Annotated in this window: 107 protein-coding genes, 5 tRNA genes and 2 pseudogenes; 22 read left to right on the plus strand and 92 right to left on the minus strand. The window is 63.4% G+C overall.

Annotation, left to right across the window (positions count from 1 at the left end; translation table 11 throughout):
* Nucleotides 1-170 precede the first annotated feature (170 nt).
* The 7 genes from GDJ97_RS01620 to GDJ97_RS01650 form a co-directional block, all read right to left on the minus strand.
* Nucleotides 171-935 carry a hypothetical protein gene (locus tag GDJ97_RS01620; protein ID WP_193221258.1) on the minus strand — a complete coding sequence of 255 codons (765 nt, stop codon included), beginning with the start codon at nt 933-935 and terminating at the stop codon, nt 171-173.
* A 251-nt stretch (nt 936-1,186) separates the two neighbouring features.
* Nucleotides 1,187-2,902, minus strand: a complete 1,716-nt coding sequence (gene purH / locus GDJ97_RS01625; RefSeq protein ID WP_152069486.1) for a bifunctional phosphoribosylaminoimidazolecarboxamide formyltransferase/IMP cyclohydrolase — start codon at nt 2,900-2,902, stop codon at nt 1,187-1,189.
* A 619-nt stretch (nt 2,903-3,521) separates the two neighbouring features.
* Nucleotides 3,522-5,453, minus strand: a complete 1,932-nt coding sequence (locus GDJ97_RS01630) for a DUF2207 domain-containing protein (protein WP_152069487.1) — start codon at nt 5,451-5,453, stop codon at nt 3,522-3,524.
* Between the two features lie 105 nt (nt 5,454-5,558).
* Nucleotides 5,559-7,442 carry a DUF2207 domain-containing protein gene (locus tag GDJ97_RS01635; RefSeq protein ID WP_152069488.1) on the minus strand — a complete coding sequence of 628 codons (1,884 nt, stop codon included), beginning with the start codon at nt 7,440-7,442 and terminating at the stop codon, nt 5,559-5,561.
* Nucleotides 7,443-7,478: 36 nt separating this feature from the next.
* Nucleotides 7,479-8,432 (minus strand): tRNA glutamyl-Q(34) synthetase GluQRS, encoded by a 954-nt coding sequence (gene gluQRS / locus GDJ97_RS01640; RefSeq protein ID WP_152069489.1) that lies wholly within the window; start codon nt 8,430-8,432, stop codon nt 7,479-7,481.
* Between the two features lie 108 nt (nt 8,433-8,540).
* The gene (locus tag GDJ97_RS01645) at nt 8,541-9,059 is read right to left on the minus strand and encodes a ferritin (RefSeq protein WP_152069490.1); all 519 of its coding nucleotides are present in this window, start codon (nt 9,057-9,059) and stop codon (nt 8,541-8,543) included.
* A 190-nt stretch (nt 9,060-9,249) separates the two neighbouring features.
* Nucleotides 9,250-9,326 (minus strand) — tRNA-Arg (locus GDJ97_RS01650).
* 170 nt (nt 9,327-9,496) lie between these two features.
* Here GDJ97_RS01650 and GDJ97_RS01655 point away from each other — a divergent pair.
* Nucleotides 9,497-11,941, plus strand: coding sequence for a hypothetical protein (locus GDJ97_RS01655; RefSeq protein ID WP_152069491.1), 2,445 nt, complete (start codon nt 9,497-9,499; stop codon nt 11,939-11,941).
* A gap of 76 nt (nt 11,942-12,017) precedes the next feature.
* Nucleotides 12,018-12,108: transfer RNA gene (locus GDJ97_RS01660), tRNA-Ser, on the plus strand.
* A gap of 272 nt (nt 12,109-12,380) precedes the next feature.
* On the opposite strand, the gene GDJ97_RS01665 is transcribed toward GDJ97_RS01660, so the two are convergent.
* The 7 genes from GDJ97_RS01665 to pbp4b all read right to left on the minus strand — a co-directional run bounded on the left by GDJ97_RS01665 (nt 12,381) and on the right by pbp4b (nt 20,495).
* Complete coding sequence (locus GDJ97_RS01665; protein ID WP_152069492.1) at nt 12,381-12,752, minus strand: hypothetical protein; 372 nt, start codon at nt 12,750-12,752, stop codon at nt 12,381-12,383.
* Nucleotides 12,753-12,821: 69 nt separating this feature from the next.
* Nucleotides 12,822-13,964 (minus strand): FAD-dependent monooxygenase, encoded by a 1,143-nt coding sequence (locus tag GDJ97_RS01670; RefSeq protein WP_152069493.1) that lies wholly within the window; start codon nt 13,962-13,964, stop codon nt 12,822-12,824.
* Between the two features lie 67 nt (nt 13,965-14,031).
* Entirely contained in the window at nt 14,032-14,382 is a 351-nt protein-coding gene (locus GDJ97_RS01675; protein ID WP_152069494.1) for a hypothetical protein, read from the minus strand.
* A gap of 144 nt (nt 14,383-14,526) precedes the next feature.
* Nucleotides 14,527-15,582, minus strand: a complete 1,056-nt coding sequence (locus tag GDJ97_RS01680) for a MupG family TIM beta-alpha barrel fold protein (RefSeq protein WP_152069495.1) — start codon at nt 15,580-15,582, stop codon at nt 14,527-14,529.
* Between the two features lie 96 nt (nt 15,583-15,678).
* Nucleotides 15,679-17,109: a PTS transporter subunit EIIC gene (locus GDJ97_RS01685; RefSeq protein WP_152069496.1), complete on the minus strand. Its 1,431-nt coding sequence runs from the start codon at nt 17,107-17,109 to the stop codon at nt 15,679-15,681.
* A 93-nt stretch (nt 17,110-17,202) separates the two neighbouring features.
* A complete protein-coding gene (gene murQ / locus GDJ97_RS01690) occupies nt 17,203-18,099 on the minus strand; it encodes an N-acetylmuramic acid 6-phosphate etherase (protein ID WP_152069497.1) in 897 nt (298 codons plus the stop codon).
* Between the two features lie 59 nt (nt 18,100-18,158).
* Complete coding sequence (gene pbp4b / locus GDJ97_RS01695; RefSeq protein ID WP_226808719.1) at nt 18,159-20,495, minus strand: penicillin binding protein PBP4B; 2,337 nt, start codon at nt 20,493-20,495, stop codon at nt 18,159-18,161.
* Between the two features lie 559 nt (nt 20,496-21,054).
* Here pbp4b and GDJ97_RS01700 point away from each other — a divergent pair.
* Nucleotides 21,055-21,963, plus strand: coding sequence for a MurR/RpiR family transcriptional regulator (locus GDJ97_RS01700; RefSeq protein ID WP_152069498.1), 909 nt, complete (start codon nt 21,055-21,057; stop codon nt 21,961-21,963).
* Nucleotides 21,964-21,993: 30 nt separating this feature from the next.
* Here the strand turns inward: GDJ97_RS01700 and GDJ97_RS01705 are convergent, their stop codons facing one another.
* Entirely contained in the window at nt 21,994-22,941 is a 948-nt protein-coding gene (locus tag GDJ97_RS01705) for an HAD hydrolase family protein (protein ID WP_152069499.1), read from the minus strand.
* Between the two features lie 598 nt (nt 22,942-23,539).
* Here GDJ97_RS01705 and GDJ97_RS01710 point away from each other — a divergent pair.
* The 3 genes from GDJ97_RS01710 to GDJ97_RS01720 all read left to right on the plus strand — a co-directional run bounded on the left by GDJ97_RS01710 (nt 23,540) and on the right by GDJ97_RS01720 (nt 26,032).
* The gene (locus GDJ97_RS01710) at nt 23,540-23,908 is read left to right on the plus strand and encodes a transposase (protein ID WP_193221259.1); all 369 of its coding nucleotides are present in this window, start codon (nt 23,540-23,542) and stop codon (nt 23,906-23,908) included.
* Nucleotides 23,909-24,273: 365 nt separating this feature from the next.
* Nucleotides 24,274-25,206, plus strand: a complete 933-nt coding sequence (locus GDJ97_RS01715; RefSeq protein WP_152069501.1) for a DUF5692 family protein — start codon at nt 24,274-24,276, stop codon at nt 25,204-25,206.
* 166 nt (nt 25,207-25,372) lie between these two features.
* On the plus strand, nt 25,373-26,032 hold the full coding sequence (locus GDJ97_RS01720; protein WP_152069502.1) for a TetR/AcrR family transcriptional regulator: 660 nt from the start codon (nt 25,373-25,375) through the stop codon (nt 26,030-26,032).
* Nucleotides 26,033-26,107: 75 nt separating this feature from the next.
* Here GDJ97_RS01720 and serS read toward each other — a convergent pair whose 3' ends face one another.
* Complete coding sequence (gene serS, locus GDJ97_RS01725) at nt 26,108-27,391, minus strand: serine--tRNA ligase (RefSeq protein WP_152069503.1); 1,284 nt, start codon at nt 27,389-27,391, stop codon at nt 26,108-26,110.
* A 106-nt stretch (nt 27,392-27,497) separates the two neighbouring features.
* Here serS and GDJ97_RS09310 point away from each other — a divergent pair, with 106 nt between their 5' ends.
* Nucleotides 27,498-27,671, plus strand: a complete 174-nt coding sequence (locus GDJ97_RS09310) for a DUF6724 family protein (RefSeq protein ID WP_193221260.1) — start codon at nt 27,498-27,500, stop codon at nt 27,669-27,671.
* A 21-nt stretch (nt 27,672-27,692) separates the two neighbouring features.
* Here the strand turns inward: GDJ97_RS09310 and GDJ97_RS01730 are convergent, their stop codons facing one another.
* The 6 genes from GDJ97_RS01730 to GDJ97_RS01755 all read right to left on the minus strand — a co-directional run bounded on the left by GDJ97_RS01730 (nt 27,693) and on the right by GDJ97_RS01755 (nt 32,394).
* The gene (locus tag GDJ97_RS01730) at nt 27,693-28,781 is read right to left on the minus strand and encodes a hypothetical protein (RefSeq protein ID WP_152069504.1); all 1,089 of its coding nucleotides are present in this window, start codon (nt 28,779-28,781) and stop codon (nt 27,693-27,695) included.
* A 98-nt stretch (nt 28,782-28,879) separates the two neighbouring features.
* Nucleotides 28,880-29,815, minus strand: a complete 936-nt coding sequence (locus tag GDJ97_RS01735) for an SPFH domain-containing protein (protein WP_373422655.1) — start codon at nt 29,813-29,815, stop codon at nt 28,880-28,882.
* Between the two features lie 139 nt (nt 29,816-29,954).
* Entirely contained in the window at nt 29,955-31,205 is a 1,251-nt protein-coding gene (gene glyA / locus GDJ97_RS01740) for a serine hydroxymethyltransferase (RefSeq protein WP_152069505.1), read from the minus strand.
* A gap of 147 nt (nt 31,206-31,352) precedes the next feature.
* Nucleotides 31,353-31,439: transfer RNA gene (locus tag GDJ97_RS01745), tRNA-Leu, on the minus strand.
* A 101-nt stretch (nt 31,440-31,540) separates the two neighbouring features.
* Entirely contained in the window at nt 31,541-32,017 is a 477-nt protein-coding gene (locus GDJ97_RS01750) for a PTS sugar transporter subunit IIA (protein WP_152069506.1), read from the minus strand.
* Nucleotides 32,018-32,109: 92 nt separating this feature from the next.
* A complete protein-coding gene (locus tag GDJ97_RS01755; protein WP_152069507.1) occupies nt 32,110-32,394 on the minus strand; it encodes a PTS sugar transporter subunit IIB in 285 nt (94 codons plus the stop codon).
* Nucleotides 32,395-32,540: 146 nt separating this feature from the next.
* Between GDJ97_RS01755 and GDJ97_RS01760 the strand changes: the two genes are divergently transcribed.
* Nucleotides 32,541-32,625 (plus strand) — tRNA-Leu (locus GDJ97_RS01760).
* A 75-nt stretch (nt 32,626-32,700) separates the two neighbouring features.
* On the opposite strand, the gene GDJ97_RS01765 is transcribed toward GDJ97_RS01760, so the two are convergent.
* The 11 genes from GDJ97_RS01765 to GDJ97_RS01815 form a co-directional block, all read right to left on the minus strand.
* Nucleotides 32,701-33,249, minus strand: a complete 549-nt coding sequence (locus GDJ97_RS01765) for a hypothetical protein (RefSeq protein WP_152069508.1) — start codon at nt 33,247-33,249, stop codon at nt 32,701-32,703.
* A gap of 480 nt (nt 33,250-33,729) precedes the next feature.
* Nucleotides 33,730-34,704 (minus strand): hypothetical protein, encoded by a 975-nt coding sequence (locus tag GDJ97_RS01770; protein ID WP_152069509.1) that lies wholly within the window; start codon nt 34,702-34,704, stop codon nt 33,730-33,732.
* A gap of 132 nt (nt 34,705-34,836) precedes the next feature.
* A complete protein-coding gene (locus GDJ97_RS01775) occupies nt 34,837-35,136 on the minus strand; it encodes a hypothetical protein (protein WP_152069510.1) in 300 nt (99 codons plus the stop codon).
* 487 nt (nt 35,137-35,623) lie between these two features.
* A complete protein-coding gene (locus tag GDJ97_RS01780; RefSeq protein WP_152069511.1) occupies nt 35,624-37,732 on the minus strand; it encodes a hypothetical protein in 2,109 nt (702 codons plus the stop codon).
* A gap of 219 nt (nt 37,733-37,951) precedes the next feature.
* Entirely contained in the window at nt 37,952-39,241 is a 1,290-nt protein-coding gene (gene eno, locus GDJ97_RS01785; RefSeq protein ID WP_152069512.1) for a phosphopyruvate hydratase, read from the minus strand.
* A 135-nt stretch (nt 39,242-39,376) separates the two neighbouring features.
* Complete coding sequence (gene larC, locus GDJ97_RS01790; RefSeq protein ID WP_152069513.1) at nt 39,377-40,627, minus strand: nickel pincer cofactor biosynthesis protein LarC; 1,251 nt, start codon at nt 40,625-40,627, stop codon at nt 39,377-39,379.
* A 47-nt stretch (nt 40,628-40,674) separates the two neighbouring features.
* A complete protein-coding gene (gene larB, locus GDJ97_RS01795) occupies nt 40,675-41,454 on the minus strand; it encodes a nickel pincer cofactor biosynthesis protein LarB (RefSeq protein ID WP_152069514.1) in 780 nt (259 codons plus the stop codon).
* 36 nt (nt 41,455-41,490) lie between these two features.
* Nucleotides 41,491-42,363: a nucleoside triphosphate pyrophosphohydrolase gene (mazG, locus tag GDJ97_RS01800; protein ID WP_152069515.1), complete on the minus strand. Its 873-nt coding sequence runs from the start codon at nt 42,361-42,363 to the stop codon at nt 41,491-41,493.
* Between the two features lie 47 nt (nt 42,364-42,410).
* Entirely contained in the window at nt 42,411-43,163 is a 753-nt protein-coding gene (locus tag GDJ97_RS01805) for a hypothetical protein (RefSeq protein WP_152069516.1), read from the minus strand.
* Nucleotides 43,164-43,176: 13 nt separating this feature from the next.
* A complete protein-coding gene (gene yfcE, locus GDJ97_RS01810) occupies nt 43,177-43,746 on the minus strand; it encodes a phosphodiesterase (RefSeq protein WP_152069517.1) in 570 nt (189 codons plus the stop codon).
* A 54-nt stretch (nt 43,747-43,800) separates the two neighbouring features.
* On the minus strand, nt 43,801-44,175 hold the full coding sequence (locus tag GDJ97_RS01815) for a hypothetical protein (protein ID WP_152069518.1): 375 nt from the start codon (nt 44,173-44,175) through the stop codon (nt 43,801-43,803).
* A gap of 180 nt (nt 44,176-44,355) precedes the next feature.
* Between GDJ97_RS01815 and GDJ97_RS01820 the strand changes: the two genes are divergently transcribed.
* Nucleotides 44,356-44,709 carry a nitrous oxide-stimulated promoter family protein gene (locus GDJ97_RS01820; protein WP_152069519.1) on the plus strand — a complete coding sequence of 118 codons (354 nt, stop codon included), beginning with the start codon at nt 44,356-44,358 and terminating at the stop codon, nt 44,707-44,709.
* 33 nt (nt 44,710-44,742) lie between these two features.
* Here GDJ97_RS01820 and GDJ97_RS09635 read toward each other — a convergent pair whose 3' ends face one another.
* Together GDJ97_RS09635 and GDJ97_RS01825 are read right to left on the minus strand one after the other, a co-directional pair.
* On the minus strand, nt 44,743-44,877 hold the full coding sequence (locus GDJ97_RS09635; protein ID WP_255445727.1) for a hypothetical protein: 135 nt from the start codon (nt 44,875-44,877) through the stop codon (nt 44,743-44,745).
* Entirely contained in the window at nt 44,867-45,124 is a 258-nt protein-coding gene (locus GDJ97_RS01825; RefSeq protein WP_152069520.1) for an HPr family phosphocarrier protein, read from the minus strand. Before GDJ97_RS01825 ends, GDJ97_RS09635 begins: the two co-directional genes overlap by 11 nt.
* Nucleotides 45,125-45,193: 69 nt before the next feature.
* Here GDJ97_RS01825 and GDJ97_RS01830 point away from each other — a divergent pair, with 69 nt between their 5' ends.
* Nucleotides 45,194-46,099: a PHP domain-containing protein gene (locus GDJ97_RS01830; protein WP_152069521.1), complete on the plus strand. Its 906-nt coding sequence runs from the start codon at nt 45,194-45,196 to the stop codon at nt 46,097-46,099.
* Nucleotides 46,100-46,126: 27 nt separating this feature from the next.
* Here GDJ97_RS01830 and hisE read toward each other — a convergent pair whose 3' ends face one another.
* From hisE to hisG, 12 genes and pseudogenes are all read right to left on the minus strand, one after another.
* Nucleotides 46,127-46,444 (minus strand): phosphoribosyl-ATP diphosphatase, encoded by a 318-nt coding sequence (hisE, locus tag GDJ97_RS01835; RefSeq protein WP_152069522.1) that lies wholly within the window; start codon nt 46,442-46,444, stop codon nt 46,127-46,129.
* Nucleotides 46,445-46,492: 48 nt separating this feature from the next.
* A complete protein-coding gene (hisI, locus tag GDJ97_RS01840) occupies nt 46,493-46,831 on the minus strand; it encodes a phosphoribosyl-AMP cyclohydrolase (protein WP_193221262.1) in 339 nt (112 codons plus the stop codon).
* Between the two features lie 168 nt (nt 46,832-46,999).
* Entirely contained in the window at nt 47,000-47,782 is a 783-nt protein-coding gene (gene hisF, locus GDJ97_RS01845) for an imidazole glycerol phosphate synthase subunit HisF (protein ID WP_152069523.1), read from the minus strand.
* Complete coding sequence (locus GDJ97_RS01850) at nt 47,745-48,536, minus strand: HisA/HisF-related TIM barrel protein (protein ID WP_152069524.1); 792 nt, start codon at nt 48,534-48,536, stop codon at nt 47,745-47,747. The genes hisF and GDJ97_RS01850 overlap by 38 nt, the downstream gene beginning before the upstream one ends.
* Nucleotides 48,533-49,264, minus strand: a complete 732-nt coding sequence (locus GDJ97_RS01855; RefSeq protein ID WP_152069525.1) for an imidazole glycerol phosphate synthase subunit HisH — start codon at nt 49,262-49,264, stop codon at nt 48,533-48,535. Before GDJ97_RS01855 ends, GDJ97_RS01850 begins: the two co-directional genes overlap by 4 nt.
* Nucleotides 49,265-49,440: 176 nt before the next feature.
* A complete protein-coding gene (locus tag GDJ97_RS01860) occupies nt 49,441-50,004 on the minus strand; it encodes a flavodoxin family protein (RefSeq protein ID WP_152069526.1) in 564 nt (187 codons plus the stop codon).
* A gap of 119 nt (nt 50,005-50,123) precedes the next feature.
* A pseudogene (locus GDJ97_RS01865) lies at nt 50,124-50,789 on the minus strand (ABC transporter ATP-binding protein); the annotation flags it as partial.
* A 196-nt stretch (nt 50,790-50,985) separates the two neighbouring features.
* Nucleotides 50,986-52,824: an ABC transporter permease subunit gene (locus tag GDJ97_RS01870; protein ID WP_152069528.1), complete on the minus strand. Its 1,839-nt coding sequence runs from the start codon at nt 52,822-52,824 to the stop codon at nt 50,986-50,988.
* 404 nt (nt 52,825-53,228) lie between these two features.
* On the minus strand, nt 53,229-53,819 hold the full coding sequence (hisB, locus tag GDJ97_RS01875; RefSeq protein WP_152069529.1) for an imidazoleglycerol-phosphate dehydratase HisB: 591 nt from the start codon (nt 53,817-53,819) through the stop codon (nt 53,229-53,231).
* 66 nt (nt 53,820-53,885) lie between these two features.
* Entirely contained in the window at nt 53,886-54,977 is a 1,092-nt protein-coding gene (gene hisC, locus GDJ97_RS01880) for a histidinol-phosphate transaminase (protein ID WP_152069530.1), read from the minus strand.
* Between the two features lie 4 nt (nt 54,978-54,981).
* Complete coding sequence (hisD, locus tag GDJ97_RS01885) at nt 54,982-56,541, minus strand: histidinol dehydrogenase (protein WP_152069531.1); 1,560 nt, start codon at nt 56,539-56,541, stop codon at nt 54,982-54,984.
* 63 nt (nt 56,542-56,604) lie between these two features.
* A complete protein-coding gene (gene hisG, locus GDJ97_RS01890; protein ID WP_152069532.1) occupies nt 56,605-58,323 on the minus strand; it encodes an ATP phosphoribosyltransferase in 1,719 nt (572 codons plus the stop codon).
* A gap of 151 nt (nt 58,324-58,474) precedes the next feature.
* On the opposite strand from hisG, the gene GDJ97_RS01895 reads away from it, so the two are divergent.
* Together GDJ97_RS01895 and GDJ97_RS01900 are read left to right on the plus strand one after the other, a co-directional pair.
* Complete coding sequence (locus tag GDJ97_RS01895) at nt 58,475-59,023, plus strand: Gx transporter family protein (protein ID WP_152069533.1); 549 nt, start codon at nt 58,475-58,477, stop codon at nt 59,021-59,023.
* On the plus strand, nt 59,016-60,098 hold the full coding sequence (locus GDJ97_RS01900; protein ID WP_152069534.1) for an FAD:protein FMN transferase: 1,083 nt from the start codon (nt 59,016-59,018) through the stop codon (nt 60,096-60,098). The genes GDJ97_RS01895 and GDJ97_RS01900 overlap by 8 nt, the downstream gene beginning before the upstream one ends.
* A 105-nt stretch (nt 60,099-60,203) precedes the next feature.
* Here the strand turns inward: GDJ97_RS01900 and GDJ97_RS01905 are convergent, their stop codons facing one another.
* The 5 genes from GDJ97_RS01905 to GDJ97_RS09315 all read right to left on the minus strand — a co-directional run bounded on the left by GDJ97_RS01905 (nt 60,204) and on the right by GDJ97_RS09315 (nt 66,429).
* Entirely contained in the window at nt 60,204-62,390 is a 2,187-nt protein-coding gene (locus GDJ97_RS01905) for a heavy metal translocating P-type ATPase (RefSeq protein ID WP_152069535.1), read from the minus strand.
* Between the two features lie 80 nt (nt 62,391-62,470).
* A complete protein-coding gene (locus GDJ97_RS01910) occupies nt 62,471-62,752 on the minus strand; it encodes a DUF6110 family protein (RefSeq protein WP_152069536.1) in 282 nt (93 codons plus the stop codon).
* A gap of 360 nt (nt 62,753-63,112) precedes the next feature.
* Nucleotides 63,113-64,036, minus strand: coding sequence for a homoserine O-succinyltransferase (gene metA, locus GDJ97_RS01915; RefSeq protein ID WP_152069537.1), 924 nt, complete (start codon nt 64,034-64,036; stop codon nt 63,113-63,115).
* A gap of 101 nt (nt 64,037-64,137) precedes the next feature.
* On the minus strand, nt 64,138-66,189 hold the full coding sequence (locus GDJ97_RS01920) for a RecQ family ATP-dependent DNA helicase (protein WP_152069538.1): 2,052 nt from the start codon (nt 66,187-66,189) through the stop codon (nt 64,138-64,140).
* Nucleotides 66,190-66,285: 96 nt separating this feature from the next.
* On the minus strand, nt 66,286-66,429 hold the full coding sequence (locus GDJ97_RS09315) for a hypothetical protein (RefSeq protein WP_193221263.1): 144 nt from the start codon (nt 66,427-66,429) through the stop codon (nt 66,286-66,288).
* Between the two features lie 12 nt (nt 66,430-66,441).
* On the opposite strand from GDJ97_RS09315, the pseudogene GDJ97_RS09795 reads away from it, so the two are divergent.
* The 3 genes and pseudogenes from GDJ97_RS09795 to GDJ97_RS01930 form a co-directional block, all read left to right on the plus strand.
* Nucleotides 66,442-66,564 (plus strand): annotated as a pseudogene (locus tag GDJ97_RS09795) (TOBE domain-containing protein); the annotation flags it as partial.
* Nucleotides 66,538-66,810 carry a molybdopterin-binding protein gene (locus GDJ97_RS09640; protein WP_373422656.1) on the plus strand — a complete coding sequence of 91 codons (273 nt, stop codon included), beginning with the start codon at nt 66,538-66,540 and terminating at the stop codon, nt 66,808-66,810. The pseudogene GDJ97_RS09795 and the gene GDJ97_RS09640, both read left to right, overlap by 27 nt.
* Before the next feature lie 673 nt (nt 66,811-67,483).
* A complete protein-coding gene (locus GDJ97_RS01930) occupies nt 67,484-68,692 on the plus strand; it encodes a MalY/PatB family protein (protein ID WP_152069539.1) in 1,209 nt (402 codons plus the stop codon).
* A 367-nt stretch (nt 68,693-69,059) separates the two neighbouring features.
* Here the strand turns inward: GDJ97_RS01930 and GDJ97_RS01935 are convergent, their stop codons facing one another.
* The 8 genes from GDJ97_RS01935 to GDJ97_RS01965 form a co-directional block, all read right to left on the minus strand.
* Nucleotides 69,060-70,424 (minus strand): MFS transporter, encoded by a 1,365-nt coding sequence (locus GDJ97_RS01935; protein WP_226808721.1) that lies wholly within the window; start codon nt 70,422-70,424, stop codon nt 69,060-69,062.
* A gap of 3 nt (nt 70,425-70,427) precedes the next feature.
* Nucleotides 70,428-71,954 carry a M20/M25/M40 family metallo-hydrolase gene (locus tag GDJ97_RS01940; protein WP_152069540.1) on the minus strand — a complete coding sequence of 509 codons (1,527 nt, stop codon included), beginning with the start codon at nt 71,952-71,954 and terminating at the stop codon, nt 70,428-70,430.
* Between the two features lie 133 nt (nt 71,955-72,087).
* Entirely contained in the window at nt 72,088-72,252 is a 165-nt protein-coding gene (locus GDJ97_RS09320) for a hypothetical protein (protein ID WP_193221264.1), read from the minus strand.
* A 73-nt stretch (nt 72,253-72,325) separates the two neighbouring features.
* Nucleotides 72,326-72,871, minus strand: coding sequence for a PTS glucose transporter subunit IIA (locus tag GDJ97_RS01945; RefSeq protein WP_152069541.1), 546 nt, complete (start codon nt 72,869-72,871; stop codon nt 72,326-72,328).
* A 78-nt stretch (nt 72,872-72,949) separates the two neighbouring features.
* Nucleotides 72,950-73,645, minus strand: coding sequence for an N-acetylmannosamine-6-phosphate 2-epimerase (locus tag GDJ97_RS01950; protein WP_152069542.1), 696 nt, complete (start codon nt 73,643-73,645; stop codon nt 72,950-72,952).
* Between the two features lie 77 nt (nt 73,646-73,722).
* Nucleotides 73,723-74,148, minus strand: coding sequence for an RDD family protein (locus GDJ97_RS01955; RefSeq protein ID WP_152069543.1), 426 nt, complete (start codon nt 74,146-74,148; stop codon nt 73,723-73,725).
* 209 nt (nt 74,149-74,357) lie between these two features.
* A complete protein-coding gene (locus GDJ97_RS01960) occupies nt 74,358-75,884 on the minus strand; it encodes a PTS transporter subunit EIIC (RefSeq protein WP_152069544.1) in 1,527 nt (508 codons plus the stop codon).
* A gap of 368 nt (nt 75,885-76,252) precedes the next feature.
* Complete coding sequence (locus GDJ97_RS01965; protein WP_226808723.1) at nt 76,253-76,411, minus strand: DUF2179 domain-containing protein; 159 nt, start codon at nt 76,409-76,411, stop codon at nt 76,253-76,255.
* A gap of 512 nt (nt 76,412-76,923) precedes the next feature.
* Between GDJ97_RS01965 and GDJ97_RS01970 the strand changes: the two genes are divergently transcribed.
* From GDJ97_RS01970 to GDJ97_RS01980, 3 genes are all read left to right on the plus strand, one after another.
* Nucleotides 76,924-78,165, plus strand: coding sequence for a Fic family protein (locus GDJ97_RS01970; protein WP_152069546.1), 1,242 nt, complete (start codon nt 76,924-76,926; stop codon nt 78,163-78,165).
* Between the two features lie 260 nt (nt 78,166-78,425).
* Nucleotides 78,426-78,896, plus strand: a complete 471-nt coding sequence (locus tag GDJ97_RS01975) for a hypothetical protein (RefSeq protein WP_226808724.1) — start codon at nt 78,426-78,428, stop codon at nt 78,894-78,896.
* A 207-nt stretch (nt 78,897-79,103) separates the two neighbouring features.
* Entirely contained in the window at nt 79,104-79,598 is a 495-nt protein-coding gene (locus tag GDJ97_RS01980; RefSeq protein WP_152069548.1) for an AEC family transporter, read from the plus strand.
* A gap of 41 nt (nt 79,599-79,639) precedes the next feature.
* Here GDJ97_RS01980 and GDJ97_RS01985 read toward each other — a convergent pair whose 3' ends face one another.
* The 10 genes from GDJ97_RS01985 to GDJ97_RS02030 form a co-directional block, all read right to left on the minus strand.
* On the minus strand, nt 79,640-80,842 hold the full coding sequence (locus GDJ97_RS01985) for a MalY/PatB family protein (RefSeq protein ID WP_152069549.1): 1,203 nt from the start codon (nt 80,840-80,842) through the stop codon (nt 79,640-79,642).
* Nucleotides 80,843-81,134: 292 nt separating this feature from the next.
* Entirely contained in the window at nt 81,135-82,535 is a 1,401-nt protein-coding gene (locus GDJ97_RS01990; protein WP_152069550.1) for a PTS transporter subunit EIIC, read from the minus strand.
* On the minus strand, nt 82,525-84,006 hold the full coding sequence (locus GDJ97_RS01995) for a glycoside hydrolase family 1 protein (protein WP_152069551.1): 1,482 nt from the start codon (nt 84,004-84,006) through the stop codon (nt 82,525-82,527). Before GDJ97_RS01995 ends, GDJ97_RS01990 begins: the two co-directional genes overlap by 11 nt.
* A gap of 230 nt (nt 84,007-84,236) precedes the next feature.
* Nucleotides 84,237-85,124: a MurR/RpiR family transcriptional regulator gene (locus GDJ97_RS02000; RefSeq protein WP_193221266.1), complete on the minus strand. Its 888-nt coding sequence runs from the start codon at nt 85,122-85,124 to the stop codon at nt 84,237-84,239.
* 698 nt (nt 85,125-85,822) lie between these two features.
* Nucleotides 85,823-89,398, minus strand: coding sequence for a transcription-repair coupling factor (gene mfd, locus GDJ97_RS02005; RefSeq protein ID WP_152069553.1), 3,576 nt, complete (start codon nt 89,396-89,398; stop codon nt 85,823-85,825).
* A gap of 277 nt (nt 89,399-89,675) precedes the next feature.
* Nucleotides 89,676-90,143, minus strand: a complete 468-nt coding sequence (locus GDJ97_RS02010; protein ID WP_226808773.1) for a YitT family protein — start codon at nt 90,141-90,143, stop codon at nt 89,676-89,678.
* Nucleotides 90,144-90,521: 378 nt separating this feature from the next.
* Entirely contained in the window at nt 90,522-91,388 is an 867-nt protein-coding gene (locus tag GDJ97_RS02015; RefSeq protein ID WP_226808725.1) for a PTS system mannose/fructose/sorbose family transporter subunit IID, read from the minus strand.
* Between the two features lies 1 nt (nt 91,389).
* Nucleotides 91,390-92,196 (minus strand): PTS sugar transporter subunit IIC, encoded by an 807-nt coding sequence (locus GDJ97_RS02020; RefSeq protein WP_152069555.1) that lies wholly within the window; start codon nt 92,194-92,196, stop codon nt 91,390-91,392.
* 27 nt (nt 92,197-92,223) lie between these two features.
* Nucleotides 92,224-92,718, minus strand: a complete 495-nt coding sequence (locus tag GDJ97_RS02025; RefSeq protein ID WP_152069556.1) for a PTS sugar transporter subunit IIB — start codon at nt 92,716-92,718, stop codon at nt 92,224-92,226.
* A 9-nt stretch (nt 92,719-92,727) separates the two neighbouring features.
* Nucleotides 92,728-93,828, minus strand: coding sequence for an SIS domain-containing protein (locus tag GDJ97_RS02030; protein ID WP_152069557.1), 1,101 nt, complete (start codon nt 93,826-93,828; stop codon nt 92,728-92,730).
* Between the two features lie 227 nt (nt 93,829-94,055).
* On the opposite strand from GDJ97_RS02030, the gene GDJ97_RS02035 reads away from it, so the two are divergent.
* Together GDJ97_RS02035 and GDJ97_RS09800 are read left to right on the plus strand one after the other, a co-directional pair.
* Complete coding sequence (locus GDJ97_RS02035; RefSeq protein ID WP_226808726.1) at nt 94,056-94,772, plus strand: GntR family transcriptional regulator; 717 nt, start codon at nt 94,056-94,058, stop codon at nt 94,770-94,772.
* Nucleotides 94,773-94,840: 68 nt separating this feature from the next.
* Nucleotides 94,841-95,116 (plus strand): transposase family protein, encoded by a 276-nt coding sequence (locus tag GDJ97_RS09800; protein ID WP_373422653.1) that lies wholly within the window; start codon nt 94,841-94,843, stop codon nt 95,114-95,116.
* Here the strand turns inward: GDJ97_RS09800 and GDJ97_RS09325 are convergent.
* Nucleotides 95,047-95,214, minus strand: a complete 168-nt coding sequence (locus GDJ97_RS09325; protein WP_193221298.1) for a hypothetical protein — start codon at nt 95,212-95,214, stop codon at nt 95,047-95,049. The two genes, GDJ97_RS09800 and GDJ97_RS09325, sit on opposite strands and share 70 nt — an antisense overlap.
* Here GDJ97_RS09325 and GDJ97_RS09805 point away from each other — a divergent pair.
* Nucleotides 95,168-95,476 carry a transposase gene (locus tag GDJ97_RS09805; protein WP_152069815.1) on the plus strand — a complete coding sequence of 103 codons (309 nt, stop codon included), beginning with the start codon at nt 95,168-95,170 and terminating at the stop codon, nt 95,474-95,476. The genes GDJ97_RS09325 and GDJ97_RS09805 overlap by 47 nt on opposite strands.
* A gap of 29 nt (nt 95,477-95,505) precedes the next feature.
* Complete coding sequence (locus GDJ97_RS09490; RefSeq protein WP_255445748.1) at nt 95,506-96,180, plus strand: transposase; 675 nt, start codon at nt 95,506-95,508, stop codon at nt 96,178-96,180.
* 46 nt (nt 96,181-96,226) lie between these two features.
* On the opposite strand, the gene GDJ97_RS09495 is transcribed toward GDJ97_RS09490, so the two are convergent.
* From GDJ97_RS09495 to GDJ97_RS02150, 21 genes are all read right to left on the minus strand, one after another.
* Complete coding sequence (locus GDJ97_RS09495) at nt 96,227-96,586, minus strand: hypothetical protein (RefSeq protein ID WP_226808727.1); 360 nt, start codon at nt 96,584-96,586, stop codon at nt 96,227-96,229.
* Nucleotides 96,587-96,742: 156 nt separating this feature from the next.
* A complete protein-coding gene (locus GDJ97_RS02050) occupies nt 96,743-96,958 on the minus strand; it encodes a hypothetical protein (RefSeq protein ID WP_152069559.1) in 216 nt (71 codons plus the stop codon).
* Nucleotides 96,959-97,053: 95 nt separating this feature from the next.
* The gene (locus GDJ97_RS02055) at nt 97,054-97,365 is read right to left on the minus strand and encodes a type II toxin-antitoxin system RelE/ParE family toxin (protein ID WP_152069560.1); all 312 of its coding nucleotides are present in this window, start codon (nt 97,363-97,365) and stop codon (nt 97,054-97,056) included.
* Nucleotides 97,358-97,624 (minus strand): type II toxin-antitoxin system Phd/YefM family antitoxin, encoded by a 267-nt coding sequence (locus GDJ97_RS02060; protein ID WP_152069561.1) that lies wholly within the window; start codon nt 97,622-97,624, stop codon nt 97,358-97,360. The genes GDJ97_RS02055 and GDJ97_RS02060 overlap by 8 nt, the downstream gene beginning before the upstream one ends.
* Nucleotides 97,625-97,818: 194 nt before the next feature.
* Nucleotides 97,819-98,475 (minus strand): endonuclease III, encoded by a 657-nt coding sequence (gene nth, locus GDJ97_RS02065; RefSeq protein ID WP_152069562.1) that lies wholly within the window; start codon nt 98,473-98,475, stop codon nt 97,819-97,821.
* A gap of 2 nt (nt 98,476-98,477) precedes the next feature.
* Nucleotides 98,478-99,809 (minus strand): DNA recombination protein RmuC, encoded by a 1,332-nt coding sequence (locus tag GDJ97_RS02070; RefSeq protein WP_226808728.1) that lies wholly within the window; start codon nt 99,807-99,809, stop codon nt 98,478-98,480.
* Nucleotides 99,810-99,866: 57 nt separating this feature from the next.
* Nucleotides 99,867-100,457, minus strand: a complete 591-nt coding sequence (locus GDJ97_RS02075) for a hypothetical protein (RefSeq protein WP_152069564.1) — start codon at nt 100,455-100,457, stop codon at nt 99,867-99,869.
* 337 nt (nt 100,458-100,794) lie between these two features.
* Nucleotides 100,795-101,217 carry a hypothetical protein gene (locus GDJ97_RS02085; RefSeq protein ID WP_152069566.1) on the minus strand — a complete coding sequence of 141 codons (423 nt, stop codon included), beginning with the start codon at nt 101,215-101,217 and terminating at the stop codon, nt 100,795-100,797.
* A gap of 93 nt (nt 101,218-101,310) precedes the next feature.
* Complete coding sequence (locus GDJ97_RS02090) at nt 101,311-101,799, minus strand: hydrogenase maturation protease (protein WP_152069567.1); 489 nt, start codon at nt 101,797-101,799, stop codon at nt 101,311-101,313.
* 404 nt (nt 101,800-102,203) lie between these two features.
* A complete protein-coding gene (locus tag GDJ97_RS02095) occupies nt 102,204-102,929 on the minus strand; it encodes a cytochrome b/b6 domain-containing protein (RefSeq protein WP_152069568.1) in 726 nt (241 codons plus the stop codon).
* Nucleotides 102,930-104,594 carry a nickel-dependent hydrogenase large subunit gene (locus GDJ97_RS02100; RefSeq protein WP_152069569.1) on the minus strand — a complete coding sequence of 555 codons (1,665 nt, stop codon included), beginning with the start codon at nt 104,592-104,594 and terminating at the stop codon, nt 102,930-102,932.
* Nucleotides 104,594-105,976 carry a hydrogenase small subunit gene (locus GDJ97_RS02105; protein WP_152069570.1) on the minus strand — a complete coding sequence of 461 codons (1,383 nt, stop codon included), beginning with the start codon at nt 105,974-105,976 and terminating at the stop codon, nt 104,594-104,596. The genes GDJ97_RS02100 and GDJ97_RS02105 overlap by 1 nt, the downstream gene beginning before the upstream one ends.
* Before the next feature lie 271 nt (nt 105,977-106,247).
* Entirely contained in the window at nt 106,248-106,799 is a 552-nt protein-coding gene (gene rbr, locus GDJ97_RS02110; RefSeq protein ID WP_152069571.1) for a rubrerythrin, read from the minus strand.
* A 194-nt stretch (nt 106,800-106,993) separates the two neighbouring features.
* Entirely contained in the window at nt 106,994-107,890 is an 897-nt protein-coding gene (locus GDJ97_RS02115) for an adenine glycosylase (RefSeq protein ID WP_152069572.1), read from the minus strand.
* Between the two features lie 39 nt (nt 107,891-107,929).
* On the minus strand, nt 107,930-108,418 hold the full coding sequence (locus tag GDJ97_RS02120) for an Rrf2 family transcriptional regulator (RefSeq protein ID WP_152069573.1): 489 nt from the start codon (nt 108,416-108,418) through the stop codon (nt 107,930-107,932).
* 269 nt (nt 108,419-108,687) lie between these two features.
* Nucleotides 108,688-108,764, minus strand: a tRNA-Asp gene (locus GDJ97_RS02125).
* A 190-nt stretch (nt 108,765-108,954) separates the two neighbouring features.
* Complete coding sequence (locus tag GDJ97_RS02130) at nt 108,955-109,428, minus strand: YfcE family phosphodiesterase (RefSeq protein ID WP_152069574.1); 474 nt, start codon at nt 109,426-109,428, stop codon at nt 108,955-108,957.
* Nucleotides 109,425-110,144, minus strand: a complete 720-nt coding sequence (locus GDJ97_RS02135) for a LytTR family DNA-binding domain-containing protein (protein ID WP_152069575.1) — start codon at nt 110,142-110,144, stop codon at nt 109,425-109,427. The genes GDJ97_RS02130 and GDJ97_RS02135 overlap by 4 nt, the downstream gene beginning before the upstream one ends.
* 88 nt (nt 110,145-110,232) lie before the next feature.
* Entirely contained in the window at nt 110,233-111,588 is a 1,356-nt protein-coding gene (locus GDJ97_RS02140) for a histidine kinase (RefSeq protein WP_226808729.1), read from the minus strand.
* Complete coding sequence (locus GDJ97_RS02145) at nt 111,585-112,772, minus strand: glycosyltransferase (RefSeq protein ID WP_152069576.1); 1,188 nt, start codon at nt 112,770-112,772, stop codon at nt 111,585-111,587. The genes GDJ97_RS02140 and GDJ97_RS02145 overlap by 4 nt, the downstream gene beginning before the upstream one ends.
* 74 nt (nt 112,773-112,846) lie before the next feature.
* A complete protein-coding gene (locus GDJ97_RS02150) occupies nt 112,847-113,407 on the minus strand; it encodes a QueT transporter family protein (RefSeq protein ID WP_152069577.1) in 561 nt (186 codons plus the stop codon).
* Nucleotides 113,408-113,544 lie beyond the last annotated feature (137 nt).

Here is a 113,544-nt window from a genome sequence, read left to right on the forward strand (position 1 = left end):
CCTCGATGCGCTCGACCAGCCGCTGACGGCCCCAAGGCGTGAGGCGTGAGGCGTGCGTTAGGATGTTGTGACATGGGAGGGCCCCTCTCTTCGCTGCAGACCTAGACAATCCACAGCTTCGCGGAGCCCTCCCTACTTGTCACTAGTCAGACGTAAACAACCTGTTGGCACTAAACAGCTAACCGTTTGGTCTCAACAGGCCAATCGGCACTGCCGTTCCGGCCCCGGCGAGCCTGCCGCGTACGCGCGCGGAGCTTTTCCAGGCCGTCGATAAGGAAGTTGACGAACTCGTTGGGCTCGCTATCGCTGGCGGGCACGATGCCGTGTTCATCGGATACCAGAAAGGGCGACTGTCCAGCGCACACGCGGTCGAGGTCAGCAGGCACAAGGGTAAGTCCGCGTGTCTGCGCCAGCTGCTCTACGAGCGTCACCGTGCCGCACGGAGCCTCACCCTCGTCAACGACAATCAACAGTTGGTTGCCATCCACGGCGCAGAGCGTCTCGGGGGCCACGCCGGCCTCCCCCGCCTCGCGACGTGCCGCCTCGGACCGCGCAGCGAGTGCCTCAAGCGACGTATCCGCCAGCGGCTCGTACGCACCCACGCTCATGGCCGCTTGACCGTCCACGTCCACAACCACCATGAGCACGCCGTCGCGCTCGGTGAAATCGCCCTCGGCGAGCGACCACTCGATATGCTGTTTGGCCCATGAGACCAGGTTCCGGTTGATGGGGGCACCGTTCACCCGACGCGCCGCAAGCGCCCGGATATGCCGGTTGAGCATGGGAACCTTCTTACCCGCCATGCGCCAGCGGCACACGAGCGCCGGCTCCCCGAGCTCAAAGCCTGCGTTTCCCCGCTCCTGCGCCGCAACGAATGCCTCATACGCCTCCCGCTCTGCAGGATCCTCGAACGCAGCATCCATCACATCAGCCACAGCAATCCACCTTTCACCGCCAAACCAGACCCGGCCTCACCCAGCCCCAGCCACAACCGCCAAGCCAGACCCGTGCACCAGCCCAAGCCCCTCTCAACAAAGCGCGGCCTCCCCCAGCGAGCCGGGAGGGCACGCTCACCGTGCCCGAACGGCAGGGCGGGGCGGTACCGTCCCAGGCGAGTTCTGGCGCAGCCAGCTGCCTGAAGTCCGAGATGGTACCGCCCCGCCCCCATGCCCCTCAGGGCAACGGATTAGTGCCTAAAGTGGCGAGCCCCCGTGAAGACCATCGCGATGCCGTTCTCGTCGCACGCCTGGATGGACTCGTCGTCACGCTTGGAGCCACCGGGCTGAATGATCGCCGTCACGCCGTGCTCGGCCAGCACGTCCACGTTGTCACGGAACGGGAAGAACGCGTCGCTCGCGCACACGAAGCCGTCGCGCGGCACGCCCATGCGGTCGCAGGCTTCCTCGGCGCGCTCGCAGGCCAGCAGCGCGGAATCCACGCGGTTGGGCTGACCCGGGCCCATGCCGATGCCCGCCTTGTCGCGCGCGATCAGAATGGCGTTGGACTTGACGCCCTTGCACACCTTCCAGGCAAAGAGCAGCTCTTCCATCTCTTCGTCGGTCGGCTTGCGCGTGGTGGGGAAGGCGAAGGACGCGGGATCCTCGTCCGCGCGGTCCACCGTCTGCACCAGCATACCGCCGTCCACGCTGCGATACTCGAGCGCCGCGGGGGCGTCGATACCGCCCGTGGCGAGCACGCGCAGGTTGGTACGACGGGCCAGGCGCTCCAGGGCCTCCGGCGTGTAGGAAGGCGCGATGAGCACCTCCACGAACTGCTTGTTCACATCGGCGAAGTGCTCAACCAGGCTCAGCGGGACCTCGCGGTTGCAGGCGATGATGCCGCCGAACGCGCTCTTGGGATCGCACGCAAACGCGCGGTCGTAGGCGGCGGTGATGTCCTCGGCCTCGGCGGAGCCGCAGGGGTTCTGATGCTTGAGGATCACGCAGGCAGGCGCGTCGAACTCACGCACGAGGTTCCAGGCGGCATCCGTGTCCAGCAGGTTGTTGTAGGAGAGCTCCTTGCCCTGCAGCTGCTCGGCATTCACGAGCGAGTGCTCGGCGGCACCGGGCATGCGGTAGAGCGCAGCGGCCTGCTGCGGATTCTCGCCGTAACGCAGATCCTGCTGCTTCACCAGCGGCACGATCATGGAGTCCTCGGGCTCCTTGCTCCAGGCCTCGGCGTCCACGGCAAAGCCGTCCAGCACCTCAGAGAGGGCCTCGGGGTCGTCAGCATCCACCGTCTCCATCTCGGCCAGAGCGGTGCCGGCGATACCGCGGTCCTGCGGCAGGTTGCCGGAGGCGGCCAGCTGATCGGCCATCCAGGTGGAGATGGCCTCGTCGTAGTGCGCCGTGGTGGCGTACACCTTGTACTGCAGGCAGCGACGCGTCTCCAGCGTGGTGGCGCCGTCGTGCTCGCGCATCTCGGAGAGCACCAGAGCGTAGTCGGCGAGGTCGGAGACCACGGTCACGCTCGCGGCGTTCTTGGCGGCGGAGCGCAGCATGGACGGACCGCCGATGTCGATGTGCTCGATGGCGTCGGCAAAGGTGACGTCGGGCTGGGCCACGGTCTTCTCGAACTCGTAAAGGTTCACGCACACGAGGTCGATCATCTTGATGCCGTGCTCGGCGGCCTCGGCCATGTGCTTGGGATCATCGCGACGCGCGAGCAGGCCGCCGTGCACCTTGGGATGCAGGGTCTTCACGCGGCCGTCCATCATCTCGGGAAAGCCCGTGTACTCCTCGATGGGGGTCACCGGCACGCCGGCCTCAACCAGCACGCGCGCCGTACCACCTGTGGAGATGATCTCGACGCCGAAGTCCTCGACCAACGCTTGGGCAAAGTCCACCACGCCCGTCTTGTCCGTCACGGAAATCAGTGCGCGCTCAATCTTGCCTGAACCCATGCCATCTCCTCCTTGATTATCGGGATCGCTGCCGGGGCGCCCGCGGCTTTTCCGGCACGCATAACGGTATCAATGTAGCGCAACGATCCGCTGAAACCGCCGCTGGAACCCCCTCATTTGAAGAAATCGCGACGAACACCGCAAGTGCCTTCCATTTTTGTGTCCGCGCACCGGAGTAAGATAGCTGAATAAGCACGTTGTCCCGCATGGCCGGACGATCCTTGCCACACCCGGCTCTCCCCGCGCATGGCGTGACGAGAAAATGCCGCGGGAGTCCACCCCCCCCGATGCGCGCTTCCCGATAGTCCGAACTCCAACAGCCCTTTTGAAGAAAAAGCGTTTGAAGCATGCAGATTTGTGCGAGAAAACGTTAACGAATCGTGTACTGTGCAACGCCGCAAAAATGCACGCAATATGCGTGGTACAAAGCAAACGTGTTCCGTTCGTCCACGCTCGAACAGGTACACGGAGAGCGCATTTGCGCAGGGAAAAGGGTTCCGGGCAGGGAGCCTTTTTCTTTATGCCTCGCCCTTTCAACTAAGCCGCACATGCACGAAGAACGGGCCGGAAGCGCATGCATCCGCGCTCCCGGCCCAACTATTCAAACACAACCAAGCGGTTAGAACGTTCCTCCGCCCCCGCCACCGACGCCGCCTCCGCCACCGCCGGAGAAGCCTCCGCCAAAGCCGCCGCCAGAACTCTCGCTCGAGGCGGCGATGGTCGAGATCGCGACATCGTTCGCCGCGGTGAGCGCCGAGGTCGGCGTCTCCATACCCTCATGCCGGCGGTACCACCACCAGCTGGGATAGTAGCCATCGGAGAAAGAGTCATCGTAGCTCGTGGGCGTAGCAGCCGCCAGATCCTCGAGCACCTGATCGGATACGCCAAGGGCCACCGCAAAGACGAGCAGCTTGTTCCAGAGCACCACATCACCCGGCACTGCCTCGTGCAGGCGCGTGAAGTCCTCGAACCAATGCTTCAGCGCCCGGCAGCGGGCGTAGAGCTCCGCCCCCTCCGGCGTGAAGCGCTTGAAGGTCCAGCTCAGCACGATACCCGCGGTGGAAAGCACCGCGACCACGGGTATCATGACGAGCCATCCGGCCTCGGCGCAGAAGATGATTCCCAGGAGCAGAGAGATGCCGCCCACGATGCTCCCGCCGATACCCGCGGCAAGGCCGGTCGAACGCACCAAATCGCGGCTCTCCAAACGGTCCCTCACCACCGAGGTGTAGGACCGCCACCGCTCCGAATAACCCTCGGGATCATCCTCGGCAACCTTCTTCATCTCCTGGAACGCGATCTCGTAGCGGCCCTCACCGCAATAGAGCTTGATCGCGGCGCGATCGATTTCGTCCTTCACGCGCTGCTCGTAGTCCTCCGGTACCCCGAGCAGGTAATCGTCCTCCTGACGCTCGCCGCCAAAGAAGGTACGCGTCGTAGACGTGGTCTTGGAGACCGAGACGATATGGTCGTCCGTGAGCTTCATGATGGTGGACACCAGGGCGGCGTTACCCACAGATTTGTTCTTCATAAACGCCGCGATGACCGCTGGATGGTCGTCGGAAGGCACATCGCGGAAATATGTCTCCTGGAACAGGGGCTTGGGCTTGCGCCCAAAGGCGATCTTGACGATCACCACCGCCAGGAAGAAGCAGACCGAAGCGGCGATGCCCACCCCACCGAGCACCATTGCCTCCTGACGCGCCGCTTCGCGCGCCCGATTCGCTTGATCGGCCCATGTCTGCTCCTCGGAAAGTATGACGGGCAGGCGGTTGCCAGAGCTGTCGACCTCCCCGTTTGGAGCATTGCCCGGCGCGAGCTGGGGCACCCAGGCCGTGGGGAAGACGATGCGCGCTTCGGCGAACTCGCCGGAATTGACCGTGGGAACCGCGTAGGTAACGGCGGGCGTGCCCGCATCCAGGGCAACATCGCCGTCCAGCGGGCCATGGCCCCAGGCGCGCAGGTTCGCGGAATCGGAGCCCGTGCTGGCTGCCACGCCCGAGGAGCTGGCGCCTGCAAAGCTCACACTCAGCTGGACGTCGTCGGAATCCTCTGCCCAACCGCTGCCGACGAACTTCCAGTACAGCTCTGCGGTATCGTTCCACGACATGACCGCGCCGGTCAGGCTATAGGTGATCGAGATCGTGGCCTCGTCGCCATCGGCATGGGGCGCGTACACCTTGAGTTGGATGTCCGAGTCCGTGGTTTCCGCGGTGTAGACGCCGGACTCTCCGTTCTCGGCGCTGCTCACCTGCTGGTAGTCCGTGGTACCGTCAGACACCCGCTGCACCTGGATATCGGCGGTCGCACCCTGCTTGTTCGCCCCGAGCGGGATATCCCAGAAGACGCCGTTCACGCTCTCGTCGAACGAAAACATGCGCTGCTCCGTCACGGTGAGCGAGCCGTCCTGCTGAACCTCGGCCTCTATGTGCACATGGGGCATGGAGAAACTGCTCGCCCGAGCCGTGGACGGCGCAAACAGCCCTGCGAGCACGAACACGAGCACGAACACGGACAAGACGAACGGGACCGCAAGGCGACGCATGCGCATGGGTTCTCCCAACGTTGAGATGACACTCTGAACTGCCGGACAGCATTCTACTCTCCCCGCATGGTCGCGGCGCCGCGCGCAGTCAACGCATGCGGCACGCCCTCGCTAGAAGGTGCCTCCGCCTCCCCCTCCGACGCCGCCACCGCCGCCGCCCGAGAATCCACCGCCAAATCCGCTTCCAGAGCTTGAGGCGCTCCCCGCCGCCACGGCAACCGAGACATCGCTCACCCGATGCATGGCACGAATCGGGGCATCCATGTTGCCGTGCCGGCGCAGCCACCACCAGCTGGGGTAATAGGGACTCCCGTCTGCGTACGCTTCATCGAACGCGCGCGGCGTGGCCGCCGCCAGCTCCTTCAGCACCCGGTCTGATACGCCCAGGGCCACCGCCATGACGAGCAACTTGTTCCAAAGCACCACGTCACCGGGCGCGGCCGCGCCCAGCCGCGTGAAATCCTCCAGCCAGTGCTTGAGGGCGCGGCAGCGCGCTTGCAGGTCAACGCCCTTCTGCGTCAGGCGGCGCAGCGTGGACGCGACGAGGATCCCGGCCACTACGAGCGGCAGGCCGATGAGCGGCAGCGGGGAGCCCAAATAGAGAGCGGAAGCCACCTCGCCAACCGCCAGCGCCCCGCCCGCAACGCACGCGATCACAAATGGCAGCACGCCGTCCGACTCAACAAGATCCCAACGCTCCTGCCGGGCGGCAACCTCATCCTGGAAGTCCTTCCAGCGGGCACGGAAGAGCTCGGGTTCCTTCTTGGCTATGTCTTCCATTTCGCCGAACGCCACCGCAATCCCGCCGTCTCCCAGGTAGAGGACCAATGCCGCACGGTCGATCCTGTCGGTCAGCGCCCGCCGATCTTCCGCGTCGACACTCAGCTCGTAATCCTCTTCCTCGCGCTTCTTGCCGAGTACGTTGCGTGCCTCGCGCGTCGTCTTGGCGATGCGGACCACATGCTCGTCGCACAGGTTCATCAACGTGGCGAGCAGGGCCCTGCCATCCGCCTTACGGCCGCTCATGAAAGCGGAGATGATAGCCGGATGCCCTCGCGAGGGCAGGTCGCGGAAATACTCGTCCGTAAACGTGGGCTTGGGATTGGGATGCCGCCATTTGAAGACGAGCACCACCAGGCAGAACAGCGCCGGCAACCCGATGCTCATCCCCGTGAGAACGTACAGTATGAGGCGCGCGTGCTCGCGCCGGGCATTCGCCTGGTCAGCCCACGCCTGTTCCTCGGAGAGAACGTCGGGCAGCCGCATCTGATTGACCGCCTGAAGATCAGGTACCCAGGCCGCAGGAAAGACGATACGTGCCTCCGCAACGTCTCCGGCAGGCACGGTGGGAACGTCATAAGACACGGAAGGCCCGTCGGCATCGAGCGAAACGACACCGTCCAGGGGTCCATGCCCCCAGGCGCGCAGGTTGGCGCCGTCCGACCCCGTCTTCGCCTGCACGCCCGAGGCCGCGGCGTTCAGGAACGTCACGCTTAGATGCACGTCATCGGAATCGTTTTGCCAATCCGCGCCCACGTACTTCCAGTACAGCTCAGCGGTGTCTGACCATGCCATCACCGCGCCGGCAACGGTGTAGTTCACGGTGATGCGGGCCTCGTCGCCAGCCTCGTGCGGCGTGTAGACCTTGAGCGAAAGGTCGCCAGACACGTCCTCCTCAACGGTGTACACACCGCCCTGGCCGTTCTCCGCGCTCTCGACCCGCGCGAGCGACACGCCGTCCTCGCTCACGCTCCCCACAACGGTGGTCGACATCGCACCCTGCTGGTTCTGACCGTTTGCAAAAGTCCAGTAGACGCCGTTGGCGGCATCGTTGAAGCTGAAGGTCCGCGTCTCGGAAACGTTGAGCGAGCCATCCGTCCCCACAATTGCCTTGATATCCACGCGGGGCATGTCGGCATCGGCCCGTGCCAGAACCGGCGCGCAGAACAGCAGGCAAACCATGGCGAGTACGACGGCGACGATTCGGCGACGCATGGCAACTCCTCAGACGGCTACGAAAGCCCACCCATTCTAACGCGCGGGCATGCACGCATCCGAACGGTGCGCGCGGACCATATCCCAGCTAAAGCATGCAGCCAGTTGATCCGCGGACCGAGGCGTCTGGTCCGGAGCGAGACCGGTGGCGCCCGCGAGCCAGCCGATCAAGCGCTCGGGCGAGCCGAAGCGCTCGCGCAGCGCCCCCATATCAAGATCGCCGTCGCGCTTGGAAAGCCGCCGACCATCCGGCGCCACGAGCAGCGGAACATGTGCATACGCCGGATGCGGCAAGCCCAGAAGTTCTTGCAGATACCGCTGGCGGGCAACGGACCCCAGCAGATCGCGGCCGCGCACCACCTCGGTCACGCCCATCTCGGCATCGTCCACCACCACCGCAAGCTGGTAGGCGAACACGCCGTCCGAGCGGCGCACGACAAAGTCCCCGCACTCCTGCGCCAGAGTCTCGTGCTGGGGACCGTATGTCCTGTCTACGAACCGGACTTCCCCCTGCGGATCGCCCGTATCGGGGACGCGCACGCGCCACGCCGGCGAACGGACGGCAGTGCGCGCGGCCACCTCCTCTGCTGAGAGCGCGCGACACGTCCCCGCGTACACAGGCGTACCGTCGCTCGCATGGGGAGCGCTCGCCGCGTGCAGCTCGGCGCGCGAGCAGAAGCAGGGATACACAAGCCCCAGATCGCGCAGGTGTTCATAAGCAGCCTGATAGAGATCGAGACGATCGTGCTGGTAGACAACGTCGCCATCCCAATCGAACCCCAGCCAACGCAGGTCATCCAGAAGAAGATCGGTCCACGGACCGGTCTTGGTGCGGGGGTCCAGATCCTCCACCCGCATCAGCACGCGCCCGCCGCGGCTCCGAGCCGAAAGCCAGGCAAGAAGCATGGCGTACACGTTACCCAGATGCATGCGACCCGAAGGCGAGGGGGCAAAACGCCCAACCGGTATGTTCGTTGGAGAAGCGGTCATGCGGGCAAGTATAGCCCTGTGGCGAGCGCCTTGAGCATCTCGTCCGAACAACAAAGAACCCCGAAGCCGAGGCTCCGGGGTTCTTCGGGAAAGGAGGTGAGTTGAGACCTACATGGGCAGCGTGGTCTGAGCCACGTAGGTGCGGGTCTGGTACTCGCGGTCGAGGTCGAAGAGGCCCTTGGGGTCGGAGCCGAACAGCTTCATGTTGGTGATCATGTCGCGGGCGTTCGTCTCCTCCTCGCCCTGCTCGCCAACGAACCAGTCGAGCATCTTCATGGCGCGGATATCATGCTCGTCGCGCGCCACCTCGTAGCAGTGGTGGATGAGGCTCGTCACGTACTCCTCGTGGGCAAGGCCGGCCTCGAGCGGCTCAAGGTCGTTGCTAAAGGTCTTGTCGGGCTTGGCGATGGCCTCCATGGTGGGCTTGTAGTCGTTGTCCAGCAGATAGCGACGAAGCGCCTTGGCGTGGTCGACCTCCTCCTGAACTTGGATCATATACCAGTTCGCAAAGCCCTTCAGGCCGCGATCCTCATAGTAGTCGGCAAAGGTTAGGTACAGATACGCGGAGTAGAGCTCGGCGTTGATCTGCTTCTCAAGAACTTCTGCAACCTTCTCGTTCATGGCCATGCAGCCTCTCCCCTTTTTTCGATGAAGCAACGAGCGTTTCCTGTGCACGTTGGGCCTTATACCCACCTGGAATGATTGAAGCGCCTTAAACCGACTCCGCACATTCCTTCCATGGACGATGCGCTGGTCTGCTATCATAGAAGGCCGAGCTAACAAAAAAGCGAGCCAATGGCTCGCTTTCAAGTTCAACTGGTGCGGCGTACAGGATTCGAACCTGTGACGTTCTGATTCGTAGTCAGACCCTCTATCCAGCTGAGGTAACGCCGCAACGCAAGGAATATAATGTCATCTGGAACCCCTTCCGTCAAGCGGTTTTTTCAAAATTGGGTAGATTCTTTTTGCTGGGCCGGTTTTCCGCATCATTGTCGCAGGCCAAGACATTGTGGGCACAATAGGGACCAGAATGCATCGTGCACCTGAACCTTGGAGTAGCGACCATGCCTTCGAGCGATCGACTTATTAAACTTCCCCTGTTCGCGCGCCGCAAAAAGCTCCCGCGCCTGCCCGGGCAGCCTTCCGACACATCGTACATCTGCTTTTCCGGTGCCTGCCCGCAGCCCGACGACGCGCTGTGCTATATCGGCGAGCTTATGCGCGGCTCTCGCGTGCGCATCCTCGCCTATATCAGCGAGAACGGGTTCGTGTACCCCGCCGATGAGCCGCTCCGAGGTCACCCGGATCTGAAGCCCGCTCTTACCATCGCCCCTATCAACGATACCGGCAAGGCAGATGAGGGCGGCATCTTCCTCATCACCGAGGATGGCTTCAAGCGGGTGGGTGACTACCTCGGCACGCCGGCGCGAACGTTGCGCGTGCGGGAGGACCCCACCGATGAGGCGCGCGGCCAGAAGCACCGTAGGCGAACGCGTGCCCTGCCGTATCAGGAGTTCATGGCGACGCTCTTTCTGCGGTATTGCCTGCCTTTGACAAAGGGCGCGCCCGAGCAGCAAACCACAAGCGCAGAAGATCTCGCCGATATCGCGTTGAAGCCGCTGGCAGAGCCGGTGGAGATCTTCGCAGGCTTTCGAGACATGGCCCTACCGGATGCCATCGGAACATTTCTGTACCGCGTTGATGCCCGCGAGCAGGAAGGCGAGGAGCTCTCGGGTGTTGAGCGCTACGCGCGCACCGTTTTCCGCGAATTCGATCTAGACCGGCTACGCCGCATCGCTTCCTCTTCCGAGGTCACGCTGTCGCGCATCGGCCGCACCGATGCCTTCTACCTCAACTTCAACCACACGGAGCTTTCCCCAGCGGACGTTGCCTTTCTATATGGAGTAGAAGCCAGGCTCAACCGCATCTCGCTCGTGCTCGACTCGCTGGGCGCAGGCCTGGCGCCCCTGACCGCCTCGCCCGCGCAGGAAACCTGCTCGCTGATCGAGATGCACACGCTCCTGAACGTCACCTCCCACGTTCCCGCCCTCCTTGCCCGCACGGGAGAGCAGTCGCCCTGGAGCGCGCCGGGGACCGTGGCATGCGAGCCTGGCGGAGGCTGGAACGCACTCATTCGCATGGCGTCGTTCTGTGAGGGGCTGAATCTGGTGGTTCGCCTTGATTACTCGATGCGGTACGACACCTCGGCGCGCACCATGTTCGCGCGGTTCTATCCTTCCACGTCGGACTCGATGCCTACCACCCGCTTTGACGGCACGGCAGGGGGCTGGGTTGAGCTTGACCAGGCAAACCGTGCTGGCATGGCGCGTGAATATACCGCCCGCATGGCGCTCGTGCTCGCTGCGGCGGCATTTGCCTCCGGATTGACAATCGATCGCTGCGTGGTGGAGCAGGCTGCGTTTGTCGGCATTCCCGAGCAGGCATATTCCTTTGACCGCGCCGCGTATCTGGCGCGATGGGCGCCGCTCGCGGCGCGTGTTGTCGGCACGCCGCTGGCCCCCCAGGAGACGGAACGCGAGCTCGAGCGGCAGAGAATCCCAAACTACCACGATGCGGGTTCTCGTGCGCTGCTGAACCCACCACGCCGAGACGACCGCGCGCTTCCCGAGGCGCTGCGCGATATGCTGCTCGCCGACAACGCGTCTGAACTTGAGGTCATGGAAAACGAAGATGACCCCGACATGCAGCGCGTCCACGAGCTTCAGCAGCGCACGCTCACCGATCCGGCCGGTGCCATGGAGGGACTCACCAACCTGATCGAGGAGCTCCAGGCGCGCTGCGTTGCCGCGGAGCTGATGGCGAGTCAACCGGTCACGAGCCAGTATTGCGACAACTACGTCGCTCGCCTGCTCATGGGACTGCAACAGGACAACCATGCGATGCGCGTGCTTCGCGTGCCGGACGCCCTGTACAACGCGCAATTCGAGTTCGTTCGCACGCTCTGCCGCGCAGGCCGGTTCGAAGACGCGCTTCCCGAGGCACGCAAACTGGTAGACATGGCATCGACCTCGCCCACCGCCCACTTCGCGCTCCTGAACGTGCTCGCGCAACTGGGGCGCTTTGACGATGTGGTCGACGTCGCCAAACACGGCATGGCCTATGCGTACGATCGGGAGGTCATCGCCTATTACCTCTATCGCCTTGCATTCGCCTATTGGAACCTCGGCGACCGGAAGCTCGCCCTCGCCTGCTATCGCATGATGCCGCGCGGAGGCGGCATGGAGAGCGAATCGGAACAGGAGGTGCGTGCGCTGATGGCCGAGATGCCGCAGGACACGCTACCCACCGTGCCCGAAGCGGCGGCGCAGCTCAAGAAAGCGGAGATTCCCCTTCCGCCCACCGACCGGCTCGTGGAGTTCCTCTTCAACGCGGCCGTGCTTCTCACGGACCATGGGTTCCTCTTTCTTGCGTCCCGCTGCGTCTACGAGCTTTGGCGCATCATGGGCCGCGACGAGCTTTCCGCAGTCTATAAGTCGCTCACATGGTAGGATGCGAAGTTCCGGTGAGTCCAAATCGGCACTTGTGCCCCATGCGGCGAGTGCGTTATGATTCACTAGCTGTTACGGAGAGCTGACCGAGAGGCCGAAGGTGCTCGCCTGCTAAGCGAGTATTCCCCAAAAGGGAATCTGGGGTTCGAATCCCCAGCTCTCCGCCAGTCTGAACAGAGAAGCGAGCCCTTTGGCTCGCTTTTTTGTTGCCCGCGCACGGATTCGAACCCGCGAGGGTGCGAGCGTGGAGCGAACGCGCAGCGTTCGCAGCGAGCGGGCGAGGATGCCGGAGGCATCCGAAGCCGGAGCGCGCCGTAGGCGCGCGGAATCCCCAGCTCTCCGCCAGTCCGAACAGAGAAGCGAGCCCTTTGGCTCGCTTTTTTGTTGCCCGCGCACGGATTCGAACCCGCGAGGGCGCGAGCGTGAAGCGAACGCGGCCCTACTTCCTTCCGAAGAGGCTACCGAGCATGCCGCCGAGACCACCGAAGATGTTGCCGCCCAAGAGACCGCCAAGATCGAGCTTGGAAATATCAACGCCAAGGTTCTTCGCCGCGTCCATAAGCGACGAGACGTTGAGCTTCGACACGTCGATCGCCGAGAGATCAAGCTGCGACAAATCGAGCGAGGAGAGGTCAAGCCCCATTTCGGATACCTTGCCGATCGCTGCCTGAAGCACTTCCGTCGCATTGAAGTCGGTGGCCCCGGTGATGCCCTCGATGGTTCCCCGGGGGTCTCGTACCAGCTCCTGGGCCTTCTCGGGAGCGGCCTGAATGGCCTCGGCCACTTGCGTTGCAATGGTCTGCACGTCCATGTCTGCATCCCTTCCGTTACGTTTGCCTTGAACCCAAGATACCCAGCGGCCATGCCATCAATGCCGACGCTACAGCCGTTCGGTCATCTTGCTCACCAGCGGCGTGGGCACCAAACAGGCGAGGTTCTTGCAGGCATAGTTGTTCATGAAGGGGAACATGCCCATGCGGAACGCCAGATTGCGCTTCATGGGAACGAGCGCGCGCTCATAGCGCTCGAGCGCATCCGTACCAACGCGCGCGCCCACCTCCACGGACTCCGCCACCGCGCACCCGGCCTTGATGCCGGAGTTCAGCGCGAACGAGATGCCCTCGCCCGACGTGCACGAGAGAAAGCCGCCGCCCTCGCCGGCGAGCAGGATACGACCCTTGCCAGCCACCAGATCGGCCGGGCGCGTCAGGTGCGCCGCAATCCATGTCTCGCGCTTCACGGCCTCGCCCAGGGGATAGATCCCGCGCAGAATCTCGAGGACGTCCTCGTGCTTGCGGTCGCAGTCTTTGGTTCCCGGATAGAAGATGGAGCCGATGATGGCGACCTCGCCCTTGGGCATGATGTAGCCGATGCCGTAGTCGCGAGAGAAACGCCGCGAGTAGATGCAGTCGAAGTACGGCTCGAGCGCACCCGGCTCGATCTTCATGTATTCCTGTACCGTGATATAGCGATCGAAGGGGCGGAGCCCCAGGCGCTCGCGCACCGTGGCGCGCGGTCCGTCCGCAGCGATCAGATGTCCACACCGCACCTGGCGCTTCTCCTGCCCGCTGCGCAGCGAGACGGTCACCTCAACGGGTGACTGGCTCACGTCGCAGAGGCGCGTTTTTGGAGACACTTCCACGTTTGCAGGCAAGAGCGAGAGCAGCCATTCGTCGAACAGTTCGCGATCGACGTTCAGGAACCGCACCTCCGTGGGCTTCTTGACCTCGCGATCCATGTGGTAGTAGCGGAAATCAATCCATCTCGGATCGAGAATCATCTCCTCGGGGATGCCTCCGTACGGCTCAAGGGCGCGGCGCGAATACTTGTTGAGCATGCCCCCGCAGCTCTTCTGCCGCGGAAGCGCCGCAGCCTCCACGAGCAGCACGCGCGCGCATGCGCGCGCCGCCTCGACCGCTGCCATGATACCGGCAGGCCCCGCGCCCACGATCACGACGTCGTTGCGCTCCGCCACGGCGCTCAGCGGCACCAGTGAACAACTCGTCTTCCATTGCAGGGACATGGCGAACCTCTCCGCTCTGCTCGGGCTTTTGCTCGTGACAGTATAGCGCCGCAGACTCCGCGCTCCCCTACCGCACCGGAGCGTTCTCGTAGACCCGATAGGGCACCTGAAGCCCACGGAGCATCCGCCTTATGCGCTGCCCGCTCTCGTGTCCCGTAAAGCGCATCCTGAGCATGGCGGGCAGCATTCCCGCATTGTCTGCGCGGAAGTGGACGAGGAGGGCGCCCATGTCTTCCGGCGCCACCTCCGTTTCAATGCGATGGGGACTCTCCTCAAAGCACCAGAGCGTCAGCGGCCCATCGCTCTCTTGGAGGACCGCCAGTCCGCCCTCACGAGTTGCCGCACATTCTATACACAGCGACTCTCCCTCATCCTCGCTCTGAAACAACACCGCCCGCGCATCAAACAGCTCCCGCATGGCGACCTCCCTCTCTCCTCCTAGCGTTGCCTCCACTCTATCATCTTTTTCTCATAAATACAAACGTTTGTTCGTATTTTCTCTGTTCGTTTTTTCTTCACAAGGATGTGCTCATGGCATCGCGAGCCCCCGACGGCAACCCCGCTACGCGAACCGCAAACCAAACCCGCCGCGCACGAGTGGCAGCAGCCGCAGGTCCTCCGCGACCACGTGCCCCGCGATGTTCATCCGCTCATCGCCCGGCAGATCAACACGCGAGATCTCCAGCTCGCCTTCGTACCGCAGGTACCTCGCGTTGGAAACGGCAATCGTGCCCGCAGGCCGCGCCGCGCCCGCGCTCGCATCGACCGGCACGCCGCCCGCAGGGCGCAGGCTCGTACGCGACTCGGGCGTCCGCAGCACGAGCGCACTCGAATCCGGGCGGTCGTGGTGTACCTGCCCGCGCAGGTACTCGTAGTCCGGCTCGAGCTCGCACCGCACGTCCACATATCCCGCACTCACGGCAGCCAGCTGCTCCCAACCCGCCTCCGAAAGGTCCACGTCGCCCACAAGCACGACGTCGCACGCACCGAGAGCCCCCAGTTCAAGCAGGTTACGCGCCACGTCTGAGCGGCGGTTGCGCTGCTCCTCGACCGTCGGCAGCCCCTCGAAAAGCGGCCCGCGCTGCTCGCCGTCACCCGGGATGAAGCCCAAAACCTGGAAGCCCTGCGAGCGCAGGAAGTCGTTCATACGCCGCATGTCGTTCAGCGCAAGACCCGTGAACCGCTTGGGATAGTAGTTGTGGCACGCCGCGAAGCGCGTAAGGTCCGCACCGGCCGCACGCCACGCCGCGATCTCGTCCCGCGTCACCGTGGACGCGTTGAACACGATGTGGAACGTCCGCGACAGCGCGACCGTCTCCTCCACCGTGAAGCCGTAGTCCAGCCGCACATGCGATATACCCAGGCCAGCCAGGCCTTCGATGGAATCGCAGCCCAGCTTGGCGGGCGTATCGGGCCCCACGTCCACGATGAGCGAGATCTCCGCGTCGCGCAGGAGCCCCAGCAGATGCCGAGCCTCGCGGCCGTAGTCCACGCCCGTCTCCTCTGGGATCTGCAGGGACGTGAAGGCGTAGGAAACGCCGGCTGCCGCAGCCCGCTCAATCACGCGCTCGCACGTCGCGCGCCCGCTGCCAAAGTACACCGAGATACCCGTCTTCATGAACGGCCTCCTCAACCACGATGTCGTACAAAAAGCGGCCCGGCCGGAAGTACCTGTCCGGCCGGGCCGCCCGTCAAAAACAATCCTTAAGGAGCCCTACTCGCCGTAGAACTTCTCGATGCGCTGCTCGTCCACGCCGAAGAACCAGGTGAGGACGAAGCCGCCCGCATAGGCCGCCAGCATGGCGATCACGTAGAAGAGCTGCTGGCCAGGCACCACGATGAGCAGGCCGAAGAGGCCGGAGACGCCCTGCGAGACCGTACCGACGTGGAACAGGGCCGCAAGCACGCCGCCGAAGCCCGCGCCGAGGCAGGCCGTGACGAACGGACGGACAAGCGGCAGCGTCACAGCGTACATGAGGGGCTCGCCCACGCCGAGGATGCCGACGGGGATGGACTCGGCCACGAACTTGCGCAGGCGCTTGTTCTTAGACTTGAAATAGAGGGCAAGGCCGGCGCCCACCTGGCCGCCGCCGGCCATCATGAGGATGGGCAGCAGGTAGTTGACGCCCTTGGTGGGACCGGTGGGGTCGTTCAGCAGCGCGTGGATGGGCGTGAGGGCCTGGTGCAGGCCCACCGAGACGAGCGGCAGGAAGCCCGCGGACAGGATGTAGCCGCCCACAACGCCCATCTTCTCGTAGACGAAGTTCAGCACGAAGAAGATGCCCTGCGTGAGCCAGGCACCCACGGGCTGGATCACGAGCATCAGCGCAAACGCACCGATGATGAGCACGAGCAGCGGCGTGATGAACGTGTCGAGGATGTTGGGCATCACCTTGCGGATCTGCTTCTCGAGGAACGCGAAGAACGCTCCGGCGATAAGCGCCGCGATCATGCCGCCGGCCGCGGGGTTGTACGCGGCGTTCGTGAGCGGCAACAGGATGGCCTTCTCGGGGTCGGCCGCACCGGCGGCCAGGAGCGGCATGGCCGCGTTGGCGATGCACATCGCGCCGGCGATGCCGCCGAGCGATGCAGACCCGCCGAACTCGCGGGCTGAGTTGTAGCCCACAAGGATGGGCAGGTAGGCGAAGAGCGCCCAGCCCATCGAGCGGATGCCCTGGTACCACCAGGCGTCGGCCAGGGCGTTGCCCGACGCGACGTTGATGACGTTGCAGATGCCGTTGATGAGGCCGGCGGCGATGATGCCCGGCAGCAGCGCCACGAAGATGTTGGCGATCTTCTTCAAGAACGCTTGCACCGGCTTGGCCTCGTACTTCGCCTTCTGCGCCGCCTTGTTCTCGGCGGCGGCGTCGGTCACGCTCTCCTCGGCGACACCGGCCGCGAGTCCGGTGAGCTTGGAGAACTCGGTCAGCACCTTGTTGACCTTGCCCGGCCCGAGGACGATCTGCATCGTGTCGTCCACGACGAGGCCCATCACGCCGTCGAGTTTCTTGATCGCCTCGACGTCGACCTTGCCGGCATCCACCACGCCCACGCGCAGGCGGGTCATGCAGGCGGCGTTCGCCGTGACGTTGTCCTTGCCGCCGAGCAGCTCGAGTAGCCGCGCGGCGAGTTCCTTATCCGTCATGTCCATTCCTTTCCCTTCGCTTGCGATTCCGTACCTTCCCGCTCCGCAACCGGCAGCGACCGGTGGGCACCTCCCTCGGGAGGCCCATCCCGGCTACTCCGCGATCGCGGCGCGCACGTGACCGGCGGAGGCGTCGAGCCTTGCTCGCGCACTCTCCGCGTCACAACCCAGCAACACGGACACGATGGCCGGTTTTACCTGGCCGTCCGTGGCGGCTAGCGCTTTCACGGCCTGTTCGCGGTCGCACCCGCAGGCATCCATCACGATGTTCTGCGCGCGCACCACGAGCTTCTCGTTGGTGGCCTGCACGTCTACCATGAGGTTCTGGTAAGCCTTGCCGCAGCGCACCATCGTGCCGGTGGAGATCATGTTGAGCACGAGCTTCTGCACCGTGCCCGCCTTGAGGCGCGTCGAGCCAGTGAGGACCTCGGGACCGGGAACGGGCTCGATGGCGAGCTCGGCCTCCCGGCCCACGGCCGAATCGCGGTTGCACGCGATACCCACCGTCTTGCACCCCAGCGCGCGGGCGTAGGCCAGGCCGCCCAGGACATAGGGGGTGCGCCCGCTCGCAGCCAGGCCGACCACGACGTCCCCAGCCGTCAGCGCCAGCCCGCGCAGGTCGTCCTCCCCCAGCTGGCGGTTATCCTCGGCGCCCTCGACCGCCTTGATAAAGGCGCCGGCGCCGCCCGCAATGAGCCCCACCACCACGTCGGGCGACACGCCGAAGGTCGGCGGGCACTCCGCCGCGTCCAGCACGCCCAGCCGCCCACTCGTGCCGGCGCCCATGTAGATGAGGCGATGCCCGGCCGCCACGGCTGTGGCAGCCCACTCGATCGCGGTCGCGACCTGCGGAAGGACCTCGGTCACCGACGCGACGGCCCGTGCATCCTCGCGGTTCATGGCCTGCGCGATCTCGAGCGGGCCCATCTCGTCGAGCCCCATGGTCTCGGGATTGCGCGACTCAGTTGACAGTTTCTTAAGATTGAGCATGAACTACCTCCTTTCCCATTGTCTCTCAAACTTCCAACACGTACTCGGATACCTATCCATCACGATTGGTCATCCCTCTTCCTGCGATAGACAATCCCCGCCCCGGTAGCTGCAACGCCTATAGCTGCCGCCACAGCAGAGGCGACCCAGGAAACATCCCCCGTCTGCGGGAGTGAGCCGGGCGCTTGTTTACGAGCCGCACTCACATTCTTGTCATTCGTGACACCCGCATCGTTCTTCTCTCCCGTGTGACCCTGGTTGGGCTTGGTCTTGTCGTCATTTCCGCTTGGGTTCTGATTATCAGCCTTCTTGAGGCTTGCCTCGGCAGTCGCGAGCGCGGCCGCAAGCGCCTCGCCATCGGTCTTTGAAAGGTCTCCACTGTTCGCGAGGGCGTCGTGGAGCGCATCGTAGGCCTTCTGATATGCCTCGTAGGAACCCTGCTCATACACGCCATCGGAATTTGCTTTATAAGAGGATTCCAGCTGTTCAAGCGACATCGCCGTGTACCGTTCGACCCCCGCCATCGCCGCTCTAAGCTCCGTTGTGAGGCCATCCACGTCCTGTTGCGAGGTGGAAGTAAGACCGGCCCGGGCAGCATCAATAGCCTGAACGAGCTTCGTACGCGATGAAGTCGTCCAACTATCGGTATCAAGCTGAGTTGCCTCGTCAATCGCTGCCTTCAAGCTGCTCGTATCAACTCGAGGAGTCGACTCCCCGTTGAGATAGCCCTCAATGATGCTCGATCCGTCCTTGCGTTGATTGAGAACCTCGTTCAGCGCATCGAGCCGCTTGTTCAGGCCCGAAACGTCTCCACCCGCTTGCTGCGTACTGGCGATTTCATCCTTAAGCTGGTTGATAGCATCAACCAGCTTGGCATCGTTCGACTCAACACTACCGTTGTTCAGCGCGTCGAATGCAATCGTCGCAATCGTGCCATAGCCACTTGTGAGGAACTGGTTCCCCACAAAGTAGTTGGGGTTCACCTTGTTGTTCACAACTGGGGAGTTTTTCGCGTTCGTCAGCAAGACAAGGGATGCGTTGTTCACCGGGTCGATCACCGTGAGCGTGCCCGTCCAACCGGTGTGCCCCACGGTGCTGGAGTCTACGATGGGAGAGAAATAGAAGTAATAACCGTTGTCCCCCTCGCGCCGCCATCCCAGGCCATAGGTGTTGCTCGCATCCTTCGGCTTGATAAACTGGTCGAGCGTATTGCGGTCGAAGAACCGGTTCTCCCCGTAACCGCCGCGATTGATCGTCACCTGGGTTAGAGCGGCAAGGTCATGGGCGTTCGAGAACAGTCCCGCATGACCAGATACGCCCTCCATGGTGTAGAACGCCTTTTCGTCGTGCACCTCGCCCTGAATCGTATGCGTACGGATGTTGTCGAAGCTGATAATACCGTCGCGCGTGTTGCCGTTCAGCTCCGTCGCCGCAACCTGATCCTTGGTAAAGCCATGCTGCAGCGGGTTGAAAGTGACATGGGTGAGCCCCATGGGGTTGTAGTAGCTCTGGGCCACGTACTCGTCAAGCCGCTGTCCCGTTACCTGCTCGACGATGAATCCCAGGAGCATGTAGTCCACGTCTGAATAGACCGTCTTCGTTCCAGGCATGTAGTCGAGTGGCGTGGCGATGATTTTCGAGAGCGCCTCATCGCGATGCTGTGTGAAAAGCGCCGCGTTTGCCTTGCTCCCAGGCTCGGTTTTACCGGTTTGAGGATTATAATCTATGTTGTGGTACTGGGGATCCGCCGGAAATCCCGCCTGATGCTGAAGGATCTCCTTCACGGTCAGCACGTTCTTTCCCTTGATGGCATCGTTATCGCCATCCTTGAAGGCGGGAATGTAGTCCTGCACGCGCTTGTTGATATCAATCTTGCCCTCAGACACGAGCTTCTGGACGGCGTAGTTCGTCGCGTACATCTTCGTGTTGCTCGCAAGATCGTACAGTGTGTCGTTGGTCACCTGCGCACCGCTCGTGAGACGTGTCCCGTCCTGTGCGTAGGAGTTTGCCAGGCCGTACGACGACTCCTTTACGATCTTCCCGTTTTTCGTAATGACGATCTGAGCGGAGGTGAATCCGTGATCGATCTCCGCCTGGATAATCTGGTCGATGAGGCGGAAGCCATCGTTCCCCTCGTTCTCGGCGGCGGCATCGAGCAGCTTCGGGTAGGGAACCTTCACGTCAAGTAGGCTCTTCGATCCCAGATTCTCATCCGGGGTGATACGGGAAACCTGCAGGATGTTGTTACCGTTGACCGTGACGTCGGAGATGTCGACCTTGTTCCACACGTTTGCCTGGGAGCCGGCGAGCGAAACCCCCTTCCCGTTCACGTAGAGACGGTAGGCATCGGGCTGGGCACTTCGAACCAGCAGGTAGCCCTGACCCTCAAACCCCACGAAACTGTTCTCAGCATTCGTAGTCAGACTATCATCGTAGCCGGAATTTGGCTGGGAATCATAGCGGGGGTATGAGCGATCAATCTGAAACGAGCCGTTGGCGCTCACATCGGCCTGCACAGCCTGCTGTGCAAACAAGGGGGCTGGATGCGCGAGTACGCTCCCGCACGATAGACCTGTCGCGATCGCAGCAATGGCGGCAGCACGCCAGCCGACCCTACGAATGCATCCCATGAAACCATCTCCCATCAAAGACAGATCGCGGGCGATCCCTTACCGTCCGCCTCCTTCCGGACCCATAGTGGATGCAAAGGTCCTCCCCATCCCCTTCACAAAGTGGTCTGATATAAGAGTACCGGCATCTTTCACCCCAACGGTAGAATTCCGACTTCAAGCGGCACCAAACACGCGCCATTTTTATCACCAGATGTAACAAGTATTCGAAAGCTGCCATCAACCTCACTCGACCGAACTACATTGAACGCGTCGCTTTATTCGGTGCCTTGGCGGAACCGTCGTAACCACCACCCTCAACAGAGACGAATAGGAGGAGCTGGATATGGATGAGGCAACACAGGAACAGATTCCTGCGGTTCTTAACCCGGAGGATATACTCTCGCGTCTGCAGGCGATGCGTCACTCTTGCGGACCCTCCGAGGATGCGCTTATAGGCTTCTTGCTCGACAACCCGGAAGTCTCCTCGCACGCGACGATACGCTCACTTTCGCACGCCGCCTTCGTCTCTCCAGCAACGATCATCCGTACCTGCAAGCGGGCAGGCTACCAGGGGTTCAAGGATTTCAAGCGCGCCATGTTGCTCGCATGCGCCGCGCGAAACGCCCAGCTCACCGAAATGCAGGAGGGCATCCTTCCTCAAGACTCCGTGAACGTCATCGTGCAGAAGGTCACCGCACGCACCATACGCGCGGTAGAGGATACTGCCCGTCTCGTTAGTCTCTCCAGTCTCATGACCTGCTCCCAGCTCATCCTGACCCGGGCGCGTATCGGCATCTTCGGTATCGGGGAATCTCAACTTGTGGCACAGGACCTCAAGGCAAAGCTTTTGCGAATCAATCTCACCTGTAACGCTGAGGCCGACTGGCACAACCAGCTTCTTATCGCGAAAAACATGACCGAGACAGATCTTGCAATCGCCATCAGCTACAGCGGTATGACACCCGAGACGGCGAACTGTGCACACGAGGCCCATCGGCGAGGTGCGTCGGTCATCGCCATCACGAGCGAGCCAGTCTCCTCCCGCCTCGCAAAGGAGTCCGACGTGACACTCCAGACCGTACGGACTGAGCCCGAGGTGCGAAGCGGGGCCTTAACATCGAGGATGTCACAGCTCCAAGTAGTCGACATGCTCTATACCGTCTGCATCAATACGGACAGGGATCGTCTCACTAAAATCATCATAGCGAACAGCATCAAGAAGCAGTCAGACGCCGCATCGGCGGTATCCTAGACCGACAACTTCGCTCCGGTCCAAGCTGTGCTAGTCCCGCTTCAGCTCCACCAGCTCTTCGAGCATGCGGGCGACGCCCTCGTGGTTGTTGTCATACGCGGTCTGCGCCTGGGCGCGCGCACGGATGCCTGGCTCGGCGTTACACATGGCCACGCCGAGCCAGGCATGGGAGATCATGTCTACATCGTTGGCGCTGTCCCCGATGGCGAGCACGCGGTCCGCGCGCACGCCCAGGTGCGCGGCGAGCCAGCATATCCCGTTCCACTTGGACGTGCCCGCCGCGTTGATCTCGATGTTCCACCCAAGCGAGTTGGACAGCTCGTAATCTGTGTGCTTCGCAAGCCACGCCATCAACTGGAAGCGCACCTCGGGATCGGTATAGAAGAGATTGATGTGTCCGATCGGGCCGGGAAGTGCGCGCACGCCGTCCACCAAGTTCGGCATCACGCGGCGGGTGCGGCGGACGAAGGCCTGCGTCCGCCCGTCAAGCGTCGTGCGGTCCAGGTGATCGAGCTGGTCGACGGCCGTGTAGATCGTGCCGTGGCAGACCACGTCCACGAAGACGCTCGCGCCGAACCTCGCCACCAGCTTGTGCACGAGATCGGCGGCCTCGTCGGACTTCATGCCGGTCTCGTGAATGTCTGCGCTCGCGGCGCGGTCCGCGCCCAGCCGCATCACGCACGCGCCCGCGCAGCCCACGGCGTATTCCATCCCCGGTACGCCGAAGAGTTCCGCGGGCAGGATGCTCAACACGCGACCAGTCGCCGGCACCACGTGGATGCCAGACCCGAGCGCCGCTCGGATGGCCGCAACGGTGCGCGGCGTGATGGTCTTCTCGTCGGTGAAGAGGGTGCCGTCCAGGTCGATGGCCACCAGCTCAACCTCACGAGCACGGGCCTCGATGTTCTGGTCAAGCAGGTCGTAGCCATCACAGGCGCAGCCCGCAATCTCAGGTGGTTCCAAGTTGACGAGCGCCATGCGCTGCCTCTCCCTCTGACGGTCACGCGTGCCCGTGGCCCGTCGCGACAGCTTCGTTCACCGAGGATTCTAGCGATTCGCCGGTGCCGCGCGAACCTGGATTGCAAAACCGGCACCGGGCCGCACGGCTGGGCGCCTCGCCGCCTTCCCCGACGCAGCGGTCGGCTCCTCGAGGACCCGCGGCCCGTCGTTTGCCTCCCACTATCTTCTTATCGTGTTTTGACTGCTTCAATCGAACCATTCAGAATACGATGCAGTTACTGGCGAGGCAGGTGTGCCGGCATGTGTCCCGGGGCGCCTTCGGCGACCCCGTTGAGGAGTCTGGCAGCCTGCCATTCGAGGCGGTTCGCGAATTAGCTGGATGGCAAAGCCGACTTCTCGGTTACCCCGTGTCTCTTTTAGGAGGTTGCGAGCCCGTTTGGAGAGCAGGGCCTGCCATGTGCGAAGGAGGCGGACGCCATGATCTACGCCGGAATCGACTTAGCCAAAGGCGAGCACGTCATAGGGGCGATCGACGAGCCCAGCGTCAACGCCGCGAAGCCGCGTCGTTTCCGAACTCGACGGACGGGTTCGATAGACGCCGTTCCACCTCGAAGGTTTGGGCGAGTCTAAGGAATCCGCGCCCATCGGCATGGAGGCGACCGGACCGCTCATCCTCACCATCCCCGGCATCGGTCACGTCTTCGGCGCTCGAATCGTCTCCGAAATAGGAGACGTCCGCAGGTTCGGGAATGCTTCGGCGATCGTGGGCTACGCCGGCATCAACCCCTCGATCAGCCGGTCGGGCAAGTTCTCGTCAAGCGAGAACCGCATCGCAAAACAAGGGTCCCCTTACTTGGGGCGCGCCCTCTACCTTGCCGCAACGACCCACATACGGCCCTCGACCCCGCTTCGCGATTACAACGACAAGAAGCGGATGGACGGCAAGTCCCGCAGAGAGGCGCTAATCGCTGCCGCCAGAAACTGACCCACATGATCTACGCAGTGCTCTCAAAGCAGGAACCTTATCGCCCTGACGCCGCTGGAGAGGATCAGGCGGCATCGCGTTCTGAATGATTCGAAATGAAGTTGCCAAAGTGCCCATGGAACCGAATCAAAAACTGCTAGAAAAAAACTTCCCAAGGTGCCTGACTACCCATAGCTGGTCTCATAAATACAAATGTTTGTTCGTAATTTCTCTGTTCGTTTTTTTGTTTTCATGGTAAGCTCTCCACAGACGGTAGCAATCCGGGCGGCACCGGCATCTTTTACACCGCGTACCGATATGTAAAGACGCCTCTGCTCCGGCTTTCTATACTGGGCCTTACCTATCAACAGCTAAGGGAGGCAAGCATGGGCATTTTGTACCAAGCGCAGGACATGTCGTACTGGGCCATCTGGCTCTTCATCCTGTTTGCCCTAATGGCGTTCAACGAGCTGGGACGAGCCAAACCGTGGACGGGCATCGTGCTCTTTGCCATCGTGCCGCTCTTCTGCACGGTCTTTATCTGGCCCACCACGGCCGCGCCGGGTAACGAATATGGAACGGGTACGTGGTTCAACTGGGTGAAGACGTACTCCGCTCTGGCCGGATGCCTTGGCTTCATGGTGCTCCGCTACACCAAGCTCGGGCAGAACAAGTGGGCGCTGCTCTTTCCGCCCATCATCTTGGCCGTCAACATCGCCGAGGCGGTGCTCCGCGACTTCCAGGTCTTCAGCTACGCCCTCTGGACCGGCGGCGAGGTCGACAACCTGTGGACCATCTCGGGGCCGTGGAACATCATGAACGGCATCGCCGGTATCCTGAACATCGTGACCATCTGCGGCTGGATGGGCATCTTCATCTCGAAAGACCGCACTCGCGACATGATCTGGCCCGACATGATCTGGCCATGGATCATCGCGTACGACCTGTGGAACTTTGCCTACACCTATAACTGCATCTCGGACCACTCGGCCTATTGCGGCTTGGCACTGCTGCTCTCCTGCACCATCCCGAGCTTTTTCATCAAGCGCGGGCCCTGGCTGCAGCACCGTGCCCACACGCTCGGTCTGTGGATCATGTTCGTCATGACCGTTCCCCAGTTCGCCGATCGCATCGCGCCCATATACACCACGCACAACCCCACCGCGTTCTTCATCGTCAGCCTGCTGGCGCTCTTGATGAACGCGGGCGTGGCGGTGTATCAGTTCGCCAAGATTAGGTGCCAGCACCTCAATCCGCTCACGCAGGAGCTCTATACCGACACGAAGGCCTATCAGAGCGTTGTTGAGGAGAATCGCTAGACGACGATCGCGTTTTGCTAGGGCGGTCGGCCTCCGTACAGCACAGGCCGACGACCGAAGACCCTCCCCCGCTCGCTGAAACCAGCAAGGGAGTGCCGCACATGCGGCGATAATGGGGCCACGTTCGCATCCGGACGTGGCCCCTGTTCGTCGCAGAAAGTGTCCCATGTACCAACCAGACCCCGTACAAACCTGCAAGGTCGAAGGATTCGCCTGCCGCCTCTCCATGAAGAGCAGGCGCCTCCAGGGACAAAAGGGGCAGATCGTACAAGCGGCCCGACGCCTCTACGAGACTCAAGGCGTCCACCGCACCACGGTGAAAGACATTGCCCAGGAGGTAGGAATCACGCGCGAACTGGTGTACTGCTACTTCTCGGGCAAGCAGCAGATTACCGATGCTGTGCTCGATGACTACGTGGAAGACCTCGTTGAAAGCGCCTTGGTCTGGAACGAGGGGCGCGTCTTTGGCCAAACGTCCGAAAGCCTCCGCACCTGTGTTCAGGCGTTTCGGCGTGCCCTCTACGACGCAAGCGGCCAGCCACGCCCCATGATTCGCGTTCTTGAGGAACTCGGCTGCCGCGACGAGTTCGACGTTCGCGCCGTGCGCGAGACGGTCAACGCCATCAACGCCTGCGTGGTCACGGAGTACGCGCGCTTCCATAAGATCGAGATCGACATGGTCTACGAGATGTTCTGCGTCGTCCTCTTCGGCCTCGTGGGACTCATCAAGGTGTACCCTGGCATCACGGACGACGAGCTCATGAAAGTCATCGAGCAAACACTTCGGCTGGACATGCACCCACTCGCTTCCCCGCCCTCCGCATAAAAACGAAACGCCGCCCCGCTTGAGAATGCGGAGCGGCGTTCTGACTCGACCATGTGAGCCAAGTGGCAGCTAGACCTAGGCGCCGATGATGTCGCAACCCATGTAGGGGCGCAAGACCTCGGGAACCGTCACGGTGCCGTCAGCGTTCTGGTAGTTCTCCAGAATCGCCGCCATGGTGCGGCCCGCAGGCAGACCGGAACCGTTGAGCGTATGCAGGTAGCGCGTGCCCTTGAAGTTCTCGGGGTCGCGATACTTGATGTTCGCGCGGCGGGCCTGGAAGTCGCCGCAGTTGGAGCAGGAGGAAATCTCCTTGAAGCTGTTGTAGCTCGGGAGCCACACCTCCACGTCGTAGGTCTGGCGCGCGGAGAAGCCCAGGTCGCCGGTGCACAGGCTGATCACGCGATACGGCAGGCCCAACTGCTGCAGCAGGTACTCGCACTCGGCGGTCATGCTCTCGAGCTGGTTGTCGGAGTCCTCCGGCGTGGCAAACTTGACCATCTCAACCTTGTCGAACTCGTGCTGGCGAATGATACCGCGCGTGTCGCGACCGGCGGAGCCGGCCTCCTCGCGGAAGCACGGGGTGAAGGCGGTGTACCAGCGCGGCAGGCTATCGGCATCCAGCACCTCGCCGGCGTGCAGGTTGGTCAGCACGACCTCGGCGGTGGGAATCAGGAAGTTGTCACCGGACACGTGATAGGCGTCATCCTCGAACTTGGGCAGCTGACCCGTGCCGAACATCGTCTGGCGCTTGACCACCACGGGCGGCCACCACTCCTTGAAGCCGCGGCTCGTATGGGTGTCGAGGAAGAAGTTGATGAGCGCGCGCTCCAGGCGGGCACCGGCGCCGCCCATCACGGTAAAGCGGCTGCCAGAGAGCTTCATGCCGCGGTCGAAGTCCAGGATATCCAGGTCGGTACCCAGATCCCAGTGCGCCTTGGGCTCAAAGCCCTCGGCTGCGAAGTCGCGGGGCTTGCCCCAACGGCGACGCTCGGGGTTCTCGGTCTCATCCTTGCCCACGGGCGTGGCGGCGCAGGGGATGTTCGGCAGATGGGCCATGAAGTCGTAGAGCTCCTGCTCGAGCTCGGCACGCTTGGCGGCAAGGCCGTCGATCTTCTCGTTGACCTCGCGCACGGCCTCCTTGGCGGCCTCGGCCTCATCCTTCTTGCCGGCGCGCATCAGCTCGCCGATCTTCTTGGACTCAGCGTTACGCGTGGCCTGCAGTTCCTCCACCTCGGCGATGACAGAGCGGCGCTCGCCGTCCATCTGGAAGAACTTCTCGCGATCCCACGAGGTCTGGCGATTAGCCATGGCCTCGTCTACCGCATCGGGATTCTCGCGGACGAATTTGATATCGAGCATGGTATCTGCCTTCCGTATCGAGCTCGGTTCGCACATTCAGTTTTGCATCCGCAAGTATATACTTGTGCGCGTAAACCGAGACGTCGAGACACCAAGAAGGCATCGGATGGACGCGATTTTCTCCTTTTTGTTCAACACGCGCGCAGGCCTTGCCGTCCTTTTTGTGGGTGGCATCATCGCCTTCACCATCGCGGCCGTCATCCTCGAGCGCCGCACCCACAAGCTGTACGTGGATCGCGGGCCCAAGCAGACCGGAGAAGACGACGGCTTCTGGGACTAACCCAAAAGCCGCCATACCCTTTTACTCATAGGTTGCATAGGTTGAGAGACTCGTGGCGCTCTTGTAGTTCTTAAGCGCCGTGGTCTCGTCTACCTTCCAGGTGCCGTCCGAATCTTCCGTCAGCTCAAGAATGAAAAAGCGCCCTTCGTTCATCTTGACGTTTTTGAGCGCGGCTGCAAACAGCTCGCGGAGGTGCGCCTTCTGGTCCTCGGCGAGTGCCGGCGGGTTGTCATTGTAGTACGGAACGCCCTGCTCATAGAGGTAGTCCTTTGCGGCGGAGCTGAAGGCATCGTAGACATTGTAGACATCCGGGCATGTCGCGTCGTAGGTGACACTTGCTTCGGCCGGATTGTTATCCCCATAGCTGGCGTACACGTACGCATCGGCCTTCGTGAACGAAACGCTGTTCAGGAACCAGTCCGCCCACGCTTCCTCGTCGATGCCGGAACCCGCCACGTCGTAGCCCGTCATGTACGGCATGTTGCTCTCGAGCCACTTTTTCGCCAGCGCACGATACTCCTCGGTCGTGGGAATCGCGCCTATGTAGCTGTCCGCGGCACTGGACGCGGCATTCTGTTGGGCCTGCTCATCTTCCTTGCTGGTATCGGAGGAGGAATCGTAGCTGGAGTCATAGCTCGAGCTATCGGAGCGGCTGGAGAAGATGTTGTCGATGATGGAGCCGACCATATCGAGCCCGGTGCCGATAACCGAGAAAACGATGAGGATCACGATCACGCGGGGCAGCACGCGGCGGCGACCCTTGCCCTCGCGCGATGCGGCCCGAGCGCGCGCCGCTACCTCAGCCTGCTTCTTAAGCGTGTCAACCGTAGCCTTTGAACTCGATGAGCTCGAAGTGCTCGCGGTGCTCGACGCGGTGCTCGAGGACCGGCGGCTTTCACGCCTCTTTTTGGAGCCGCGCGACGTCTCTTTTGGCGCCTGATCCGCAGACGAAGCCGGTGCCTCGTAGTCATCCTGCCGCTTGCTGGGCGCGTTGTATGGCTGGTCGTCGAAGACACAGCCGTCTTCATCGTGCAGCTGCGCGGAATCGTTCCAAGGCAGAATAGGTTCCCCCGCGTTAAAGGGATCGATGTTGGAATCCTGGCGAGCCATGCAGTCTCCTGACGAACGAAACCCGATTCGTTGCTTCGCGCTCGTAAGCAGCGGAGCCGATTCTCCTCGGCCCCGCTCCAAAAACGCTCAGCTTGTACTTAGTCCTGGCTCGGCTTGATGGAGGGTACCTTCACGCCCTCGCCCGCCTGCTGGGCGGCGCTCATCTGCTCGAAGAGACTCGCGCTCTCGCGGAAGTCTGCCGGCAGCACCACCGTGGCGGCCTTGCCGCTCTTGGCAAACTCGTTCATCATCTCGGTCCACTGCGTGAACATGAACAGCTTGTTCGCCTCGTCGGTGGAAACGCCCGTGGCCTGGATGGTGTCCAGCGAGCCCTTGATGCCCTCGGCGATAGCCTGGCGCTGGGCCGCGATACCGCGACCGCTCTCCTCCATGGCCTCGGCCTCTGCCTTGGCCTCCGTCACGCGACGGATGCGATCGGCCTCGGCCAGGTCCTGCGACGCGGCCTTGGTACGCTGCGCGGCGTTGATCTGGTTCATGGAATCCTCGACCTCGCGCGGCAGAGCGATCTTGGTGATCAGCGTGGAGACCAGCGTGAAACCGTACGCGGCCATCTGCTCGGACACCGTGGCGTTCACGTCCTTGGCGATGTCGTCCTTCTTGGCGAAGACCTCATCCAGCGTGTACACCGGAATGGAGCTGCGCAGGGCATCGGTGATGAAGTCGCGCATCTGCGCCACCGGCTGCTGCAGCATGTAGTAGCTCTTGTACACACCGGAATCGGCGGGCGTGTTACCGCGCTCATAGCTCACATGGTACTGGGCCGAGACCTCGAGGCCGATGGTCACGTTATCCTCGGTCTTCACGTCGATGTCGAAGCCGTTCTTCATGGTGCGCAGGCTTACCGTGGCGGCCTTACGATCGATGAACGGAATCTTGGCGTGGAAGCCCGCGCCCACGATGTTGTTGAACTTGCCCAGGCGCTCGATGATGACCGCATGCTGCTGCTTCACCACAAAGAACGTGTTCATGATCAGGATGATTAGGATGAAGGCAATGACGATAAAGCCCGCCATTCCTCCCAGGATGCTGCCAATACCGTACATAGGGGCTCCTCTTCCCATGATGACCTTGCGCACACCATAGCGCAGACTGACATGCGAACGCGCCGTACCGTCCAGCCTTTACACGAGCGTAACATGCGGCGCGAGACGCTTACAACTCCGGATACAGCGGATGCGCGGCGAGTAGCTCGTCCACGCGAGAACGCACCTGCTGGAGCGCTCCTTCATCACCCGCGGCAAAGACCGCACGGGCAATGAGCGAGCCGATCTCGTGGAACTCCTCGGCGTCGAAGCCGCGCGTGGTGCCGGCGGCGGAACCCACGCGGATGCCGCTCGTCACAAAGGGACTGCGCGGCTCGCCCGGAATCGAGTTCTTGTTGACGGTCAGGCCAACGAGGTCGAGCAGCTTCTCGGCATCCTTGCCCGTCACGTCGGCGGGCGTGAGATCAACCAGGCAGAGATGGTTGTCCGTACCGCCCGAGATCAGGCGCAGGCCGCCCTCCACGAGCCCGCAACCCATGGCGGCAGCATTCTCCACCACGTGGTCGATGTAGGTGGCGAACGACGGCTGCAGAGCCTCGCCGAGCGCCACGGCCTTGCCCGCGATCACGTGCATGAGCGGGCCTCCCTGCGTGCCGGGGAAGACGGCCTTGTCGATCGCCTTGGCAAGTGCCTCGTCGTTGGTGAGGATCATGCCGCCGCGCGGGCCGCGGAGCGTCTTGTGCGTCGTGGTGGTCACCACGTCCGCGTAGGGCACCGGGGAGGGATGCGCACCCGTGGCGACCAGGCCGGCGATATGCGCCATATCCACCATGAACTTGGCGCCCACGCCGTGGGCGATGGCGGCCATGCGCTCAAAGTCGATGATGCGCGGATACGCGGAGGCACCGCCAACGATCAGCGCTGGGCGCTCCTTCTCGGCCAGACGCTCGAGCTCGTCGTAGTCGATCGTCTCCGTCTCGAGGTTCAGGCCGTAGGGCACGAAGTCGTAGAGCTTGCCCGAGAAGTTGACCGGGCTCCCGTGGGTAAGATGGCCGCCCTGATCCAGGCTCATGCCGAGCACCTTGTCGCCGGGCTTGATGAGCGCGGCGTAGGCGGCCAGGTTAGCGTTGGCGCCGCAGTGGGGCTGGACGTTGGCGAACTTGGCATCGAAGAGCTCACAAGCGCGATCGCGAGCGAGGTTCTCCACGATATCGACCTTCTCGCAGCCTCCGTAATAGCGCTTACCCGGATAGCCCTCGGCGTATTTGTTGGTCAGCACGCTGCCCACGGCCTCAAGAACGGCCGAGCTCACGATGTTCTCGGACGCGATGAGCTCGATCGTTCCCCGCTGACGCGCGAGCTCCTGATCGAGCGCGCCGGCGACCGCCGGGTCCTCGGCAGATAGATGCGTGTCGTTCATGGCAGGCCTCCTCCAGGTGGTGTGCAAATGAGGTTTTCAGGCTACACCATAGTGGCGCCGGGGGCGGTGGGTTTTCGCTCGGTGGGGGCAACGGGGCAACGCAGGCGAAGTAAGAAAAAGGCTCCCTCAGGAGCCTTTAACATTTGATGGTGCGGGCGAAAGGACTTGAACCTTCATGGGGTTGCCCCCATATGGACCTGAACCATACGCGTCTGCCAATTCCGCCACGCCCGCGTGCTGAACAATCATAGCGAAAGCAATGGCACCGTGCAAGCTCTTTTTTGATGAGTCGCACGCGTGCCCCGCAACACGCTCTGCGGGATCCAAGGCACCTATCAGGCGCCGCAGTACTCCCGCATCACCCGAACCATGCCCTCGGCATCCGTCTGGGCGCGGACGCGAGCCACCTGTTCCTCGTCCATAAAGACCTGCATGAGCGCCTGCAGGGCGGCAACCTGCTCATTAGCATGGGCGAGAAGCCCCAGGTTCACGATGAGCTCCGCGGGCACCCGATCGCACATGCCACCCATACCCTGAAAGTCGATGGGACGGCGCGGGCGAACAATCGCGATATAGGGCTTGTTCAGGTGCTCGGGATCGGTGTGCGGAATGGCAACGTTGATCGCCTGACAGGGCAGTCCGGTGGGGTAGCTCTCCTCGCGCGCCTTGATGGCCCCGAGCCAAGTGTCTTTGACGTAACCTCGCGCCTTGAGCTCCACACCCAGTTTGTTAAAGAAGCCGGCACGGTCGCGCGCGTCGAAATCGAGGAACACGAGCTCGGGCTTGAATAGGCTGGTATCCACGGAGGTCATGGCGTGCTCCCCTCGTCACCGGTTGCGTAAAAACGCGAACCGGGAGCCCCAAACGAAGGCCCCCGGCTCGCGAACAAGATGTTGCAATCTGCTTACTGGGCCATCACGTCGAGGATCTGGTTCTCGGCGTCAACCTTGCCCATACCCGTGAGGAACGGCACGCCGCTCACGTAGGCGCAGGTAATGCCCGCCGGGGCAACGGTGGTCGCAATAAGCAGGTCGGCATTGGCGCAGCACTCGGCCGCCTTGGCGATGGCGCACTGCTCGATCTCGTACTGGCCCTCGTAACCCTTGGCGTCCAGCAGCTCGGTAACCTTCTTGGCAACGGCGTTGGAGGTGGCAACACCAGAACCGCAAGCCAGGACGATCTTCTTCATTGTGCTCTCCTTTCAATGGTGCAGACTCCGTTAGTTTACACTACGCACCGTGCCCTGGGATGCACGTTGGTAAACCCTAGGAAACGTGCCGATCGACCACAGGACACCCAGAAGGGGAACGCTCCTCTGCTAGACTATCCATCGCTGGGGGCGTGGCGGAATTGGCATACGCAGGAGACTTAAAATCTTCGGCCTTCGGGATTGTGGGTTCGAGTCCCACCGCCCCTACCAGCCTGATTATCGAGAGACCGTAGGCATCCAGCCGATGGCCGCAACGCGCGAAGCCATCGCCATCATGCGCCTCCCCTAGCTCGAGGACGAAGAGGTGCTCGCGTCGCCCGCAGACACCACGGCCTGTCCCTCAACGCCCGAGAAGAAGAACACGCGGTCGAGCGCCTTCACGTACCAGGGGGCATCCGCGTACACCTGCTGCTCGGCAGCTTCGACCTGGGATGCGGTCGTCAGTGCGCCGGAATCCGAGGAGCTCGCAGCATCCGCGGAGGAACTGCTTGTGGAATCCCGCGAGCTGGAGTCGGTGGAGGAGCCGTCGCCGGTGACCGTGATGGAACGCTCACCGGGCATCACCATGCCCTGTTTGCGCGCCGCTTCCTCGATTCCCTGCTCGGAGAGGTAGGACTCGACCTCGGTCTCCAAGCCATCCTTGTACTCCTGCTGAATAGCCTCTTGCTTAGCAAGGATGTCACCCGTTCGGTACGAGACGTAGAGGTCGCGCACGGGGCCGTATGCATACGCGAGTAGCGCGCACGCGACCACGGCATAGAAGAGCACGCGCTGTGGACCGGTGGTGATGGCGTAGATGGCGCGGACGACGCGGTTGTCGTTCGCGTACTTCATGAAGTTGGTCCGACGCCCCGCATGCGAGCGCGCGGGATTTCGATTTCCACGAGCAGCCGTCGCACGGGCGGCATCTCCCCGCTGCGAGCGCGACGAGACCGACTCCTCCGCACGGAAGGAACGGGATGCCGTGCGCGCATGGGGGTGCGCGATCAGTTGAGCGTTGTTGTGAGTTTCAGCCATGGTGCGCCTGGTTCGTTTGAGATGTGTGTGCGCTAGGCTCTCAGCTTACCACGAGCGGCGGCGTTCCAAGCGAACTATACAATCACTCGTCGGCCCGCCACCATACCGAAGGGCACGCCTCTGCCCGAAGTGGCGTGCCTTTCGGTACTCTCGCCGCCGACGCACCAGCAGCCCCGCCGCCGAACGTACCAATAGGCACGGTGCGTTCGCTAGAAACGTGTCTATCGGTATCGTCGCGCCCGCGTTGCAGCGCCAGCACGCCGCTCGCCCGCCGGCGCCGTCTCCATCGCCTCAGCCCTAGCTCAGCTCCGGCGTCCACCCGATGGCCGGCTCCACACCGGCAAGGATCTCGAACATCGTTGCCGCCATACCGGCGAGCAGGCTGTTCTCGCTCACCGTCAGCTCCTTGTAGCCACCCGTTCGCATGAGCTCGGCGATGGTGACCGCACCCGCGAGCAGCACCGGCGCACGCTTGGCCTGCACGCCGGGAAGCGCGGCAATCTCGTCGGCCGTCTTGCCACGCAAGCGCGCGATAGCGCCTTCGACCTCATCGAGCGACAACCCGTGAAGATGCACGAAGGCGGAGTCGTACACGGCGAGCTCGTGCACAAGCGCCACGAGCGTTGTCACCGTGCCGCCCACGGCGACCAAACGATCAGGATGCACCGGCAACGCGGACCAATAGTCCCCAAACGCACCGCGAGCGAACGCGGCAGCCTGCTCAAGCTGCGCGGACGTTGGAGGAGCAGGCACCAGATAGCGCTCCGTCACGCGACGGCATCCGATGTCGATCGAGCGCACATGGTCGAGCGCAAGCGGATAGCCCGGCGCATAGCTCCCCACCGCGAGCTCGGTTGAGCCGCCACCGGAATCCGCAACCACGATACGCTGGTCGGCAAAGTCATGCGCCACGCCGTAGAAGGTCAAACGCGCCTCGATTTCACCAGGAATCACCTGCGGGCGCAGCCCCAAGGCGCCCAGTGCATCGAGCAGGACCGAGCCGTTCTTGGCATCGCGCGCCGCACTGGTAAGCGTCGTGCATATACCAGTAGGAGCAAAGGCGGCGATCTCGCCCAAAAACGCCTGGCACGCCGCTACCACCCGCTCGACAGCCGCTTCGCTAAACCTCCCGGTCGCGTCCACGCCCTCGCCGAGGTCGGTGATGATCGTGTGCTTATGCGAACCGACGATGGCTCCCTCTTGCACGGTCGCCAGCACGAGACGCGAGGATACCGTCCCCAGATCGATCGCCGCCACGCGATACTCAGCCATATCAAGCTCCTTTGCCCTATGCCCTCGCTTCATGCAACATCGTATGCAAAAGCGGGGCCGCTTTCGCGATCCCGCTCATCCTATCCCATGACGCGCCGTGCGCACACGTCCCATACGCTAGGCGCGACGGCCTTACGGACGAGCCCCGTTCGACCGGCGATAGAACCGCATAACCATGATCGCCGCACAGGAGAGCCCCGCTGCCGCCACGAAGGCAAGAAGCACGTAGGCCTCGCGCGTGCCGGCAACGGTAGCCGCGGCCATATCGGACGCGCCCACCTGCGCCGCGAGCATGAGGGCGAACGCCACGAACAGCGCGGGAACCAGCGGATCGGCCCATCCGCGAGCACGCGTCCAACGAGCAGCATGGGGGAACGAGACGGCGCAGAAGCCGCATACGATGCCCGAGATGTAGAGAACTCTGGCCACCATGAAGATGCGGCGGGTGGCGAAGCGTCGGTTGAGATACGACGGGTGGGCATGATGACCGCAAAAACCAGCAAATATGCCGTGGTCATCCACTGGACGGTCGCTGTGTTGACCTCGAACTCATCCATGAGCGCGGGAAACGTGACGTTCATGGCCGTCTCGACCACCACGTCCGCAAACGACATGATGCCGGCGGCGACCACCGACATAATGAGCCGCGCATCGAGCACGCGCTCAAACTCCCCGGCAGCGATCGGGGGCTGCTCCGTAACCTGCATGTTGTACTCCCGGGATTGCGATATGCCCGGGTGGGAACGTCTCTGGTGCGCGCGGACATGCGCATGATAGTGGGTTTTCGAAAACGCTGCAGGTAAGTTTTCCCCACCTGTGGAATTCGAGATGCCTGCTCCATGAGGTACCCGACAAGGAAAAAGGGGATCGGCACCCTGTCCAGGTGCCGACCCCCCTGCTTCGCCGCTCGCTCGCCGCGCTACTTTCCGTTGGCGGACAGGCGCTTCCTTGCCGCGATGCCCGCGACGACGAGCGCGCCACCCGCGAGGGCGACCGTCGCCACGGCCCCGCCGGCGTCGTCGCCCGTCTGGGGCAGGTTGCCCTTCTTGCCGTTCCCGGAGACGGCGACGGGCTTCTTCGTGTCGGCGCCGGTGCCGCCGCCGTTCCCGGTGCCGCCGCCCGTGCCCGGCTTGCCGCTCTCGGCGGGAGCGAGCGCCTTCTGCGCCGCCGTCACCTTATCCAGTGCGGCGGTCAGGGCGTCGCGGTCCGGAGCGCCCTGGGCCAGCAGCGCCCGCGCCTCGTCTACTGCCTGCTTCCAGGCAGCAAAGCTCGCGGCCGAGTAGGCCTTGGCATCCGCGGCGTCGAAGGCGTCCACCGCCTGCTGCAGGTTGGCCTTCACCTGCTCGTACAACGTGTCTGAGGCACTCGCGTTCACGAAAATCGGGTTCGCGTAGAACGAGTAGTGGGCGTAGTTCTGATCGTTGATGTCGTCCATGCGCGTGCTGGGATCCGACACGTCATCGAACTGCGCATCGGCCACCGGGTCGCCGTTCTCGTCCACCGCGTTCGTGCTCACGCCGCGCAGGCGGTAGTAGACGGCATGGTCCGCCGTGTCCGTGAAGGTGACGGTGTAGTAGCCGTCCTGGTCCGGCTGGCCCAGCTCCTCCTTGGAGAACGTCTTGACGATCTTGGCGTCCGTGTTGGCCGTGGAGCCGTACGCGCTCTCGTCCACCTTGCCCGTCACCGAGCCGCGGATCAGGTCGATGTGGTCCACCTGGGGCGTGCCGCTCGCGGCGATGCCGGTGTCCGTGGTGCCGATCTTCTGGTAGTTGTTCTTGACCGGCACGCGGAAGCGGACCGTGATGGTGATGGGATCGCTCGCCGTGGCCTCGAGCGTGCCGCCCATGGTCGCCGTCTTGCCGTTGCTCACCGCCGTGAAGTCCAACGCGTCGATGATGTCGCCGTACGTGGAGAACGAGTTGCCCGAGCGCAGGCCGTCCACCACATCGTGCACGTCGTAGCCGTCGCCCTCGGCGTCGTTCACGTAGGTGTAGTTGCGGGCGTACTCGCTCGGCCAGTAGCCGCTGGAATACTGCCCGTTGCTCGAGACCTTGAAGTGGAAGTCCGCGTTGGCGAAGTTCCAGAAATGGCGCCCCTCGGAGAGCATCGCGTCCCAGACGCCGCCCGTCTGCGCGATGTCCTTGTCCGCGCCGGCAAAGCTCTCGGGCAGCTCACCGCGCTTGGAGCCGGACATCTGGTTGCCCGGCATCCCCTCGAAGCCGAACACGTTGTTGGGCGCGGCGTCGTTCAGGCGGCGCAGGTTCTCGATGGTGACGGCCCCGCCACCGGAGTAGCCGTGGCGCGAGGGGTGGTTGGGCAGCAGGTAGCTGTCGGGGTAGTGCTCCGCGATCCACGCCGCGCCCTCGTAGGCGTGCTGCACGTCGGAGTCGCCCAGGCGGTCACCCCACATGGCCTGCTCCGCCGCACCGTTGTTGTCGAAGGCCCAGGTGGCATCGTCGCCGTCGGTGGCGTGCGCGTACTTCCACTCGAACTCGTGAATGCCCTCGTAGGGTACCTCGTCGCTGTCGGACTGGATAAGACCCACCGATGCGTGATCCAGGCCCGGCATGTCCCACTCAAAGCCGGAGTAGACGATCTTCCCCTGGTAGGTGGTGGTAAGCGCCTCAGCCAGCGACTTCTGTTGCTCCTGCACCGCCTTGTAGAACGGCGTGCTGTAATCCCCGCCGCCCTTGGTCATATCCGTGGAGGAGCGGCGCAGGTGGTCGGCGAAGAACAGGTAGTCGTAGGGCTGCCCGTACTTGATGGCGTCCACGTGGCTGTTCGGCGAGGATGCCTGCAGCGCGGCGAGCACGGCCTGGTTGCGGAAGGCGGCAGCCAGCGAGTTCTGCAGGCCCATGTAGCCCTCGGTCGCGTCCTTGGACATGCCCGTGTGCGTGTGGTACTCACCGCTCATCCACTTTCCCTGCGCGAAGGCCGGCACCGCCATGCTGCCCAGCATCAGGCCGGCAGCCACCGCGGCGACGGCGCCCCGCACGACGAGCCGACGTCCGCGTTCAAACGTTCCCATATATGTCTCCCTCATAGTCGCGACCTGATCGTCAGGCGAACCGCATACGAGGGTACCGGGAGCATTTTCTTCGGTTATCAGCCGACTGTAAGAAGTCTGTACGCGATACGCGAATGACGCGGCCGAGGCCTTTACAAAACAAAAGACGGCACCGGGCCGGAGCCCGATGCCGTCTGGACCATCGCGTGGCGCGGCGGCGCAGGAGCGCCGGAGCAGCTGCTACTTGATGTTGTAGAAAGCAGCCTTGCCAGCGTACTGGGCGCTGGTGAAGAGCTCGTCCTCGATGCGGATGAGCTGGTTGTACTTGGCGATACGGTCGGAGCGGCAGGGGGCACCAGACTTGATCTGGCCGGCGTTGGTGGCAACGACCAGGTCGGCGATGGTGCTGTCCTCAGTCTCGCCGGAGCGGTGGGACACGATGCAGGCGTAGCCGGCCTCCTTGGCGGTCTCGATGGCCTCGAGGGACTCAGTAAGCGTACCGATCTGGTTGACCTTCACCAGGATGGCGTTGGCGGCGCCCAGCTCGATGCCCTTCTTCAGGCGCTCGGTGTTGGTGACGAACAGGTCGTCGCCCACGAGCTGCACCTTGTTGCCGATGCGCTTGGTGAGCTTGACCCAGCCGTCCCAGTCCTCCTCGGCCAGACCGTCCTCGATGGAGATGATCGGGTACTTCTCGACCAGGTCGGCCCAGTAATCGATCATCTCGTCGGTGGTGAGGGTGCGGCCCTCGCCCTTCAGCTCGTAGTTGCCGGTCTCGGCGTTGTAGAACTCGGTGGAAGCCGGGTCCATGGCGTACATGAAGTCCTCGCCCGGCTTGAAGCCCGCGAGCTCAACGGCCTTGGTGATGTACTCGAACGGCTCGGCGTTGGTCTTGAGGTCGGGAGCGAAGCCGCCCTCGTCGCCCACGCCCGTGCTGTGGCCGGACTCCTTGAGAACGCCCTTGAGGGTGTGATAGACCTCGGCGCACCAGCGCAGGCCCTCGGTGAAGGAGGGGGCGCCGACGGGCATGATCATGAACTCCTGGAAGTCCACGTTGTTGTCCGCGTGCACGCCGCCGTTGAGGATGTTCATCATCGGGGTCGGCAGCAGGTGGGCGTTGACGCCTCCCAGGTACTGGTAGAGCTCCAGGCCAGCGGACTGGGCAGCGGCACGGGCCACGGCGAGGGACACGCCCAGGATGGCGTTAGCGCCCAGGTTGGTCTTGTTGGGGGTGCCGTCGGCAGCGATGAGGGCGGCGTCCACGGCGCGCTGATCGAAGGCATCCATGCCGATGACGGCGTCGGCGCACTCCTTGTTCACGTGCTCGACAGCCTTGGTCACGCCCTTGCCCAGGTAACGGCCCTTATCGCCGTCGCGCAGCTCGCATGCCTCGAAAGCACCGGTAGAAGCACCGGAGGGCACCATGGCGCGGCCGAAGGAACCGTCGTCCAGCACGACCTCGACCTCGACGGTCGGGTTGCCGCGCGAGTCCAGAACCTCGCGACCGTAGACGTCCATAATCTCACTCATGCAAGTCTCCTTTTCTTGGAGGGTGTCCGACTCCGTGTTAGCCGGACCAAACTTCTCTTATTATGCCCCAGGTTGCCCATGGCTTACTGAAAAAGTTAGAGGCTTACCGAAACGAGACAGTTCGCCGGGTGCGCCCTAGATGAGCTTCCTCACCGCGGCGTCCACAACGCGCAGCGGCAGACCTTCCCGCCGGGCAATAGCTGCCAGGTCGTCGAACTCGGGCTTGGAACGGGTGGAGCCATCCGGCAACGTAACGGTCTTCACGCGCGCCGGGCCAAACGGGGTCTCCACCGTGGATTCCTCACGCGGAAGCACAGTGCGGTCCATGAGCTGGTGCCGAATGCCGATGGTCGTGGTCTCCTGGAAGATCACGCCTTGGATGCGCTCGATATCTTGTGGCACGACGATGACCTGCAGCTGGTAGGCGGGGCGGCCCTTTTTTGAGAAGACCGGCAGCCAGTGCACCTCGCGGGCACCCTCGGTGCGCAGGCGCTCCGCCGCGTAAGCGAGCAGCTCGGGGGTCGCGTCGTCGATGTCGCACTCCAGCTTGCAGATATGTCCTGTATCGCCGACAGCATCATCGATGAGTAGAACCCGCAGGAGCGACGGCACGGCATACGCCCGCTTGCCGGCGCCCAGGCCAACCTTCCGAACGGTATACGCCGCCGGCAGCTCGAAGCACGTCCCCACGGCGGCGAGCAGCGCCGCGCCCGTCGGGGTCGTGAGCTCGCCCTCCACATCCACATGGGCGAAGGGCAGGCCCTGCTGCTGGCAGATGTTCACCACGGCGGGCACCGGCACGGGGATGACGCCGTGTTGGCAGCGCACCGTGCCGTGGCCGTCGGGCAGCGGGGCGGCGTAGACGCGCCGGGGTGCCAGGTCGTCGATGAGCACGGCGGCGGCCACGAAGTCCACGATGGAATCCACCGCGCCGACCTCATGGAAATGCACCTGGTCGGGCGTGGTACCGTGCGCCGCGGCCTCGGCATCGGCAAGGATCTGGAACGCGCGGCGCGCAATGGACCGGGCGCCGTCGGTCATGGCGACGGTGCCCACGATGGCGAGGCAGTCGGCCAGGTTCCGATGGGCGTGGTGGTGATGGTGTTCGGGGGCGGCGACGTCCTGCTCGTGTGCGCGCCCATGCCCGTGCAGATACGCCATGTCGTGGTCGTGCGTCTCGCCGTGCGCGAGCACCACGTCGAAGTCGCACGCGTCGAGTCCCGCGATCGTACGGCGGTTCACCCGCACCTCGAACTCCCCCGCCATGGGCAAGCTCGCCAGCACGGAACGCAGCCGCTCCTCGCTCGCACCCGCGTCCAGCAGCGCGGCGACCAGCATGTCCCCCGATAGTCCGTTCGAGCAGTCAAGATAGAGCGACCCTGTCATGCGATCTCCAATCCTCAGGCGCGGCGACCCGGCGAAAAGCCCATCGCTCACGCCAGGTGGTTGATGAGCGAGGCCTGGAAGGCGGCGCCGAATCCGTTATCGATGTTCACGACGGACACGCCGCTCGCGCAGCTGTTGAGCATGGCGAGGAGCGCCGTCACGCCGCCAAAGCTCGCGCCGTAGCCCACGCTCGTCGGCACCGCGATGACCGGACAGGGCACGAGGCCCGCCACCACGCTCGGCAGCGCCCCCTCCATGCCCGCCACGGCAACGACCACGCGCGCCCGGCGCAGCTCGTCCTCGTGCGCGAGCAGCCGGTGGATGCCGGCAACGCCCACGTCGAACAGCCGGCGCACGCGGTTGCCAAGAAACTCGGCCGTGAGCGCCGCCTCCTCCGCCACGGGCAGGTCGCTCGTACCGGCGCAGGCGATGACGATGTCCCCGCGGCCATCGGGCCCTGGCATGCCGCCGACGACGCCCGCCCGGGCCTCGGGGTGGTAGGCCAGCTCAATCGGCTTCGCGCCCTCCTCGGGATGCGCCAGCAGCTCGCGGACCCCCGCCGCCTTGGCCTCGTCCAGCCGCGTGACCAGCACGCGCTTCTGGCCCGCGCCCGCCATCGCCTGCACGATGCCGGCAATCTGCGCGGTGGTCTTCCCCTCGCCGTAGACCACCTCGGAAACCCCCGTGCGGCGCACGCGGTCGTTATCAACCCGCGCGTAGCCCAAGTCGCTCACCGGGGGCACCTGTGCGAGTGTTACCAGCTCCTCGGGCGAAAGCTCGCCGTGCGCAACCTGCTCGGCCAGCTCTCTCAGCACGGATGCGTCCATGGTCCTCCGTCTCCCTCCCTCAGCAGGCGGCAGAAACTACAGCCCCGCTTCCTTCGCCTCGTCCCAAAGCTCGTTTAGCTCAGCGGTGTCGTAGCTCTCGATGGTCCTGCCGGCGGCGAAGGCGGCATCTTCCATGGCCGCCCACCGCGTGCGGAACTTGGCCGTGCTGGCGCGCAGGGCGCTCTCGGCGTCGATGCCCTCGCGCCGTGCCACGTTCACCAAGGCGAAGAGCAGGTCGCCGAACTCCATCTCCGCAGCCTTGCTCCCCCGCTCCTCATGCTGGAACTCCGCGCGTTCGCTCTCCACCTGGGCCCACACGTCGTCGATCGACTCCCATTCAAAGCCCACGGCCGCCGCTTTGCGCGAGACCTTCTGCGCCTGCATGAGCGCCGGCAGGCCACGCGGCACGCCGTCGAGCAAGCCGGCCGGGCGCTCGTCCGCGGCCTCCGCCGCCGCGTCCGCCGACTCCTTCTCCGCAACCTTCACCTGGTCCCAGATCTTCAGCACGTCCTCGGCGGTATCCGCACCGGCGCGCTCGCCGAACACATGGGGATGTCGGCGAATGAGCTTGTCGTTCAGATCGGCTGCTACGTCGGCCAGGGTGAACTCGCCGGCATCGGCGGCGATCTGCGCGTGCAGTGCCACCTGCATGAGCACGTCGCCCAGTTCCTCGCGCAAGTGCGGCACGTCGCCGTCCTCGATGCAATCGACGGCCTCGTAGGCCTCCTCGATCATGTTCTTGGCGATGCTCTCGTGCGTCTGCACGCGATCCCACGGGCAGCCGTCGGGCTGGCGCAGCCGCCAGATGGTCTTCACCAGCGCCTGCATCTGCTCGCGGGCATCCACCAGCGTGGACGTATTGGGCAGCAGGTCTGCCAGCTTGCCTGCGCCCAGATCGGTCTTCTGCATGCTCTCTCCTATCGTCATGGGATGCCGTGACGGAACGGCTCGCCCCTCTATTCGTTCGTACCCGCCTTGCCGGACCCGGCCGCGATAAGGCGCTCCAGTTCATCGCATCCCCGCTCGAAGCGCTCCCTGCGCTTGGCCGGCGCATCGCCCAGGGGATAGTCGCTCACCTGCGTGAACAACGTGGAGCCGTCGGCCAGGTGCAGGTCGACGCCCAGCCAGGCGCGCCCGCGCACGAGCCGGAGCCAGGCGGGATCCTCGTGCCGCTCGCACGATACCACCGCGGCGTATGGCACCTTGTAGCAGCGGCGCGGCACGAGCACGTTGTTCACGCGCCCGCGATTGAAGACGTAGCCGCGCTGGCACTGCTCGGTCACGGGCGAGATGCCCTCAGTGTCGATGGCGTGAACCTCGTTGTGCACGATGTCGAAGCCTGTCAGGTTGTCGTCGGGCCGATAGGAATCGCTGTAGAGGAAGAGCCCCGGCTTGAACGGGCCGCCCGCGGGGCATTCGGCGGGCGTAAGCGGCTCCACCACGACCGCGCGGGCGTCGCTCCCCAGCCGGTAGCGCGCAAGCGGCATGCCCTGGCGCACCTGTGCCAGGCACCAGAGGCCCCGCCACCAGCAGACCGCGGCGCAGCCTCCCACGCACAGGACGGCGAACGCGGGGCCCGCGGCCTCGCCCGCGCCGTCGCGCACCGCGATCTGCACCGTCGCCGCCAGGAACAGGAGAAAGAGCAGCGTCGCGGCGATGGCGAGCGCGAGCACGATGATGCCCACCACCTTGGCATACCGCTCACCCATGGACCGCATGGCCTCAGGCCTCGGTGTCGTCCGACAGCACCACGTGACGGAATGCACCGTCCTCATAGATGCCGTAGCTGTGGGTGCCGTCCTTGGGGATGCTCACGCTGCCGGGGTTGAATGCCCAGATGCCGGGATGTCCCTGCGGGGCCGCGTCCTCGCTCACCTTCACGTGCGTGTGGCCATAGACCACCGCGGAGCCCGCCGGCAGCGCGGGCAGGTTGTCCACCGAGTTGTGATAGCCCGCGCCGAACACGTGCCCGTGCGTGAGGAAGAGCACGCGGCCGGACGGATCGATCAGCTGGGCATAATCGGCGAGAATCGGGAAGTCGAGCACCATCTGGTCGACCTCAGCGTCGCAGTTACCGCGCACGGCCGTCACGTTGCCCGCGGTGGCAAGCTCGTTCAGCAGCGGAATCACGCGCTTGGGAGCATAGTCGCGCGGCAGGTCGTTGCGCGGGCCGTGGTAGAGGAGGTCGCCCAGCAGCACCACGCGGTCCGGTGCCTCCTCCTTGACGGCGGTCATCAGACGCTCCGTCCAGTAGGCGGAACCGTGGATGTCGGATGCGATGAGCAGCTTCATGATGATTCCTTTCCCCGTAAGGATGACAAGCCCGAGATGCGAGGCAGCGGGCGGCTACGAACGCGTGCCCATCTGCTCACGGTTCACCAGATGCGCCGTCGCGGCAACGCCCAGGCAGATGAGCGCGTTGGCGAGCGCAGCCACCACGGCCTGGTCGAGCGTCAGGGCAACGGCGATATCGGCAACGTTCACCAACAGCGCGATGATGATCTGGGGCAGCAGCTTGATTGCCGGGCGCTCGCCGCGCACGACGCCGATGCTGTTGCCGCCGAGCACGAAGGCGCAGAACGCCGTGAGCGCCAAAAGGCAGAGCCCCGGGTAGCTCGGCTGTTCGTTGATGCAGAGCACCACGATGGTGATGAGCAGATCGGCTCCGCCCACGAAGCTCAGGTATCCAAACGCCTGCAGCGCTCGCCGCAAAGATGTCATAGGGCTCCTTTCCTCCCACGCGGGCCCGTACCTCATGGCAGGGTCGGCGCCCGTGGGCACCATTGTACCCACGCAGACATCGCGCGGTGGCGCTTTGCGTCCACGCGGCGCGCGCATCCCACCCGCTCTGCTATGCTGCAAGCTCCAACAGACAGTCCGCGCTCCAACGAGAGGCCGCCCATGCCCCGAACACCCGACACCCTGGCCGTCGCCCGCCGCCGCGAGCGCGAGAAGCTCGTGGTCTCGCAGATGGTCGCCCTCTACTGCGCCGGTCACCATGCGTGCAGCGCCCAGACCGAGACAGCCTTCTGCGGCGAGGCCCTCTGCCCGGACTGCGCCGAGCTGGACCGCTTTGCCGTGGCGCGCACGGCAGCCTGCCGCAAGATGGCGACGAAGACCTCCTGCAAGAACTGCGAGCGCCAATGCTATCCGCCCGCCATGGAAGAGCGCATCCGTGCCGTCATGCGATACGCCGGACCCCGCATGCTGCTCCACCACCCCGTCGCGGCCGTGCGGCACATGCTGGGAAAGTAGGAGCGTCCTTCGCTCGAGCAGTGGCCAAACCCGCTACTCAGCCGCTGCTTGGGCGCGCTCCTCGGCCTTGAGGAACGGCAGGTAGATGCAGGCGAACAACGCGAGCATGACCGCTTGGAGCAAAACGGCCCACACGTCGCCGCCGGGGAACAGGCCCCTAGAGGGCATCCACAACGCGGCGGATTTCCCGGGCCGCCCGCTCCTCGTCCGCCCCTTGAACGGTCACGTGCAGCGAATCTCCCTGGCAGGCGCAGAGCCCCATGAGCCTGACGGGATTCTTGGCATCAACGGGCGCTCCGCCGTTGCGCGAGACGAGCACATCGCTCTCCCATGCGCGCGACGCGGAGGTGAGCTCGGAAGCCGGACGGGCGTGCAGGCCCTCGCGGTCCGTTATCGTGTGCGTAAACTCGATCATGCTGCCCCGCCCTCTCATGTGCCCGGCAGTACCATAGGGGCAGTGTAGCCCAAGCGTGAGGAGACGCCCGTGTCAACGCCCATCGTCGACTGCCACACCCATACCCGTTTCTCCGACGGCGAGCCCACGTTCGAGGAGAACGTGCGGGCCGCTGCCGCCGCCGGGTGCCGCGTCCTCGCCTCCACCGACCACCTCACGCTGCCCGCCAGCATGGATCCTGAACTCGAGTGCCAGGTACCCGAAGCGGAACTCGCCGCGCATCGTCGAGCCTTCGAGGCGGCACGGCAGCTGGCGACGGAGATCGCCCCTGAGTTGAAGCTCGTCTACGGCTTTGAATGCGATTGGTACGAAGGATGCGAGCCGTTCGTGGAGCGGTGGAGCGCCGGCGCGGTGTTCCGCCTGGGAAGCGTCCACTGGATCGGGAATCCGGGCGATGTATCCGCGGGGGCGGCCGGATCCGATGGGGCTGCGAGCGTGCCGCCGGCCGGCCTCCCCGGAAGCGGTGCCGGGTGGATCGACGACGGCGGCGACAAGCACATCTGGGAAGAGCTGGGCGCCGACGAGGTGTGGCACCGTTACGCCGATACCTGGTGCCGCGCCTGCGAGAGCCCGCTCGACTTCCAGAGCATGGCGCACCCAGACCTCGCCATGCGCTTTGCGCGCGAGGGCTTTGCGCCCACCCTCGACCTACGGCCGCTGTGGGACCAGATGGCGGCATGTGCGCACGACACCGGCCGGCACATCGAAGTCTCCACAGCCGGACTGCGCAAGTCCGTCGGCGACTACTACCCCACCCGTGAGCTTCTGGAGCGATTCGCCCACGCGGGGGTGCCCATCACCGTGGGATCCGATGCGCACCGCGCGTGCGACGTGTGCTGGGGCATCCTCGAGGCGTACCGATTTGTCTGGGAATGCGGCTACCGCAGCTTCGACGCACCGCGCGCCGACGGCTCCTGGCAGACATTCGAGCTGTAACGAGACGCTGTTGTAGGAGCCGATATGCTACTTCATGCGGGCGTTGAGCTCGCCAGCCAGCTCGTCGAGCGTGATGCCGTAGCGCTCCATGGTCACCAGCAGGTGATAGAGCAGGTCACCCATCTCGTAGCGGATGTGGTCGTGGTCGTTGTCCTTGGCGGCCATGATAACCTCGCTGGACTCCTCGGCGAGTTTCTTCAGCAGCTCGTCCTCGACTTCCGTGAGCAGCTTGGCAGTATAGCTCGTCTCCGGCGAGGCCTCGCGGCGCCCGTGGATGGTGGCCGCCAGCTTCTCGAGCGTCTCTCCAATGTTTCCGGGCTGAACGTTTGCCGTCCGAACTCCCATAGCAGATGTCCCTTCTGATTGATGACCGACGACACGCGGCCGCGGCCCCTAGACGATGCGATTGAAAAAGCAGCTGCGCGCCCCCGTGTGGCAGGCCGGACCGGGCGAGTCAACCTTCGCGAGCAAGGTGTCGGCATCGCAATCGGCCCACAGCTCGCGTACCTGCTGCATATTGCCGCTGGTAGCGCCCTTGTTCCACAGCTCCTGGCGCGAACGGCTCCAGAACCAGGTGGTACCCGTCTCCAGCGTGAGGCGCACGGACTCGGCGTTCATCCACGCCACCATGAGCACCTCGCCCGTATCCCATTGCTGCACCACGCAGGGAATGAGGCCCTGCGCATCGAACTTAAGCTTCGAAATGTTGATATCCGGTTTCACATTCAGCATACCGGCTCCTTTCCTTCAAAGAATGGGACAAAAGGACATGGCTTCTGTCCCGATAGACCCGCGAGCGGTTCTCAGGTGCTCCATATTGCGCCGAAAGCTCGGCGTGGCGTGTAAGCACGCGAGCCGACGCTTAAGGTGCAAGATGGAGTGCCTGAGAGCCGCGCAGCCTCAGAAGTCGAGGCGTACCGGGATGCCCTGGGAGGCCATGTACTCCTTGACCTGCCGAATGCTGAAGGTGCCGAAGTGGAAGACGCTCGCCGCGAGCACCGCGTCAGCCTCGCCCTCGAGGATCCCCTCGGCAAAATGTTCGAGCGTGCCCACGCCGCCGCTTGCGATAACGGGAATGGGGACCGCGCGTGCCACTGCACGGGTGAGCGCCAGGTCGAAGCCCTCCTTGGTACCGTCGCGATCCATGCTGGTGAGCAGGATCTCGCCCGCGCCGCGGCGCGCCGCCTCCTCGGCCCACGACACGGCGTCCAGGCCCGTGGGCGTGCGCCCGCCCGCCACGTAGACCTCCCATTTATCCGCACCGGGGCGCCCCGGCTCGCCCACGCGCTTGGCGTCGATGGCGCAGATGACAGCCTGGCTTCCAAAGGCGGCCGCCGCTTGGGTGATGAGCTCGGGATTCTTCACCGCCGCAGAGTTGAGCGAGACCTTGTCCGCACCCGCCGCGACCATCTGGCGCATACCGGCAAGGTCGCGGAAACCGCCGCCCACCGTATAGGGAATGGAAAGCTCGCCCGCCGCGCGGGAGGCGAGCTGCACCGTCGTGGCACGGTTATCGCTCGTGGCCGTGATGTCCAGGAAAACGACCTCGTCGGCGCCCTCGCGATCGTAAGCCGCCGCGAGTTCCACCGGATCGCCGGCGTCGCGCAGGGAGACGAAGTTGACACCCTTCACCACGCGGCCGTTCTTAACGTCCAGACAGGGGATGACGCGCTTGGTCAGCATGTCGTTGCTCCTCTCGGTTGCTTTTGGCTGCGGACAGGGCGTCTTTCAGAGTGAAGTTGCCCTCGTAGAGGGCGCGGCCCGTGATGCAGCCCTCGATCACGTCGTCCCCCGCGGCAGCAAGAGCGCGAATGTCCTCCAGGCCCGTGATGCCGCCACTCGCCACCACGGGAAAGCCCGCCACCTGCGCCACGCGGCGGTACGCATCCACATCGATACCCGTCTGCATGCCGTCGCGGTTGATATCGGTGAAGACCAGGTGCTTAAAGCCCAGCTCGGCAAGCTCGCCCACCACGCTGTTCACCGAGCGGCCCACGCCGTCGCGCCAGCCGTTCACCTTGACCTGGCCGTCGCGCGCCGCCACGTCGGCCACCAGCAGCTGGCCGAAGCCGTGGGCAGCCACCTCGGCAAAGCCCGGTTCCGTAACGAGCACGGTGCCGAGCGCGATGCGCCTGGCGCCATACCCGGCCAGCTCGTCGATGCGCTTGAGCGAGCGGACACCGCCGCCCACGTCCACGGAAAGCCCCGATACCCGGCAGATGTTCCTGATGGCTGCGCTGTTGGCCGCGCGGGCATCCTCGTCCTCGCCAAAGGCAGCAGAGAGGTCGACCACGTGGATCCACGAGACGCCCTGCGCGGCAAAGTCCTCGGCAACGGCCACCGGATTCTCGGAGTACACCTTCATGCGTTGGCGATCGCCGCGCTCCAGGCGCACCACCTTGCCGGCGATGAGGTCGATCGCGGGAAAGACGATCATGCGCCGGCCTCCTCAACGATCTGGACGAAGTTCCGCAGCACGTCCAGGCCGCGGGCGGACGACTTCTCGGGATGGAATTGGCAACCGAACACGCGCTCACGCCCCACCACGGCGGGAAAGCTCCGCGTGTAGTGCGTGACGGCGAGCAGGTCGCTCGGGTCGGCATCGCAGGCGGCATAGGAGTGCGTGAAGTACATGTTGGCGCCCTCGGGGAAGCCTGTGAACAGGGGCGATGCCTTGCCGGCATCGGTGAGATGCACCTGGTCCCAACCCACGTGCGGCACCTTCAGGCGACTCCCGTCGAGCCGCGTGCAGCTGCCGGAGAGCACACCCAGTCCGCGCACCCAGCGCACGCCCTCGGCCTCGAACACATCGCCCGGAGCGAGACCGGTACCGCGCGCGCTGGGCGTACCGCAAAGGTCCACGCCACTCGCCGGCACGCCTTCGTCGCCGCGCTCGAAGAGCAGCTGGAGCCCGAGGCAGATTCCCAGAAACGGAGCCCCATGCGCGATCGCATGGAGCACCGCTGCATCCTGCCCGCTCTCGTGCATGAACGCGATGGCATCGTAGAACGCGCCCACGCCGGGTAGCACCACGCCCGCGGCATTGCGGATCTCCGCGGGATCGTCCGATATCTCCGCCGTGGCGCCCGCGCGCACGAGCCCGCGCGCCACGGAGGACAGGTTGCCCTTGTGGTAGTCCACCACGATAATCTTGCGCGCCGTCACGCCGCACCTCCTCGTCACTTTAGTAGAGCAGAGTGTATTCTACTGCAGCGCAGCGAAGACCAGAAACAGACGGCACGCATTCAACCTGTCCGAAATATCGTGGGTCAACGGCAACGGAGCGCTGGGAGGGGCATGCACCATCCCCGGCTTCAGACAGCACGCTGCGCGTGGAGCGGTTAGCGGATGAAGTTCGTCCGGTTGAATTCAGCCAGCTCGGGCACGGACAGACCGGCTTGCTTGCCCGCCTCGATGCACTTGAGGAGCCATGCCATGTTGCGCCCCAGCTGTCGCATGATGCCGACACCCTCCTCGTCCTGCCAGACCTCCTCGGGCTTGTTACCGTGCACCATGTTCCAGTAGCACGAGCTCACAAGCGGCATCTCGGCGTACTCCGGATACTTGGCCAGCGCGTCGAGCGACACCGTGGTGCCGCCACGACGCGCAGACGCCAGGACGGCACAAGGCTTTCCGGCGAGCTGCGGGCGCTTGGCGCGGCCCCAGAGCTTGTCCATGAAGGTTTCGATCTCGCCCGTGGGGCTCGCCCAGTAGACGGGCGTTCCCAGCACCAGGCCATCGGCGGTATCGAGCGCGGCGAGCGCCTGATCGACCGCATCCGCGTCGGTGACGTGGACGATCTGCGTGCCGATGCCCTCGGCCTCCAGCTCCTCGGCCACGATGGTGAGCGCCGTGTACGTGCAGCCCTTGGCGCGACGGCTACCGTTGATCATGAGAACGTTCATAGGGGTTCCCTTCCTTGGTTGCTCACAAAGCAAGGTGGTTCTTACCCATCTGAGAGACGAGATGTCACGCGGTGCGGCGCGCAACAGAACCGCGTGCCGCCACGTCGCCGCCCGCGTTACTACGCCTCCCCCAGCAGCGCGCGCAGCGCATCCGCCGTCTCCTGGAACGCGGGGTCGCGCGCATCGCGCGGGCGCGGCAGGTCGATGGGGAGCTCGTGGAAGATGTGACCCGGATTCGCCCCCATCACGATGACGCGATCGGCCATCTCGACGGCTTCCTCGATACCGTGCGTGACGATGACGACGGAGCGCACGATCCTGTCCTCGCTCCCCAGCAGGCCTGCGACCTCGCGACGCAGCCGCTCGGCCGTCGGTGCGTCGAGCGCGGAGAACGGCTCGTCCATGAAGAGCATGTCCGGGTGCAGCACGAGCGCCCGCGCGATGCCGACGCGTTGGCGCTGACCGCCCGAAAGGTCCCGCGGATACGAATCCTCGTATCCCGCGAGTCCCATGGAGGCGATCGCCTCGCGGGCGAACTCGGCGCGCGCCTGCGCCCCGATACCGCGCGCCTCGAGGCCCACCTCGACGTTCTTCTGCACCGTGAGCCACGGCAGCAGCGCCGCCGACTGGAAGACGAAGCCCGCGCCCGGATTGGCGCCTGTGAGCTGACGCCCCCGATAGAGCACACTCCCCGCCGAGGGCTCCACCAGGCCGGCGAGCACGCGCAGGAGCGTCGACTTTCCCGCCCCCGACGCACCCACCAGCGCCACGACCTCGCCATCGCGCACGTCGAGCGAGACGTCGTGCAGGATGGTCTTCTTGCCGCCACGGCCATCGCCATACGTCACCTCAACGTTGTGCGCGCTCAGCAGCGTGGCGGTCTCGGCTACGGACTTCTTCAGCATCTTCATGGATATCCCCTCCTCGGGAAATCGTGCGAATACAAGGAGATGAACTCGCCCTCGACACGGGCGCTTGCCACTAGTTCAGCGCGAAGCGGCGGGCTGCCAGGTTCTGAAGCGGCTTCCATACCAGCACGTTGGTCAGGACCACAAGCGCGCACATGACCGCGATGCCCGCGGCGGCATGCACGGCGTCGCCCGTCGTCGTCGCGGCAGCGATGTAGGACCCCAGCCCGAGCGTACTCACGGCGTTCGCCCCGGTGCCGACGACCTCGGCCACCACCGAAGCGTTCCAGGCACCGCCCGCCGTTGCGAGCGCGCCGGATACCCACGCGCCCGCAACGGCCGGCAGGTACACCTGCCGCCAGCGCTGGCCCGCGGACATGCGCATGATGTCCGCAAGCTCGCGCAGCTCCGCCGGCACCGCGGACGCGGCCGCGATCACGTTGAAGAGGATGTACCACTGCGAACCAAGGGCCATGAGCAGCAGGGAGCCCATGCCGAGGCCGATTCCGGCGCGAGCCATCGCAAGCACCAGCCACGGGAACAGCAGGCTCACCGGAAAGCTCGCCACCAGCTGCACGAGGGGCTGTGCCACGCGCATGAGGCGCGCATTCATGCCGATCTTCACGCCCACGGGCACCCAGATCAGCGAGCACAGCGCCGTAACAACAGCCACGCGAGCGAACGTGACCGCGCCGAGACCGAGCACGTCACCGAGCTCCCGATAGCCGAATCCCGCGTGAGAAGCAAGCATCACGCACGCCGAGCCCAGCGCGATGGCGGCCAGGATGCCGAGAGCGCGGTCGAGACCCGTCCGCCCGCGAATCGCCCGCACCACACGAGGCACCGCGACGCGCCCCGCCAGAGCACGAACCCGCAGCTCCCACCACGGGCAGATGCCGGTACGACCGAGCAGCCTGCCCATCACGCGGTTCAGCAGCTCGGCGAGCACACGCATCGCACGCCGCATCGCGCCGGCGACGCTCGAGGAGCGCAGCACCTCGAGAACCAGGCTGCGACGCCCGTCCGAGCTACCCTGCAGCCTCTCAGACCATGCCGTCAGCGGCCGCCACAGCAGGATGTCGAGCGCGAGGATCACGGCGCACATCGCGAGCGCGGAGAGCCCCACCAGATCCATGCGGCCGGCCTCGGCGGCGAGCGCGGCGAAGGAGCCGATGCCCGGCAGCGCCATCGTGCGCCCGTTGACCGAGATGAACTCGGAAGCGGAGAGGAAGAACCAGGCGCCGCCCATGCTCATCATCGCGTTCCAGATGAGCTGCTGCAGGCCAAAGGGCACGTCCAGCGTCCAGAACCGCTGCCAGCGCGTCAGGCGGAAGCTGCGCGCCATCTCATCCAGCTCCGCCGGCTCGCCCGCGAGCGACTGGTAGAACGAGAGCGCCATGTTCCACGCCTGGCTCGTGAAGATGGCGAAGATGCTCGCCGCCTCGACGCCCAGCATGCTGCCGGGGAACAGCGCGAGCCACACGGTCACCGTGGCGGAAAGGAAGCCCAGCACCGGCACGGACTGCAGCACGTCGAGGAGCGGGAGCAAGATGCTGCAGAGCCGGCGGCTGCGCGCGCATGCCAGGCCGTAGGCCAGCGCGAACACAAAGGAGCACGCCAGCGCGACGAGCATGCGCAGCACCGAACGTGCGGCGTAGAGCGGCAATAGCGCGGGGTCGAGCGAGATGCGCGCGGGCACGCCCGCTGGCGCGATCGGCGCCACCGCGCCCGCGACCGCACGCATGAGGATCAGGACCGTCAGCGTGCCCAGTCCGAGCACGAGCGCATCGGCCGCCAGGGAGCGCGCCGTGAAGGAGCGCTGGGCGTCCCCGCGAACAGGGCGCGACGTAAGGGCCTCGAAGCGCGAAACCGCCTGGACACGAATGAGAGAAAGCGTTGCGACACGAATCATCGCTCGCCCCCTTTCCGACCCGCCGGCGCGCACGCACCCGGGCCAGTCGGATGCCGGCAGCCCTGCTAGGGCCGCCATGGCATCAGTTCGATTCAAAAGGGTTTGAGGATGCGGCGTTCACGCGAGTGCGCGAGCGCGAGGAGTGCAGCGGTGCGGACTTACGCCAGCGAGCACGCACGGGACGAGCGCACATCCCCTTGGGAAGGTCGACTGGAACCGTCGTTCATGGCGCTCGCCTCCTCTATGGTCAGGGCCGCCAGGCCCGCAAGCGGGCTGCAGGGCCCGCTGCTCGTATCTGTCGCGAGGCATGGTAGACCGCGCGCAAAGGCGCGTCAACCCCTTCGACGCCAAAAGCACGTCTCCGGGCATGACGGGCATCGGCGGTCTCGCGGTTACGGGTTCTCCTACAGGCTACCCTTGGTAGACGGGATGCCCACCACGCGCGGGTCGAACTCGCAGGCGCGGCGCATGGCGCGCCCGCACGCCTTGAACGCGGCTTCGATGATGTGGTGGCTGTTCTCGCCCGCCAGCTCGCGCACGTGCAGGGTCAGCCGCGCATCGCGGGCAAAGGCGTAGAAGAACTCCACCGCGAGCTCCGTGTCGAAGGTGCCGACGCGCTCGGTGGGCACGGGCAGCTGGCAATAGGCCTGGCCGCGGCCGGAGATATCCACCGACGCCTGCACGAGCGTCTCGTCCATGGGAACGAACTCGCTGCCAAAGCGCGCGATACCGGCCTTGTTACCCAGGGCCTCGGCAAACGCCTGGCCAAGCACGATGCCCGTATCCTCCACGGTATGGTGCGCGTCAACCTCCACGTCGCCGATGGCATGCACGGTGAGGTCGAAGAGGCCGTGACGCCCAAAGGCGTTCAGCATGTGGTCGAAAAACGGCACGCCCGTGGCGATGTCGCAGCGCCCCGACCCATCGAGGTCGAGTGTGATCGTGATATCCGTCTCACCGGTTTTACGGCTGACGGTGGCAACGCGATGATCCATGTCAATTCCCTTTCCACATGGGCAGATGAGGCGGCCTCGTTTTTCGGGCAGCGGCTTCCGTCTCTATTACGAAGCAAGAAGCGCGCGCAGGGCGGCGAGCACCGCGTCGTTCTCCTCGGGTGTTCCGATGGTAATGCGCAGGCAGTCCTGGAGCCCCGGCGCGTGCGAGAAGTCGCGCACCAGAATCGAGAACTCGTCGCGCAGGCGCTGGCGCACCTCGCTCGCTCCCGACATGCGCACGAGCAGGAAGTTCGCCTGACTCGGCCACACCGTCAGGGCGCCGCCCGCTATCTCGGCAAGCGCGGAGAACATGCGCTCGCGCTCGGCGCGCACCCGGTCAATCACCGGCAGGAACAGCGCCCGGTCGCGCACGGCGGCAAGCGCCGCCGCCTGCGTGAGCACGTTCACCGAGTAGATCTGCCGCACGGCGCCAAAGACGTCGATGATATCCGGCGCCGCGAGCACGTATCCCAGCCGGATACCCGCCTCGCCGAACGCCTTGGACAGCGTGTGCAGAATGATCAGGTTGTCGTGCGCATCCAGCAGGGAGCGAGCGCTCGCCCCCGCGTCCGCGAACTCCATGTACGCCTCGTCCACCATCACCAGACCGGGACAGGCCGCGCACAGCCGCCCCACGAACTCGAACGGTACCAGGTTGCCCGTGGGGTTGTTGGGCGAGGTGACGATGACGATATCGCAGTCGGGTGCGGCATCGAGCACCGCCTGCTGGTCCAGCTCGAACGTCTCCGGATCACGCCAGACCTGCCGCACCTCCGTCTGGGCAAGGCTCGCGAAGAAAGCGTACTCGGAGAAACTCGGCGGACAATCCAGCAGCGTGCGCCCCGGACCGCCGAACGCGTAGATGAAATTGAAGAGCAGTTCGTCGCCGCCGTTGCCCACGCAGATGCGAGAGCGCTCCACGCCGTGCCACGCACCCAGCTCGTCGCGCAGCTCGTTGGACATGGGATCCGGATACCGGTTGAGCGGCGTTGCCGCCAGCGCCCGGTCGATCGCATCCCGCGCCGCAGACGGCATGGGATACGTGTTCTCGTTCGCCGAGAGGTTGATGCGCGTGGGCGTGAAGTTGGGATCGTAGGGCTCGATCGTCGACAGATGCGGCTGCACCAGCCGGCGCATGCGCTCGGAAAGCTCTGCCATGCCCCTACCCCCGCTTCGCCTTGACGGCGGCAGCAACGGTACCGGCGGCCACGCCCGCGGCCGCCACCGCAACGCTCGCCGCGGTTGCCGCGGCAACCTTCGCCACGGTCGCTACGCGAGAAGCGCGCTCCGCGTCGGCAGCCTCGACAGCGTCGTCGCCCGTCACGCCGGCAGCAACGGTCGTCGCCGCATCGCCCGGCCAGGCAACGGCCGTCAGGTCCGCCGCGGCCAGGGCATCGTAGCTCACGGAGTCCTCGCCCTGCTCGAGCACGCGGCGGCGCAGGCCCGCCGAGAGTGCGTGCGACCACAGGCCCTCTGCCTCGGCCAGGCGCTGCGTTGCGGGTGCGTCGGAGAGCAGGCCCTGGGGCGTATAGCAGATGACACTCGACTTCTTGACGAAGTCATCCACGGAAAGCGGGTTGGAGAACTTGGCCGTGCCGCCCGTGGGAAGGGTGTGGTTGGGGCCGGCCACGTAATCGCCCAGCGGCTCGGAGCTCCAGGCGCCCACGAAGATGGCGCCCGCGTTGCGGATGCCCCCCAGCAGGCCCAGTGCGTCCGCGCAGTGCAACTCCAGGTGCTCCGGCGCGATGGCGTTTACAGCCTCCACGGCGTCGGCCAGATCGGCCGCCACCACCACGACGCCGTGGTCGGTGAGCGAGGCGCGGGTGATGTCGGCGCGCGGCGACTGCGCCACGAGCACCTCGATACCGCGCTGCACCTCCTCAGCAAACGCGGCGTCGCAGGTTACCAGATAGCACGCGGCGAGCGGGTCGTGCTCGGCCTGCGCCATAAGGTCGGCCGCCACGACCATCGGCTTGGCCGTAGCATCTGCCAGCACGCACACCTCGGAGGGACCGGCCACCATGTCGATGCCCACATCGCCCGAGACCAGGCGCTTGGCCGCGGCCACGTACGCGTTGCCCGGACCGGTGATCTTCTCAACACGCGGAATCTGCTCCGTACCGTAGGAGAGCGCGGCCACGGCCTGGGCGCCGCCCACCAGGTAGACCTCGTCCACGCCGGCGAGCTTGGCGGCCGCGAGCGTGTAGGGCGAAATGCCGCGCGTGGGACCGTCGATCTGGTCGGCCTGCGGCGGCGTCACCATCACCACGCGCTCCACACCCGCCACCTTGGCAGGAATGGCGTTCATGAGCACCGTACTCGGGTACTGCGCGCGCCCGCCCGGCACATAGATGCCGGCGGCGGCCACGGGCGTCACCTTCACGCCGAGCATCGTGCCGTCCGCGCGGGTGGTGAACCAGCTCTGCTGCACCTCGCGCTCGTGGAATTCGCGAATCTGACGCGCCGCGCGCTCCAGGGCAGCGCGGAAGGTATCGTCCACGTTGTCGAGCGCGGCGTCGAAGACCTCGGCAGGTAGGCGGAACTCTTCAAGGTCGACGTGGTCGAAATCGTGGGCAAAGCGACGAACCGCCTCGTCGCCCTCCGCGCGCACCGCGGCGATGATATCCGCGGCGGCCTCTTCGATCTTCTTCGGCAGCGCACCCTCACGCCTCAGCAGCTCGGGGGTCAGGCGCTCGCCGGCATTCAGGATGATGGTCCTCATAGCAATGCTCCTTCGGGGAACTTGAGAGTTACAAAACGGCGCGATACGCGGTTCGGCGCGCGATCAATGGGAGATGCGCGCCAGGCGCTCGGCCAGCTCGCGGACGCGCGGGTCCAGGCGGGCGCGCCCCGGATTCACGAAGAACCGCGCCGTGCAGGTCATGATCTCGCCAGTGATCACGAGGTTGTTCTCGCGCAGCGTGGTGCCCGTGGCCGTGATGTCCACGATGCGGTCGGTCATGCCCACAATGGGGCCGAGTTCGATGTTGCCGTGGAGCGCCACCAGGTCCACATTGACGCCGCGGCTGGCGTACCAGGCGCTCGCGATGCGCGGATACTTGGTCGCCACGCGCAGGCTCCCGCGGCGCGCATAGGCCCGCTCAGCCTCGCCCGCCCGGTCCGCCGGCTCCGCCTCGATGAAACGGCATTCGCCAAACCGCAGGTCCACGAGCTGGAGCAAGTCGAGCCCCGCCTCGATCAACGAATCGCGCCCGCAGATACCGCAGTCGGCACCGCCGCAGGCCACGAACGCCGGGGCATCCTGGGCGCGCACGATGATGAACTCCACATCGCCGATGCGGCACGAGGCAACGGGGGCCTCGTCCTGCTCCGACGCGCGGACGATGAGGTGGCGCCCCGCGTCGACCAGGCCGGAAACATCCAAGCCCGCCGCCGCCAGAACGCGCAGCGAGCCCTCCTTGAGCGAGCCCTTGGGCACGGCGATCCGCAAGGGGGCCGCAGCCCTGTCCCAAGTGTCGCGACCCACCGCGTTGTCGCCATCAGCCGAATGGGCCGCATCGTGGGCGGCCGTCAGGCGCTCCAGCGAGAAGGCGAAGCCCGCCGCCGGCGCCGACGCCGCGCCGCCCGTCTCATCTGCCAGCTTGCCGTTGAACACCGCGTCGTAGCGGCCACCCGAACCCACCGGGTCCGAGAGCCCGCCCGCATACGCCTTGAGCACCAAACCGGTGTAGTAGTCAAAGGAGTTCATGAGCGAGAAATCGAACGACAGGCGCTCCTCGGCCGGGCGCTCGGAAGCCGCCGCCACCTGGGCCGCCAGCTCACGCAGCCCCGTCGTCGTGGCACCCGCAACGCCCGCGGCGGCAAGCAAGCCATCCACGCGGTCGAGCACCTCAACGCCCCCGTGCAGGCGGGGCAGCTCGCAGATCGCACGGGCCTGAGCGGGCGAGACCGCGCTTGCGGCCACGCGATCATCGAGGCCCACGAGGTCGTTCCCATGCACGAAGGCGAGCGCGTCCGCCGCCAGGGATTCGTCTCCGCAGACCGCAAGCAGGGCTTGGAAAGGGCGCACGCTTCCGCAGACCACGCGCCCGTCCGCAAACCCGAGCGCATCCATGACCTCGAGCACCAGGGAGACCACCTCGACGTCTCCCGCGGCACCGCCCGCGCCGATCAACTCGAAGCCCAGCTGGGTGAACTGGCGGGACCGCGCGGCAAAGCGCGGCTGCTCGCGCACCACCGGCGCCTCGTAGCGCAGGCGCAGCGGCAGATCGCCCGCGTGCAGTCGCGTGGACACCAGGCGGACGATGGGCAGCGTGTTGTCCGGACGAACGACCAGCAGGCCACCATCAACGTCGAAGAGCTTGAACGGAGAGTCCGTGATGCGCCCGCCTTGCTCAAGCGAGTCCTTCTCCTCCAAAAGCGGGGTTTCCACCGGGAGGTAGCCATGATGCTTGAGGCAACCCCGAACCGAAAGCGCGATGTCCTCGCGCGCCTGCGCCTCAGCGGGCAGGATGTCCCGGAAACCCCATGGTGTGGCCGTCATCTGAACGCGTCTCCCTCTGCCGAAATTGCCTACGTTGCGCGGCGCCCTCAGCGCCGGCACTTTATCTTACTAAAGTTTGTTCAGGAGCAGCACCGGGGCTCGAGGTCAATCGAAACACCACAGCCGAGAAACGCGGGTTATACTATCGCGCATGAGAAACGACCAGCGTCATAGCGCTACCGCAAAGAGTGCCCCCGCCTCGCCGGGACGGCGCGCCGCGCTCTATGGAGCCCTCACCGCGCTCGCCCTTGTGGCGGGCTATCTGGAGATGCTCGTTCCCCTGCCCGTAAGCGTGCCCGGCATCAAGCTCGGACTCGGCAACGCCGTGGTGCTCTTTGCCCTCGAGCGCCTGGGCGCCAAGCCCGCCCTGCTGCTCATGCTCGCCAAGGTCGCCTGCTCCACCATCCTCTTCGGAAATCCCCAGGTACTCGTTTTCAGCCTGGCGGGAGGTGCGCTCTCATGGGGCATCATGGCGCTTGCGGTGCGAAGCGGGGCTTTCTCGGTGTGGGCGAGCTCCGTGCTCGGCGGCATCAGCCACAACGCCGGCCAGCTCCTCATGGTCGCCGCGTTGCTCTCGCCGCAGCTCGCACTCGCCAATCTGCCCGTCCTCGCCGTTGCCGGCTGCATCTGCGGAGCCGCCATCGGCGTGCTGGTCCGCGCCGTGCTCGCCGCCGTTCCCCAGGAGACAATCGATGCCTAGCCCGCTGCTCTCGCCCCGCAATCCGTCCCTTGCCGTGAACCGCCGAAGCGTGCTCGCGGGGCTCGGCGCGGTCCTTGCCGCGATAGCCCTGGGCGGCTGCAGTACCGCGCGGGGCGCCGGCTCGCAGGGCGCGTCACCACAAGACGGCTCCCAGGCTTACAGCTCGTCCACCTTCGCCTTCGACACCTACTGCACCTTCAAGGTCTACGGGGACGAGAAGGCGCCGGCCAAGCTCGCCGCAGCCTGCTCGCGCTACGACGCACTCTTCGACCTCTATAAGGACGACTCGGACATCGCGCGCATCAACGCCGCCGGCGGCGCGCCCACCACGGTGGACTCCGCCACGGTGGACATCGTCAAGCAGGCCCTCACGTTCTGCTCGGCCTCGGACGGCCTCTTCGACATCACCATCGGCGCGGTCTCCACGCTCTGGAACTTCGATGACGGCACGCGACCCACCGACGAGGAGATCGCGGCCGCGCTCCCCCACGTGGGCTGGCGAACCGTGTCCGTGGACGAGGGTGCCAACACGGTGACGCTCGCGGATCCCGAGGCCAAGTTGGACCTCGGTGCCATCGCGAAAGGCTACATCGCCGATCGGCTCTACAACCTGTTGCAGAATGAGACCGACGCCCAGGCCGCCGTCATCTCGCTCGGCGGCAACATCATCTACTTTGGCGAGAAACCGGGCGGCGGCACGTGGAACACCGGCATTCGCAATCCCAACGACCCCGGTGGCAGCAAGACCGTGGGCACCGCGCACGTGCATGGCGGATCGGTGGTGACCAGCGGGCTCTACGAGCGGACGTTCACGCAAGACGGCGTTACGTACTGGCACATCCTCGACCCGCGCACAGGCATGCCGGTACAGACCGACGTGGTGAGCGACACCATCGTCTGCGCCAGCTCAACCCAGGCAGACGCGCTCTCTACCACGCTCTTTGTTGCCGGCAGCGAGCACGGAGTCCAGATTGCCGACGGCTACGACGACACCGCTGCGTACTTCATCAAGCAGGACGGCTCCACCGCCGAAAGTTCCCGCTGGCAGGATATGACGAACTTCGAAACGGCGTAGCATCCGCAGGCCGCCGGCTTCGCCCGACATCCGCAAGACACAAAAAAACGGCTGCGACGAGATGCCGCAGCCGTTTCAGCGATTGAGTCCCTCAGTGCGCGCAGGTTACTCGTACGCGCGGGAGTTCCGCATGCTCAGCAGCACCGTGCTTCCGTTGTGCACCAGCGCGGAGAGCTGCGGGGTGATGATCCCCGTGATACCGCCGGCCAGCAGCGCGGAGTTGATGCCGATGACCTGCCTAAACGAGGTGGCCATACGCTCCTGCAGGCCCTGGGAGAGCCGACGAAGCGCCACGAGCGAGGTGAGGTCGCCCTCCGTGAGGGTGATGTCCGCCACCTCCTTGGCGATCGCGGTGCCGGAACCCATGGCAACGCCCACGTTGGCAGCTGAGAGCGCCGGGGAGTCGTTCACGCCGTCGCCCACCATGACCACGGTGTCGCCCGCCGCGCGCAGCTCCTCCACGATGCCGTGCTTGTCCTCCGGCAGCAGGTTCGCGCGGTACTCGGTGATACCGGCGGCGGCGGCAACGCGCGCCGCGGCGTGCTCGTTGTCGCCCGTCAGCATGACCAGATGCTTGAAGCCCAGCTGGCGCAGCTCGGCGAGTGCCTCGGCCACACCCGGCTTGAGCGGGTCCTCGACGCCGATGGCACCGCGCAGCTCACCGTCCACCGCCAGGTAGAGGGTGGAGAGGCCGTCCATCTTCTCGGCGATCTTCTTGGCGTCCTGCTCGGGAATCTGCACGTGCTCGTCCTCGACCACGAAGTGCTCGGAGCCGATGACCACGCGCTTGCCGTCCAGCGAGCTCGCGATGCCGTGCGCCACGATGTACTCCACCTCGGCGTGACGCTCGCGGTGCTTGAGGCCCGCCTCGGCGGCGGCGTTCACCACGGCGCGCGCCACGGGGTGCGGGAAGTGCTCCTCCAGGCAAGCGGAGAAGCGCAGCACCTGCGTGCGGTTCCAGCCGTCGAAGCCCATGACCTCGCACACACGCGGCGCGGCGGCCGTCAGCGTACCGGTCTTATCGAAGACGATGGTATCCGCCTGGGCAAAGGTCTCGAAGTGCTTGGAGCCCTTGACGGTGAAGCCTTCCCTGGCGCTCTGGCTCATGGCCGTGAGCACCGAGATGGCACCCGTCAGCTTGAGCGCGCAGGAGTAATCCACCATGAGGGCGGCGCTCGTGCGCACGATGTCGCGCGTGGTGAGCGCCACGATGCCCGCGAGCAGGAAGTTCCAGGGGACGATCTTGTCGGCCAGGTTCTCGCGGCGGGCAAGGCTCTCAGCCTTCAGGCTCTCGGACTGCTCCACCAGGTTGACGATGCCGCGCAGCTTGGTGTCCTCGGCAGCGGCCTTCACGCGCACGTACGCCTCGCCGTCCTCCACCGCGGTGCCGGCAAAGATGTCGTCGCCCACGGTGCGCTCGATGGCGAGCGGCTCGCCCGTGAGCGCGGACTGGTTCACCATCGCGGTGCCGTACTCCACCTGGCCGTCCACGGGAATGGGCATGCCCGTGCGAACCACAATGAGGTCGCCCGCCTTGAGCTCGTGGGCGGAGACGCGCACCTCCTCGGCGCCGCGCACCTGGGCGTCGCCGCAGGGAATGAGCTGCGCGTAGTCGGGCACGTCGAGCAGCGAGTAGATGAGCTCGTTCTGGGACTGGGCGCGGGTGTAGTCCTCGAGCAGGCCGCCGAGGTTCAGCAGCAGCATGGTGCTGCCGGCGGTCCTAAAGTCACCCTTCACAAAGGAGATGGCGATGGCCGAGGCGTCGAGCACCGGCACGTCCAGACGCCCGGAGAGCAGCGACTTCAGACCCTCGAAGAGGAAGTGGCGATACGCCCACACAGTGTAGATGGTCGAGAGCGGAGCGGGCAGGAACCAGCGGCGGGCGAAGTGGCCGCCCACCAGCGTGGCGATGTCCAACAGCAGGCTGTGCGTGCGCGGCGCCATGGCGGAGCCGGCGCAGGCGCGGCGCGCGAGCTCGACGGACTCTGCGTTCACCCCGTCCAGGGCGGCGAGCACCTGGGCGCGGCCGGGTTCGGCGGCAAAGGGGTCGACCACAGCCGCGGCATCGGCCGGCGCCATGGCGGCATCGGCGACCACGGGTAGCGCGGCGTCCGAGGCGGATGCCTGGTAGCGCACGGCGAGCGAACCCACGCGCGGATAGATCGACACCTTGGTGACGACCGGACAATCCATGAGGACGCGGTTGAGCGCGTCCAGATCGGATTCCGGCACACGGCCGGCAAGCTTTACGCGGATGCGCCCCGGCACCTCATGCTCGATGGCGTATTTCATGGAATGAGCTCCTTCATGGCAGCAGCCGCGCCGGCACGGGTCCGGACGCGGCTGCGAAAACGGGCGGTTCGGCGAGACGGTTACTCGGCCTTGGCGTCCTCGGCCTTGTCGGCGCAGCCGCAGGAGCACGCGCAAGCGTCATCGCTGTTGTTGAGGTAGTCGGCCTCGGCAACGATGTCGTCAACGCTGGCCTTGGCCTGCTCGACGATGTCCTGGTAGCCGGCCTTCACGCGCATGCCGGCGGCAACGCCCTGCACGGCCAGGTTGTGGGCGGCATCGGACTTGAGGGCCTTGACGCCCAGGGTGCCCAGCAGGAAGCCGGCGCCGACGAGGAGGGAGTGGGTCTTGTTGAGGCTAATCATGAGAGCGACCTTTCTGCTCGCTTGCTATTGAACGTTGTTTAACATACGCTCTGAAGCCCAAGATAGGCTATGGTTACTTCTGTCTATCATATTGTATGCATAGTTTGCGATGGCAAACGGATACGTTCGCCCAATGCAACAGGTGCGACACATCCGAGGGGAGGCGGGATGAAACAGCACAAGTTCTGGGCCTACGCCATGGTGTTCTGCGCCGTCATGGCGGTGTGGACGGGTCGCAAGCACGCGTAGGCACCGAGCTGGAAGCTCGGCTCGGCACATGCAACGGACGCCTGCCCCCCGGCAATGTCTCATCGGGGGGCAGGCGTCCGTTTTCCGCTTTGAGGACTCACGCGGTCGCCGCTAGTCCCGCCCGGCGCGCTCGATGTCGTAGGGCGTGGTCTGATACACGTAGTAGTTCAGCCAATTGGTGTAGAGCAGCTGCGCCTGGCTGCGCCAACGGTTGAGCGGCGGGCGGGTGGGGTCGTCGTCGGGGAAGTAGTTCTCCGGAACCTGGGGGTTCAGGCCCGCGGCCACGTCGCGCTCGTACTCCAGCTTGAGCGTGTCGCGATCGTACTCGGGATGCCCGAACACGAAGAAGCGGCGACTGTCCGTGGACTTGACGATGTAGAGGCCCACCTGCGGGCTCTCGGCAATAACCTCCAGCTCGGGCACGGCCTCAACGTCTGAGCGGCGAACCTCGGTGTTGCGCGAGTGAACGGCGAAGAAGCGATCGTCCAGACCGCGGACAAGCGGGCTCGAGGGCTTGACCAGCACGTGCTCGAACACACCCGACGCCTTTGCGGGCAGATCGTGCTTCTGGATGCCGTAGTGGTAGTAGAGTCCCGCCTGCGCACCCCAGCAGATGTGCAGGGTGGAATGCACGTGCGTGGTGGACCAGGCCATGATGTCGCAAAGCTCGGGCCAGTAGTCCACCTCCTCAAAGGGCATCTGCTCCACGGGTGCCCCGGTGATGATGAGGCCGTCGTAGTGTTCGTCGCGCACGTCGTCGAAGGTGCGATAGAACGTCTCCAGATGGTTCTTGGAGACGTGTGTGGCCTCGTGCGTACGGGTGCGCAGCAGCTCGACCTCCACCTGCAGCGGGGTGTTGGAGAGCTTGCGCATGATCTGCGTCTCCGTGGCGATCTTGGTGGGCATGAGGTTCAAGATGAGCACGCGCAGCGGACGAATGTCCTGGTGCAGCGCGCGAAACTCGGTCATGACGAAGATATTCTCGCTCTCAAGCTCCGCGGTGGCGGGCAGGGCGTCTGGTATGCGGATGGGCATGACAGCCTCCTCGGTTCGTTCATCTGGGCACATTGTAGCCGGTCGAGACGGGTTGAGAAACGAAGGGGTTTCGCGAGCTCCGCAGCGCGGGCGAGCCGGCGCTACTGCCCCGCCCCGCGCGCCTCGAAGTCCGCGATCTCTTGCAGGAACAGGTCGCCAAAGTCGTCGGCCTTCTTCTCGCCGATGCCCGGAACGGCGAGCAGCGACTCGCGATCGCGCGGGCGCAGGCGGCAGAACGCACGGAGCGTCTTGTCGGGGAGCACCATGTAAGGCGCCCATTGTCGTTCGCTCGCGATGCGCGTGCGGAGCGCGCGCAGGCGATCGTAGAGCTCGGCGTCGTCCTCGTGCGAGACACCCGCGCCGGGACCGGTACCTGCGGCCACGGCCTCCTCGCGCAGCAGATCGACCGCCTTGGCCACCCGGCGCGTGCGGCCGGCGGCGCTCTTGGCGGCGCGCTTCTTGATGGCGAAGGTGAAGGGGATGCGCGGGGCGTTCTCCGCGGACGAGCTGTCCCCCGCGCCCGCCGCAACGGCGTCGCAGCGCGCCGCGGCGGCCTGGTCCATCGCCTCCCGCATACGCGGGCCAAAGCCGATGGTGGCGAACTTCCCCTGCGCCTGCTCAAGGTAGCCGCTGCCCACGAGCTGATCGATCACGTCCCTGATCTTGCCGGTCGGCACGTCCTTGAGCGCACCGTAGCCCTCGAGCTGGTCTAACCGGTACTGTCGCACGCGCTCGTTGTTGGCACCGTGCAGCGCTTCGGCGAGCGCTGCCTTGCCGAAGCGCCCCCGCACCGCTCGGACGAACCGCAGCACCGCGAGTGCCTCGGCCGTCACATCCTCCACCTCGAAGTCCGTGAGGCAATTACTGCAGTTACCGCACCCGTGCGGACGCTCCCCCGCGGAATCGGCGCCGCCTCGCCGGGGCTCCGTCTCGCCGAAATAGCGGAGGATGTACTCGCGCAGGCAGCCCGTAGTCTGGCAATAGCCCTCCATCTGGGCGAGCAGCCGGTAGCGGTTCTGCCGCGAAGCGTCGCGCTGCTCCGAATCGAACACGCCCTCCTCCGGGTCGCGGTCGATGAAGTAGCACCGAAGCCTGAAGTCGCTGCCGTTCCACAGCAGGATACAGCTCGCCGGGTCCCCGTCGCGCCCCGCGCGGCCCGCTTCCTGGTAGTACGCCTCGATGCTCTCGGGCACGTTGTTATGGATGACGTAGCGCACGTTGGGCTTGTCGATGCCCATGCCGAAGGCGTTCGTGGCCACCATGATGGGAACGCGGTCGTCGATGAACGCTTCCTGGCTCTCGCGACGGTCGGCGTCGCCCATACCGGCGTGGTAGCGCCCCACGGAAATCCCCTGCGGCATGAGCTCGAAGGAGAGCTCCTGGCTGAGCTGGTCCACCGCCTTGCGGGTGGCGCAGTAGATGATGCCGCTTTCCTCGGCATGCTCGCGCACGTAATCCAAGATCCAGCGCACCTTGGCCTTCTCGCCCATCTCTTCCACGCCAAAGTAGAGGTTCGCGCGGTCGAAGCCCGTTATCGTGGTCTCGGGATCGCGAAGCCCCAGCATAGCGACGATATCCGCGCGCACACGCTCCGTGGCGGTGGCAGTAAAGGCGGCGAGCACCGGCCGCGTGGGCAGCGCGTCTATGAACTGAGAGATCTGCAGGTACGAGGGACGAAAGTCCTGGCCCCACTGGCTCACGCAATGTGCCTCGTCCACGGCGATGAGCGGGATGCCCAGACCGCCCGGTGCGGCCGTCGCCTGGGCGAACGCCAGAAAGCGCGGGTCTTCCAAACGCTCCGGAGCCACGTACATGATCTGGTACCAGCCTTCGGACGCGCGCTTGAGCACCGTGTTCTGCTGGGCCGGCGTGAGGCTGGAGTTGAGGTAGCTGGGACGGGCGCCCGCCGCCTTAAGCGCGCGGACCTGGTCGCCCATGAGCGAGACGAGCGGGCTGATGACGAGGGTAAGGCCCGGCAACGCGAGCGCGGGCACCTGGTAGCAGATGGACTTGCCGGCACCCGTGGGCATGACGCCCAGGGCGTCGCGACCGGAGAGGATAGCCTGGACCATGCGATCTTGCCCCGGGCGGAAGGTCTCGTAGCCCCAATAGCGCTTGAGCGTCTCGAGCGCTGCATCTATCGCGCCGGGCATGGCCCTCCTCCCCTCGCTGCACCGTGTTCCGCCGTCGGACTATCCAGTATACGCCGGCAGTTTCGGCCTCCGCCCTTCGCGCTTTACGATTGATACTCAGCGCTCGAGCAGCACGCGGCCCATCTGGGTGACGTCGTAGCCCGTGATGGCCGCAACCTCGGTGCGAAACGCGCAGGTCTTGGTCAGGCTCCCCACGGCCTCGGATGCCTTGCGCGCGGTTGGCGCGAGCGAGAGTGCCACGTCCAGGACGGTGCCGTGAACGGCGTCGTCTCCATCGACCTCGGCGATGCGACCATCAAGGCTGACATCACCATGGAGGCCATCGAGAGCCTGGGCCTCGAGGAGGGCATGGAGTCCTACGCCATCATCAAGGCCACGAACGTGATGTTCGCCGCCGGCAGCGAGCGCATCGCGAACATCTCCGCCCGCAACCAGCTCGTCGGCACCATCGAGAGCGTGAAGGAGGGTGCCGTGAACGGTCACGTGCGCCTGGCACTGGCCGACGGAAGCCACATCATGGGCTCCATCACCAACGAGGCCATCGAGAACCTGGGCCTGAAGGCCGGCGAGCCCGCCGTCGCCATTATCAAGGCCACGGACGTCATCGTCGGCGTGGAGTAACGCGTAGGGCATTTTGCCTGACGGCCTGCAATTCAGCCCGAACTGACCAGGGGCTTCCCCGGAACGGGGAAGCCCCTGATTTCGTTGAAAGGGTCTGAGGTTATTACAAACCGGGACGATACTGTACGGATTTTTGTTGTCCGCAGCAAAACCAAGTCGATACTGTACGGGTTTTTAGGGGGACGGCGACGATAGGTGTACTCACGCGGCAAGAAAACCGCAGGTAACAGAAGCGCCAACCTGCTCTCTACTCCGATACACCCCAGAAAACCCGTAAAGTATCGGCCTAGTTATTCAGCCGGTGGCCAAAACCCGTACAGTAAGGGACAGGTTTTCCACTCGTCGACAAATGCCGGATCGGGGGGTGCGGACACTTTTCCGCGCCTCAGGCAGCAAGTCAGAGACTCCTTCTCCAATCGCTCGGACTCAACCAGCCGAGGGACTCCTTGATGCGTTCCTCAAACCAACTAGGTTTCCCCACCGGACTCCAAAACCCATACCAAACCGGGCAGGCTGGATGCCAACATGTGTGCGTTCCAAGCCCACCGACTGCCGGGAACCATCGATCGCGGGTATCGCTGCCCATCTTGTGTACGATTGAAGCCTGTTAGCATGCGGGCACCCCATCCGCTCCATGCCGACAAGCTGTCGAACGCAGGGGGAAAGCCAGGTTATGAAGTACGATTTCACCTCCAAGCTGGAGCGTGTCGGTTTCGATGCCGAGGCCGTGGAGAGCGTGGGCAAGCGGACAGGCCTCGCCCCCGAGGCCCCAAAGCCCGGGTTCGACCTCATCCCCATGTGGGTTGCTGACATGAACTTCCCCTGCGTCCCCACCGTCCAGCAGGCGCTAATCCAGCGCGTGGAGCATCCGGCGTTCGGGTACTTCAAGCCGCGCGAGGAGTACTTCGCCAAGATCATCGAGTGGCAGCGACGCCACAACGGCGTTACGGATTTGGAGCCGCAGCATATCGGCTACGAGAACGGCGTGCTCGGCGGGCTGGTCTCCACGCTGCAGAGTTTCTGCGCACCGGGCGACAAGGTGTTGGTGCACAGCCCCACCTACATCGGGTTTACCAACAGCGTGACCAACGCGGGGTTCCGGCTGGTGCATTCGCCGCTCAAGATCGAGGACGGCGTGTGGCGCATGGACTTCGCCGACATGGAGTGTAAGCTGTCCGAACAGCATATCCACGCGGCCATCTTCTGCTCACCGCACAACCCCAGCGGTCGCGTCTGGGAGCGCTGGGAGATCGAGCGCGCCATGGAGCTGTTCCGTCGCTACGACTGCGTGGTCATCTCTGACGAGATCTGGAGCGACCTCATTCGTCCCGGCTTCAAGCACGTGCCAACGCAGAGCGTGAGCGAGGACGCGCGAAATCGCACGGTCGCTCTTTACGCGCCGAGCAAGACCTTCAATCTGGCGGGTCTGGTGGGCGCGTACCATATTATCTACAACGACCACCTGCGCGATCGCGTGCAGTCGGTGGCGTCCAAGTGCCAATACAACGAGATGAACGTGCTTTCCATGCACGCGCTGCTGGGCGCGTACGAGCCGGAGGGCTACGAGTGGGTGGACGAGCTCAACCAGGTGATTGCCGGCAACGTGGACTTCGCGCGGGCGTATATGGCGGAGCACTTCGAGGGTGTGACGTCCTGCCTGCCGCAGGGGACGTACATGCTGTTCGTGGACTGCAGTGGCTGGTGCCAGGCACATGGCAAGACTATCGAGGACGTGGAACATGCGGCTTGGAATGTGGGCGTGGCCGTGCAGGATGGGCGGATGTTCCTTGGGCGGTGTCATCTGCGGATGAACCTGGCGCTGCCGTTTTCCCGCGTGCAGGAGGCTTTCGAGCGTCTGGATCGCTACGTGTTCAACGCGTAGGGAACGCGGGTTGGCTTAGTTGGGCGCTACGAACCAAACTGAGCCGACCTCGCGTCGTATCCGTAGGTACTCTTACACATCCCGAAGAGGCTCGGGGCCTCGCCCGGAGAGTACCCGGAGTCCTTCCTCGGCCTCTCGCCTAACGCGGTCTGCCGCTTCTTCGAGAGCCTCTCCGGGCCTCCTGCTTTTGGGTCGCGCATCAGCTCCGCATGACCCTGATCTCGATTAGCTCCTCGCGGCACTTCGCCTCGAGCTCCCCCCGGCTGAGGGACCCGAGTCCGTCGTCACCCGCCCCCTTCGCCCGGTTGGCGACGAGGCCTCCGCTCGAGACGTTCAGCCGCCTCGCCACGTCGCAGGGCCGCATGCCCTACTTCGCACCCGTGCTTGCAGCGTATTCCCGCTCGCGACGGGCCACCTCATCGATGAGAATCGCGTCACCGTGGCGCGTGAAGGCCAGACACGCGGCCATGGCGACGCCCATGAGCGTGATATAGCCAAAGAGCATGCTGGGCGCCACGTCCATAACCACACCGGAGAGGATGGGGGTCACCACCTGCGCCACCATAGACGACGTGTAGTAGTAGCCCGAGTAGCGGCCCACGGAATTGGAGTTGCAGTTCTCCACCAGCATGGTGAACACGCACAGGTCCACACCGCCCAACGCCACGCCCATGAGCAGGAACACCGCGTAGAACGCCGGCGTAAAGCCGGGCACCAGCCACAACACGGCCGGGCACACCACCATGATGGCCGCGCTTGCGAGTGCCACCTTCTTGCGGCCGATCTTGAGCGACAGGTTGGCCACGGGCACGTAGCTCGCCAACGCGCCCACGATGGTCACGATGTTGATGACGGCGTACGAGCCACCGGCGAGGCCGTAGAACGTATCGGCGTAACGGGAGATATTGGTCGTCATGGCGTTGTAGCTCATGTAGTAGAAGAACGTGGCACCTAGCAGCAAGGCGATAGACACGAGCAGAGATTTGTCGGTGATGCGGTTCTTGCCACCGGCCTCGGGCGAGTCGTCCACGTCGATCTCGTCTTCCTTGATGCCCATCTCAAGGCTCTTGGCGTGCATTTGTCCCACGAGCTCGGGCTCCCGCACGAATCGCGCATAGACCAGCGCGCTCGCAGCTATAACTACGGCCTGAAGCGCGAAGATGGGCAGGTAGTTAGGCTTTCCCTCCTTCGCCACCAAAAGAGCGATGGCAACGAGCATGACGCCCGTGCCCGCGTATCCCACGATCTTCTCGAGCGAATCGGCCTTGGTACGCAGCGGGCGCGGCGTGATATCCGCCACGATGGCCACCGTCATGGTGCGGTACATGCAGATGGCGAGCAGCGTCACGAGAATGGCCGCGATGAGCAGCGGCAGGCTACCCATGCCATCGGCAACGGCAATGAGCGGTACGGACACCATGGCGATGGCCGAGCCCGCAAGGATGAACGGCGTGCGGCGCCCTAGCTTGGAGCCGCAGCGGTCGGACAAGATGCCAAAGAGCGGCAGCAGGAACAGTCCGAACACGTTGTCCACGGCCATGACGGCGCCGGTCATGGCGTTGTCCATGCCGAACGTGTTGGTGAGAATCTTGGGCACCAAGCCGTCGAACACCTGCCAGAAGCTGATCATGCCCATGAACGGCAGGGACGCGAGCATGACCGCGCGGGTGTTGAGCGCGGCGGCCGCCCTGGTGGAACCGGCAACGGAATCAGCCATCGCATTCTTCGCCATGTCCTACGCCTCCATCTTCTCGAGATTGCCCAGAAACGCCACGTAGAACTCAACGCCGCGGCGGTATACGTCCACGCCGATGCGCTCGTTGGGCGCATGGATGAGACCGCGTGCCTCGGCGGAGTAGATGAAGCCGCCAAATCGGTACACGCGCTCGCAAATTGCGTTGAACTCGCGCGAGTCCGTGCAGGAGTTCTGCACGTAGGGCGCGAAGCCGGCCTCGGGATACACGCCGGCCACGCAGCGGTGGATGTAGTCAAACGCGGGATCGTTCTCGAACGGGCTCACGGGCGCGGGCTCCGTGTAGGGGATGGTCTCGTTTATCTCCACCGTGATGTGGTCGGGGGTGAGGCCGGACGCACGGCACTCGTCCGCAGCGTGCGTGCGCATGCGCTCGACGGCATCCGCCAGCGTCTCGAACGGAGCGATGCGCACGTTGAAGTTGGCACGCGCCGTGGGCGGCAGCACGTTATGCGCCGGCGAACCTTCCATCTGCGTGAGTGCGTAGGTGGTGCGCAGCATGGCGCCCGTCTCCGCATTGCCCGCCATGATCTTCGCCACGAGCGGGCGCGTGAGCCACAGGTTGCCGAAGACCGGCTTGTAGACTCCGCCAGCGCGAGCGGCGAGCTCGGCAAGGGTGGCATCCAGCGCGCGCGTAAAGCGCGGGGCGCCAGGGTTCGCCGAGATGCGCTCGCACACGCGTGCGAGCAGGCGGCATGCGTCGTTTGCACCCGGCGTCGAGGCGTGGCCACCGTCCGCGCGCGCCGTAACGGTCACGTCCACGTGCCCCTTCTCGGACACGCCCACCATGGCCACGGGCTCGGTTACGCCCAAGGGAGCATCAGCAGCAACAGCGCCGCCCTCGTCCATCACCATGTAAGGATGAATGCTGCGGGCGCGCAGCCACTCGACAGCCGACGCGGCGGCGGGACCAGCGATCTCCTCGCCATCGGACGAGAAGTAGTACACGTCGCGCGGGGGCACGTAACCCTGGGAGACGAGCAGTTCGATGGCCTCGAAGATCGCGGCACCGATGCACTTGGTGTCGAGCGAGCCGCGAGCCCAGATCTCGCCGTCGACGATCTCCGCGCCAAAGGGGTCGTGCTCCCATGCCTGCCCCTCCACGGGCACGACGTCCTGGTGCGCCATGGTGACGATGGGGTCGAGCTCCTGGTTGACGCCGGGCCAACGCATGAGGATGTCGAAGCTACCGATGGTGGTGAACTCGCACGCCTCGAACGTCTTGGGGTAGAGGCGGCGGAGCGTGCCGATGTAGCGCTCGAAGGCGGCGTGGTCCACGCGGGCGGGGTCGGGATCGGAGACCGTGGGGATGCGGAGCAGCTCGCGGAAACGCTCGACCTCGGCTGCGCCGGCATGGTAGCCGCCGGCGTCTATGGACGCGCCCGCCGGAGCCGACGGTTTAAGCGCGCGCGTTCCCGCTGCAACCTTGGCTGCCACGCCGGCGGTCACCGCTACCGCAGCGAGCCCCAGCCCCGCGCCGATGATGGATCCGATTCCCGCGCTTGCCATGACGTCCTCCACTCGCTCGATCGATGGAGCAAATACTACGCCAAAGTGGAGCGTCAACTTCGAAATAACGACCTACGGGCTTCATGTGTTAACGAAGACTGGAACACAACCTCCGTCCCCCCTGTTCCAATTCCTAGCGGGCGCGGAACTCGAACTCGTCTATCTGCTCCAGAACGACCTCGCCGAAATCGTCGGCCTTCTTCTCGCCTATGCCCGATACCTCGAGCTGCTCGTCGCGGTAAAGGCCGCCACGACGGGGCGCTGGGGCAGTGCGCCACAGGCCTGAACCCACCTGCACGCCGCCCCTGACATGCCGATACCCGCGGAATGCCCGAGCATTCGGTTCAGCCCAGCGAATGTGATCGCGCGCGTTACTTGGTCAGCGCGAGCACCGTGTCGCCCGCGGCAACGGTTGCGCCGGCATCCACGGCGAGTTCCACCGCAGCATAATCCGCCGAGTTGGACACCGCCAGCACCACGCAATCCTTGTGGCCGGCCACCGCAATCTTGGCGCGGTCAAAATCCAGGAGCTTCTGACCCGCGTCCACATGGTCGCCCTGGGCAACATGCCCCACAAAGCCGTCGCCTTGCATGCTCACCGTGTCGATGCCCACGTGCACGAGCACCTCGGCACCGTTGTCGGCCGTGAGACCGATCGCGTGCGACATCACCACGGAAACGGTGCCGGACGTCGGAGCCACAACAGTCTCCGTCTCTGGCCAGACGGCACAGCCGCGGCCGAGCATCTCGCTGCCAAAGGCCGGGTCGGGCACGTCGGCCATCGCGATAACGGAGCCCGCCACTGGTGCGGTAAGCACGATCGGCCCCGCTGTGGGCGCCGGTGCCGGCGCTGCCGGAGCCTGCTTCTCGGATACCGTCTCGGCGGCCTTCTTCTTGAACTTGTCAAAGAACCCCATGGGGCCTCCTTTGCCGTTGTTGGTTTAGCCGCGCCGCGAACACGCCGCACGCGGACCGTTGCGCTGCCGCTGAGTGCCCTACTGCTTCGTCGCCTCGACAAACCAGCTGGTAATCGTCGTGGGATGCGTGATCGCCGTACCGGAGACGACCATCCACGCGCCCGCTTGGATCGCAGCCGTGGCATCGGCCGGAGTGTGCACGTGACCCTCACAGCACACGGGCATGCCCGGGAACTCCTCGGCCGCCTGACGCAGCAGCGGAAGATCGGGGCCATCGTCGAGCGCTGTGCCCCAGGCCTTGTTGCCGTGCGAGAGCGTCGTGGAGCACACATCGCAGCCGGCAGCGAATCCACGACGAATATCCTCGATGCTGGCGCAGTCTGCCATGATGAGGGTGTCGGTGCGCTCGCGCAGCTCGGAGACCGTCTGCTCAAAGGTGCGACCGTCCGGACGCGGGCGATCCGTCGCGTCGAGCGCCACGATGTCGGCACCGGCGTACACACAGGCGAGGGCGTGGCGGAGCGTCGGTGTAATAAAGACACCGTCGTGCCCCTCCTTCCACAGGCCGATCACGGGCACCTCCACGCGCCCCTTAATGGCGGAGATGTCGGAGAGCCCCTGGCAGCGAATCGCCGCCGCGCCACCAAGCTCGCACGCGCGCGCGATGGCAGCCATCGTCTCCGGCGTGCGCATCGGTTCGCCGGGGTAAGCCTGCACGCTCACTACGAGCTTGCCCTTGAGCTCCTGAATCAGCGGAGCAATGCTAGAAGCCATAGATGTTCCTCTCTCTTCGTGGAATGGGACGGGACGGACAGCGCAGCCTCAGACCGCGCACGCCGCACGCCACCACGCTACCGTGCCAGCACCGTCCGCGTGTGCAAAAACTCGTCGTGCAGTGGACGAATCTCAACATCGCCACGCACGAGACCGAATAGCAACCAATAGATCAGGGACAGCACAAGTAAAAACGGTCCGAAGGCGAATTTGAGCACGCACTCACGCATGAAAATCTGCCAGATCGTGCGCGCGCTGCCATCGAGGTTCTCCACGCGGATTCCCGCGATGCACTCACCCACGGTGTAACCCTTGGAGACAGGCAATGCCACCGTGAGCATCGCGATCGTGATAACCGCGCAGATGAGCATGAGCTCGGCCTGCGTCGTCGTGGCCGGGTCAAGATAAAAGACGTTGGCGCAAAAGTAGAAGATGCTCACCAGCCCACCCGTCACCACCAGATCGATCACGAGCGAGAGGAGACGCTTCACCTGCAGCTTCATGCGTCACCATCCTTTCTGAACTGTTGGGCGCCGACCCGGCGACCAGCGGAGCCGACCCCACCGGGTCCACCGGCTGACAAAGCCGCACGCACACCCCTTCCATACAAAAACGGGCGCATGCCGGGCCGGCCAGCATGCGCCCGCATCACATATTGCCAGGAGCGCCACGCGCATTGTATACCCGCGCCGTGCGCGCCCCACCAGCAACGTTACTCGTCGCGACCGAGGTCCTCCAGCACCGCACTCTTATAGAGTACCGCCTTGGCACCAAAGATCGCCTGCACACCGCCCTCGACGTGGAGCACGCCGGCAGCGCCGAGCTTCTTGAACGCCTCGTCATCCACCTTGGCGGGATCCTTCACACCCACGCGTAGACGGGTGATGCACGCGTCCACGTCCTCGATGTTGTCCGCACCGCCGAGCGCAGCCACGATGACCTTGGCATCCTTGGCCATCTGCGCATCCTTGTCCGAGGTCTCCGCATCGTCCGTGCTGTTGGACAGGAGCGAGCTGGAGTCATCGTCATCGCCGCGGCCGGGCGTGAGGATGTTGAACTTGGTGATCGCAAAGCGGAACGTGAAGTAGTACAGACACGCCCACGCGCAGCCGAACGGGATCTCGAGCAGCCAGTTGGTCTTGTCGTTACCCTGCAGGATACCGAACAGGAAAAAGTCGATAAAGCCGCCGGAGAAGGTGTTGCCGATACGAATCTTGAGCAGGTCCGCGATCAGGAAGCTCACGCCGTCAAAGAAGGAGTGCACCACGTAGAGCGCCGGGGACACAAAGAGGAACATGTACTCGAGCGGCTCGGTGATGCCGGTGATGAACGAGGTCAGCGCCACGCCGAGGAAGAGGCCGGCGTACTTCTGACGGCGCTCCTTGGGCACGCAGTGGTACATGGCGAGCGCCGCACCCGGCAGGCCGAACATCATCGTGGAGAAGCGGCCCGCGAAGAAGCGGGTACCCTCGGTGAAGAGCCCCGTGTGATTGGGGTCAGCGAGCTGGGCAAAGAAGATGTTCTGCGCACCCACGACGTGCTTGCCGGCAACCGTGGCGGTACCGCCGAGGGCGGTGTACCAGAACATCGGGTAGATCATGTGGTGCAGGCCTACTGCGCCGCACAGGCGCATGAGGAAGCCATAGAAGAACGTGCCAATCACGCCAGCGGCGGCGATAGCCTGGCCGGCCATCACGAGCAGGTTCTGCAGCGGCGGCCAGATGATGTAGAACACGCAGCCCACGAGTACAGCAGCGACCACCGTGACGATCGGCACAAAGCGTGAACCGCCAAAGAAGCCCAACACCTGCGGGAGCTGGATGTTGTGATACTTGTTGTGCAGGTACACCGTGATGAGGCCCATCACCAACGCGCCGATGACGCCGGTATCGACCGCGGTGCCCTTGGGGTTGAAGATGGCGAGCAGCTGCGTCAGCGTGCCCGTCATGACCAGGTAGCCCAGCACGGCCGCGAGTGCAGCGGTGCCTTTATCGGACTTGGCAAGGCCGATCGCCAGACCGATGCACAGCATCAGCGGCAGGTAAGTGAACACCGTGTTACCTGCGGCGTTCATGACCTTAAAGACAATCTGCAGCCAGGCAACGTTTAAGAACGGATAGGCCGCAATCGTGGCCTCGCTACTAAAGGCACCACCGATGCCCAGTAGCAAGCCCGCAGCGGGGAGGACGGCAATAGGCAACATGAATGCCTTGCCGACCTTCTGCAACGTCTTGAACATGTCAACTCCAATCCACGTACGGATGTCTGGCCCTGCTTCTACCAAATCACGGGTATCGTCATCGATGCACACCGGCTTGCATCAATGACGATACCCGTTGCGTTGGAGCGCGCATGAGCCTGTCATGGCGCGTGCCACCCGGCCTGTTGCAATCCGTGCGGCGTGGGCACCATCTCGTCACACGATTTTGTGCAAAATGCGCACGAACCGTGATGACGTTGTTAAGTAGCATATGGGGCCAGAGCGGGAGCAGTCAATAGGCTTATCAGCCCGAAAACACTCAGTGACATTTCCGAAACATGGGGGCTCAGAGCTGTCAGGCGACATCGCGCCTCATGCGACTCATTGGGGTCAGTAAGTCACCGCCGCTAGTTCAGCCTGCGGAACCCCTTGCCGATATTCTCCGAGCTGTTCATGATCGTCATAAACGAGTTGAGATCGAGCTTGCACACGAAGAGGCGCAGCTGCATGGCCTCCCGGCGCGAAAGCATGCTCATGATCCGCATCACACGTTTGCCCGAATACACCCCCGTAACCGGGGGCGACGGTGCAGGTGCGGTTGGGCTTCTTGACGATGACCGTGCTGAAGATGCTTTAATAATTGCTCAGAAAACCTTGACCACTCCAAGCGGCATAGGAAAAGCCGGTCCAGGATTTCCACCACACTCCCAATTGGCTAAATTGGTTCGACTCTCGAATAGCTTAATTAGGTCGGCGTTAACAGAACAACCCCTATGATCATTTTTGCATGGAAGCACGCACAGTTGAGGGACCGTAGAGCCGCTTTACACCGATATTGAATAGGTAAAACCGGCTTGCTTCCGTTCACCGATTATCTGTGCACGACCATCGCATCCCAACTGAGACAAACACCAAGACGAGCAGTTCTGAGGTTTTCCGTTATCAAGCAGTTTTTCACTTTATCGGAAAGAATTCGCTGTTTTTTTCCTTTAGCAGGCGTAATACTAATCTATCGGACAGAAACCGATGATCCTTTCCGATAGAGTGAATCCCACGTTCCAATGGAGGAGGTGCCCAAATGGCATACCCAACGCTCGAAAAACTCTTCCATGTCGACCGAACGTCGGATAGATACGAAAACCTTCAACACCTACTACAACAACGTATATCGAGCGAGTCGACATTTCGCACCGGTATATATCTGGACTCCGGCGAGCTTTTCCTGGCTATTCCCCGCGAACTATCCGTCCTCCACGAACGCGTGCTCCGGCGCGAACGCCGAGTTTCCGCGCTTTGGAAGGGGCTGCCAACCATAGCACTCGGAGCTTACATTCGTTCGCTCATCCTGGACGAGGTGGTGTACAGCAACGAGATCGAGGGAGTCCGCAGCACAAGGCGCGACATCGAAATCGCACTCGAACATGCTCGGCGCGATACCTCGAGCCTTCCCGGAGCTGCCGGAAAGTCCCACGCGCCGTTCGCGGAGTTTGCACAGCTCTACCTGAACCTGACCGATAACCCCCAGCAGCCGCAAAGCCTCCAAGACATACGGGACATTTATGACTCCGTCGTACGCGATGCGCTGGACAAACGCGACCGACTGGGAGAAGCGCTCTTTAGAACCGGCCAAGTTGTTATCGCGAATAAGCAGGGACGCGTTCTTCACACCGGTGTTTCACCCGAAAGCAAGATCGAAGCGCTGCTGACACAGTGGATTGCGCTTTCCCAGTCGGATTCCATCCCCGAAACGTATAGTGCCCTGCTGTGCCATTTTCTCTTTGGCTATATCCATCCGTTCTACGACGGCAACGGGCGAACGGGGCGCTATCTCCTCGCGCTGCAGCTGAGTAGGCCGCTTTCCCAGCCCACGGTACTCTCGCTTTCGCGTACGATTGCCGAGAACAAAAACGTGTACTACGAGGCGTTCGATGTAACGGAGCGGCCACTCAACCATGCCGAGGGGACACATTTTGTCCTTACGATGCTGGGTCTTATCGGCGATGCCCAGGAAAGTCTGATATCAGACCTTGAAGAGAAACAATCTTCGCTGGATGAACTTGAAGTCGCGGTGAAACAATGCAGCAATGAGCTTTCGCGGCGCGCGTGCGACGTGCTCTACTTTGCAGCGCAGATGGATATTTTCAATGCCTTCCGGGAGACCCGTCTCGATGACGTAGCCGTATGGTTGGGCGTTTCGAAGCCCACATCCCGGAAGGCCTTTGACGAACTCGGTGCACATGATCTGATAATCAAGACCTCTCAAAGACCACCGGTCTTTGAGTTGACCCCGAAGGGACGCAACCTGCTGGGACTGATGTGAGCGCGGCGGTAGTTTTGGCTCCCTGCAAGAAACCGGACCGCTCCCGTATGAGTTTCTACCCCTGCTGGAATAACTAGGTCGATACTGACTGCGGCAGATTATTTGACCTCCTACTACAAGTTGATTCGGGAGGTTTGTATGTATTTACACGAAGGATGAGGCGGAGAGGTTCCTCGCGATCCGTCGGGAAACCAGCGAAGAATCCCGCGCCCGAGCCCGCGCGGAGGCCAAGAATGGGGCCGAAGGAGGGGACGGTCGCGATGGAGTTCGACTTCCTTGAGCGCGACGACGACAGGCTCGGGTCCCTCAGCCGGGAGGAGCTCGAGGCGAAGTGCCGCGAGGAGCTGATCGAGAACAGGGTCATGTGGGAGCTGATGCGCGACCCAAAAGCAGGAGACCCGGAGAGGCTCTCGAGGAAGCAGCGGACTGCGTTAGGCGAGAGGCTGAGGAGGGACTTCGGGTACTCTCTGGGCGAGGTCCTGAGCCTCTTCGGGATGTGGAAGAGTACCTACGAGTACGACGCGAGGGCCTCGGAGCGGGACGCCGCCCGTAGGGCCGAGGTCGACGGGCACGTCCTGGAAGCCTTCCGGAAGGGGTTCGGGTGCTTCGGGTACCGGAGGGTGAAGTGGCAGATGGAGCACGGGGACGGGCCCTTGTCGCGGCGCACGCGGACGGTGGCGCGACCTACCGCGCGGCGAACTGGAAGGGGATCTGCGAGGACAACGGCATAACCAGGTCGATGTCCCGGAAGGGCTGCTGCGGCGATAACGCGCGCGCCAGTCCACACCGAGGGTGCCTACCGATTTACCGTAACCTTCAGCAATTGCAGTCTTATAGGCTTTCCTATCATCTCTTCCGTCCTGGGTGAAGATGCCCTGCTGATAGCCTCTATTGCGCTCATTCCTGTCAACATCTTAGTCTTCACGGTTGGCGTGCTTATGTTTACCGGAGAAGCCTGCAGCCTGCAGCAGCAATTGCATAACCTAGCTGTGTGCTTTCGTTCTCCCACGCTTCTGGCAAGCATCACTGTAGCGGTGTGCGTCCTTTTGCATGTGAACGGTCTGGGAGCACTTGGCGACTCGCTCTCACTTGTGGGACAGATGACAACACCGCTTGCTTTGCTACTGACGGGATCATCGCTCGCCAACTATTCACCTGCAACCATGCTTGATAACTGGCGCGCCTACGTGGCAACAGCGGGACGTCTACTTGTTGCGCCACTTCTGGGGCTTGTCGCTTTGCGGCTGCTGCCCATTGGGCACGAGACGGTAACCATCCTCGTACTGGAGGCGGCCATGCCCGTTGGCAGCAACGGTATCCTTTATTGTCTACAATATGGCAAGGACACCCAGCCCATGGCTCAGTGCACCTTTCTTACCATAATTGGAGCGCTCGCAAGCATTCCACTGGTAACGTTACTTGCCGCTGGATGAGCAGCCCCCGCGGCTCCCTACTGAGCCCAACCCGCGTCCCCCTACGCGTTGAACACGTAGCGGTCGAGGCGGTCGAACGCCTCCTGCACGCGTGAGAGCGGCAGCGCCAGGTTCATGCGCACGTGGCACGGGCCGTGGAACATGCGGCCGTCCTGCACGGCAACGCCCACGTCCCAGGCCGCCCGCTCAACATCGACGATGCCCTTGCCATGTGCCCGGCACCATTCGCCGCAATCGATGAACAGCATGTACGTACCCTGCGGCCGGCACGCCGTCACGCCCTCGAAATGCTCGGCCATGTAGCCGAGGGCGAAGTCGACGTTACCCGCAATGACCTGCCTCAACTCGTCCACCCACTCGTAGCCCTCCGGCTCGTACGCCCCCAGCAGGGCATGCATGGAGAGCACGTTCATCTCGTTGTAACAGCTCTTGGAAGACGCCGAGTTCACCCGGTCACGCAGGTAGTCACTGTAGATCACGTGATAGGAACCAACCAGCCCCGCCAGATTGAACGTCTTGCTCGGGGCGTACAGCGCAACCGTGCGCATCCGCGCATCCTCGCTCACACTCTGGGTCGGCACGTGGCGATGTCCCGGCAGGATGATGTCGCTCCAGATCTCGTCGGACACCACCGTGCAGCCGTAGCGCCGGAACAGCTCCATGGCCTGTTCGATCTCTTCGCGTTCCCACACGCGCCCGCAAGGGTTATGCGGCGAGCAGAATACGACGGCGTGGATGCGCTGCTCGGCAAGCTTCTGCTCCATGTCATCGAAGTCCATACGCCACACGCCGTCCCGAATCACCAGCGGAGAGTTCACGATGCGGAAGCCTGCGTTCTCGATGCTATGCGTGAAGCCGATGTAGGTGGGACTGTGCACCAGCACCTTGTCGCCGGGATTGCAGAAGCTCTGCAGCGTGGAGACGAGCCCGCCCAGCACGCCGTTCTCGTAGCCGATGTGCCTGGGCTCCAGCCCCTCCACCCCGTTGCGACGATGCTGCCACTCGATGATCTTCTGAAAGTACTCCTCGCGCGGTTCGAAATACCCAAACACCGGATGCTGAGCGCGGGCGACCAGCGCCCGCTGGACGCTGGGCACACAAGGGAAATTCATGTCGGCCACCCACATGGGGATGAGATCGAAGCCTTCGCGCGGGGCAGCGGGGGCATTGCCCTTTCCCACGCCGTCAACGGCGACGGCATCGAATCCGGCCCTCTCCAGCCTTGAGGTGAAATCGTACTTCATGACATCGTCCTTCCCGAGCGCCGAAGACGCCGGCGCGACGTCCCCCTATCCGTTGGCATCCATCCTACCTTTGATTGCACGGCGCGTCTGCGGGCAACACCGATTCGCAAAGAGTCGCGAGCGAAAAAAGATGGATGCCGAAGGGTTTTCGACGGGTCGTGCCGAATAAGCGCGCACGAGGCAGTGACCCACCTCCCGTATGAAAAAACGGGGCGGTTCACTCTCGCAGCCGCCCCGCCAAGCAAGGGGAATATCTCCTCATGCGCCGCGCGAGCGCCCAGCCCTCGCGCGCCTACACGCCCGTCTTAGCCAGTTCGCGCTTACCCAGCACGTAGGTCACCACGAAGGCGATCACCACGGCGAGGACCATGACGATCATCGACCACATCAGGTTACCGCCAGTCCCATCCGGGTTGATGTAGGCAGCGAACGAGATGAAGCCCGGCGTGGAGATAACGTACTGGGTCATACCCACGAAGCCCGCGATCAGACCACCGATGCCGCCGCCCACCATGGCGCCCACGAGCGGAAACCGCTCGGTGAAAAGCACGCCGTACACGGCGGGCTCGGTGATCCCGCACAGCGCCGTCACGCCCGCGCCGACCGCCACGGAACGCTTCTCTACGCTCTTGGAGATAAGCGCCACGGCCAGGCACGCGCCGCCCACGGCCACGTTTGCCGGCGCCATGCCGGTGCAGATCAACGGATCAGAGCCAACCTCTGCCAGCAGCGCGAACACGATGGGATAGGTAGCGTTGTTCATGCCGAAGAACACCAGCCACGGCGTACCGAGGCCGATGATTGCCACGGCCAGCGGAGGCGCCACGCGGTAGATGGCCAGCACACCGTCGGAAAGCCAGGTGCCCACGGTGTTGCCGATGGGCCCGAGCACAATCAGCGTCACGGGCACGGTGATGAGCATGGTGATGAGCGGCACGAAGATGGTGCGCAGGTACACGGGCATGTTCCGCTGCAGGAAGCGGTAGACTACGCTCATGAACAGCACGCCCAGGATGACCGGGAACACCGTGGAGTTATAGGTGATGGACTGCACCGGGATGCCCAGGAAGTCCAGGGTCACGTCCTCTTGGATGTTCATGGTGAAAAAGAGCAGCGTGGCACCCAGGAACGCTCCCAAGAAGCCGTTGGACTTCAGACGCTGAGCGGCCGAGAAGCCGATGAACACCGGCAGGAAGTAAAACGTAGCCTGGTTCAGGTAGTAGAACACCTGGTAGGTACCACTATCGGACGATACGCCTGCAAAGGTGGTCAGGAGCGTGAGCACGGCTCCGGTCAGGCCGCCGGCCACGAGCACCGGAATCACCGGGCTGAAGGTACCTCCGATGAACGAGAGAACGGCGTTCGCCACACCGCCCTTCGCAGCCTGGGCGTCTTCCTTGGCGGCGGCCGCATCGTCTACCTCGCCCGCGGCGTCGATGCCCTCGATCTTCTCGAACTCCTCGTACAGCTGGGCCACGTCCTGACCGATTACGAATTGGTACTCGCCGTTCTGCACTACGAGGTTCAGCACGCCGGGAATCTGCTTGGCCGCGACCTCATCGATCTTGCCGGTATCCACCAGGTTCACGCGCAAGCGCGTCATGCAATGGGTGACGTTTCGAATGTTCGCCGCACCACCACACACCTGAACGATTGCAGCCGCAATACCGGCGTAGTCCTTCTTAGCAGCCATGGGTGATCTCCCCTCCCCAATCCTGTCCGTTCGATTTGATGAGCTTGGAGTACCAGGCAAACGAATCCTTCTTGATGCGCTTGCACGGCGGCAGCGTGCCCGCTGCCTCGGCCTCGTTCAGCTCGTCGTCCGTCACGTCCACGTACACCAGGCCATAGCGCTTCTCGATGCCGTTGCCCGTGGACAGCAAGTCCGTGAACGACCACGGGTTGTAGCCGATCACCTCGCAACCGTCCTCGACGGCCAGCCCCAACTGGTAGATGTTTTCGCGCAGGAAGTCGATGCGGTACTGATCGTGAATCTCGCCGTTGGCGTCCTTGTGCTCGTGAGCGCCGAACCCGTTCTCGGTGATCATCATGGGCAGGTGATAGTGATCCCACATGTAGCGCATAAGGTAGCGCAGCGACACCGGGTCGATCTCCCAGTCCCAGTCGGTGTACTCCACGTGGGGGTTGTACACCAGCTGGTAAGCACCGGGTACCACGGGAAACACCAGATTACCCTTTTCGCCCGTCTTGTTGAGATCATAGCTATGCGGCTTCGCATCGGCCGGAGCCCATTTAGCGGTGTTGGAGCGATAGCAATTTATGGCGAAGAAGTCGATCTTCGCGGACTTCATCAGCTCCTCATCGCCGGGCTCGATACCGGGATCGATGTCGTTATTCTCCCAGTACGCACGCACGAACTCGCTGTACTCGCCATGCGCATAGGTATCGTTCCAGATCTTCTCGGTGAACTCCTCCGCGTTCATGGCCGCAATCTGGTCCATGGGCTCGCAAGAATAGGGGTAGATGGGCACCATGCCGGGCACCGGACCGATCTTGCCCCCGGGCACCAGCTCGTGGCACAGATTCACGGCCGTGGCGTGGCAGAGGTTGATGATGTGGTTGATGCGCCACTGATCACGGAACCAATCGGTGCAGCCCTTGGAAACGCCCAGCCAATCGCCGTAGGCGATTTGCATGTTTTGCTCGTTGATGGAGAGCCAGTACTTCACGCGGTCACCGAAGGTCTCAAAGCACACACGAACGTAGCGCTCGAAGGCCTTGATGGTCTCGCGGCTCTTCCAACCGCCCAGCTCCTCCTCGACCCACAGGGGCATATCGTAGTGGTACAGCGTGACGATAGGCTCGATACCATGCGCCACCAACTCGTCGATGAGCGCGTTGTAGAAAGCCAGGCCCTCAGCGCTCACTTTGCCGTCGGACGCCGGGATGATGCGCGGCCACGCGAGCGAGAAGCGGTAGCTCGTGAAGCCGCACTCCGCCATGAACGCCACGTCCTCCTTGAAGTGGTGGTAGTGGTCGGCGGCGATGAAATTGTCGGCAAAGGGCTTCTTGGTCTTGGAGTTGATATCGATGATGGACACGCCGCGCCCACCTTCGTTCACACCGCCCTCCACCTGCCAAGCGGCACTCGAGGCACCCCAGAAGAACCCTTCCGGGAACCTGGGATCATGATCGTAGTGCATGTGGTTCTCCCTTGCTTACTCGGGAGGGCGTCCCCGCCCTCATGTTGCGAGACGGTGCCGAGCTCTGGCATGCACCCAACATACCGAGTTGCAGGAAACGAAGGGGTTCGCAGATGGAACCCTGAAAATAGGGTTCCATCTGCGAACCCTTGCGAGGTCAGACGGTTGTTTTTGAGCGGTGGGCGGCGGGGCTGTAGACCGTGGGACGCTATCGGACAGACAGAGGGGCGCTATCGGGCATCCTCTTCCGCATCCCCACCGTCGTCGCAAAAGAGCGTGAGGTAGCGGTTGTACAGCAGGTCGAAGAAATAGTTGACCCCATACTTGGTGAACACGGTGCGCCGCCGCCGGTAGCTCTGGCCGGGCTCAATCTCCTTCAGCAGAAAAACGTCGTCGTAGTGCGACACGGACTCCGCATTGGGATTGAGCGTCACCAGCACCTTCCGGCCCCGGCACGTGGACAGGTCGTTAGCAACGGCGCGCGCGAAGTTGCCCGTGGCAGAGATGACGACCACCAGGCCCTGCTCATCCATGGTAGAGAGCCGGGCTTCGTCGCCCTGGGAATCTGTGAGGATATCGACCAGCTTATGGGCGTAAAGCATGCACTGCTGGAAGTCGTGGACCGCCATGCTGGAAAAGTCCGAGGCGACGAGCACCACCTCGCTGGCACCATGCATGATGTCGGCTAGGCGATCGAAACGGTCCTGGTCCACCATGCGATTGATTTCCTCGCACATGCCCGCCATGGAACTCGCCAGGTGGTTTCGATAGTCCGCGTGCAACGCGTAGTCCGAGAAGTAATCCCAGTGATGGCTCCACTCGTAGTTGGAATCTTTGATATCCGAGAAATTGTCGAAGCCGATGGACTGGCAGAAGCGCCGCATACCGGAGCGCGAGGTGTAGCATTCCCCTGCTACGTCGTACACGTTCAGACGCTCAAGATGCTCGAAGTGCTGCAGGAAGTAGCGCGCAAGCACGCTTTCCAGACTGTCGGCGCGTGCCCGGTTGATAACGGTGAAAAGCGAGTTCATCAGACTGAAGTGCCGCAGGCTGAACGAGGAAGAGGGGACGTCCTCGTAGCCGTCGAACGTCTGCGCATATGGGTCCTGCTTGTCCATACAGCGACCAATCTCTCGTGTCAACTGGCCTGACTGTATCACATGGTCCAAATCAGGAAGAACAATGTGGTTGATTAGGACTTCGTACGCTCTTTGAATCAGAATCGGTTCTCTATACCAAGGCATCTTCGGGCACGTGCTTCGTTGAGTTCTGCCCCTATCCACAGTCTATGGATCCCGCAATGCAAACTTCGTCAAGTTGGTAGGGGTTTTGAGCTCCCGCCGGCAAACCAGGCCGAGTCGGTAGGGGTTTTCCGAGGGACCTCGACCTATGTCATCCATCATCCCCAGACAAATCCCAGGTAGATGAGGTGGCAAAAACTCGCCTACTTTGGCATGGCCCCAAACCCCCTACCAAGTCGGCTACTTTTCCGTTGCGCCACTCGAAACTCCTGCCAAACTGGCAAGGTTTGGCGTGGGCAGAAGCCTCGCGCCCAGCGGCAGGAGGGTTTCGCAGCCCACAACCCAAACTTGGGCGGTAGTTTACGGGTTTCGGGCCCCGCGGTAAAAACCAAGCCGATACTTTACGGGTTTTCCGGCCCCCGCCGAGTAGCCGCAAAACTGGCGCGCTCGCTACCTGGTCATTCTTGCGGCGACCACCTCAGGCTACCCCGCCGCCCCGGCAAAACCCGTAAAGTATCGGCCTGGTTTCCCGGCAGGCTCCCAAAACCCGTACACTATCCCCTCGGTTTACCTCGCTACTCGTCCTCCGAGTCACCCAGGAGCGCCACGAGCGCAAGGGCGGCCTGCACGGGGCCGCTCCCGGGCGCGCCGGCATCGATCCCGCGACCCAGACCGCTTCCCGCACCCGCTCCGGCACGATACGGTACCTGGATCTTGCGACTCCGGGGAAAGTTCACCGCGCCCAGCCGGCTCCGCAGGTCAAGCGCCACATCGCGCGGCACGTCAACACCCTGGAACACCAAGCGCCCGCCCGTCAGGCTCACGCTCTCCATGCCCAGGCGTCCCGCGCGAATGCGCAGGCGGTTGCGGTCGAACAGGTTCAGTGCGGCCTCCGGCAGCTCTCCATGCTCGTTCTCGCAATCTTCCTGAATCGCGTCGATTGCAGCAAGTGTATCCGCCGCCGCAAGGCGGCGATACACCATAACCCGCTGGTCAACGGCGGGAATAAAGTCCTCCGCCAAGAAATAGTCGGCCGGCAGGTTGATGCCTACCACCTGCGGCTCCACGTTCGCGCCCTCGTCGCCGCGAGCCTCGGCAACCGCCTGCCCGAGCATCTGCGTGAACAGGTCGAAACCCACACTCGAGAGGTTGCCGTGCTGCTCCGCTCCTACCAGCGATCCGGCGCCGCGAATCTCCAGGTCGCGCATGGCGATACGCATGCCGCTCCCCAGGTCCTGGAACTCGGAGAGCGCGGTCAGACGCTCGGTTGCCTCCTCGGTCAGCGGAATCTCGCCGGGGAAGAGGAAGTACGCGTACGCCTGCGTGCTCGAACGGCCCACACGCCCCTTGAGCTGGTACAGCTGCGCCAAACCCAGCCGCTGCGAGTCCTCGATGATCAGCGTGTTCGTGTGCGGGTTATCGATACCGCTCTCGATGATCGTGGTCGCCACCAGCACATCGATCTTGCCGGCCGCGAACTCGATCATCACGTCCTCGACCTCGCGCGGGCTCATCTTGCCGTGCGCCACGCCCACGCGCGCCTCGGGCGCAACCTCGTGCACGCGCTCCACGGCATCGTCGATGGTCTTCACGCGGTTGGACACGTAGTACACCTGCCCGCCACGTCCCACCTCAAGGCGAATCGCCGCGCTCACCACGTCCGGGTCGTACTCGCCCACGTGCACGGCCACGGGCCGGCGGCCGGTCGGCGGCGTGGTGATGAGGCTCATGTCGCGCACGCCGGAAATCGCCATCTGCATGGTGCGGGGAATGGGCGTTGCCGAGAGCGTGAGCACGTCGATCTGCTCGCGCAGGTTCTTGAGCTGCTCCTTGTGCTGCACGCCGAAGCGCTGCTCCTCATCGATGATGACCAGGCCCAGACGCTGCGGGTTCACATCCGCCGAGAGCAGGCGATGCGTTCCCACGAGCACGTCGACCTTGCCCTCGGAGAACGCCGCGAGCGCGCGCTTCTGCTGCGCCGGCGTGCGGAAGCGGCTGAGCACCTCCACCTCCACGCCAAAGGGGGCAAAACGATTGAAGAAGGTCTCGTAGTGCTGCTGGGCGAGGATGGTGGTGGGGCAGAGCACCATGACCTGGCGGCCGCTGTCCACGCATTTGAACGCCGCGCGCAGCGCGACCTCGGTCTTGCCAAAACCCACGTCGCCGCAGAGCAGGCGGTCCATGGGCTTGGGCGCCTCCATGTCGGCCTTGATGTCGGCGATGGCGTCAAGCTGGTCGTGCGTGGGGTCGTAGGGAAACGACGCCTCCATGTCGAGCTGCTCCGGCGTGTCGGGCGGGCAGGCAAACCCCGTCACGCTGCTACGTCGGGTGTAGAGGTCGACCAGGTCGAAGGCGAGCTTCTTTGCCGAAGCCCGCGCCTTCGTGGTGGCGCGCGCCCAGTCGGCGGTGTTCAACCGCGTGAGCCGCGGGTTCTCGCCGTCCGGGCCTACGTAGCGGCTGATGCGGTCTACCTGCTCGAGCGGCACGTAGAGCTTGTCGCCGCCGGCGTATTCCAGCAGGAAGTAGTCGCGTTCCTTGCCGCCGACCTCCTGGCGCACGATCTCAGAGAACAGCGCCACGCCGTGCGTGGCGTGCACCACGTAGTCACCGGGTTTGAAGGGAAAGGTCACCTGCGTGATATCCACATGCCGACGCGAGCGGCCCTGGACGCGGCGAGCATCCATGCGCGCGTTCAGGTCTGCGAGCGAGAAGACGGCAAGATGCGCCTCGGGTATCACGGTGCCGGCAGGCAGCGGCGCGTCCACAAAGGTGACGCGCCCGCGCGTGATGGTGGGCACCGTGGGCACCGCGCCGTCCAGGCCGCGCGCGTTCAGGGGGTCGGCATCGCGCTTGAGCAGCGTCACCTGCACGCGCTCCCCCACCGCGCCCGTGTTCTCGGGCGCTACCTGCAGGCTTTCCTCAAAGGGAATGCCATCATCGGTAAACGAGAGCTCGAGCGACTCACGCGCCCCGCGATCGGGGATGGCGAACACGCAGGCATAATGGCTGTTCACAACCTCCTGGATGCGTCCGATAAAGCGGCTGTCCGAACCGGCGATGGCCGGCTGCTCAGTCTTGAGCTCAGCCGTAACCGCACCGCCCGCGCGGATGATGCTCACCAGGTTGAGACGCTGGTTGCGGCCGAAGTCCAGCGCGTTCGGCCGCACGTACAGCCCCTCGAGACTCGCGACCTTAGCGGCTCCCGCGCGCTCCTCCAGCTCCTCGTACGCACGGGTGCAATCGTCAAAGAGCGCACGCGGCTCCGAGAGCACCACGAGCACGGTCTCGGGCAGATGCGCGAGCGGGGTGTCCGTGTGCGCGTAGAGCAGCGGTAGGAACCTATCGAGCTCGGGTGTGGCAATGTGGTTCTGCGCGAGCTCCAACAAGGCGGCGAGCTGCGTGTCCTCCTTGGCGGGCAGGTAGAGCGCCCGCGAAAGCCGCGCCACGGCGTCGTCGGTGAGCGCCAGCTCGCGCACGGGGCTGATGCGAATCTCTTGCTCGTCGCCGATGGTCTGGCCGGTGCTCGCCACCATGGTGCGGATGCGATCGATCTCGTCGCCGAAGAACTCCAAGCGCGCGGGCGCCACGGCCTGAGCGGGCCAAATATCCACCGTGTCGCCGTGCACATGGAAGAGACCGGGGGTGTCGGCGGCGTCGGAGCTGGTATAGCCCATGCTCACGAGCGTTGTCGGCACCTCGGCAAAGTCCGTCTCCTCGCCCACGGCAAACGTGGCGGAGCGCCAGTACGCGCTCTCGCGCGGCGGCACGCAACGGAGCAGCGAACGCGCGGAAGCAACCACCACGCAAGCGTTCCCGCTCGCCAGGCGCTCGAGCGCCGAGCAACGGGCGGCCACCACGGCGTCGTCGGGCGCCTTGTCACTCCAAGGCAGGTCGGAGCGCAGGGGAAACCGCGTCACGCGGTCGGCGCCCAGATACGCCGCGAGCGAGCGCAGCGCGCGGTCGGCGGCATCCTCGCCCGAGACCACGTACACCGTCGGGCGCGGTTGACGAGCGAACTGCGAGGCCACGATGAGCGTGCGCGCCGATTGCGAGACCGCCAAGGTGGCGTCCTGGCCCTCGGCAAGCGCGGTCTCGACGGTCTGCGGGCCCTCCGCGGTGTAGAGCTGCGCGGCAATGCGATGGATGAGCATGTGCGAACCGGCCTTTCAGGAGCGTATTTCAACAGCAGAAGCGCCCCGTACGGGACTTCCGCGCGGGTCGCGATAATCGGTTTGTTGAGGCTATTCTACCTGTAAGAAAGGCTGGGCAAGCAAGGCGTGGGCATACTTCTCCTTGAGCATCGCCCGAACTTCATCGGTGACGAAGGGTTTCCCGCCTGCGGGGGAATGAGCCTTCGCATCGAGCACCCACGCCCTATCCCGTCTGCTCCTGGTCCATGCACTTTGCGCCGTCCTCGGCACGCAACGGCTAGTTCAACCCGCAGAACCCCTTACCGATAATCTCCGAGCTGTTGACGACCGTCATGAAGGCATGGTCGTCCAGCGAGCGCACGTACTGGCGCAGGCGCATGGCCTCGTGACGCGAAAGCGCGCTCATCACCTGCAAGACCTGCTTGCCGGAATACGCGCCGTACCCAGGCGTGATGGTTGCCGAACGGTTCAGCTCGCGCACGATGAAACGCTCGACCTCGTGCGGGCGCGAGCAGATAACGGTGCAGACTTTGCGCAGGTGCAGCCGCTCGACCGCGCTGCCTACCACGAGCGTCTTGTCAAAGAGACCCAACACGCAGTACAGACCCACACGCGGACCGTAGAGCACGGCCGCCGTCGCAACGATCGCCACGTCCACGAGCATGAGTGCGCGGCCCACCTCGAACCCGGTGCGCTGGCGCAAGATCATCGCGAGAATGTCCGTTCCGCCGGTAGAGGCACCGATGTCGAAGGCGAATGGCGATGGCCGTGAGGATGAGGCCGGTGTTCAAAATGAGCAGAAAACGCAGCATGCCCGGCTGAGCTCCACGGCGCTCCGCCTGCTCGCGTGCCTGCTCCGCCTCTGTGGGCGTTTGGCAGCCCGCCATGGGCACGACGTCGTTTTCTGAGGTATCAGGCTGGTCAGACCTCGATTTGCCAGCAGTCCTACTCACGCTCAGTCCACCCCGCTAACCAAAAAAGCGCCGTGCCCGTCCAGCATAACGCGCTGGACGGGCACGGGCACCTTTATGACTTCTAAGTCGAACAAGACCACGGCGCCATAGCCTCGTTTACGCCCAGAAAAACAGTTCGCATGTAGTTGACCTGTCGATGCTACTGCAACTTACACCAGACCCAGGGCAACCAACACGACACCAAGCACCAGTAAACCAAACATAATTGCGGTTCCAGATGCGCCTTTCTTGAGCAGACCCCAACAACCAAATGTCAGCAGCATGGGCAGAATGAAGGGGCAAATCTGATCGAAGATATCCTGCAGCACCACTTCGGCACCGTTGATATTTGCCGTTGCGGACAGCTTGAGAACCACCATGGAGGGAATCATCGCGCCAATAACGATAAGGCCCATAATACGCGCAGCTTCCGTTACCTTCTGCAGGGTGCCATCAGCTGAAATCCGCTCGAGGAATTTACTACCGCCCTCGTATCCAATCTTGAAGCCCCAACGGCGCACTATCTCAGATGGAATCACGTTTAGGATTGCGTAGATAATCGGACCCAAAACGTTGCCGGCAACGGCCAAAGGCGCACCGATACCCGCGCCAATAACGCGGAATGTGCCCCAGAAAAACGAGTCGCCAATGCCTGCCAGGGGCCCCATAAGAGCAGCCTTAACTGACGTAATGGACCCCTCGTCATACGCTTCCCCCTCAGCAGCATTCTGTTCCTCCATGGCGCATGAAAGACCAAGGATGAAAGGACTCGTAGACGTCGCGCAGTTGAAAAACTCGAGATGACGCTTGACCGCCGCATTTAGCTCGTCCGGATCGCTGGCATACAGCTCTCGCAGCGCGGGAAGCATAGCATTCGCATAGCCAGTGGACATCTGACGCTCGTAGTTAAAACAACCCAAAAGTTGATAGTGACGATTGAAAACACTCCTGAGTGCCTTATGACTCAGTTTTTTCTCAGGAACTTCCGGCATCGCCGAGACATCATCCTGGACCAGCGCGCTCGTTTTCTCAGCCATTTTAGAGCTCCTCACTGTCGTCATCATCGATCAGAATCGATGGGGCTGTCGTCGAAGAATTGTTCTGAGAGACCACCGCCGGCTTGGCACTCGATCCCAACATGTAATACACGACGGCGCACACTGCCCCAAAGAACGCTGCGCCAATAGTGCTGATATTCAGGAAAGCGGCAAGCGCAAAACCCAAGAAAAGGAATACGCCAAATTTACGGTCCCACGTGAGCTGGATAAGCATGGCAACTCCCAGAGCTGGAAGTAGATTGCCAGATTGGTTCAGACCGTCTTGAACAACAGATGGGATAAGGTCAACGAACTGGGTGATCACTCCGGATCCAAGGACAAATCCCAGAAAGACCGGAACGAACTTGAAAAGAAAGTACACGGTCGCTCCGCCCCAGATCGCCATTTCAACTCCCCGATAGTTGCGCGCCTCAGCACAGCGATCGGCGTAATGCGCAAAGAACGTATTGACCACCGGCGCAGCGATATCGCACAGCTGTGCAACCACCGCAATGGGGACGGCAAGGGCGAGGGTGGTTTCGTACGACGCGTTCGTACTAATTGCAAGCGCTGTAGCAAGTGCAGATCCAACCACGACGTTCGGTGGGGTCGTAGTTCCGATTCCGTTCAGGCCCATCCACACCAATTCCAGCTCGCCGCCAACAACCAAGCCAGTCGTTGGATCTCCCATAATCAGACCAACAAGCGGTCCGATGATAATCGGGCGATCGAGCATATGCTGTCCGCCGATACGCGACTCCATGTAGACGAGGGCGGCAACAAGCGCCACCAGAAAACCTTGCAACATGATTCTCTTCCTCCTTGATCCGACGGTTTAAAACAGCTTCTCGATGCCGGAGTACTCAAGACGCTCCAACGTCGGATTGGCCTGACAGAACACCTCAACCCCAGCGCCATGCAATTGCTCGGCAAACTCAAAGTCACGCTTGGTCATGTAAACTTGGGGAATCGTCGTAATGTACTCCTCACCAGGGCGCTTCTTAATGCCAGCCGTCCCGATATTTAACGTATCGAAGGGGTGTACGAGCAGACCGTGAACATACGCAGCATCCTCTACTGTCTCAGTCACGAGAAAAATACGCTTGCCATCGTTGATGGGATTGTTGAGGGCCTTTGCCGCCGCATCGCGAGTCTTTATGAATAATTTGACGCCAGCCGGTTTGGCAAGCTTCATGACGTTCTTCTTCATCTCATCGTTTGCTACGGCGTCGTTAGCAACCAATATGGTTTCCGGTGCAAGGTGCGACGTCCACGCAACGGCGACGAGCCCATGTATGAGCCGGTCGTCAACGCGCGCAAGTACAATCATGGCAGCCTCCTAACGAAGATGGGCGAACGAAGTCCGATTCGCAGGGCGCTCCGCCGTATCAATCCCCGCATTAATGCAGTTACGCGCTGCGATGATATGGAACGGCAAGACCATCAGGATGGGACTCAATTCCTCAGGAACCCGCTCGGAAAAAGACAGGGCCTTGGACCCAAAGGAGCGCCCTCCCGTTGTGATAACGAAAACGTGGCTTGTTATCTCGTTATCCCGATACCAGTCAAGGAAGCGCTCTACGTAATCTGCCTTGGGGCTGTCAGGTGCCACAAAAAAGGTAAAGTTATCCGAGTCGAGCGCATAGTGGGGACCGTGAATCATCTCCTCCAACTCGTAGCCCCTGGCAGGCTTATGAAACGTCTCGTTGAGTTTCAGCTCGGCCTCTTCGGCCGTGCACGCGTTGATTCCATACGTGCAGATATAGCTCCGCGTGAGGGTCATGAATTCACTCTCATGATCGGTATACCAAGCATCTGCCTCGGCAATCATGGCATCGAAGTTGTTGGCGAGCGTCTGAGCGTCATTGATTCGACAGTCATATTCATCCTGATTAACCGAGCCGATGGCCAGACCGGCCGCCAGCGCTATGAGATAACCCTCGAGTAGCGTACAAATATAGCCACGCGTCTCAACATGCACGTACTCCTTTCCTGTCAGGAGCCGCACAGACTCATCCGCTTCCTTTGTAATGGGACTGTCCATCTCATTGGTCAACGCTACCGTAAAACAACCGACAGTACGGGCGCGACGTATGACATCAATGGTAGACACGCTGGTACCGGACTGTGAAACACCAACGACCAGGATTTCAGATGCTTTATAGGCGCCGCATGCAGCGAGCACGCGCTCATCTACGCGCGTTGGAAATGCAGCCTCCGCATCGATATGAGCGTATCGCTCCAACAGATCAGTGATATAAATCGAAGCGTTGTAGCTCGTACCCGAGCCTACAAACAGCACCTTCTTAATAGACCGCTCTCCAAAAATCGCCTTAAAAGGAGCGGTAAACACTTCACGGTGCTCCATGATATTGCGCAGCGCGTTGCCGCCGTCTTTGATGTAGGCGTACATGCTTGGGTTTTCCAGTTCAGTAATCATATGACCCCTTTCAATTGTCTATGCTTACTACTACTTATGTATATACTTTTATTAGTATGAATAATGAGTAGAGTAGGTAAACGGCAGAAGTTTGCCGTTAATCGTTTTGTAACTGCCATTTATTTCATTTGTTATGTATATACATTTCCTAATTCATATAGATATACCTATAATCTTTAAGAAGCAGTGATTGTCCTACTCATTTGTATATAAGAAGGAAACACATCGTGTGCTCAGCTAAGCCAAAATACATGCAGGTCGAGGATTTCGTACGCAATCAAATCAAGTCCGGTCTTCTTGAGCCGGGCGACAGAATCCCTACCGAGGAAGAGTTATGCGACCGTTTTGGCTTTTCTCGCATGACTATTAACAAGGCGATAGGCAACCTTGCCTCCTCGGGACTTATCAAACGCATATCGGGAAAAGGTAGCTTTGTCTCGGGACGACACGTTGACAACCTCATCAACTTGAACGATAGCTTTACCCAGGGCATGGAGCGCATCGGATTGAAGCCGGGTGCCAAACTGCTCTCCTATGAGGTTATTCAAGCTTCCGTGTGTCCTGAAAAGGTACGAAAGGACCTTATTCTCGACAACGGAGACTTGGTTCACCACTTTGTTCGATTAAGAACAGGAGACGGAACCCCTTTCGCAATCAACGACACGTTCATTTCGAGCAGAGTGGTCCCTGCCATCGATGTGAGCTACCTGAATGGGTCCCTCTACGAATATCTCCGGTCAATTGGATGCCCGCCGGGATACATGGATCTCACCATTAGTGCGCTCCTTCCTGACGAGATGCAAAAAGAGCTCCTGGATGCCGGTGACGCCGCCATACTGTGCTCTTCACACGTAACGTACACAGATGACTCGCGCATGCTGCCCTTTGAATATACGAGCACCTACTACAACGGCAATATGTACACATATCGCTATCACTCATAGCAGGTTGATAAACCCATGCGGTAGAGAACGCTTTACCTCGTTATTTAAGGCTCTTCGGTAGTTTGTGTGTGAACAAGATACTACGTTTTGCCCTCGCCTTGACCGATGCCGTCATTAAATCCATCCGCATCGAAGACGACTCCATCGTCGTCGGGGTTCGCCCATACAGGCTCAAGCAGCGTCGCCGCCCGACATGCGGCCGCGCCTGCGAGGCCTACGACGGACGCGGGAAGTCGAGGCGGTGGCGCGCGCTCGACCTGGGGGCATCGAAATGCTACCTGGAGTACGCACCCGCGCGCGTGAGGTGCCCGGAGCACGGCGTCCGCGTCGAGTCGGTCCCGTGAGCGCGGCCGAGGTCGCGCTTCACCAGGCCGTTCGAGGACTGGGCGGCGTGGATGGCCGTCCGCTGCACCGTGTCGGCCGTGGCGCGGGCGTGCCGCATCGAATGGCACAGCGTCGGCGGCATCTGCGGGCGCATCCTCGGCGACCTCCGGCGGGCGACGGGCCCCGCGCGCTCCGACGGCGTCCGCGGGATCGGCATCGACGAGACCTCGTACAAGAAGGGCCACAGGTACCTCATGGTCGTGGTGGACCACGACAGGGGCTGCCTGATCTGGGCCGCGGGGGGTGGAGCAAAGAGGTGCTGCGCCGGTTCCTCAAAGAGGAACTCACCCGCGAGCAGAGGCTTTCCATCGAGGTGGTGACGGCCGACGGCTACAGGTGGATATAGACGCTGGTCAAGCGGTGGTGCCCCAATGCCGAATGGGTCATGGACCCCTTCCACGTCGTCAGCCGGATGAACGACGCCCTCGACGGCGTGTGCCGCGAGGAGTGGCAGGTGGCCAAGAGGGCCGCCAGGGCGGCGACGCCGAGACGGCGGCGTCCCGGATGGCCGTCGGCCGGCGACGAGACGCCGCCCGACTCCCCCAGGCTCGCAGAGGCGGCGAGGGCCATCAAGGGGACGCGCCTCGCGCTGGTGAAGGGCAGGGAGAGCCTGACGGAGAGCCAGAGGGCCAAGCTCGACAACCTGAAGTCGGCCGGGTCGCGCCTGTTCAGGGCATGGGAGCTCAAAGAGGACCTGCGGGCCGTGTTCCGGGCGGGCGGCGTCGCCGAGGCGGAGAGGCTCCTCGACGACTGGCTCCACCGAGTGGCCCACTGCAGGATTCCGAAGGTCGTGGAGGTCGTGAAGAAGGTGAGAAGACGGCGCGGCGACATCCTCCGCTCCATATCGCTCGACATCAGCAAGGCCCGCGTGGAGTCGATCAACAACAAGATCAAGGTGACGGTGAAGATGGGCTACGGCTTCAGGAACACGGACAACCTCATAGCGCTGCTGATGCTGAGATGCTCGGACGCGAGACCGCAGCTGCCGTGGGATCAGCCGGCGCCGATAGGGAAAGCGGCTTAGTGAACCAGGCCCCTAACCACACAAACTACCGAAGCCTCTTAAAACACTATCGCGGGTTGCGCTGCCTCAGATTCCATTTCGCCTTTATATACATACGAATAGACTCCTTATTTGCATAGGCAAGTGCGGTGATAATAACGGCAGCCACCATCAGGCCGAAGATAGCCCTTCTGTCCGGAAAAAGGGACGAACAAACGAGGCATATAGCGGAGAAAACTATAGCCGTCCCCACCGCTCGGTTTGCACCTTGAGACTCGGCCATCCGCCTTGCCTCCTCTAAACGCTCTCCCGATAGCAATGATATTCCAGCAAGCAATCCCGTGAGCTTGCCTCGATATATCATTATTCCGAACACCAGCAGCAGACATGACCCCACCATTGGAGCTACAACATCCGACATCGTCATCACTCCAGTCCACTCCTTCAATATCGACCCAATCGACAAACATCAAAACGTCTTACAGTTCTTATTGAATGTCGATAAAGATATTATTCTACTTCCATCATTTCGATTCGTGATCTTTTTTCGAAAGGAATGATATTCGAGGAAGATCGACCACAACTAAAGGAAATCCATGGAAGCCGTGAATGTTATGAGCATGGAAAACGTCTGCGCCAGCCCCAGCGCGCGCTTGGCGCGACGGGCCTCGATCTGCCGTGCGAGCAGTTTGTCCAGGCCTTTTCCGAATGTCGTAACAGGCCCTTTCCGAATGCCGAAACAAGCTTTTCCCGAGCCTTTCAACCGACGACCGAACAACGAGATACCCCGTTTCGGCACGCCGAGACCCCTTCGACCGACAAGCGCGACGTTTTGCCCAGAGGCGGGGCACCTGAAGTACGACAGGGCTGCCGCGAATCAAATACCGAACAACCTCAATTCTCCGCTGCCAACCGCGCGGCATAGTCTTGAGATTGATAGAACACGTCGTAAACCGTCGGGACGCCCTCGACGATTCGATAGACACAAACGTACCGCTTTACCAGCAGCTTCCGAAAGCCAAATCGCTGCAGGAGGGGATCATCGTGTACCGGCCCCAAATACGGCATGTTTTCAAACAGGTCGATTGCGTCGAGGATAGCATCGGTCACACCCTTTGCAGCCCGAGGGCCCACCGACTTCATGCATCGTTCTGCTATTCCCTCGATGTCTTCCCACGCTGTGGCAAGAATCACCGGCCTAGGCATGAGCGTACTTCTTCTTAAGCATCTCCCGCACATCATCGGTAGTGAAAGATTCCTCGCTCATCAACCGCCGGGCCTCCGCCTCCAGTACGCGTGCACGCTGCTCAAGGCGCTCCTCGCGCTTATCGAAGGCATCAGTGCTCATGACAACGAGGTCTCCTTCGCCATTCTTGGTAATGTAGATAGGATCTCCGGTCTCATGGGCAAGGTTGGACACGGAAGTGTAATCGCTTCTCAGCGCCGTCGAGGACTTGATGAGCATGATGAACCCCCTGACAAGAATCTGAATGATAGTATTCTATCAGTATTCCATACGGATTCCCTTATATCTAGGACAGAATCCTGCGCTTCAGTACGCAGAGGTTCCTCCGTCCGATAAACGAAGCATATTGACCCGAACGTGAGGCGCCGCATGCTTGGACACGCAAGCCGAAAGCTGAGGGTCATGATGCCCGTTCAGCGGACAGAGGGACAGATATCGGTCATCGGGCACTCGCCGCACTTGGGCGAGCGCGCGGTGCAGATCTCGCGGCCAAAGCTGATCCACTGGTGATTCACGTTGGTCCAGTACTCGTGCGGCAGAATCTTCAGCAGGTCCTGCTCCGTTTTGAGCGGTTCTTTCTCGTGCGTCTTAGGCGAGAGTCTCAGCCGATGCGCAATGCGGTTCACGTGCGTGTCCACCGCGATACCCTCAACGATGCCAAAACTCACGTTGAGCACGATGTTCGCGGTCTTGCGCCCCACGCCCGGCAGGCTCGTGAGCTCCTTCATGGTATGCGGCACCTCGCCGCCGAAGTCGGCGACGATCATCTGCGAGGCCTCGACGGCGTGCTTGGCCTTAGTCTTGTAGAACCCGATGGACTTGATGACCTCGGCAACGTCCGCCATGCTCGCGCCCGCCATGGCCTCCGGCGTGGGCCAGAGCTCGAACAGCCGTGGCGTCACCTTGTTAACCTGGGCATCCGTGGTTTGCGCAGAGAGCAGCACCGAGATAACCAAACGAAACGGCGACTGATAGTCCAAGAAGCACTCGACTGGCCCATAGCGACGGTCCAGCCGCTCGCAGAACTCAACAGCGCGCTCCCGCTTGGCGGCGTTCGTCTCACGCGGCATGGCTAGTCCCCATCCTCCTCGGACGCTTCAACCGCAGCGTCCACATCCACGGCAGCGGCTCCAGCACCAAGCAAGCGCGCGACCTCTTGCTCGTCGTCCAGCGCCGTTACCGACCTGAGCTTCCGCTCGATGACGTTGGTGCGCGTGTTGATGATGCCGTCCACCGTCTTCTCGGCCGTGCGAATCTGCTTGAGCGCACGGCGCAGCTCGCTTTGATAGTTGGGAAACTCCGCCTTGACCGCCGCAAGTACCTGCTGAATCTCGTCCGCACGCTTTTGGAACGCAAAGGTCTGGTAGCTCATCTGCAGGCTATTGAGGATCGCCGCCATGGTGCTCGGCCCCGCAACGTTCACGCGGAAGTCACGCTGCAGCGACTCGACCAAGCCGGGCATGTTGACGACCTCGGCATATAGCCCCTCGAACGGCAGAAACATGATGCCGAAGTTCGTAGTCGCCGGAACCGAGAGGTATTTCTCAGAAATATCCTTGGCCTCGAGTTTGATCTGGCGCTCCAAGATTTTCCTCGCAGCGTTCACCGCGGCAGCGTCACCCTCGTCGAGCGCCAGCCGCAGGTGCTCGTACGCGTCGCCCGGAAACTTGGAATCGATCGGCAGGAGCACCGGCTCACCGCCGTCTACAGGGATCTTCACAGCGAACTCCACGCGCTCGCGGCTCTCCGGCACCGTTGCCACATCCTCAAGGTACTGGTCCGGCGTCAGGATCTCGCGCAGGATTGCGCCCAGCTGCACCTCGCCCAAAATGCCGCGCGTCTTCACGTTCGAGAGCACGCGCTTGAGGTCACCCACGCCCGAGGCAACCTCGCGCATCTCGCCCAACCCGCGCGAGACGGTATCCAGCTGGTCGGTCACCTGTTTGAACGATGAGCTCAAACGGTCGTTCAGCGTGCGCGAAAGCTTCTCGTCCACCGTCTCGCGCATGCGATCGAGCTGCCGCGCGTTATCCTCGCGAATGGCACCGAGCTGACGCTCGACCGTTTCGCGCGTCTTGTCCTGGCCGGCAGTCACTTCGCGACGCAAGCCGTCCGCCCGCTCGCCCACCTGAGCCACCTGCGCAGACACCGATTCCAGCCGCTCCCTGACCACCGCGGTATCGACCGCCTGCTGCCGAGAGATCTGCCCGACCGTGGACCGCGCGTCCAGCAGCGCGGCATTGGCGGCCGAAATGGCTTCACCCGCCTGATCGATCGCCGTCAGCGCAAGCTGAATCTGGGAAGACGCATCCGCTGCCGCCCGCATGGCGCGCAGGGCAGCCACAGCCGCAAACGCCGCCAGAGCGGCTGCCACGAGCGCGAGCAAGAGTATGACGACATCCATGGCACTCATCCCTTATCCGAAAAAAGCTGCATTGATACCTGCGCGAACCGAGCGATTTCACCCGCGCAGAGTGAGGTTGTACCACGTGGCAAACGCCACCATAAGCGCTGCGAGCACGCCCATGGCAACCGCCCAACGGCGTTCCCCCGCCACATACTCCTCGGGCGACTTGCGCGTATAAGCCCGCATGTACCCCATATAGTTCGCCGTTCGCGCGTACACGAACATGAAGACCAGCGTGCCAACCAAGGCCAGACACGCCAGCACCGGGCTCGCCTGCCCATGAATCGCCGCCCAGATGAGGTTGTCCACCATGAGCCATATCGGGTACAGCACCACGGCGAACACCTGCCCGTGTCCGGCTCCCCAGATGGGCGGCATCAGGAACGCGCCCCAGTTGAACTCGGGAATATGGTAGAGAGGCTTGTCCTTGGGCAGTTCCATGATGATCGCCATCGCGTGACGGTCATGGCCCGCCGCATCTTCGCACCGCTTATCCAGCTCTTGAAAGCCACGGCACTGCCTGCAATACCCCACCAAGCGCATGCCTGGCGATGCCTTGGGCAGCTTGGGCTCAAAGGGATCTTTGAGCGGCGTCGGGGCTGCGCCCGTCCGTGCATCTACCTTGGTCACCTTTTGCTCTGCCATGTCCTCCCCTAGCCCTCAGCCGCATCTTTGCGCGGGCGCCCGGGCCTGCGGCCCGTCGCCTCGTACTGGTTGATACTGTCGAGCGTAATCATACGCTGTCCCTTGACCAGCCGAACGTCCAACCTCTCCGCAGCCACAAACGCACTGATGCGCGGCTGCGAAACACCCAGCTCCTCAGCCGCCCGCTTAAAACTCACGCAGCGCATCTCCGCGCGGTCCTCTTCCGTCAGGGATACCGAAACGGTTACAACCTCAGCAGAGCGTTCATATGCGGGTGGCTGTATGGTGCTTCCCTCTATAATCATTAACTCCTTACCTTTTGTGTCAACCACGCTTATTAGTTTTTGAGCGTCTGAAGCACCTGCTCCGCCAACGCGCGGACATACGCAACAAGCTCCCCGAGCAGCTCCACGAGCTCGTCCGGAGATGCGCCGTTCAAAATGCACGTCAACACGTACACGCCAACGAATACACCGACCAGGAAGAGCGGTAACAGAACAAGGAACGCCAGCACCCGCACAACGGCATTCCAACGGCGTCGGCGCGCCCGTTTCTTGTTGTACGCAAGTTCTTCACGATAGGACTGCTGCGCCTGCGAGTACGGAATTCGCCCCGTACGCCCGGCAGGCGAGTCGTCGCCACAGTCGGTCACCGCGTCAGCCCGAGCCTCAACAGCATCTCGTTGGCGCGGCGTCGCCTCATGCGGAATCCAGGCAGCATGATCGGCTTGCCGCTGCGGTTGTTCAATGAAAAGGTTCATGCACGACCCCCTTAGGGAAGGTGCGCATGGAGGGGAATGTTCAGCATGCCGAAGGAGGGGACATACGTCAATCCCCCGTTCGGCGAAACGCGGCTAGCGCGGCGTGATCTGCATACCAAGCCGTTCGCGCGTGTACGCCACCACGGCCCGCGCGCATGGCTCCACCGCCGCAGCTACCGGCGCCGACAGCCCGCGGTCCAATGCTCCCCGACCGAGCCGTTCAACCTGCACGCCAAAGCACCACCCGCCGGCACAGCGCGTCCCCATCAACTGGGCCGTAGCGAGCACATCGGCAAAGCGGACATCGTGCAGGGACATGATTCCCTCGCTCACCGCCATGTCCTCCGGCGCAAACTCAAGCACCGTTCCAGGTGCGTGCCCGGTGCCGTCCAGCGCATCCACAACCAGGGCGAAATCGCAGTTCGCTAGATCGGGTACGATGTTGTACCCCATCACCCCGCGATCGAGCACCGCAACGCTCTCGGGCCAGGACCACTCCTCAAGCAGGTGACGCGCCACCGCGGGTCCGAACCCATCGTCAAGCTGCCATTCATTGCCCACGCATATGATCGATACGTCCAAACCAGCCCCTCATCCCAACGCATAAGAAAAAGCCCGGATGCTTCCGAGACATCCGGGCAAAAGAGACGAGCTGCAGGATTGTCTTTCTCATCTCGCGCATATTGTGCCCTCGAAAATGAAAACAACCCAGCGAACTCCCCTCCTTCAAACAAATCCCAACAGCCCATCACAGGATGTACAAAGTTACCATACCAGTTGTATTCCCGCAGGTCAGTAATCGCAACAACCGCGAAAACCTTGGGGAATAACTTCCCATCCCTGAGAACGAGCGGCATGCGCAGGGAAGCCCCCTGGTTCTCCCCAAGGTAAACATTCCGCAGCGAGGGTGGCAAGCGACGCAGTCGCTTGCCACCCTCGGAAGAACGTTTACACGGGGAAAACCAGGGGGCTTCCCAATGAGAGCGCTAGGCCTGCTTCTCCTTGAACGTTTCGCCGTAATCCGGCTCCTCGCCCATACCATCGAAGCCCACGATGTTCATGGTCTCCGGATCGTACACCAGGCCAGGCGTCTCCTTCCAGAAGAAGATCAGCGAGGCCGGGCTGACGCCCTCGATGAGCGACAGGTACACGTGAATGCACATGAACACCAGGAATGCCCACATCATAAAGTAGTGCAGGATGCGTACCTTCATGGGACCGCCGAGGAAGTCCATGCCCACGGCGAAGAAGCCCCAGTTGGCCGTTACGCCCCATAGGCAGAATCCGGTGTAGCCGGTGAAGAAGATCAAGAGCGGAATCAGCAGGTACACGATCTTCTGCGGCACGCCGAGCTTAGCCGCGATGGGGTGGTCACGACGCAGGAACAGGTAGTAGCTGATCCAGGCCCACAGCTGGTGCTTGTTGTCGCGCTGGGGCAGCCACGTCTTGTAGTCCATGACCAGCTCGCGCGTACCGGGCGCCGGGGCGCTCTTGATGAAGAACGCGAGCACCATGCGCACCACGCAGTTGAGCAGCAGCACGATGCCAAAGAAGATGTGCAGGCCACGAGCCAGGCTCATCACGCCGCCAAAGAGAGGGTAGTGGATGTAGAAGCCCGTTAAGATTAGGAAGATCATGGCCACGAGGTTCACCCAGTGGGTGATCACGAAGGGCAGCGGATGCGCCTCGCGATAGTGAGCCATATGTGCCATTTACTCCACCCCCCAAGGAGACGTGACGACGCTGAAGGTGCGGCCCGTCTTGGGCTCGGTCACGTGGCAAGCGCAGGCCGTGCACGGGTCCACGCTGTGCACGATGCGCACGGCGTCGAGCGGCTTATCGATATCGGTCACCGTGGTGCCCAGCAGCATGTGCTCCAGCGGACCCTCGACGCCCTTGCCATCCTTGGGCGAAAGGTTCCACGTGGAGGGAATGATCTCCTGGTAGTGGGTGATGACGTCGTTCTCAACGGTCTCGGTGTGGAGCAGAGCGCCACGCGGGGCCTCCCACAGGCCGACACCCTGACCGGTCGTGGTGGCAGCAGGCGTGTAGTACTCGGCCTTGCCATCCTTCATGAGGGCGATGAGCTCGTTGACGTCGTCCGCCATCTTGTCCACCACATACGAGGCCTCCAGGGCGCGCGTCATCAGACGACCGGCCACGCAGTCCAGGTCCTGGATCTTGAGGCCCGTGCGCGCCATGGCGTCGTCCATGAGCTTCACCACGGGCTCGACACCGCGGATATAGGCGGCCATCATGCGCGCGATGCCGCCGGCCTGGTACGGCTGGCCGTCATAGCGCGGCGCCTTGCACCAGGTGTACTTGTTGGAGAAGTCCTTGCCCTCCTTCGGCCACTGCGGCTTGGTCTTCCCATCCCTGGGATTGAGCGGCGCGTGGTTCTCGTAGTACGCGTGGGTGGTGTCCTCGGTGATCTTGTCCACGTCCACGTTGGCGATGTGCAGCGTGCCGTCCTCGTCCACCGTCACCATGCCGGCAGGCAGATAGCGCTCGTTGATCTCGCGGCTCTTGGAGTCGAGCACGCCGAACGAGACGAAGTGGCCGTCGCCCTTGCCCATGCCAACCAGGTTGGGATAGCGCGAGACGATCATGTAGAGGTCGGGAATCATCGTCTGATTGATCCAGGTCTTGAGCTCCTGGATGCGATAGATGATCTCGTCCAGCTTCTCGGCCGTGGGCACAAAGGAGGTGCCGCCCGGCATGCTCGTCATGATGTGCGGCATCTTACCGCCGATCATGGCGCAGATCTGTGAAGCCTTGGCCTGGTTCTCGATGCCCTCAAAGTAGTGGACCGTGCCCACCAGGTCCTCGGCGGGCGTGAGGTGGAAGGCGGAGTTACCGTCCGCGTCCTTGCAGTCAAACCAGTTGCCGCTGAAGATGGAGAGCTGGCCGTTCTCGGCGAACTTCTTCAGGCGCGCGAGCATGCCCTCGAAGTCGGCCGCGGAGGTGCCGTAGGTCTTGCAGGCCTCGTAGGCATCGGCCGCCGTCGCGTTCAGAGCGTTCAGCGGGTTGATGTAGTCAAGACCGGCCAGGTTGTAGAACCACAGGATCGTGGAGTGCAGAATCTGACCGCCCTCGGCGAGGTTACGGATGAGGCGCGCGCCCTCCGGGATCTGGATGCCGTAGGCGTCCTCGGCGGCAAAGGAGCTGGCGTGCACGTGGCTCACCGGGCACACGCCGCAGATGCGCTCGGAGATGAGCGCGGCGTCGTAGGGGCTGCGACCCTCGAGGGCATGCTCCAGGCCACGGTACAGGTTGCCCGAGGACCATGCCTCGGTGACCTTGCCGTCCTCGACTTCCATCTCGATGGACAGATGGCCCTCGATACGGGTAATGGGATCAACGGTAGAACGTGCCATTACTCCTCGCCCCCCTTCATGGCGTCATCGTTTGCGGCTGCGGGCTCCTCGCTCGCGTGCTCCACCTTAAAGCCGAGCGCGGCCTTGGGATCCAGACCGGCCTTCTTGGCCTCGCGAATGCGGCGGAAGCGCTTGATGTTCTTGGGCTCCAGGCCCTCGGCATCCAGGCCGTCGTAGAGCTTGGCAGCGCAGGCACCGGCCTCATGAGCGGCCGGCGTGCCGTGCTTGACGTCCCAACGACGCTCGGGCTCAAAGTCGGCGCCGCCGTCCACACGACCGGCGACCTTCATGCCCACAGCGTGCACCGCAAGAACGCCCACCACGAGTACGGTGAAGGCAAGCGCGGCCGCAGGCGGCTGGAAGTGGAAGTCGCCGAGCGAGATGTCGCGATGGCGCTGGAGGAACGGCGTGCTCTCGTCCACCCAGTTGCGCTGCGGGTGCATGGGGTTGATATTGCCGCACCCAATGCAGGGGGCACCGGCCTCCACGCACCAGGAGAGCGAACGGTTCCAGCGAGTAATCGGGCAGTTCGTGAAGGTCTGCGGGCCGCGGCAGCCGAGCGGGTACAGGCAGTAACCCTTGGCCTCCTCGGCAGAACCGAACTGGTACACGAACTCGCCGTTCTCAAAGTGACCACGACGCGGGCAGTTATCGTGCACGGTCTGGTTGAACATCTCAACGGGCTCGTTCTTGCTGTTGAGCTCGGGAAGCGTGCCCATGAGCGCGTACTGCACGATCACCGCGACCAGCCACTCGGGATTGGCGGGGCAGCACGGAATGTTGACGACGGGGGTGTCGATGCCCTTGTCGGACAGGAACTTCTGCACGCCCATAGACGCGGCGTCGTTGGGGCGCGCGGCCATCCATCCGCCGTCGCAGGCGCAGGAGCCGAGCGCGATCACCGCGTTGGCCTTCTCAGCGGTCTCGGCCAGGGAGTCGATGCCCTTCTCGCCGCCCACCATCAGCACGTTGCCGTCGTACGCCGTCGGCACAGCACCCTCGTATACCAGCACGTATCCGCCGGCCTCGATGGTATCCTTGCGCGCCTGCTCCATGGTATGACCGGCTGCTGCGGAGAGCGTCTCGGTATAGTTGAGCGAGATCGTCTCGAGCACGAGCTCGGCGATATCGGGCGTATTGGTCTGCGCCAGCGACTCGGTGCAGCCCGAGCACGAGCCGCCTTCCATCCAGATGACCGGAAGCAGCTTGCCCGACTTCTCACCAATCTCCAACGCCTCCGCTACCTGCGGGGCCGCCGCCTGCGAAAGACCGAGCATGACCGCCAGACTGCCGCAATACTTGAGAAAGTCGCGACGAGTGAACCCGCGCGCCTCCAAACGCTCCGCAAGCGAAGCGTGTGCAGTCTGAAGCTGTACTGCCATTCGAACACCTCCCTGTTCTGCGCGGGCACCTGTGCGCCCGCTCCCCCTACATGGTGCTCAACCCCCTCATGCCCGCGGCGAAACAAGGCAGTGGGAGCGAGTTTTGCAGACTTATTATGCTGCTCGTCCGGTCATCTTTATTATTCCTTTGTTAGAATAATTCAGGTTGAAGAGATTCATCACACGGGCGTAACGAACATGCAAAAAAGGGCTGGAAGATGACTTCCAGCCCTTTATGTTCGCGCTGTGACCCGCGCGCTTGTTGCAGCGCCTAGTAGTTGACGACCTGCTCCTCAAAGTAGCTCTGCGGATGCAGGCACACCGGGCAGACCTCCGGGGCCTCGGGACCCACGTGCAGGTGACCGCAGTTCAGGCACTTCCACACCTTCACGCCCTCGTGCGTGAAGACCTCGCCGGCCTCAACGCGCGCGGCGAGCTTGTTATAGCGCTCCTCGTGAGCCTTCTCGACAGCGCCCACGCCACGGAAACGCGCGGCGATCTCCTTGAAGCCCTCCTCGTCGGCGGTCTTCGCGAACTCGGCGTACATGGTGGTCCACTCGTAGTTCTCGCCCGCGGCGGCAGCCTTCAGGTTATCGAGCGTGCTCGGCACCTCGCCAAGCTTGCCGTCGTTCTCCAGGTACTTGAACCAGAGCTTGGCGTGCTCGCGCTCGTTGCCCGAGGTCTCCGTGAAGATGTTGGAGATCTGGACGTAACCCTCCTTCTTGGCCTTAGCCGCAAAATAAGCGTACTTGTTGGTGGCCTGAGACTCACCGGCAAAGGCAGCCTCGAGGTTCTTCTTGGTCTGAGAATCGGCAAAGTTCATAGCAAACCCCTTCCGTGACGTATCACTGGTGTACTTCATGCCATGGAGCCCGGCGAAGGCTCGCGTGACGGTTCTTATTGTAACTCATTCCTAATAAGGTAGTATGCTATGCCTGGAAAAGCGGCTTCTCCACAATGCCTGCGTAGTGTGGCACGGCTAACGGTATCGGACGGAATCGTACCGTCCGCGCACCCCTACGCGATGCGCCAGCTATCCTTCTGCCCGTCATACAGGCAGAATCCCTCGCGAACCAAGTCGGAGAGGATGCTCTGCGCGAGCTCTCCATTAACGGCGCCGCGCCCCGCCCGCACCTCGAGCGCAGAGAGCCCCCGCGTAACCTCCTCGAGCGCAAGGCCGGACTCCCCCGCCGCCAGCAACATGCGAACGACCTCAGCCCGCTTCTGCCGCCGGGAACCTTCAAATTTGGATTGCCGTGAGTACGAGGACGAGCGCCGCGAAGGATTGGGAATGGTCCGCTTGAGCTCGGCACCGTAATCGAGCAGCGCGTAATACCAGCTCCGCGGCGTGTCGGCGGCGTCTTCGGGCTCAGCATAGGGACCGGGCTCGGATACCCCGGGAGCTGCCGGACACGCCGCCTCGACGAGCGGCGTCAGCTCGCGGTCGGGGACCCCGGCCGCATCGGGAAAACAATGGTGCAGAAACACGGTGCGCACGTTCGTCTCGAGATAGACGCCGGGCAGGTTGAAGGCGAAGGAGCGGATGCCCTGGGCCGTAGCCGGGCCGATGCCCGGAAGGGCCACGAGCTCGCGCGCCTCGCACGGAAAGACGCCGTCGTACGCTTCGACCACCTGACAGGCCGCCGCCTGCAACGCGAGCGCCCGACGGTTGTACCCCATGCCCTGCCAGGCCGCGAGCACCTGGGCCACCGGCGCCTCCGCCAACGCGAACACGCTCGGAAACTGATCGAGCCACGCATCCCAGCGCGTCAGCACGCGCGGCACCTGCGTCTGCTGCAGCATGACCTCAGAGATCCAGATGCGATAGGGATCGCGCGTGTTGCGCCAGGGAAGGTCGCGGTACAAGCGGGCACCCTCGGCCCGCACGAGCGAACGAAAAGAATCCTGTAGCATCAACGCGCTCCAACGCTGTTACCGTGAGGAGCTCTCCTGCTACTCGGCAGCGGTGCAGGCCTCCCCGCGGGGGACGTACTCGCCAAACCGCGAACGGTCGGCGAACTTGGGGTCAACCGCCGGATTCCTCTTGTTGTTCACGACATCGTCGAGCGTAACCGAATCCAGGTAGTTGTGGACAAGGGCCTGAGCGCCCATCCAGATGGGATGATAGCAGCAATCGTCGCGACGGCCGCACTCCGCGGCGTCCCCGGTGCACTCGTTCACCACGATGGGCCCTTGAATGGCCTCGACGATCCGGCGAATGGTGACCTCGCTGGCGTCCATCTTCAACCGCATGCCGCCGTTCACGCCGCGCAGGCTCTCGATGATGCCGGCTTGCACCAGGCCGTGCTGAATAGACCGGGCAAAGGAATATGGAACGCCGGCACGCTCGGCAACAGAGCGCACGGAAAGGAGGCCGTCCTTGCTCGTCACGAGCATGGAAAGCATGCGGAGAGCATAGTCCGTCTTCCTGGAGATGTTCATCTTCTACTGTTCCCTTCGCACCAAAACACACCGCTCGGCACCAAGGGAAAGGCCCCAAGCGGGGTGCCGCTCCCCACCACCGGCAAAGCATGACACTCGCTGACACCCTATGACTATACACCCACTCTGGGACACAGAGACCGCTTCTTCCGCGAGTGGGGTTGTTTCATTTGAGAGCAGAAGGCATCAACACAGCAAAAGCGCTGGTATCGGCAACCTCGCTGCAAAAAGAAACGAACCCCGCATATGCGAGGTTCGTACGTGAGCAATGGCGGGATGTAAGGGACTTGAACCCTCGACCTCCGACGTGACAGGCCGGCGCTCTAACCAGCTGAGCTAACACCCCGTTCAGCATTTGCTGCGTGAGTTAGTATAGACGGAGTCCACATGCTCGCGCAAGCCCCTTTTTTCAACTTTTTTGAATCGGGGACAGGGAACCGAAGGTCGGCGCGAAAACGCAGCGGCCAAAGCGCTCTCGTCCTACAACAATGGGGCGATACCCGCTCCACGCAGGCCCCGCCCCATGAGCCCGAACCCTAGAGGTCGATGATCTCCAGATCGAGCATCTTGCCATCCAGCACGTGCATGCGCGCCATGGTAGGACCGCGTACGCCGCGCGGATAGCTCGCGGAACCGGGATTGATCACCGTGCAGTGTCCGAGCTCGACGATCTTGGGGCGATGCGTGTGCCCGCACACGGCAACGTCCACGGACCCCACGGGCAGCTCCTCGCGATAGTGCGCCACGGCAACGCGCAGCCCTTCGAACTCAAACAAGTTGAGCTCGCGAACGCTCGGACCGTAATCGCGGTAGTAATCGTTGTTACCCAGCACCGCCTGCACGGGTGCGATGGAGCACAGGTGCTCAAAGTCGGTCTCAGACGTGATATCGCCCGCATGGATGATCAGATCGGCGCCCTCGAGATGCTGCAGAAGCGAAGGCGACAGATAGCCATGGGTATCCGAGATGATATCCACGCGCTTGCCCGCGCGATTCCCCGCCGCCGTCACAGGCTCAGCGCCTTCTTGAGCGGCACCACGCGGCGGCGCGAAACCGGGATACGGTCGTCAACGCCGGTCACGCCGAGCTGGATGGCGCCGGAGGGCACCGTCTCCACGTCCTCCACGTTGGCGAGGTTCACGATGTAGCGACGATGCACGCGGAAGAAGCCGAAGTCAGAGAGCTTGGCCTCGAACTGCGCGAGCGAGGTCGTCGAGAGATAGCGATCGTCCTCGGTGAAGATGCAGGAGTAGTCATCCTTGGCCATGATGTAGCGAATCTGCTCCACGGGGATGAGCACCTTGCGGCCGCCCTTCTCCACCGGAATGCGCTCGATGGGCGCGGCCTTGGTCTCCGTCACGGGCTTGGTACGGGCAAGGACCTTCTCGATCGCACGGTCCAGGCGATCCTCCTCAACGGGCTTCATGAGGTAGTCCACGGCGTCGACCTCGAAGGCCTCGAGCGCGTGGTCGGAGTAGGCCGTCACAAACACCACCGCGGGCGGGTTCTTGAGCTTGCGCAGAGCCTCCGCCAGCTGCATGCCGGACGCGCCGGGCATGGAGATGTCCAGGAACACAACGTCCACGCGGGTGCCCATGAGCGTCTCGATGGCGGAGCGCACACTCGATGCCTCGGAGATGGTGCCGATCTTGCCCGTCTGCTCCAGCAGATAGCGCAGCTCGGAGCGCGCAGGGGCCTCATCATCCACGATCATGGCACGCAACATAGCGGCAATTCCTTCCAAACAAGTCCGTGCAGGCACGCGAAACCCGCGCGTTTGCGCACCCCTCGCTACCGTTCGCGGTTATTTTACCCTAAGCGAAGATACTTTCCCGCAAATCGAGATGCAAGGAGATGCGGGTCCCCTCCCCCGGTTTCGAGGTCGCCCGAGCGTACGAACGCGGACCGTAGAACCGGTGGATTCGCTCGAAGATGTTGCGCGTGGCCACGCCGGCGCCGCTTCCCACGGGACGGGTGTGGTCCGGTTTGGCGGCATCGTCGAACAGGCGGGCGGCGACCTCCTCGTCCATTCCCACGCCGTCGTCTTCCACCTCGATATCGAGCGCGTCCCCGCCCACCGAGTGAACGGACACGCGGATGTGCAGCGGCCCCTCGTCGCGCATGGCATGCCGTACCGCGTTCTCCACCAGCGGTTGAATCACGAAGGCGGGCACCATGACGTCCTCGACGCCGTCCTCGATGTCCACCGTCTCCTGGATGCGGTCCTCGCCAAAGCGCGCTTTCTCGAACAACAGGTAACGACGGGTCTGCTGGATCTCTCGCGCCACGGGGATGACGGAGCCGGAGTTGTCGAGCGTGGAGCGGTAGAACGCGGCAAACTCGCGCAGCAGCTCACGGGCGCGCAAGGGCTCGGTACGCGTGAGCGAGGCGATGGTGTTCAGCGTGTTGAACAGGAAGTGAGGGTTGATCTGCGCCTGCAGGGCGCGCAGCTCCGCCCGGGCCGTGAGCTCCTCCTGGCGCTCAAGCTCGTGGATGGCGAGCTGCGTGGAAATGAGGTCGGCGTACCCCGCCACCAGCGCGTACTGAGTGCGGTTCACGTCGCGCGCGCGCCGGAAGTAGAACTTGAGGGCACCGATGGAACGGTCGCGCACGCGCAGGGGCGTCACGATGCCCGCAGGGATCTCGAGCACCTCGCCGGACTCGCCCCGCACGGTCGTGGAGCGTCGGAAGGATTGGTTGATGCCATGCTGGATGGCGTAGAGCGTGGACGCGGCATGGATGGGCGAGCCGGGTGGAAATTCCTCGGCAAACGCGCCTGAGCACGCCAGCACGCGCTCCGTGTCCGTAACGGCAATGGACGCCGCATGGGTCTCGGGCAGCAGCCGGCGGCAGATGGCCTCGGCGCTCTTGGCATTGAGACCCTCGCGGATGTCCTCCATCATGTCCGAGGCGATGGCGAGGCTCCGCTCCGTGTACTGCGACCGCAGCGAATCGGGGTAGACCACCAGGTACACAAAGGTGACGAGGAAGATGCAGAGCAAGCCGAGCGCCAGCACCGTGGTGATGGGCTCCATGCCCATCAGGAACGCGTAGATAAAATAGCCGATGAGCAGCCCGGAGCCAACGGCGGCCACCACGCGGAGCACCGACAGCTCAGGCGGCGAGGGGCGCCTGAGCGCCTCCATATGACGCGTCGAGAGCTCGCTCATGCGCGATGCTCCAGCAGGGCGGCCAGATGGATGTCTCCCCACAGCCCGTCCATGATGGCGGGCCAGAAGCTCTGAAGCTGCAGATAGCGATGGGCGTTCTCGCGGGCATAGCGCTGGGCCTCATCGCGCCCATGGCGGTAGATGTGCCAGTAGCCCCGATGCTCGCGCGTAAAGAGCGCGCGCACGAGTGCCGTCTTGCGCACCCGGTCGTCCAGCTGATCGGAGAGCCAGGCTCCCGGATACGGCATAAGCTGCGCGGGCGTCACCTGGTTGTACTCCACCTGACGGGCAGCGTAGGCGAGCTTGGCCCGCTCGTAGAACCAGCGGTACACGTCCTGCATAAAGCGCCCGGATCGCTCGGCGATGGCCGGCGGCAGGTGGCGCACGTGCCATTGGTTGTCGAACCACATGTCGTAGCCGAATAGACGGAGGTTGAAGAGGTAGTCCAGGTCCTCGCCGCGCGTGATGTAGGGATCGAAGGCGACCCGGGTGAAGGCGCGGGCCGAAAGCGCCATGCACCCGCCGCAGGCGTAGTTGGAACGGCTGATGCGCGTGCCCGCGAGTGCCCGCTTCATCCAGCGGTTGAACTCGATGCGCTTGGTCCACCAGCGGTGACAGACGCCCGTCTTGGTGGTGTCTGCCAGCGGGGAGCCGGAGGCATCGTAGAAGTAGCCGCTCTTGGCGATGATGGGCAGGCGCTGACGGGTCTCCTGGTTGAGGCCGTAGAGCGCGAGCTTCATGAAGTCGGAGCCCGTGACCACCTCGTCGTCATCGAGGAAGATGACGACGTCGTGGCCGAGGATCGCGGCCACGGCCAGGCCCATGTTGCGGATGGCGCCGTAGCCGCGCAGCGACACCGCATCGCCCGAGACGTGCGGGGCCAGCTGGCACACGCGCTCGGCGATGCGCGACGCCTCTTTATTGGTAACGATGGTGGTGTGGATACCCGGATGCGCGGCGGCGATCCGTTCCACGCGACGCTCGGCGTCGTCCGTGGCGGAAAGCGGGCACACCAAGAGCAAGATCACCCGAGGTAGATTGCGCACCTGCTCGAGCGAGGCCAGGCAACGCTCGAGCTCCGGATCATTGCTATTGAGGCCGGTGCTGTGATCGTAGGCGCCCTGCATGCGCGGAGCCGCGGAATCGTCCACCCAGTAGGTGGGAATCACGATCGCGGGTCTCACATGCCTCGCCGTCCCTTCGCACGCAACGCCAGCCGACACAGGATGGAAGGGGCGGGCGTATAAGCGCCCCCTCGCTATGCGCGGGCGACCACGCCCGACTTCGCCAGCGAACGGTACAGCGGGTAACCCAACACGTACATGATAACCGCTTCGCCCGCACCCGTGGTGACCAACCCAAAGAGGTACATGAGCGCCCAGGAGTTATCGAGGCTGATGCTCGTGAAGGGAATGGTGTAGAAGCCGATGCCTTTGAGCAGAATGGGCAGGTAGGCCGACACGATCAGCGCGTTGGCGATCACCGGGCCCGCAAGCGCCAGCAACGGGCGGTGGCGCATCTTCCACGTAAACAAAGCGCCCACGCAGGTTGCCAGGGAGCCAAACACCACGTCGAGCAGGCCGAGCATACCCGATCCGGAAAGCACGATGTTGGCCACGTTGGCAATGACGCACCCCAGCGTCAGGCCGGGAATGGCCGCCGGCGTGAGCAGCGCGAGGGCGCAGAGCGCCTCGGAGATGCGAAACTGGACGGGCCCCCAGGCCAGGCTGCCCAGGAAGAGCAGGGAGATGAGGGTGCACGCGGCGTAGACGGCGGCGATGATGCCCACGCGTGCAAGGTACGAAGTCTTGGATTCCATAGTTGTCCCACCTTTTCGGACGAGGCTTTGCTGACTGTCAGCGGCCCCGCCGCGCCGGCGGACGCGAAGGTGCGGAGGCTTTGCTGACAGGCGCGCCCGGTGCTGGGAATCCCGATGGAAAGCGCTCCTCAAAGAAG

This window comes from Collinsella sp. AK_207A (assembly GCF_902501965.1).
Taxonomy (GTDB): Bacteria; Actinomycetota; Coriobacteriia; order Coriobacteriales; family Coriobacteriaceae; genus Collinsella.

Bases quoted from the DNA above. Each gene is read 5' to 3' on its own strand.
- GDJ97_RS01750 (WP_152069506.1), bottom strand. From the start codon at position 32,017: ATGACCTCCGTGGATACCAGCCTATTCAAGCCCGAGCTCGTGTTCCTC.
- GDJ97_RS02150 (WP_152069577.1), bottom strand. From the start codon at position 113,407: ATGGAATCCAAGACTTCGTACCTTGCACGCGTGGGCATCATCGCCGCC.
- hisE (WP_152069522.1), bottom strand. From the start codon at position 46,444: ATGGGAGTTCGGACGGCAAACGTTCAGCCCGGAAACATTGGAGAGACG.
- GDJ97_RS01655 (WP_152069491.1), top strand. From the start codon at position 9,497: ATGCCTTCGAGCGATCGACTTATTAAACTTCCCCTGTTCGCGCGCCGC.
- GDJ97_RS02100 (WP_152069569.1), bottom strand. From the start codon at position 104,594: ATGGCACGTTCTACCGTTGATCCCATTACCCGTATCGAGGGCCATCTG.
- GDJ97_RS01970 (WP_152069546.1), top strand. From the start codon at position 76,924: ATGGCATACCCAACGCTCGAAAAACTCTTCCATGTCGACCGAACGTCG.
- GDJ97_RS09310 (WP_193221260.1), top strand. From the start codon at position 27,498: ATGGACGCGATTTTCTCCTTTTTGTTCAACACGCGCGCAGGCCTTGCC.
- gluQRS (WP_152069489.1), bottom strand. From the start codon at position 8,432: ATGACCGCTTCTCCAACGAACATACCGGTTGGGCGTTTTGCCCCCTCG.
- nth (WP_152069562.1), bottom strand. From the start codon at position 98,475: ATGCCGCGTGAGACGAACGCCGCCAAGCGGGAGCGCGCTGTTGAGTTC.
- GDJ97_RS01975 (WP_226808724.1), top strand. From the start codon at position 78,426: ATGGAGTTCGACTTCCTTGAGCGCGACGACGACAGGCTCGGGTCCCTC.
- GDJ97_RS01665 (WP_152069492.1), bottom strand. From the start codon at position 12,752: ATGGACGTGCAGACCATTGCAACGCAAGTGGCCGAGGCCATTCAGGCC.
- murQ (WP_152069497.1), bottom strand. From the start codon at position 18,099: ATGCTCAATCTTAAGAAACTGTCAACTGAGTCGCGCAATCCCGAGACC.
- GDJ97_RS02120 (WP_152069573.1), bottom strand. From the start codon at position 108,418: ATGAACATCTCCAGGAAGACGGACTATGCTCTCCGCATGCTTTCCATG.
- GDJ97_RS01905 (WP_152069535.1), bottom strand. From the start codon at position 62,390: ATGAAATACGCCATCGAGCATGAGGTGCCGGGGCGCATCCGCGTAAAG.
- GDJ97_RS01630 (WP_152069487.1), bottom strand. From the start codon at position 5,453: ATGCGCATGCGTCGCCTTGCGGTCCCGTTCGTCTTGTCCGTGTTCGTG.
- GDJ97_RS01635 (WP_152069488.1), bottom strand. From the start codon at position 7,442: ATGCGTCGCCGAATCGTCGCCGTCGTACTCGCCATGGTTTGCCTGCTG.
- GDJ97_RS01870 (WP_152069528.1), bottom strand. From the start codon at position 52,824: ATGATTCGTGTCGCAACGCTTTCTCTCATTCGTGTCCAGGCGGTTTCG.
- GDJ97_RS01850 (WP_152069524.1), bottom strand. From the start codon at position 48,536: ATGATCGTCTTTCCCGCGATCGACCTCATCGCCGGCAAGGTGGTGCGC.
- GDJ97_RS01820 (WP_152069519.1), top strand. From the start codon at position 44,356: ATGCCCCGAACACCCGACACCCTGGCCGTCGCCCGCCGCCGCGAGCGC.
- GDJ97_RS01675 (WP_152069494.1), bottom strand. From the start codon at position 14,382: ATGCGGGAGCTGTTTGATGCGCGGGCGGTGTTGTTTCAGAGCGAGGAT.
- hisC (WP_152069530.1), bottom strand. From the start codon at position 54,977: ATGGCAGAGCTTTCCGAGCGCATGCGCCGGCTGGTGCAGCCGCATCTG.
- GDJ97_RS02095 (WP_152069568.1), bottom strand. From the start codon at position 102,929: ATGGCACATATGGCTCACTATCGCGAGGCGCATCCGCTGCCCTTCGTG.
- GDJ97_RS01825 (WP_152069520.1), bottom strand. From the start codon at position 45,124: ATGATCGAGTTTACGCACACGATAACGGACCGCGAGGGCCTGCACGCC.
- GDJ97_RS01720 (WP_152069502.1), top strand. From the start codon at position 25,373: ATGTACCAACCAGACCCCGTACAAACCTGCAAGGTCGAAGGATTCGCC.
- GDJ97_RS02020 (WP_152069555.1), bottom strand. From the start codon at position 92,196: ATGTTGCAAGGTTTTCTGGTGGCGCTTGTTGCCGCCCTCGTCTACATG.
- GDJ97_RS09635 (WP_255445727.1), bottom strand. From the start codon at position 44,877: ATGCCCTCTAGGGGCCTGTTCCCCGGCGGCGACGTGTGGGCCGTTTTG.
- GDJ97_RS09325 (WP_193221298.1), bottom strand. From the start codon at position 95,214: ATGCGGCACGCCCGCGCCACGGCCGACACGGTGCAGCGGACGGCCATC.
- hisD (WP_152069531.1), bottom strand. From the start codon at position 56,541: ATGAGGACCATCATCCTGAATGCCGGCGAGCGCCTGACCCCCGAGCTG.
- GDJ97_RS09495 (WP_226808727.1), bottom strand. From the start codon at position 96,586: ATGACGATGTCGGATGTTGTAGCTCCAATGGTGGGGTCATGTCTGCTG.
- GDJ97_RS02135 (WP_152069575.1), bottom strand. From the start codon at position 110,144: ATGTTGCGTGCCATGATCGTGGATGATGAGGCCCCTGCGCGCTCCGAG.
- GDJ97_RS01730 (WP_152069504.1), bottom strand. From the start codon at position 28,781: ATGGCTCGCCAGGATTCCAACATCGATCCCTTTAACGCGGGGGAACCT.
- larC (WP_152069513.1), bottom strand. From the start codon at position 40,627: ATGACAGGGTCGCTCTATCTTGACTGCTCGAACGGACTATCGGGGGAC.
- GDJ97_RS01775 (WP_152069510.1), bottom strand. From the start codon at position 35,136: ATGGTGGCCAGAGTTCTCTACATCTCGGGCATCGTATGCGGCTTCTGC.
- GDJ97_RS01685 (WP_152069496.1), bottom strand. From the start codon at position 17,109: ATGACGGATAAGGAACTCGCCGCGCGGCTACTCGAGCTGCTCGGCGGC.
- purH (WP_152069486.1), bottom strand. From the start codon at position 2,902: ATGGGTTCAGGCAAGATTGAGCGCGCACTGATTTCCGTGACGGACAAG.
- GDJ97_RS01735 (WP_373422655.1), bottom strand. From the start codon at position 29,815: ATGGCGGGCTTTATCGTCATTGCCTTCATCCTAATCATCCTGATCATG.
- GDJ97_RS01715 (WP_152069501.1), top strand. From the start codon at position 24,274: ATGGGCATTTTGTACCAAGCGCAGGACATGTCGTACTGGGCCATCTGG.
- GDJ97_RS01700 (WP_152069498.1), top strand. From the start codon at position 21,055: ATGGATGAGGCAACACAGGAACAGATTCCTGCGGTTCTTAACCCGGAG.
- GDJ97_RS02060 (WP_152069561.1), bottom strand. From the start codon at position 97,624: ATGCTCATCAAGTCCTCGACGGCGCTGAGAAGCGATTACACTTCCGTG.
- GDJ97_RS01955 (WP_152069543.1), bottom strand. From the start codon at position 74,148: ATGAAGCTGCAGGTGAAGCGTCTCCTCTCGCTCGTGATCGATCTGGTG.
- GDJ97_RS01940 (WP_152069540.1), bottom strand. From the start codon at position 71,954: ATGGCAAGCGCGGGAATCGGATCCATCATCGGCGCGGGGCTGGGGCTC.
- GDJ97_RS02115 (WP_152069572.1), bottom strand. From the start codon at position 107,890: ATGCTACAGGATTCTTTTCGTTCGCTCGTGCGGGCCGAGGGTGCCCGC.
- hisI (WP_193221262.1), bottom strand. From the start codon at position 46,831: ATGCTGAATGTGAAACCGGATATCAACATTTCGAAGCTTAAGTTCGAT.
- GDJ97_RS02085 (WP_152069566.1), bottom strand. From the start codon at position 101,217: ATGAACCTTTTCATTGAACAACCGCAGCGGCAAGCCGATCATGCTGCC.
- GDJ97_RS02105 (WP_152069570.1), bottom strand. From the start codon at position 105,976: ATGGCAGTACAGCTTCAGACTGCACACGCTTCGCTTGCGGAGCGTTTG.
- GDJ97_RS01900 (WP_152069534.1), top strand. From the start codon at position 59,016: ATGCCTAGCCCGCTGCTCTCGCCCCGCAATCCGTCCCTTGCCGTGAAC.
- GDJ97_RS02000 (WP_193221266.1), bottom strand. From the start codon at position 85,124: ATGGACAAGCAGGACCCATATGCGCAGACGTTCGACGGCTACGAGGAC.
- larB (WP_152069514.1), bottom strand. From the start codon at position 41,454: ATGGACGCATCCGTGCTGAGAGAGCTGGCCGAGCAGGTTGCGCACGGC.
- GDJ97_RS02075 (WP_152069564.1), bottom strand. From the start codon at position 100,457: ATGGCAGAGCAAAAGGTGACCAAGGTAGATGCACGGACGGGCGCAGCC.
- GDJ97_RS01945 (WP_152069541.1), bottom strand. From the start codon at position 72,871: ATGGGGTTCTTTGACAAGTTCAAGAAGAAGGCCGCCGAGACGGTATCC.
- glyA (WP_152069505.1), bottom strand. From the start codon at position 31,205: ATGAACGACACGCATCTATCTGCCGAGGACCCGGCGGTCGCCGGCGCG.
- rbr (WP_152069571.1), bottom strand. From the start codon at position 106,799: ATGAACTTTGCCGATTCTCAGACCAAGAAGAACCTCGAGGCTGCCTTT.
- hisG (WP_152069532.1), bottom strand. From the start codon at position 58,323: ATGACGGCCACACCATGGGGTTTCCGGGACATCCTGCCCGCTGAGGCG.
- GDJ97_RS01895 (WP_152069533.1), top strand. From the start codon at position 58,475: ATGAGAAACGACCAGCGTCATAGCGCTACCGCAAAGAGTGCCCCCGCC.
- GDJ97_RS09640 (WP_373422656.1), top strand. From the start codon at position 66,538: ATGGAGTCCTACGCCATCATCAAGGCCACGAACGTGATGTTCGCCGCC.
- GDJ97_RS02030 (WP_152069557.1), bottom strand. From the start codon at position 93,828: ATGATTACTGAACTGGAAAACCCAAGCATGTACGCCTACATCAAAGAC.
- mfd (WP_152069553.1), bottom strand. From the start codon at position 89,398: ATGCTCATCCATCGCATTGCCGCGCAGCTCTACACCGCGGAGGGCCCG.
- GDJ97_RS01770 (WP_152069509.1), bottom strand. From the start codon at position 34,704: ATGGCTGAGTATCGCGTGGCGGCGATCGATCTGGGGACGGTATCCTCG.
- GDJ97_RS01680 (WP_152069495.1), bottom strand. From the start codon at position 15,582: ATGAAGACGGGTATCTCGGTGTACTTTGGCAGCGGGCGCGCGACGTGC.
- GDJ97_RS09805 (WP_152069815.1), top strand. From the start codon at position 95,168: ATGGCCGTCCGCTGCACCGTGTCGGCCGTGGCGCGGGCGTGCCGCATC.
- GDJ97_RS01960 (WP_152069544.1), bottom strand. From the start codon at position 75,884: ATGTTCAAGACGTTGCAGAAGGTCGGCAAGGCATTCATGTTGCCTATT.
- eno (WP_152069512.1), bottom strand. From the start codon at position 39,241: ATGAGTGAGATTATGGACGTCTACGGTCGCGAGGTTCTGGACTCGCGC.
- yfcE (WP_152069517.1), bottom strand. From the start codon at position 43,746: ATGAAGCTGCTCATCGCATCCGACATCCACGGTTCCGCCTACTGGACG.
- GDJ97_RS01995 (WP_152069551.1), bottom strand. From the start codon at position 84,006: ATGCACTACGATCATGATCCCAGGTTCCCGGAAGGGTTCTTCTGGGGT.
- GDJ97_RS01930 (WP_152069539.1), top strand. From the start codon at position 67,484: ATGAAGTACGATTTCACCTCCAAGCTGGAGCGTGTCGGTTTCGATGCC.
- GDJ97_RS01705 (WP_152069499.1), bottom strand. From the start codon at position 22,941: ATGGCGCTCGTCAACTTGGAACCACCTGAGATTGCGGGCTGCGCCTGT.
- mazG (WP_152069515.1), bottom strand. From the start codon at position 42,363: ATGCAGAAGACCGATCTGGGCGCAGGCAAGCTGGCAGACCTGCTGCCC.
- GDJ97_RS01935 (WP_226808721.1), bottom strand. From the start codon at position 70,424: ATGGCGAAGAATGCGATGGCTGATTCCGTTGCCGGTTCCACCAGGGCG.
- GDJ97_RS01920 (WP_152069538.1), bottom strand. From the start codon at position 66,189: ATGCCCGGCGCGATAGATGCAGCGCTCGAGACGCTCAAGCGCTATTGG.
- GDJ97_RS01670 (WP_152069493.1), bottom strand. From the start codon at position 13,964: ATGTCCCTGCAATGGAAGACGAGTTGTTCACTGGTGCCGCTGAGCGCC.
- GDJ97_RS01860 (WP_152069526.1), bottom strand. From the start codon at position 50,004: ATGAACGTTCTCATGATCAACGGTAGCCGTCGCGCCAAGGGCTGCACG.
- GDJ97_RS01980 (WP_152069548.1), top strand. From the start codon at position 79,104: ATGTTTACCGGAGAAGCCTGCAGCCTGCAGCAGCAATTGCATAACCTA.
- GDJ97_RS01815 (WP_152069518.1), bottom strand. From the start codon at position 44,175: ATGACATCTTTGCGGCGAGCGCTGCAGGCGTTTGGATACCTGAGCTTC.
- hisB (WP_152069529.1), bottom strand. From the start codon at position 53,819: ATGGATCATCGCGTTGCCACCGTCAGCCGTAAAACCGGTGAGACGGAT.
- metA (WP_152069537.1), bottom strand. From the start codon at position 64,036: ATGCCCATCCGCATACCAGACGCCCTGCCCGCCACCGCGGAGCTTGAG.
- GDJ97_RS01950 (WP_152069542.1), bottom strand. From the start codon at position 73,645: ATGGCTTCTAGCATTGCTCCGCTGATTCAGGAGCTCAAGGGCAAGCTC.
- GDJ97_RS01780 (WP_152069511.1), bottom strand. From the start codon at position 37,732: ATGGGAACGTTTGAACGCGGACGTCGGCTCGTCGTGCGGGGCGCCGTC.
- GDJ97_RS01755 (WP_152069507.1), bottom strand. From the start codon at position 32,394: ATGAAGAAGATCGTCCTGGCTTGCGGTTCTGGTGTTGCCACCTCCAAC.
- serS (WP_152069503.1), bottom strand. From the start codon at position 27,391: ATGCTCGATATCAAATTCGTCCGCGAGAATCCCGATGCGGTAGACGAG.
- GDJ97_RS01990 (WP_152069550.1), bottom strand. From the start codon at position 82,535: ATGGCTGCTAAGAAGGACTACGCCGGTATTGCGGCTGCAATCGTTCAG.
- GDJ97_RS02055 (WP_152069560.1), bottom strand. From the start codon at position 97,365: ATGCCTAGGCCGGTGATTCTTGCCACAGCGTGGGAAGACATCGAGGGA.
- GDJ97_RS01765 (WP_152069508.1), bottom strand. From the start codon at position 33,249: ATGAAGTACGCGAACGACAACCGCGTCGTCCGCGCCATCTACGCCATC.
- GDJ97_RS02025 (WP_152069556.1), bottom strand. From the start codon at position 92,718: ATGATTGTACTTGCGCGCGTTGACGACCGGCTCATACATGGGCTCGTC.
- GDJ97_RS02070 (WP_226808728.1), bottom strand. From the start codon at position 99,809: ATGGATGTCGTCATACTCTTGCTCGCGCTCGTGGCAGCCGCTCTGGCG.
- hisF (WP_152069523.1), bottom strand. From the start codon at position 47,782: ATGCTGACCAAGCGCGTCATCCCCTGTCTGGACGTTAAGAACGGCCGC.
- GDJ97_RS01910 (WP_152069536.1), bottom strand. From the start codon at position 62,752: ATGATTAGCCTCAACAAGACCCACTCCCTCCTCGTCGGCGCCGGCTTC.
- GDJ97_RS02015 (WP_226808725.1), bottom strand. From the start codon at position 91,388: ATGGCTGAGAAAACGAGCGCGCTGGTCCAGGATGATGTCTCGGCGATG.
- GDJ97_RS01985 (WP_152069549.1), bottom strand. From the start codon at position 80,842: ATGAAGTACGATTTCACCTCAAGGCTGGAGAGGGCCGGATTCGATGCC.
- GDJ97_RS01805 (WP_152069516.1), bottom strand. From the start codon at position 43,163: ATGGGTGAGCGGTATGCCAAGGTGGTGGGCATCATCGTGCTCGCGCTC.
- GDJ97_RS02140 (WP_226808729.1), bottom strand. From the start codon at position 111,588: ATGAGCGAGCTCTCGACGCGTCATATGGAGGCGCTCAGGCGCCCCTCG.
- GDJ97_RS01645 (WP_152069490.1), bottom strand. From the start codon at position 9,059: ATGGCCATGAACGAGAAGGTTGCAGAAGTTCTTGAGAAGCAGATCAAC.